109 protein-coding genes, 2 tRNA genes and 2 pseudogenes (2 of these 113 running past the window's edge) are annotated in these 111,247 nt (G+C 63.3%); 58 read left to right on the forward strand and 55 right to left on the reverse strand.

Features of this window, described 5'->3' with window-relative positions; translation table 11 throughout:
* Positions 1-323 carry the 3' portion of a YraN family protein gene (locus RQ479_RS21745; RefSeq protein ID WP_352469370.1) on the forward strand. 55 nt of this gene lie to the left of the window's left edge, so 323 of the gene's 378 nt are visible here — the last part of the coding sequence; its start codon lies beyond the left edge, outside the window; it ends in the stop codon at positions 321-323.
* A 41-nt stretch (positions 324-364) separates the two neighbouring features.
* On the opposite strand, the gene RQ479_RS21750 is transcribed toward RQ479_RS21745, so the two are convergent.
* A complete protein-coding gene (locus RQ479_RS21750) occupies positions 365-496 on the reverse strand; it encodes a hypothetical protein (protein WP_352913170.1) in 132 nt (43 codons plus the stop codon).
* A gap of 168 nt (positions 497-664) precedes the next feature.
* Here RQ479_RS21750 and RQ479_RS21755 point away from each other — a divergent pair, with 168 nt between their 5' ends.
* On the forward strand, positions 665-1,624 hold the full coding sequence (locus RQ479_RS21755; protein WP_376702575.1) for a complex I NDUFA9 subunit family protein: 960 nt from the start codon (positions 665-667) through the stop codon (positions 1,622-1,624).
* A gap of 436 nt (positions 1,625-2,060) precedes the next feature.
* A pseudogene (locus RQ479_RS21760) lies at positions 2,061-2,255 on the forward strand (hypothetical protein); the annotation flags it as partial.
* A gap of 19 nt (positions 2,256-2,274) precedes the next feature.
* Here the strand turns inward: RQ479_RS21760 and RQ479_RS21765 are convergent.
* Positions 2,275-3,519, reverse strand: a complete 1,245-nt coding sequence (locus RQ479_RS21765; protein ID WP_376702576.1) for a flavin-containing monooxygenase — start codon at positions 3,517-3,519, stop codon at positions 2,275-2,277.
* Between the two features lie 94 nt (positions 3,520-3,613).
* Complete coding sequence (locus tag RQ479_RS21770) at positions 3,614-4,420, reverse strand: undecaprenyl-diphosphate phosphatase (protein ID WP_376702577.1); 807 nt, start codon at positions 4,418-4,420, stop codon at positions 3,614-3,616.
* Positions 4,421-4,581: 161 nt separating this feature from the next.
* On the opposite strand from RQ479_RS21770, the gene RQ479_RS21775 reads away from it, so the two are divergent.
* The 9 genes from RQ479_RS21775 (at position 4,582) to RQ479_RS21815 (ending at position 13,264) form a co-directional block, all read left to right on the forward strand.
* Complete coding sequence (locus tag RQ479_RS21775) at positions 4,582-5,274, forward strand: glutathione S-transferase family protein (protein ID WP_023678968.1); 693 nt, start codon at positions 4,582-4,584, stop codon at positions 5,272-5,274.
* Positions 5,255-6,415 carry a tRNA epoxyqueuosine(34) reductase QueG gene (gene queG / locus RQ479_RS21780; protein ID WP_376702578.1) on the forward strand — a complete coding sequence of 387 codons (1,161 nt, stop codon included), beginning with the start codon at positions 5,255-5,257 and terminating at the stop codon, positions 6,413-6,415. Before RQ479_RS21775 ends, queG begins: the two co-directional genes overlap by 20 nt.
* Positions 6,412-7,320: an SDR family oxidoreductase gene (locus RQ479_RS21785; protein ID WP_376702579.1), complete on the forward strand. Its 909-nt coding sequence runs from the start codon at positions 6,412-6,414 to the stop codon at positions 7,318-7,320. The genes queG and RQ479_RS21785 overlap by 4 nt, the downstream gene beginning before the upstream one ends.
* 56 nt (positions 7,321-7,376) lie before the next feature.
* Positions 7,377-8,471: a penicillin-insensitive murein endopeptidase gene (gene mepA / locus RQ479_RS21790; protein WP_376702580.1), complete on the forward strand. Its 1,095-nt coding sequence runs from the start codon at positions 7,377-7,379 to the stop codon at positions 8,469-8,471.
* Positions 8,472-8,592: 121 nt separating this feature from the next.
* Entirely contained in the window at positions 8,593-9,618 is a 1,026-nt protein-coding gene (locus RQ479_RS21795) for a glucokinase (protein WP_376702581.1), read from the forward strand.
* Between the two features lie 119 nt (positions 9,619-9,737).
* The gene (locus RQ479_RS21800; protein ID WP_376702582.1) at positions 9,738-11,597 is read left to right on the forward strand and encodes an ABC transporter ATP-binding protein; all 1,860 of its coding nucleotides are present in this window, start codon (positions 9,738-9,740) and stop codon (positions 11,595-11,597) included.
* Entirely contained in the window at positions 11,594-12,427 is an 834-nt protein-coding gene (dapB, locus tag RQ479_RS21805; protein ID WP_376702583.1) for a 4-hydroxy-tetrahydrodipicolinate reductase, read from the forward strand. The genes RQ479_RS21800 and dapB overlap by 4 nt, the downstream gene beginning before the upstream one ends.
* Positions 12,428-12,485: 58 nt before the next feature.
* Entirely contained in the window at positions 12,486-13,106 is a 621-nt protein-coding gene (locus tag RQ479_RS21810) for a 2,3-bisphosphoglycerate-dependent phosphoglycerate mutase (RefSeq protein ID WP_292658215.1), read from the forward strand.
* Positions 13,107-13,179: 73 nt separating this feature from the next.
* Positions 13,180-13,264 (forward strand) — tRNA-Leu (locus RQ479_RS21815).
* A gap of 129 nt (positions 13,265-13,393) precedes the next feature.
* Here RQ479_RS21815 and RQ479_RS21820 read toward each other — a convergent pair.
* The 12 genes from RQ479_RS21820 to RQ479_RS21875 all read right to left on the reverse strand — a co-directional run bounded on the left by RQ479_RS21820 (position 13,394) and on the right by RQ479_RS21875 (position 25,384).
* On the reverse strand, positions 13,394-13,777 hold the full coding sequence (locus RQ479_RS21820) for a DUF4087 domain-containing protein (protein ID WP_376702584.1): 384 nt from the start codon (positions 13,775-13,777) through the stop codon (positions 13,394-13,396).
* Between the two features lie 77 nt (positions 13,778-13,854).
* A complete protein-coding gene (locus RQ479_RS21825) occupies positions 13,855-14,355 on the reverse strand; it encodes a hypothetical protein (RefSeq protein WP_352466600.1) in 501 nt (166 codons plus the stop codon).
* Positions 14,356-14,448: 93 nt separating this feature from the next.
* Positions 14,449-16,332 carry a M60 family metallopeptidase gene (locus RQ479_RS21830; RefSeq protein ID WP_376702585.1) on the reverse strand — a complete coding sequence of 628 codons (1,884 nt, stop codon included), beginning with the start codon at positions 16,330-16,332 and terminating at the stop codon, positions 14,449-14,451.
* A 15-nt stretch (positions 16,333-16,347) separates the two neighbouring features.
* Entirely contained in the window at positions 16,348-16,764 is a 417-nt protein-coding gene (locus RQ479_RS21835; RefSeq protein WP_376702586.1) for a lysozyme inhibitor LprI family protein, read from the reverse strand.
* 17 nt (positions 16,765-16,781) lie between these two features.
* Positions 16,782-19,091, reverse strand: a complete 2,310-nt coding sequence (locus tag RQ479_RS21840; RefSeq protein ID WP_376702587.1) for a lysozyme inhibitor LprI family protein — start codon at positions 19,089-19,091, stop codon at positions 16,782-16,784.
* Between the two features lie 39 nt (positions 19,092-19,130).
* Positions 19,131-20,108, reverse strand: coding sequence for a PDZ domain-containing protein (locus RQ479_RS21845; protein WP_376702588.1), 978 nt, complete (start codon positions 20,106-20,108; stop codon positions 19,131-19,133).
* 213 nt (positions 20,109-20,321) lie between these two features.
* Positions 20,322-20,771, reverse strand: coding sequence for a hypothetical protein (locus RQ479_RS21850; RefSeq protein ID WP_376702589.1), 450 nt, complete (start codon positions 20,769-20,771; stop codon positions 20,322-20,324).
* 285 nt (positions 20,772-21,056) lie between these two features.
* Positions 21,057-21,329, reverse strand: coding sequence for a hypothetical protein (locus RQ479_RS21855; RefSeq protein WP_376702590.1), 273 nt, complete (start codon positions 21,327-21,329; stop codon positions 21,057-21,059).
* 37 nt (positions 21,330-21,366) lie between these two features.
* A complete protein-coding gene (locus tag RQ479_RS21860) occupies positions 21,367-21,777 on the reverse strand; it encodes a hypothetical protein (RefSeq protein WP_376702591.1) in 411 nt (136 codons plus the stop codon).
* Positions 21,778-21,828: 51 nt separating this feature from the next.
* Positions 21,829-22,176, reverse strand: coding sequence for an EF-hand domain-containing protein (locus RQ479_RS21865; protein WP_376702592.1), 348 nt, complete (start codon positions 22,174-22,176; stop codon positions 21,829-21,831).
* 23 nt (positions 22,177-22,199) lie between these two features.
* A complete protein-coding gene (locus RQ479_RS21870; RefSeq protein WP_376702593.1) occupies positions 22,200-22,445 on the reverse strand; it encodes a hypothetical protein in 246 nt (81 codons plus the stop codon).
* A gap of 938 nt (positions 22,446-23,383) precedes the next feature.
* Positions 23,384-25,384: a transcriptional regulator gene (locus RQ479_RS21875; protein ID WP_376705991.1), complete on the reverse strand. Its 2,001-nt coding sequence runs from the start codon at positions 25,382-25,384 to the stop codon at positions 23,384-23,386.
* A 248-nt stretch (positions 25,385-25,632) separates the two neighbouring features.
* Between RQ479_RS21875 and RQ479_RS21880 the strand changes: the two genes are divergently transcribed.
* Positions 25,633-26,718 carry a PLP-dependent cysteine synthase family protein gene (locus RQ479_RS21880; RefSeq protein WP_376702594.1) on the forward strand — a complete coding sequence of 362 codons (1,086 nt, stop codon included), beginning with the start codon at positions 25,633-25,635 and terminating at the stop codon, positions 26,716-26,718.
* A gap of 25 nt (positions 26,719-26,743) precedes the next feature.
* Positions 26,744-28,231 carry a pyridoxal phosphate-dependent decarboxylase family protein gene (locus tag RQ479_RS21885; protein WP_376702595.1) on the forward strand — a complete coding sequence of 496 codons (1,488 nt, stop codon included), beginning with the start codon at positions 26,744-26,746 and terminating at the stop codon, positions 28,229-28,231.
* Positions 28,232-28,258: 27 nt separating this feature from the next.
* On the opposite strand, the gene RQ479_RS21890 is transcribed toward RQ479_RS21885, so the two are convergent.
* From RQ479_RS21890 to RQ479_RS21925, 8 genes are all read right to left on the reverse strand, one after another.
* Positions 28,259-29,899, reverse strand: coding sequence for an ABC transporter substrate-binding protein (locus RQ479_RS21890; protein ID WP_376702596.1), 1,641 nt, complete (start codon positions 29,897-29,899; stop codon positions 28,259-28,261).
* A 144-nt stretch (positions 29,900-30,043) separates the two neighbouring features.
* Positions 30,044-31,051 carry an alpha/beta hydrolase gene (locus RQ479_RS21895; RefSeq protein ID WP_376702597.1) on the reverse strand — a complete coding sequence of 336 codons (1,008 nt, stop codon included), beginning with the start codon at positions 31,049-31,051 and terminating at the stop codon, positions 30,044-30,046.
* Positions 31,052-31,067: 16 nt separating this feature from the next.
* Positions 31,068-31,745: an isochorismatase family protein gene (locus RQ479_RS21900; RefSeq protein ID WP_376702598.1), complete on the reverse strand. Its 678-nt coding sequence runs from the start codon at positions 31,743-31,745 to the stop codon at positions 31,068-31,070.
* A 20-nt stretch (positions 31,746-31,765) separates the two neighbouring features.
* On the reverse strand, positions 31,766-33,070 hold the full coding sequence (locus RQ479_RS21905) for a M24 family metallopeptidase (protein WP_376702599.1): 1,305 nt from the start codon (positions 33,068-33,070) through the stop codon (positions 31,766-31,768).
* A gap of 307 nt (positions 33,071-33,377) precedes the next feature.
* On the reverse strand, positions 33,378-34,355 hold the full coding sequence (locus tag RQ479_RS21910; RefSeq protein WP_376702600.1) for a GlxA family transcriptional regulator: 978 nt from the start codon (positions 34,353-34,355) through the stop codon (positions 33,378-33,380).
* Between the two features lie 261 nt (positions 34,356-34,616).
* Complete coding sequence (locus tag RQ479_RS21915; RefSeq protein WP_376702601.1) at positions 34,617-35,798, reverse strand: cystathionine gamma-synthase; 1,182 nt, start codon at positions 35,796-35,798, stop codon at positions 34,617-34,619.
* On the reverse strand, positions 35,795-37,219 hold the full coding sequence (locus tag RQ479_RS21920; protein ID WP_376702602.1) for a pyridoxal-phosphate dependent enzyme: 1,425 nt from the start codon (positions 37,217-37,219) through the stop codon (positions 35,795-35,797). Before RQ479_RS21920 ends, RQ479_RS21915 begins: the two co-directional genes overlap by 4 nt.
* 184 nt (positions 37,220-37,403) lie before the next feature.
* The gene (locus RQ479_RS21925) at positions 37,404-37,802 is read right to left on the reverse strand and encodes a RidA family protein (RefSeq protein ID WP_376702603.1); all 399 of its coding nucleotides are present in this window, start codon (positions 37,800-37,802) and stop codon (positions 37,404-37,406) included.
* 168 nt (positions 37,803-37,970) lie between these two features.
* On the opposite strand from RQ479_RS21925, the gene RQ479_RS21930 reads away from it, so the two are divergent.
* The gene (locus tag RQ479_RS21930; RefSeq protein WP_352491237.1) at positions 37,971-38,300 is read left to right on the forward strand and encodes a hypothetical protein; all 330 of its coding nucleotides are present in this window, start codon (positions 37,971-37,973) and stop codon (positions 38,298-38,300) included.
* Positions 38,297-38,944 (forward strand): cysteine hydrolase, encoded by a 648-nt coding sequence (locus tag RQ479_RS21935; RefSeq protein WP_376702604.1) that lies wholly within the window; start codon positions 38,297-38,299, stop codon positions 38,942-38,944. The genes RQ479_RS21930 and RQ479_RS21935 overlap by 4 nt, the downstream gene beginning before the upstream one ends.
* Positions 38,945-39,056: 112 nt before the next feature.
* Here the strand turns inward: RQ479_RS21935 and RQ479_RS21940 are convergent, their stop codons facing one another.
* The 4 genes from RQ479_RS21940 to RQ479_RS21955 all read right to left on the reverse strand — a co-directional run bounded on the left by RQ479_RS21940 (position 39,057) and on the right by RQ479_RS21955 (position 41,833).
* The gene (locus RQ479_RS21940) at positions 39,057-39,410 is read right to left on the reverse strand and encodes a winged helix-turn-helix transcriptional regulator (protein WP_376702605.1); all 354 of its coding nucleotides are present in this window, start codon (positions 39,408-39,410) and stop codon (positions 39,057-39,059) included.
* Between the two features lie 235 nt (positions 39,411-39,645).
* Entirely contained in the window at positions 39,646-40,992 is a 1,347-nt protein-coding gene (locus RQ479_RS21945; protein ID WP_376702606.1) for an FAD/NAD(P)-binding protein, read from the reverse strand.
* Positions 40,993-41,041: 49 nt separating this feature from the next.
* Entirely contained in the window at positions 41,042-41,494 is a 453-nt protein-coding gene (locus tag RQ479_RS21950; protein ID WP_376702607.1) for an RrF2 family transcriptional regulator, read from the reverse strand.
* Between the two features lie 147 nt (positions 41,495-41,641).
* The gene (locus tag RQ479_RS21955) at positions 41,642-41,833 is read right to left on the reverse strand and encodes a hypothetical protein (protein ID WP_376702608.1); all 192 of its coding nucleotides are present in this window, start codon (positions 41,831-41,833) and stop codon (positions 41,642-41,644) included.
* A gap of 338 nt (positions 41,834-42,171) precedes the next feature.
* Between RQ479_RS21955 and tauA the strand changes: the two genes are divergently transcribed.
* The 4 genes from tauA (at position 42,172) to RQ479_RS21975 (ending at position 45,138) form a co-directional block, all read left to right on the forward strand.
* On the forward strand, positions 42,172-43,185 hold the full coding sequence (gene tauA / locus RQ479_RS21960) for a taurine ABC transporter substrate-binding protein (RefSeq protein WP_376702609.1): 1,014 nt from the start codon (positions 42,172-42,174) through the stop codon (positions 43,183-43,185).
* Between the two features lie 108 nt (positions 43,186-43,293).
* Entirely contained in the window at positions 43,294-44,067 is a 774-nt protein-coding gene (locus RQ479_RS21965) for a taurine ABC transporter ATP-binding protein (RefSeq protein ID WP_376702610.1), read from the forward strand.
* A complete protein-coding gene (locus RQ479_RS21970) occupies positions 44,064-44,930 on the forward strand; it encodes an ABC transporter permease subunit (protein WP_376702611.1) in 867 nt (288 codons plus the stop codon). The genes RQ479_RS21965 and RQ479_RS21970 overlap by 4 nt, the downstream gene beginning before the upstream one ends.
* Before the next feature lie 19 nt (positions 44,931-44,949).
* Positions 44,950-45,138, forward strand: coding sequence for a hypothetical protein (locus RQ479_RS21975; RefSeq protein WP_352466570.1), 189 nt, complete (start codon positions 44,950-44,952; stop codon positions 45,136-45,138).
* Positions 45,139-45,197: 59 nt separating this feature from the next.
* On the opposite strand, the gene RQ479_RS21980 is transcribed toward RQ479_RS21975, so the two are convergent.
* Positions 45,198-45,383: a hypothetical protein gene (locus tag RQ479_RS21980; protein ID WP_352466569.1), complete on the reverse strand. Its 186-nt coding sequence runs from the start codon at positions 45,381-45,383 to the stop codon at positions 45,198-45,200.
* A gap of 305 nt (positions 45,384-45,688) precedes the next feature.
* Between RQ479_RS21980 and RQ479_RS21985 the strand changes: the two genes are divergently transcribed.
* The 3 genes from RQ479_RS21985 to RQ479_RS21995 all read left to right on the forward strand — a co-directional run bounded on the left by RQ479_RS21985 (position 45,689) and on the right by RQ479_RS21995 (position 48,402).
* On the forward strand, positions 45,689-46,048 hold the full coding sequence (locus RQ479_RS21985; RefSeq protein WP_376702612.1) for a septal ring lytic transglycosylase RlpA family protein: 360 nt from the start codon (positions 45,689-45,691) through the stop codon (positions 46,046-46,048).
* Between the two features lie 246 nt (positions 46,049-46,294).
* A complete protein-coding gene (locus RQ479_RS21990; protein WP_376702613.1) occupies positions 46,295-47,572 on the forward strand; it encodes a polyhydroxyalkanoate depolymerase in 1,278 nt (425 codons plus the stop codon).
* 212 nt (positions 47,573-47,784) lie between these two features.
* Positions 47,785-48,402: a transglutaminase-like cysteine peptidase gene (locus tag RQ479_RS21995; RefSeq protein ID WP_376702614.1), complete on the forward strand. Its 618-nt coding sequence runs from the start codon at positions 47,785-47,787 to the stop codon at positions 48,400-48,402.
* Positions 48,403-48,411: 9 nt separating this feature from the next.
* Here RQ479_RS21995 and RQ479_RS22000 read toward each other — a convergent pair whose 3' ends face one another.
* From RQ479_RS22000 to RQ479_RS22015, 4 genes are read right to left on the reverse strand one after another with little or no spacing between them, the layout of a single operon-like run.
* A complete protein-coding gene (locus RQ479_RS22000) occupies positions 48,412-48,780 on the reverse strand; it encodes a helix-turn-helix domain-containing protein (RefSeq protein ID WP_376702615.1) in 369 nt (122 codons plus the stop codon).
* Between the two features lie 24 nt (positions 48,781-48,804).
* On the reverse strand, positions 48,805-49,338 hold the full coding sequence (locus RQ479_RS22005; protein WP_352466565.1) for a Smr/MutS family protein: 534 nt from the start codon (positions 49,336-49,338) through the stop codon (positions 48,805-48,807).
* Positions 49,335-50,441 (reverse strand): murein transglycosylase A, encoded by a 1,107-nt coding sequence (locus RQ479_RS22010; RefSeq protein ID WP_376702616.1) that lies wholly within the window; start codon positions 50,439-50,441, stop codon positions 49,335-49,337. Before RQ479_RS22010 ends, RQ479_RS22005 begins: the two co-directional genes overlap by 4 nt.
* Positions 50,442-50,464: 23 nt before the next feature.
* Positions 50,465-51,172, reverse strand: a complete 708-nt coding sequence (locus RQ479_RS22015) for a Tim44/TimA family putative adaptor protein (RefSeq protein WP_292659652.1) — start codon at positions 51,170-51,172, stop codon at positions 50,465-50,467.
* 198 nt (positions 51,173-51,370) lie between these two features.
* Between RQ479_RS22015 and RQ479_RS22020 the strand changes: the two genes are divergently transcribed.
* Entirely contained in the window at positions 51,371-51,862 is a 492-nt protein-coding gene (locus tag RQ479_RS22020) for an FxsA family protein (protein ID WP_376702617.1), read from the forward strand.
* A 113-nt stretch (positions 51,863-51,975) separates the two neighbouring features.
* Entirely contained in the window at positions 51,976-52,479 is a 504-nt protein-coding gene (gene secB / locus RQ479_RS22025) for a protein-export chaperone SecB (protein ID WP_292659655.1), read from the forward strand.
* 253 nt (positions 52,480-52,732) lie between these two features.
* Here secB and dnaQ read toward each other — a convergent pair whose 3' ends face one another.
* The 5 genes from dnaQ to RQ479_RS22050 all read right to left on the reverse strand — a co-directional run bounded on the left by dnaQ (position 52,733) and on the right by RQ479_RS22050 (position 56,561).
* A complete protein-coding gene (gene dnaQ, locus RQ479_RS22030; RefSeq protein WP_376702618.1) occupies positions 52,733-53,452 on the reverse strand; it encodes a DNA polymerase III subunit epsilon in 720 nt (239 codons plus the stop codon).
* Positions 53,453-53,537: 85 nt separating this feature from the next.
* Positions 53,538-54,140, reverse strand: coding sequence for a dephospho-CoA kinase (gene coaE / locus RQ479_RS22035; protein ID WP_376702619.1), 603 nt, complete (start codon positions 54,138-54,140; stop codon positions 53,538-53,540).
* Positions 54,137-54,979, reverse strand: coding sequence for a shikimate dehydrogenase (locus RQ479_RS22040; RefSeq protein WP_376702620.1), 843 nt, complete (start codon positions 54,977-54,979; stop codon positions 54,137-54,139). The genes coaE and RQ479_RS22040 overlap by 4 nt, the downstream gene beginning before the upstream one ends.
* Positions 54,972-55,571 (reverse strand): Maf-like protein, encoded by a 600-nt coding sequence (locus tag RQ479_RS22045; RefSeq protein ID WP_376702621.1) that lies wholly within the window; start codon positions 55,569-55,571, stop codon positions 54,972-54,974. The genes RQ479_RS22040 and RQ479_RS22045 overlap by 8 nt, the downstream gene beginning before the upstream one ends.
* A gap of 171 nt (positions 55,572-55,742) precedes the next feature.
* Entirely contained in the window at positions 55,743-56,561 is an 819-nt protein-coding gene (locus tag RQ479_RS22050; protein ID WP_376702622.1) for a pyruvate, water dikinase regulatory protein, read from the reverse strand.
* Between the two features lie 401 nt (positions 56,562-56,962).
* Here RQ479_RS22050 and hemE point away from each other — a divergent pair, with 401 nt between their 5' ends.
* The 3 genes from hemE to rho all read left to right on the forward strand — a co-directional run bounded on the left by hemE (position 56,963) and on the right by rho (position 59,971).
* Positions 56,963-57,991: a uroporphyrinogen decarboxylase gene (hemE, locus tag RQ479_RS22055; protein WP_376702623.1), complete on the forward strand. Its 1,029-nt coding sequence runs from the start codon at positions 56,963-56,965 to the stop codon at positions 57,989-57,991.
* Positions 57,992-57,993: 2 nt separating this feature from the next.
* The gene (gene hemJ / locus RQ479_RS22060) at positions 57,994-58,539 is read left to right on the forward strand and encodes a protoporphyrinogen oxidase HemJ (protein ID WP_376705992.1); all 546 of its coding nucleotides are present in this window, start codon (positions 57,994-57,996) and stop codon (positions 58,537-58,539) included.
* Between the two features lie 166 nt (positions 58,540-58,705).
* Positions 58,706-59,971: a transcription termination factor Rho gene (rho, locus tag RQ479_RS22065; RefSeq protein WP_023675925.1), complete on the forward strand. Its 1,266-nt coding sequence runs from the start codon at positions 58,706-58,708 to the stop codon at positions 59,969-59,971.
* A gap of 171 nt (positions 59,972-60,142) precedes the next feature.
* Here rho and RQ479_RS22070 read toward each other — a convergent pair whose 3' ends face one another.
* Positions 60,143-62,161 (reverse strand): thioredoxin domain-containing protein, encoded by a 2,019-nt coding sequence (locus tag RQ479_RS22070; protein WP_376702624.1) that lies wholly within the window; start codon positions 62,159-62,161, stop codon positions 60,143-60,145.
* Between the two features lie 60 nt (positions 62,162-62,221).
* Between RQ479_RS22070 and mnmE the strand changes: the two genes are divergently transcribed.
* The 5 genes from mnmE to RQ479_RS22095 all read left to right on the forward strand — a co-directional run bounded on the left by mnmE (position 62,222) and on the right by RQ479_RS22095 (position 68,167).
* Positions 62,222-63,550 (forward strand): tRNA uridine-5-carboxymethylaminomethyl(34) synthesis GTPase MnmE, encoded by a 1,329-nt coding sequence (mnmE, locus tag RQ479_RS22075; protein ID WP_376702625.1) that lies wholly within the window; start codon positions 62,222-62,224, stop codon positions 63,548-63,550.
* A 333-nt stretch (positions 63,551-63,883) separates the two neighbouring features.
* Positions 63,884-65,773 (forward strand): tRNA uridine-5-carboxymethylaminomethyl(34) synthesis enzyme MnmG, encoded by a 1,890-nt coding sequence (mnmG, locus tag RQ479_RS22080; protein WP_376702626.1) that lies wholly within the window; start codon positions 63,884-63,886, stop codon positions 65,771-65,773.
* Positions 65,770-66,411 (forward strand): 16S rRNA (guanine(527)-N(7))-methyltransferase RsmG, encoded by a 642-nt coding sequence (gene rsmG / locus RQ479_RS22085; protein WP_376702627.1) that lies wholly within the window; start codon positions 65,770-65,772, stop codon positions 66,409-66,411. The genes mnmG and rsmG overlap by 4 nt, the downstream gene beginning before the upstream one ends.
* 33 nt (positions 66,412-66,444) lie before the next feature.
* Positions 66,445-67,245: a ParA family protein gene (locus tag RQ479_RS22090; RefSeq protein ID WP_352913096.1), complete on the forward strand. Its 801-nt coding sequence runs from the start codon at positions 66,445-66,447 to the stop codon at positions 67,243-67,245.
* Positions 67,246-67,285: 40 nt separating this feature from the next.
* Positions 67,286-68,167 (forward strand): ParB/RepB/Spo0J family partition protein, encoded by an 882-nt coding sequence (locus RQ479_RS22095; RefSeq protein WP_292659678.1) that lies wholly within the window; start codon positions 67,286-67,288, stop codon positions 68,165-68,167.
* A 313-nt stretch (positions 68,168-68,480) separates the two neighbouring features.
* On the opposite strand, the gene holA is transcribed toward RQ479_RS22095, so the two are convergent.
* The gene (gene holA, locus RQ479_RS22100; RefSeq protein WP_376702628.1) at positions 68,481-69,524 is read right to left on the reverse strand and encodes a DNA polymerase III subunit delta; all 1,044 of its coding nucleotides are present in this window, start codon (positions 69,522-69,524) and stop codon (positions 68,481-68,483) included.
* Between the two features lie 429 nt (positions 69,525-69,953).
* Between holA and RQ479_RS22105 the strand changes: the two genes are divergently transcribed.
* The 4 genes from RQ479_RS22105 to lpdA all read left to right on the forward strand — a co-directional run bounded on the left by RQ479_RS22105 (position 69,954) and on the right by lpdA (position 75,223).
* The gene (locus RQ479_RS22105; protein WP_376702629.1) at positions 69,954-71,186 is read left to right on the forward strand and encodes a 3-methyl-2-oxobutanoate dehydrogenase (2-methylpropanoyl-transferring) subunit alpha; all 1,233 of its coding nucleotides are present in this window, start codon (positions 69,954-69,956) and stop codon (positions 71,184-71,186) included.
* Positions 71,187-71,188: 2 nt separating this feature from the next.
* Positions 71,189-72,202, forward strand: coding sequence for an alpha-ketoacid dehydrogenase subunit beta (locus RQ479_RS22110; RefSeq protein WP_376702630.1), 1,014 nt, complete (start codon positions 71,189-71,191; stop codon positions 72,200-72,202).
* A 10-nt stretch (positions 72,203-72,212) separates the two neighbouring features.
* Positions 72,213-73,589, forward strand: coding sequence for a dihydrolipoamide acetyltransferase family protein (locus RQ479_RS22115; protein ID WP_376702631.1), 1,377 nt, complete (start codon positions 72,213-72,215; stop codon positions 73,587-73,589).
* A 239-nt stretch (positions 73,590-73,828) separates the two neighbouring features.
* The gene (gene lpdA / locus RQ479_RS22120) at positions 73,829-75,223 is read left to right on the forward strand and encodes a dihydrolipoyl dehydrogenase (RefSeq protein WP_376705993.1); all 1,395 of its coding nucleotides are present in this window, start codon (positions 73,829-73,831) and stop codon (positions 75,221-75,223) included.
* Positions 75,224-75,391: 168 nt separating this feature from the next.
* Here the strand turns inward: lpdA and RQ479_RS22125 are convergent, their stop codons facing one another.
* Entirely contained in the window at positions 75,392-76,495 is a 1,104-nt protein-coding gene (locus tag RQ479_RS22125) for a saccharopine dehydrogenase C-terminal domain-containing protein (protein ID WP_376702632.1), read from the reverse strand.
* A gap of 123 nt (positions 76,496-76,618) precedes the next feature.
* Between RQ479_RS22125 and RQ479_RS22130 the strand changes: the two genes are divergently transcribed.
* From RQ479_RS22130 to RQ479_RS22150, 5 genes are all read left to right on the forward strand, one after another.
* Positions 76,619-77,047: an Lrp/AsnC family transcriptional regulator gene (locus RQ479_RS22130; protein WP_352665263.1), complete on the forward strand. Its 429-nt coding sequence runs from the start codon at positions 76,619-76,621 to the stop codon at positions 77,045-77,047.
* 348 nt (positions 77,048-77,395) lie between these two features.
* The gene (locus tag RQ479_RS22135; RefSeq protein WP_254817935.1) at positions 77,396-77,761 is read left to right on the forward strand and encodes a RidA family protein; all 366 of its coding nucleotides are present in this window, start codon (positions 77,396-77,398) and stop codon (positions 77,759-77,761) included.
* Between the two features lie 22 nt (positions 77,762-77,783).
* Positions 77,784-79,019, forward strand: coding sequence for an amidohydrolase/deacetylase family metallohydrolase (locus tag RQ479_RS22140; protein ID WP_376702633.1), 1,236 nt, complete (start codon positions 77,784-77,786; stop codon positions 79,017-79,019).
* A 56-nt stretch (positions 79,020-79,075) separates the two neighbouring features.
* Positions 79,076-79,366: a type II toxin-antitoxin system ParD family antitoxin gene (locus tag RQ479_RS22145; RefSeq protein ID WP_376702634.1), complete on the forward strand. Its 291-nt coding sequence runs from the start codon at positions 79,076-79,078 to the stop codon at positions 79,364-79,366.
* Positions 79,363-79,683, forward strand: a complete 321-nt coding sequence (locus RQ479_RS22150; RefSeq protein WP_376702635.1) for a type II toxin-antitoxin system RelE/ParE family toxin — start codon at positions 79,363-79,365, stop codon at positions 79,681-79,683. Before RQ479_RS22145 ends, RQ479_RS22150 begins: the two co-directional genes overlap by 4 nt.
* 59 nt (positions 79,684-79,742) lie before the next feature.
* On the opposite strand, the gene RQ479_RS22155 is transcribed toward RQ479_RS22150, so the two are convergent.
* The 6 genes from RQ479_RS22155 to RQ479_RS22180 all read right to left on the reverse strand — a co-directional run bounded on the left by RQ479_RS22155 (position 79,743) and on the right by RQ479_RS22180 (position 88,060).
* The gene (locus RQ479_RS22155) at positions 79,743-81,521 is read right to left on the reverse strand and encodes an NAD(P)-binding domain-containing protein (protein WP_376702636.1); all 1,779 of its coding nucleotides are present in this window, start codon (positions 81,519-81,521) and stop codon (positions 79,743-79,745) included.
* 140 nt (positions 81,522-81,661) lie between these two features.
* Positions 81,662-83,695 carry an aldo/keto reductase gene (locus RQ479_RS22160; RefSeq protein WP_376702637.1) on the reverse strand — a complete coding sequence of 678 codons (2,034 nt, stop codon included), beginning with the start codon at positions 83,693-83,695 and terminating at the stop codon, positions 81,662-81,664.
* A 56-nt stretch (positions 83,696-83,751) separates the two neighbouring features.
* On the reverse strand, positions 83,752-84,849 hold the full coding sequence (locus RQ479_RS22165; protein ID WP_376702638.1) for an ABC transporter ATP-binding protein: 1,098 nt from the start codon (positions 84,847-84,849) through the stop codon (positions 83,752-83,754).
* 8 nt (positions 84,850-84,857) lie between these two features.
* The gene (locus tag RQ479_RS22170) at positions 84,858-85,724 is read right to left on the reverse strand and encodes a carbohydrate ABC transporter permease (protein WP_376702639.1); all 867 of its coding nucleotides are present in this window, start codon (positions 85,722-85,724) and stop codon (positions 84,858-84,860) included.
* Complete coding sequence (locus RQ479_RS22175; RefSeq protein WP_023720572.1) at positions 85,721-86,581, reverse strand: carbohydrate ABC transporter permease; 861 nt, start codon at positions 86,579-86,581, stop codon at positions 85,721-85,723. The genes RQ479_RS22170 and RQ479_RS22175 overlap by 4 nt, the downstream gene beginning before the upstream one ends.
* 207 nt (positions 86,582-86,788) lie before the next feature.
* The gene (locus tag RQ479_RS22180) at positions 86,789-88,060 is read right to left on the reverse strand and encodes an extracellular solute-binding protein (RefSeq protein WP_352466537.1); all 1,272 of its coding nucleotides are present in this window, start codon (positions 88,058-88,060) and stop codon (positions 86,789-86,791) included.
* Positions 88,061-88,166: 106 nt separating this feature from the next.
* Here RQ479_RS22180 and RQ479_RS22185 point away from each other — a divergent pair, with 106 nt between their 5' ends.
* Positions 88,167-89,039: a helix-turn-helix domain-containing protein gene (locus tag RQ479_RS22185; RefSeq protein WP_352466536.1), complete on the forward strand. Its 873-nt coding sequence runs from the start codon at positions 88,167-88,169 to the stop codon at positions 89,037-89,039.
* Between the two features lie 122 nt (positions 89,040-89,161).
* Here RQ479_RS22185 and RQ479_RS22190 read toward each other — a convergent pair.
* The 3 genes and pseudogenes from RQ479_RS22190 to RQ479_RS22200 form a co-directional block, all read right to left on the reverse strand.
* A pseudogene (locus RQ479_RS22190) lies at positions 89,162-90,331 on the reverse strand (M24 family metallopeptidase); the annotation flags it as partial.
* Positions 90,332-90,478: 147 nt separating this feature from the next.
* Positions 90,479-90,817 (reverse strand): hypothetical protein, encoded by a 339-nt coding sequence (locus RQ479_RS22195; RefSeq protein WP_376702640.1) that lies wholly within the window; start codon positions 90,815-90,817, stop codon positions 90,479-90,481.
* Positions 90,818-91,094: 277 nt separating this feature from the next.
* A tRNA-Gly gene (locus RQ479_RS22200) sits at positions 91,095-91,169 on the reverse strand.
* A gap of 232 nt (positions 91,170-91,401) precedes the next feature.
* On the opposite strand from RQ479_RS22200, the gene RQ479_RS22205 reads away from it, so the two are divergent.
* From RQ479_RS22205 to RQ479_RS22220, 4 genes are all read left to right on the forward strand, one after another.
* Positions 91,402-91,899 carry a prolyl-tRNA synthetase associated domain-containing protein gene (locus RQ479_RS22205; protein ID WP_376702641.1) on the forward strand — a complete coding sequence of 166 codons (498 nt, stop codon included), beginning with the start codon at positions 91,402-91,404 and terminating at the stop codon, positions 91,897-91,899.
* An 85-nt stretch (positions 91,900-91,984) separates the two neighbouring features.
* Positions 91,985-92,977 carry a thioredoxin gene (gene trxA, locus RQ479_RS22210; RefSeq protein ID WP_376702642.1) on the forward strand — a complete coding sequence of 331 codons (993 nt, stop codon included), beginning with the start codon at positions 91,985-91,987 and terminating at the stop codon, positions 92,975-92,977.
* A gap of 163 nt (positions 92,978-93,140) precedes the next feature.
* A complete protein-coding gene (locus tag RQ479_RS22215) occupies positions 93,141-93,812 on the forward strand; it encodes an LON peptidase substrate-binding domain-containing protein (protein WP_376702643.1) in 672 nt (223 codons plus the stop codon).
* An 82-nt stretch (positions 93,813-93,894) separates the two neighbouring features.
* Positions 93,895-94,134 carry a Trm112 family protein gene (locus RQ479_RS22220; protein WP_292665009.1) on the forward strand — a complete coding sequence of 80 codons (240 nt, stop codon included), beginning with the start codon at positions 93,895-93,897 and terminating at the stop codon, positions 94,132-94,134.
* A gap of 89 nt (positions 94,135-94,223) precedes the next feature.
* On the opposite strand, the gene RQ479_RS22225 is transcribed toward RQ479_RS22220, so the two are convergent.
* Genes RQ479_RS22225 through RQ479_RS22235 form a run of 3 tightly spaced genes read right to left on the reverse strand, consistent with a single transcriptional unit; the run spans position 94,224 to position 100,022 of the window.
* On the reverse strand, positions 94,224-97,532 hold the full coding sequence (locus RQ479_RS22225) for an error-prone DNA polymerase (RefSeq protein WP_376702644.1): 3,309 nt from the start codon (positions 97,530-97,532) through the stop codon (positions 94,224-94,226).
* The gene (locus RQ479_RS22230; protein WP_376702645.1) at positions 97,529-99,007 is read right to left on the reverse strand and encodes a DUF6504 family protein; all 1,479 of its coding nucleotides are present in this window, start codon (positions 99,005-99,007) and stop codon (positions 97,529-97,531) included. Before RQ479_RS22230 ends, RQ479_RS22225 begins: the two co-directional genes overlap by 4 nt.
* A complete protein-coding gene (locus RQ479_RS22235; protein WP_376702646.1) occupies positions 98,940-100,022 on the reverse strand; it encodes an ImuA family protein in 1,083 nt (360 codons plus the stop codon). Before RQ479_RS22235 ends, RQ479_RS22230 begins: the two co-directional genes overlap by 68 nt.
* A 184-nt stretch (positions 100,023-100,206) precedes the next feature.
* Between RQ479_RS22235 and RQ479_RS22240 the strand changes: the two genes are divergently transcribed.
* A complete protein-coding gene (locus RQ479_RS22240) occupies positions 100,207-100,629 on the forward strand; it encodes a metallopeptidase family protein (protein ID WP_023721935.1) in 423 nt (140 codons plus the stop codon).
* 250 nt (positions 100,630-100,879) lie between these two features.
* Here RQ479_RS22240 and RQ479_RS22245 read toward each other — a convergent pair whose 3' ends face one another.
* Complete coding sequence (locus tag RQ479_RS22245; RefSeq protein WP_352466529.1) at positions 100,880-101,086, reverse strand: DUF1737 domain-containing protein; 207 nt, start codon at positions 101,084-101,086, stop codon at positions 100,880-100,882.
* A 27-nt stretch (positions 101,087-101,113) separates the two neighbouring features.
* Positions 101,114-101,995: an HpcH/HpaI aldolase/citrate lyase family protein gene (locus RQ479_RS22250; RefSeq protein WP_376702647.1), complete on the reverse strand. Its 882-nt coding sequence runs from the start codon at positions 101,993-101,995 to the stop codon at positions 101,114-101,116.
* A 278-nt stretch (positions 101,996-102,273) separates the two neighbouring features.
* Here RQ479_RS22250 and RQ479_RS22255 point away from each other — a divergent pair, with 278 nt between their 5' ends.
* The 5 genes from RQ479_RS22255 to RQ479_RS22275 all read left to right on the forward strand — a co-directional run bounded on the left by RQ479_RS22255 (position 102,274) and on the right by RQ479_RS22275 (position 107,901).
* Positions 102,274-103,824 (forward strand): DUF4173 domain-containing protein, encoded by a 1,551-nt coding sequence (locus RQ479_RS22255; RefSeq protein ID WP_376702648.1) that lies wholly within the window; start codon positions 102,274-102,276, stop codon positions 103,822-103,824.
* Positions 103,825-103,828: 4 nt separating this feature from the next.
* Positions 103,829-104,521 carry a response regulator gene (locus tag RQ479_RS22260; RefSeq protein WP_376702649.1) on the forward strand — a complete coding sequence of 231 codons (693 nt, stop codon included), beginning with the start codon at positions 103,829-103,831 and terminating at the stop codon, positions 104,519-104,521.
* Entirely contained in the window at positions 104,509-106,095 is a 1,587-nt protein-coding gene (locus RQ479_RS22265; protein ID WP_376702650.1) for an ATP-binding protein, read from the forward strand. The genes RQ479_RS22260 and RQ479_RS22265 overlap by 13 nt, the downstream gene beginning before the upstream one ends.
* A gap of 30 nt (positions 106,096-106,125) precedes the next feature.
* Complete coding sequence (locus RQ479_RS22270) at positions 106,126-107,292, forward strand: NAD(P)/FAD-dependent oxidoreductase (protein ID WP_376702651.1); 1,167 nt, start codon at positions 106,126-106,128, stop codon at positions 107,290-107,292.
* Between the two features lie 213 nt (positions 107,293-107,505).
* Complete coding sequence (locus RQ479_RS22275) at positions 107,506-107,901, forward strand: hypothetical protein (RefSeq protein ID WP_352466523.1); 396 nt, start codon at positions 107,506-107,508, stop codon at positions 107,899-107,901.
* Between the two features lie 106 nt (positions 107,902-108,007).
* Here the strand turns inward: RQ479_RS22275 and RQ479_RS22280 are convergent, their stop codons facing one another.
* Positions 108,008-108,433: a GNAT family N-acetyltransferase gene (locus RQ479_RS22280; protein WP_376702652.1), complete on the reverse strand. Its 426-nt coding sequence runs from the start codon at positions 108,431-108,433 to the stop codon at positions 108,008-108,010.
* A 167-nt stretch (positions 108,434-108,600) separates the two neighbouring features.
* Here RQ479_RS22280 and leuD point away from each other — a divergent pair, with 167 nt between their 5' ends.
* The 5 genes from leuD to leuB all read left to right on the forward strand — a co-directional run.
* The gene (gene leuD, locus RQ479_RS22285; protein WP_292663076.1) at positions 108,601-109,206 is read left to right on the forward strand and encodes a 3-isopropylmalate dehydratase small subunit; all 606 of its coding nucleotides are present in this window, start codon (positions 108,601-108,603) and stop codon (positions 109,204-109,206) included.
* Positions 109,207-109,266: 60 nt separating this feature from the next.
* Positions 109,267-110,196: a hypothetical protein gene (locus tag RQ479_RS22290; protein WP_352466521.1), complete on the forward strand. Its 930-nt coding sequence runs from the start codon at positions 109,267-109,269 to the stop codon at positions 110,194-110,196.
* A 124-nt stretch (positions 110,197-110,320) separates the two neighbouring features.
* Entirely contained in the window at positions 110,321-110,704 is a 384-nt protein-coding gene (locus tag RQ479_RS22295) for a RidA family protein (RefSeq protein ID WP_376702653.1), read from the forward strand.
* Positions 110,705-110,755: 51 nt separating this feature from the next.
* Positions 110,756-111,106, forward strand: coding sequence for a VOC family protein (locus RQ479_RS22300; protein WP_376705994.1), 351 nt, complete (start codon positions 110,756-110,758; stop codon positions 111,104-111,106).
* Between the two features lie 135 nt (positions 111,107-111,241).
* On the forward strand, positions 111,242-111,247 hold the beginning of the coding sequence (gene leuB, locus RQ479_RS22305; protein ID WP_376702654.1) for a 3-isopropylmalate dehydrogenase. Its footprint extends 1,098 nt past the window's final position; 6 of the gene's 1,104 nt are visible here — the first part of the coding sequence; the start codon lies at positions 111,242-111,244; its stop codon lies off the right edge, out of view.

Here is a 111,247-nt window from a genome sequence, read left to right on the forward strand (position 1 = left end):
GTGAATGGCTGGCGGCGGCGGCGCTGATGCTGAAAGGCTACCGAATTCTTGCCCGCCGCCACCGCACCAGGTTCGGTGAGATCGACCTGATCGCGCGGCGCGGCGATCTGGTGCTGATCGTCGAGGTCAAGGCGCGCCGCACCCTGATGGAGGCAATGGAAGCAGTCGGCCGCGAATCGGAGCGCCGCATCGAAGGCGCCGCCGATTTCTGGCTGTCGCGCCAATCCGACTACGGAAAATTATCGGTGCGCTTCGACATGGTGGCGGTACTGCCGTGGCGCTGGCCGGTGCATGTCGAGAACGTTTTCTACGGGCGGAGCTAGGCTATTCCCGAAGTGGGGTCGGTTTTGCTGCGATCTCCGGTTCAGATTATGTTGCCTGTCGTCTCGTCGATGGGAACAAGGAAGTCGCGCCATTTGCTGACCTTCGATGCGCCGCGCAAAAGCGGACGTCCGGTAGGAGGCATTCGGGGTTTTTCGTCGGCAGCCTCGATCATGTGCCGGCGCTCACCTGCGTTCGCTCAATCGTTCGGTTTGTCTACCTGACTGGAACAAAAGCGTTCCTGCGTTGTTCTCCAATCGTCCTGATGTTCGACGGGCTGGTTCAAATGCCAGCCAGGGCAGTCCTCGCGGCAGCTATGCGAGGACAAGGGATGGCGAGGCAAATGGATCCTGACGATCTCAACCCGGAACGGATCGTCACCGTGTTCGGCGGAACTGGCTTTCTCGGGCGCAGGATCGTGAAGCGGCTCCTGGAAAGGGGTTTCACGGTCCGTGCCGCATCTCGCCATCCGGCTCGCGTGGCCCTAGTCTTTTCCTCGAGTACAAGGATGCCCGAGGCAGTCGAGGCGGATATATTGGATGCGTCCTCGATCGGGTCGGCCATTATCGGATCACAGGCGATCGTGAATGCTGTCAGTCTTTACGTCGAGCAGGGCGTCCAGACCTTTGAACGCGTCCATGTGAAAGCCGCGGCCGATCTCGCCGCCGCGTCGCGCAACGGCGAGATCGATCAGTTCGTCCAGATTTCAGGGATCGGCTCCGATCCTCAATCGGATTCGAATTATATAAGGGCACGTGGGCGCGGAGAAGTTGCCGTGGAAAGCGCATTTCCCGGCGCTTTCATTGTGCGCCCCGCCGTCATGACAGGACCTGACGACGCTTTCCTCACGACCATTGTGAGGATGATACGCCTCCTGCCGGTCTATCCGCTGTTCGGCGATGGTGGCACACGGCTTCAGCCGGTCTATGTGGCAGACGTCGCAGAAGCAGTGAGCCGGCTGATCGACGGGCGGAGCCACATGGGTTCATCCATATTCGAATTCGGTGGCCCGCGTATCTATACCTATAAGGAACTGCTTCGGGAGATCGCCCGACAGCTCGATACGCACGTCAAGCTGATGCCGGTGCCGTTTGCGGTATGGAACGCCTTGGCTGGCGTCGCGGAACTCCTCCCGGCTGCCCCCATCACGCGCAACCAGATCGATCTTATGCGTCAGGATAATGTGGCAGCAAATGACGCGCCGGGCCTGAAGGAACTCGACATCGAGCCGCGGGATATCGACGAGGTGATCCGCGTGATCGAACAGCGCCGTGGTGTAGGCTCGCGCTCGTCTCCGCCTTAGGACGGCCCCCTGATCCCGGCGGGAACCTATCGCCGCGCGACAGGTTGGTCGAGCTTGAAGCCAATGAAAGAAGGAAACGAACTATGGCCAGATGCGATCAATGCGGGAATGACTACGACAAGGCTTTCAAAGTGACGATGGCCGACGAGACCTACACATTCGATAGCTTCGAATGTGCGGTCCAGAAACTTGCTCCGACGTGTCCGCATTGCGGATGCCGGATCATCGGACATGGCGTCGAACAGGATGACATCATCTACTGCTGCGCACATTGCGCCGCGGAGGAAGGTGCGAGCGCGCTGACCGATCGCGCGCCTTGATGCACCTCCTTTGGCGTCTCCATGGCGAGCATTCCGAATGACTGCGCCGGCTCACCCCCATATGGCCAGTGTTGTCAGCCCGACGACGACCAGCCGAGGTCAAGACGCGCCGAGGTCAAGGCCGCCGCACGCTGATGGAGGCAATGGATGCAGTCGGCCGCGAATCGGAGCGCCGTATCGAAGGCGCCGCCGATTTCTGGCTGTCGCGCCAATCGGACCACGGAAAATTGTCGGTGCGCTTTGACATGGTGGCGGTGCTGCCGTGGCGCTGGCCGGTGCATGTCAAGAACGTTTTCTACGGGCGGAACTAGGCGACGGCTCGTTTAGACGTCATTCCGTGGCAAGTCGGCTCCCGCTTTGGACAAGTCGCTCCACGACGGCGGCCGCCTCCTCTGGAATGGCCGGTATGGTGCCCGACTTCCGCGTCGATCCGAAATCGAGGCCGGCGAAAAAGAGACCTGGAACAGCGCCGACGCCATCCTCGTGGACGGGCTGGCCGGCCGCATCGAGGGCGCCGGGAAGCCGGACCCATGAGAAATCGCCGGTGAAGCCCGTGCACCAGACCACCGATCTGATGCCGCTCGCCGTCCAGTCGAGGGAGCGGATCGGCGGATCGGGCAAGCGCGGTTCAATCGTCTCACCCGGATCGTCCTCGGCCAGTGGCGCATCGAGGCCGGCGCGCGCTATGTACTCGTCAACCAGGCGCTTGGCATCCGCCGAAACCTCGTCGGCAAATCGCATATGGTCGTCGAGCTCGTCGCCGAATACGAGGTTGCCATTCTCCACACCCCTGAAGCGGCCGAGCAGCACCACGCCCTGCGCGCTCAGCGATTGCAGGCTGATCGTGTGGGTCGCGCCGACCAGCGCGCGGGCCTGCAGCTTGCCGGAGGGAAGGACGAGTTCCTTGCGCGGGACGTCGAGAAACCCGGACAGCGTCAGCCATTTAAGTATGTTGCCCCCGCGGTAGCGCCGCACCCAACGGCCGTTGCGGCTGGTCGCCAAAAAGACCACACGTCCGGCCAGCGCCAGATCCTCGGCGATCTGGCCGCCCGACTGGCCGCTGCCTACCACCAGCACCGCGCCACTCTCGAACTCGGCCGGGTTGCGATAAGCCGAGGAATCGACTTGGCGAATTGCGGTTGGCAAGTCAGTCGATCCTGGTGGCCGAACCTGCCGATTTTGGTCGCCAGTGGCGATCACCACATTGCGCGCCAGAAACGCCCCGTCCGTCGTGGTGATGCGAAAGATCCCATCGTCTCTCGTCAGCTCATGTACTGGAGTTTGGGTGCTTACCGGCAGGCGGTGCCGCTCGGCATAGCCTTCGAGATACGCGACAAACTCGTGGTGGGTTATCGCGCCCCACGGTTCGGGCCCCTCGTAGGAATCACCGGGTAAGATGGAGCGAATGGTCGGCGAATTCAGTCGAAACGAGTTCCATCGCTGCGTTCGCCACGTTTCGCCGATCCGGCCCCGATCGAGCACACGGTGGTCGCGGCCCCGCCGTTTCAAGAAATAGCTGACGCCGAGCCCCGCCGGCCCGGCGCCAATAACGAGGGCGTCAAGAACTTCGCTCATGCATTCCCCCTGCCAACCATACGTCCACAAGATCGTATGGCTCGGCTTGGGGCAAGAATAGAGTTCCGGCTGGGATTGCGTTATCCGCGCCGGCTCATCCCCAGATGGCCAGCCCCGTCAGGCCGACGATGCCGACGACCAGCCGCCACCAGCCGAACAGCGCATAGCCATGGCGCGAGACGTAGTCGAGCAGGAACCGCACGACGATTAGCGCGGTGACGAAGGCGGCGACGAAGCCGACGGTGATTATGGGCAGGTCGGCACTGCTCAGCACATTGCGGTTCTTGAACAGGTCGAAGGCGAAGGCGCCGACCATCGTCGGGATGGCAAGGAAGAACGAGAATTCCGCCGCCGCCCGCTTGTCGACACCGAGCAGCAGCGCGCCGACGATTGTCGAGCCGGAGCGCGACGTGCCGGGGATTAGCGACAAGCACTGAAACAGCCCGATCTGCAGATAAAGCCTGGTCGGAAACCGCTCGACATCGTGGTAATACGGCTTCGGCTTCATGCGATCGACCAACAGCAGGATGACACCGCCGATGATCAGCATGGTGCAGATCAGCCGCGGCGATTCGAATAGCACCGTCTTGATGAAATCATGCGCCAGCGCGCCTATGATTGCCGCAGGCAGGAATGCGATGAGGATGCCAAGGACGAAATGCCGCGTCAGCCGGTCGTAGGGCAGTTCGAGCAGCATCTTCCAGAGACGGCGGAAGTAGACGCTGAGGATCGCCAATATGGCGCCGAGCTGGATCAGGATTTCGAAGGCCTTTCCGGTCGAATGAAAGCCGAGGAAATGGCCGGCAAGAAGGATGTGACCGGTCGAAGATACCGGAATGAACTCGGTCAAGCCCTCGAGCAGGCCGAGCAGCAGCGCTTCGACGACGGTCTGGCTTTCCATGGCAACCTCGGCGTTGGAGTGAGAGCTTGAGAAACGGCTTGCTTGTCACGGCACGGAACTCCCCCTATAGGTCGCAGCACCCTGACAGCCCCTAGAATCGGGCGGCCAAGACTTACCGGCGCAGCCGGCGATTTGCCAGTGCGCTTTATTATCGCGGGACCATGCTGACGCTTTTCCACCATCCGATGTTCGCCAGCTGCCGCTTCGTCCGCCTCGCCTTTGGCGAGTATGGCGAGGAACTGGCGCTGATCGAAGAGAAGCCGTGGACGCGGCGCAAGGAGTTCCTGGCGCTGAACCCGGCCGGCACGTTGCCGATCCTGCTCGCCGAAGGCGACGTGCCGATCGTCGGCGCAGTGGTCATTGCCGAATATCTCGACGAGACGCGCGGCGTACTCAAGCGCGACAAGCGGCTATTCGCCGAGGATCCGATGGAGCGCGCCGAAATCCGCCGGCTGACCGACTGGTACCTCAACAAGGCGGAAAGCGAGGTTACCCGGCATCTGGTGCGCGAGCGCGTCCTGAAGCCGGTCATGCCGGAAACGGCAGGCGGCGGATCGCCCGATTCGGCGGCGATCCGCGCCGCCCGCGCCAATATCCGCCAGCACATGAAATACACCAACTGGCTGGCCGGCACCCGTCATTGGCTGGCCGGCAACAAGGTCACCTATGCCGATCTCGCGGCGGCAGCAGCACTGTCGGTGCTCGACTATCTCGGCGAGATCGACTGGCGCGAACACAGCGCCGCACGCGAATGGTATACAAGGGTGAAATCACGGCCTTCGTTCCGGCCGCTTCTGTCCGACCGGGTGCGTGGCCTGTCGCCGGTGTCACACTATGCGGACCTCGATTTCTGATACGGCAAAGCTGCGCGCGCTGATCGACCGCGAGGCGCGGAACGCCGGCTTTGACGCCGTTGCCGTCACCACGCCCGATGCGATTCCGCAGGCGCCGGAACGGCTGGCCGAATTCGTTGCCGACGGCTTTCACGGCTCGATGGGCTGGATTGCCGAAACGCTCGAGCGGCGAGGCAAACCAGCGGCGCTTTGGCCAGAGGTCCGCTCGATCATCGTGCTGGCGATGAATTACGGCCCCGACCACGACCCACGCGAGGTGCTGGCAAAGCGCGACCGCGGCGCGATCTCGGCCTATGCGCAGAACCGCGACTATCATGACGTGATGAAAGGCCGGCTGAAGGAGATAGCCGGCAAGATCGTGGCGCGCGCCGGCGGTGACGTGAAAGTGTTTGTCGACACCGCGCCGGTGATGGAAAAGCCGCTGGCCGAGTCGGCCGGCCTCGGCTGGCAAGGCAAGCACACCAACCTGGTCAGCCGCGCGCATGGCTCCTGGCTGTTCCTCGGCACCATCTTCACGACGGCCGAACTGGTGCCGGACGCGGCGGAGGACGATCATTGCGGCTCCTGCCGGGCCTGCCTCGACGCCTGCCCGACCGATGCCTTTCCGGCGCCCTATCGGCTCGATGCGCGGCGCTGCATTTCCTACCTCACCATCGAGAACAAAGGGCCGATCCCACATGAGTTCCGGGAAAAGATCGGCAATCGCATCTATGGCTGCGACGACTGCCTGGCCGCCTGTCCGTGGAACAAGTTCGCCCAAGCTGCTTCGGAGGCAAAGCTTGCCGCCCGCGCGGACTTGCGCGAACCGCCGATCGCGGATCTGCTGCGCCTCGACGACACTGCCTTCCGCGCGCTTTTTTCGGGCTCGCCGGTCAAGCGCATCGGCCGCGACCGTTTTATCCGCAACGTGCTGATCGCGGCCGGCAATTCCCAGGACTTGTCGCTGGCCGGCGCCGTTCAGGCGCTGCTCGACGACGCCTCGCCCCTGGTTCGCGGAGCCGCGGTATGGGCGCTGTCGCGGCTGGTGCCGGGTCGGGAATTTGCCGAACGTGCCGCAACCGCTTTGCAAGCAGAAGATGACGAGGCTGTGAGAGGCGAATGGCTTCTGGCCCTACCAAAGCCGATCGAGGCGCATACATGACAAAACAGCAGATTTTCATCTTCGGCGCCGGTTATTCGGGCAGGGCCTTCGCCCGCGCCAACAGGGATGCCGACACAACGATCTTCGGTACAACACGGTCGCTGGAAAAATTCGCGGCGCTGCGGCAAGCCGGTATCGTGCCGCTGCGTTTCGATGGCACGCTGACCTCCGAAATCGGCGATGCGCTTGGGAAGACAACCCATCTCGTCGTCTCGGTCGCGCCGGACGAGGCCGGCGACCCGGTGCTGGGCGCGGCACGCGAGGTGATCGCGGCCAACATTCCGGAGCTCGAATGGATCGCCTATCTCTCCACCGTCGGCGTCTATGGCGACCATGGCGGCCATTGGGTGGACGAAGCCGCCGAATGCCGGCCAGTATCGAAGCGATCAGTGATGAGGGTTGCCGCCGAGCAGGATTGGTTGAAACTGGGCCACGACGTCGGCCGGCCGGTGGCGATCCTGCGGCTTTCCGGCATTTATGGGCCAGGCCGCAATGCCCTGGTCAATCTGGAAAACGGCACCGCCCGGCGGTTGGTCAAGCCGGGCCAGGTGTTCAACCGCATCCATTGCGACGATATTGCCGGCACGCTCTGGCATCTCGCCGAAGGCAATCGCGGCGGCATCTTCAACGTCACCGACGACCTGCCGGCGCCGCCGCAGGATGTCGTCGCCTATGCCGCCCGATTGATGGGCATCGAGCCGCCGCCCGAAATTCCGTTCGAGACCGCCCAACTTTCGCCCATGGCGCGATCTTTCTATGGCGAGAACAAACGTGTCACCAACGCAGCGATCAAGGCGGCCGGCTATGGCTTTCGCTTCCCTGACTACCGCTCGGCTCTCGATGCCATGTGGGCAAGCGGCGACTGGCGCGACGGCGAGGCGCGCAGCCCGATGAAACGGTCGTGATCGATACGTTGCGCGGGGCGTGGTATGATGCGGTTCAAATCGCGGAGGGGTCCAGCTTGGGGAAGACGTTAAAGCGAGCGTTGCCCGGCAAAACGCTGCTGCTTTCGGCAGCACTGGCGGTCGCCGGCTTGACGGCGCTTGCAGCGCAGACGACGAGCGCCGAGGAACGAGCAAAAGACCTGTTCGGCGCCAAAAAGCTGCCGGCACTCGCAGCAGCGCAATCGATTGGCTTTTATTCCAAAGGCTGTTTTTCCGGCGGCGTCGCCCTGCCCCTGGACGGCCGGCATTGGGAGGTGATGCGGCCGTCGCGCAACCGCCGCTGGGGCCATCCGGCGATGATCGCGATGATCGAGAAACTATCGCGCGATGCCGCGGCCGACGGCTGGCCGGGCCTGTTGATCGGCGACATCTCGCAACCGCGCGGCGGGCCGATGCTGAGCGGCCATGCCTCGCACCAGATCGGCCTCGACGCCGACATCTGGCTGACGCCGATGCCCGACCGCAAGCTTTCGACCGAAGAGCGCGAAAACATCAGCGCTACCTTGATGGTCGATGAAAAGACCCATCTGGTAAAGGACGGGCTGTGGACGCCGATGCATACGCGGCTGTTGAAGCTCGCCGCGAGCTATCCCGAAGTAGAGCGCATCCTGGTCAATCCTGGGATCAAGAAGAAGCTCTGCGACACGGTCAAAGGCGACCGCAGCTGGTTGCGCAAGGTCAGGCCGTTCTGGGGCCACGATTACCACTTCCACATTCGCATCGGCTGCCAGCCTGGGTCACCCGACTGCAAGGCGCAGGAAGCGACGGCGTCGGGCGATGGCTGCGACCAGGCGCTGGCCTGGTGGTTCACCGAGGAGCCGTGGCGCCCCAACAAGAATCCGGACAAGCCGAAGGCACGCGACGTGATGACGATGGCGAACCTGCCCAGGCAATGCCAGTTCGTGCTCGACGCGCCGGCTCCGGCCTCGGCGGAAGCAGTCACCTACTACGGCGACGGCGTACCGATTTCGGCCGAACCCGCACTCGCGGCAGAAGCTTCTCCGCCGCCGACGGTCGCAGCCGGCGCGGCAGCGCTTCCAGCCTCGGCGAACGCCTTTGTGGCGACCCCCGAGATCGGCATTCCGCTGCCGCGGCCACGACCGGGGCACTGATGCGGGCAGCGCGTTCGCTGTCTGCATCCGTGCATCTCCACTTCGAAAACCGATTTCCCTTTTTGCGGTCATGCGCTAGTCAACGAGAGAACGGCGATACGCGTCGGGAACGGACGAGAGCATGCCAGGCGTAAGCGACGACGACACTCTGTTGCGATTTCCGATCCTGATCGGCGACATAGGCGGCACCAATGCGCGCTTCTCGATCGTGCTTGACGCGAATTCCGAAGCCGGCGAGCCGACGATCGTCCAGACCGCCAACTTCAATACGATAGACGAGGCGATCCAGTCGGCCGTGCTCGACCGCTCGTCGGTCCGGCCGAATTCAGCTGTGCTGGCGGTAGCCGGTCCTGTCGAAAGCGACGAGATCCCGCTTACCAATTGCCCATGGATCGTCAAGCCGAGACAGATGTTTGCCAGTCTCGGTCTCAGCGACGTCGTGGTGCTCAACGACTTCGAGGCACAGGCGCTGGCTGTCGTCGCGCTCGGCGAAGAGCATATGGAGAAGATCGGCGGTGACGGGCCGGAACCGAATTCCGGGCGGGTGGTGCTCGGCCCGGGAACGGGGCTCGGCGTCGCCGGGCTGGTCTATGCGCTGCATCACTGGATACCGGTACCCGGCGAGGGCGGCCATATGGATATCGGCCCGCGCTCGCCGCGCGATTTCCAGGTGTTTCCGCATATCGAGAAGCTCGAGGGCCGCATCTCCGGCGAACAGATCCTGTCCGGGCGCGGCCTGGTCAATGCCTACCGGGCGGTGGCCAAGGCGGACGGCAAGCCGTCGCCCTTCACCACGCCTGCCGAGGTCACCGCCGCGGCGCTGGCAAAGAACGATCCGGTGGCCGAAGAAGCGCTGTCGATCTTCGTCACTTGCCTGGGGCGCACCGCCGGCGACCTCGCTCTGGTGTTCATGAGCCGCGGCGGCGTGTTTCTCACCGGCGGCATCGCGCAAAAAATCCTGCCGGCACTGCGCACCGGTAATTTCCGCGCCGCCTTTGAGGACAAGGCGCCGCACAGCGCCCTGATGCGCAGCATGCCGGTCTATGTCATCACCCATCCGCTGGCGGCGCTTTTAGGACTGGCCGCCTATGCCAGAAATCCGTCGCTGTTCGGCGTGCAGACGGCGGGGCGGCGCTGGCGGGTCTAGGACATAAGCTGCGCCGCGACGAAGTTTCGCCGTCCCCGGCCATAGGCAAGCCGCCATTGCAGCGTTAAGAGGTTGCCGAATTGCAGCCCGGCCGAACCGAAACCACAAAGCGCTCCAACTTGACACTTCCAGCACCAACCAAAGGGAAAGTCCGTCCCAGCGAGATCGTGGCGGTGATCCGCCGCATCATCGCCGAGAACAGCCGCGATTATCGCTGGTACTATGCTCTTGCCGTGCTGTGCCTGGTGACGATCGCGGCGACGACCGCCTTCACAGCCTGGATCATGAAGGATGTCATCGATCAGATCTTCTACCAACAGCGCGGCGATCTTATCGCGCTGATCAGCGTGTCGATCCTGGCCGCCTTCATGCTGCGCGGGCTGGCCAGCTACGGCCAGGCAGTGACGCTGGCCAAAATCGGCAACAATCTGGTGGCGCGCTATCAACGCCGCATCTTCGACCATCTGATGAAGCTCGGCGTCAGCTTCTTCAACGACACCCGCTCGGGCCGGCTCGCCGCGCAGATCAATGAGAACGTCAACGGCATCCGCGATCTCCTGTCGATGACGCTGACATCGCTGGCGCGCGATGCCGTATCGCTTGTCGCGCTGGTCGGCGTCATGATCTGGCAGGACCCGATGCTCTCGGCGATGTCGCTGCTGATCGGCCCGCCTTTGATCTACAGTGTCACCTATCTGATGCGCCGGGTGCGTCGCATCACCCGTGAATCGGTGCAGATCAACTCGCGGCTGATCGGCGCGATGCAGGAAGCGACGCAAGGCATCGCTATCGTCAAGGCCTTCACCCTGGAAGACGAGCTGTCGCGCCGCATCGGCGGCCTCGTCGCGGGCGCCGAGCAGCGGGCAAACAAGATCGCCCGCGTCTCGGAACGGCTGACGCCGATCTCCGAAATGCTGGCCGGCTTCGCCGTCGCCGGCGTCATCGCCTATTCTGGCTACCGGGCGACCGTCGGCGGCCAGCCGCCGGGCGCGGTGTTTGCCTTCATCACCGCCCTGCTTCTTGCCTATGATCCGGCGAGGCGGTTGGCGCGTATGCAGGTTGGCATGGAAAAATCGCTGGTCAATGCGCGCATGATCTACGAGCTTCTCGACCTTGAGCCGCAGCAGGGTGACGTGCCGGCAGCCGCCGAGGCGAAATTCACCTCTGGCGAAGTGCGCTTCAACAACGTGTCCTTCCGCTATGTCGAGGAGGCACCGGTCCTGCAGGATCTGAGCTTTGTCGCTGCCGCCGGCAAGGTGACCGCCATCGTCGGCGCCTCGGGCGCCGGCAAGACGACACTGGTTGCGCTGCTGCAGCGCTTCTACGACGTCGAGTCGGGCAGCATCAAAATCGACGGCCAGGACATTTCAAAGGTCACCAAGCATTCGCTGCGCGGCTCGATCGCCTATGTTTCGCAGCAGCCTTATCTGTTCGAAGGCACCATCCGCGACAACATCCGCTACGGCAGGCTGAGCGCCACCGACGCCGAGATTGAACGCGCCGCGCAACAGGCCGCGGCCGACGATTTCATCCGCCAGCAGCCGCAAGGCTACGACACGCCCGTCGGCGAGAACGGCGTGACGCTGTCGGGCGGCCAGCGCCAGCGCGTATCGATTGCCCGCGCCATCGTGCGGCAGGCGCCGATCCTGCTGCTCGACGAAGCCACCTCGGCGCTCGACAACGAGGCCGAGGCCCGCGTCCAGCAGGCGCTGACCCATGTCATGGAAGGGCGCACCACCATCGTCATCGCGCACCGGCTGTCGACGGTGGTCAATGCCGACCATATCATCGTCCTGGAGCAGGGCCGGCTGGTCGAACAGGGCACGCATGCCTCGTTGATGGCCGACCCGCACAGCGTCTATGCCCGGTTCCACCGGGTGCAGGGCAGGAAAGGGCTGGGGCTTGTCGATGACGGCAAGCCAATCCAGACTGCGGCGCAAAATGGTCACGCGAAAAAGGCGGCCGGGAGACATTCATGAGTGACACTTCGACCGTTAGTGAAATGGGCCTGGTGGTGGTGGGCGCGGCCGGCCGCATGGGCCAGGCGCTGATCCGCGCCATCCACACGATACCGGGCGCCCGCGTCGCCGGCGCCATCGAGCGGGCCGGTTCGCCCCATATCGGCAAGGATGCCGGCGAGCTGGCCGGCGTCGGCAGGCTCGAGGTGGCGATCGGCGACGATCCGCTGCCGGCCTTCGCCAAGGCCGACGGCGTGCTCGATTTCACCACGCCGGCAGCGACCGTCGAATTCGCCGGCTATGCGGCGCAGGCGCGCATCGCCCATGTCATCGGCACCACCGGCTGCTCGGCCGAAGACAATGCCAGGATCGCGGCGGCGGCGCGGCACGCGACGATCGTCAAGTCAGGCAATATGAGCCTCGGCGTCAATCTGCTGGCGGTGCTGGTTGAGCAGGCGGCGCGCGCGCTCGATGCCGACGATTTCGACATCGAGATCCTCGAAATGCACCACCGGCACAAGGTCGATGCGCCGTCGGGCACGGCGCTGCTGCTCGGCGAAGCCGCCGCTGCCGGGCGCGGCGTAGCACTTGCCGGCAACGATGTTCGCGTGCGCGACGGCCACACCGGCGTGCGCAAGGCAGGGTCGATCGGTTTCGCCAGCCTGCGTGGCGGCTCGGTGGTCGGCGACCACAGTGTGGTGCTGGCCGGTATCGGCGAGCGCATCACGCTCGCCCACCACGCCGAAGACCGGGCGATCTTTGCCCGCGGCGCGGTCAAGGCAGCCCTGTGGGCGCGCGGCCGCAAGCCAGGCCTGTATTCGATGCGGGACGTGCTCGGCCTGACAAGCTGATCCACAGACTTGGCTGATCCACAGATTTGGCTGATCCACAAAATTTGAAGGAGCAAATATGTCGAGAACTCTCGTGCTCGTGCGCCACGGCCAGAGCGAATGGAACCTGAAGAACCTTTTTACCGGCTGGCGCGACGTCGACCTGACCGAATTGGGCCATGCCGAGGCCAAGCAAGCCGGCGCCAAACTGAAGGCGCGTGGCATGAAATTCGACATCGCCTTCACGTCGTCGCTGATCCGGGCGCAGAAGACCTGCCAGCATATTCTTGACGCCGTCGGCCAGAGCGACCTCGAGACCATTCGCGACCAGGCGCTGAACGAGCGCGACTATGGCGATCTCTCCGGCCTCAACAAGGATGATGCGCGCAAGAAATGGGGCGAGGAGCAGGTGCATATATGGCGCCGCTCCTACGACGTGGCGCCGCCCGGCGGGGAGAGCCTGAAGGATACCGGCGCGCGCGTCTGGCCCTATTACCTGCACGATCTGCAGCCGCATGTGCTGCGCGGCGGCACCGTGCTGGTGGCGGCGCACGGCAATTCGCTGCGCGCGCTGATCATGGCGCTGGACGGCAAATCGGGCGAGGAGATCGTCAAGCTCGAACTCGGCACCGGCGTGCCGATCATCTACACGCTCAACGCCGATTCCACGGTGGCGTCGAAGGAAGTGCTGGAGCATTGAGCCGGAGAAGGAACGCGGCTTTCAAAAAAGCGCGTTGACACTCATCCCTTGCCCGCTTAATGAGCGCGCACCAGCCCAGATGGCGGAATTGGTAGACGCGCACGGTTCAGGTCCGTGTTCCGCAAGGAGTGGAGGTTCGAGTCCTCTTCTGGGCACCAAATTCCCGTTTCGAACTTTTTGACAGGGTTCGGAGACCCAAGAAAAAGCCCGGTTTTGCCGGGTTTTTTCTTGACCTGATGTCCTGGGCTGTCCGCCGTCGCCCTTGGCATCCACAAGATATCCAATGATTATTCGTCCGGGTTAGGCAGCGATCTGTCGTTGCGACAGCGCACCAGCGGAAGGATTCGGCCCGAGATCACTCTGGTGATCTTCTGTTGGTTGGCGTTGGTTACGACGGTCATGCACGCGCATCCGTAGCCGTGGCCCGAACCAGGCACATTGGTCTCGACGAATTGCCGCTCGTCAAAGGCCGGCACATTGTCGATGCCTTTGGGATCCGGCCGTCCCTGCATCTGGATCCACCAATCCCCGTCACTGTCGGTCAGGACGAGGTTGCCGGGTGTCGGGCTGGAGTACCAGCCACAACGGCGCTCGGCATGGGCGGCAGCAGGCAAGGACATGGTGGCCAGGCAGAAACAGATTGCGAACAATGGGCGCATGAGAACCTTCACCTCCCTTGAGTAAAGCAGGTCATGCCGCCGATAATCTGCGTCGGCGCCGGTAACGAGGCGGCATGATTTTGCAAGCCTTATGGCCTCAACTTCGTGTCCACATTTTCTTCGATCAATCCGCAATGAAGCGTCACAGGCTGCTTTTGGACGTCGCTAAGTGGACCGTCGATGAAATCGCAGCTGAGCAGATTGTCCGGACTGCTCTTGCGCGCCGACGCAACGTTGACGTTGACCTCGGGAGGGCCGGCAAGCCAGTCGAGACGCTTCGTGTCTACCTTTGTGCCGCTGATGCGGGCGTGGCCCGCTGTGCCCGCTATCTCGACCTCTTCGTCCTGCGGCGTGAGATCGATCTGGCCGACTTCGTTGGCATGCTTCTCGGCGCTTCGCTTCGGGTCGCCGTAATAGGAGGCGAGGACAACGATCCCTTCCTTTTCAGCCGCGAGCTTGGCGGCTGCTTTTTTGGACAGCGTGACGTTGACGTCGAAGCCAAGGTCGCCCTGGGCTGTCGCCGGCACAGCACATGCCAACAGCGCAGATGCTGCAATCGTTACTGCGGGCAGTGATCTGTAGCGTTTCACAATCCACCTCCTTCGGGTCCCTCATTCAATGATGATGCCCCGCGCATGCTTCATATCAGATGCCGACATCGCGCTCGCCGCCGGCTGAATCATTCAATTTCCTCGCGATGCAACATTCAGAGCAACGCGCGACAGTTGAGAATCTGCTGGAGGCAGGTTCAAACGCTTTAATCTGTCGGCGGTTTCCTGCTCGATGTGCAGCCCCCAATCGGAAAAGAACCGGGTCAGGTCCTGATTTGCGACCGTACTGGCACGCAGGATGAAGGTTTGTACCTTGACCGCATCCTGCTCATTGGCATCATCCAGTGGATGCTCGCGATAATATCGGTGAAGCTTCGGATAGAAATCCTCGCCGAGACCCCGGCGCAATTGATCGAACATGACCAGCCGCGCCCAAAGCTCATCGTCGTCATCCGCGCTGATACGCATCTGTTTTTCATTGTCGAAATCGCGCGTCTTCCGCGCCAGATATCGCGCCGCCAGATCCAGCGGCGTCTTGCCAGTAGAGTCATCGCGCTCTTTCAAGCGGGACGGATGGCCAAAATGTGCCTGGGCGTTGAGCGAGTAGATATTGACCGTAGTTTCTACAATCTCGCCCCAGGTCCAATCTTGCTGCTGGTACATATGGCCGGTTTCATGCCAGATCGACCACGCTTGCCGCAGCTTATTCACGTCCAGCAAATCACCCATGTTGCTGCCGGGGACACCTATAAAATAGTTGCCTGCGTACATGTATATGCCGTCGTCGAAGACCTTCGCCGGTGTCACCGTGTCCTGCTGATAGTGCATGCGCAAACGGGATGCCCGATGAAGTTTGGAGGAACCGTCGAGGCCGGATAGCGCATCGTACCAGCCTAGAATTTGCTCGAGGGTGTCGAGAATTTCCGCAGGGTCGTCCTGAGGCGCCCTCATATAGACTTTGCGGGTCGCGGTGATGGCAACACGCTCGCTTATCATCTCGACGAATGGCGCACCGGGCATGTCGGTGAGCATTTTACGCCAGTCTTCGAAGCTTGTTTTTCCCTTGACGTAGAGGGGGATCGAACTGCCGCCGCGCACGATTGCCACGTCGATCGGAGGAAGAGCCGCACTGAAGCCGCTGTAGGCGTAGCGGAAATAGATCAGCCCGTCGCGCTTCGCCGTGAAGTCGGTGCGCCCTTCCTTGGCAATGACCAATTGCGGGTCATCCTGGGGTCTTTCGTCATAGAAGCTGTTAATCGGGCCGATCATGATCATCAAGCCGTCGGGGGAAGGCGGCAGGCCTTCGGCCGTAACCGATACTGCCTCTCCCTTTTTCACGAACACACCGCTTGGCTGATCGTCCATCAGCTTCGTGCGTCTCAGCCTATTGGCCTCGGGTGTGGCTGCAGGCATCGGAGCGAGGCGATAGCGTTTGTTCAGGTTGTCGAATTCCGACACCGCTGCCGACGCCGTTGCCGGTCGGTCGCCATTGCCGGCCGGATAAAGCAACCACTGGGCATTGTCGTCCAGGCTGGCGTCATAGACGATGATCCGAGCGTCGTCCGCACGTTCATTGGCCCTGACGTTGAGCGTCGTGCCGCTGTCATCCAGCTCGATGCCGTAGCTGTTCAGATGCGGCTTGAAGCGCCATGCCTGCCCCTCAGCGGACTGCTCGTCCTTGAGGACGACACTCGTATTCCCGTTTTCGTCTTCGTCGCCCCCGGCAAGATACGTTCCGTATCGTCGAGACCGGATTTGATAGGTTGCGCCGTTCGTTTCTCCGGTCGCCCTGGTGATGGTCCACAGCTGCGCGGGACCATCCTTGGGTTTGCGAGCGGACTGACCAAGCACGATCTCGCCATGCCTGTCTTCAAAGGCGGTGAGCGCTTTGTAGGAATGCTTCGCGACGATGTAATAGTCCCCGTTGGGGATCTCAGCGGCACCTGCGGCCGTAACAATTGCCGCCAGCAAGAGCCCGGCTATCAAGTGCGCTCCAGATACGATGAAGGTCTTCATCCCGACACCGACGTGTCAATTCGCGGCCGGGACGGGACAACTCATCGGATCGCCCTGCTTGCCGCATTTCAGGTAACCCTCGAAGGCTTTGACCCGGTATTGCGCCAGGCTGTCCATGCACTGCGCGGTGAGCATCGGCATTACGCTTCCTCCGGCAGCTCCCGCGGTCTGGAAACTGCACTCGGCGTCGCGAAATTTGTCCCAATCCCGTTGTGCCTGGACGAGAAGCTTCTTGGTATCCGCGTCACCCTTCAGGCGGGCTTCGATCTGTTGGTAAAGCTCATTCAGCTTCTTGTCGGATTTCTTGAACGCGGCATCGGCGCACGCGTTCAGGGAGGCCTGATCCTTGGCAGCGGCGTAGCACTTGTCCTGGGCAAAGGCGAAAGTCGGCATGGCCAGAACCACGGCAGCAGTCAGAATTGCGGTTTTCATCGATTTCCCTTTCCCGATTATCTGGTTTTCATTGGATCAGCTTTGCCACCTTCGGCGACCATGACGCTGCCGAGCTTTCCTAAGCCGGTCAGCCTGCCGCCTTCCTTGACCGTGACTTTGCCGGAGACCTCCCCGTCAACGACAAGCAATCCCGAGACGGAAATGTCACCGGTCAACGAGCCGGTCACGCGCAACTGCGCCCCTGACGCGACTTCCGTCACGCCGGAATAGTTGTTCCTGCCGCTCAGCGTCAGCTTGCCGCCGGCGACAACGAGGCCGCCGCTCATGCCGCCGGCGTCATCAAAGTCCGCTATGGTGCCATCAAATTGCCCGTTGGCTTCTGTCAGGATCAGTCTGCCCGCACCCAGATAGACATTGCCTTTACCGCTAAGGTTGCGAATGGCCGTATCGTTCGTGGAGTGCGCCACGCCCCAGGGCTTCAGGTGGTTTCCTTTCTGATCGATGTTGAGCACACCGTCGACCATGACGCGCGAGGAATGCTCAATGCTGCCCGGCCCGGCCAGAGTAAGATACCCATCGGCCGCGATATGGGTTGTGCCGGTGTAGGTATTGGCCCCGGTCATGCGCACGTCGGCGTCCTTCTCGATCGTGAAGTCGCCGGCGCCGGAGATGATGCCGGCTAGTCCGAGCCATCCTTTGCTTCCAGCAGCGCTGGTCGCGCGATTCAGCTGCACTTGATCCTCGGCAGCCGCGTCTGTCGTGAAGTTAGCAGCGCTGACAAAATAGGGTGAATATGCGGTCGTCCTGTTTTCCAGATCATACATTACGGAGTTGGACTGAAAGAAGGGTATGCCGACAGTAACTCCATTGCCGTCACCCTCATTGCTTTGGCGATCGATAACGATGTCACTGTATTCATTGTTGTTGAAACTATCTTCAAATCCCAAAAACTTAAAATTGCTTATAGTTGAATTATATTCATTAAGCTCGAATCCTCTCGATCGAAGCTTATTTAAACCTTCTTCTGAGGTAATGGAGACAAAGGTCGACGTTCCTGTATCCAATAAAACAGGCCCACTGAAATCAACCGATTGCTTCTTTCCCTTATGATCAAAAGAAATTGTATAACGGTAAGACCCTTCTAACTCATTGGATGCGTTCGCGCCTGATCGTGGAAATTTCCTCTGAGCGTCTTTGTAGTCCAGCTTGCCCCACGGGGTCAGGGCCGTGAACTGAGACCTCAGACTGGGGGACAAATTCAGCGTTAGGCAGGGAACGCAGCCCGGTGTGGTCTTCTTTTTTCCAAGATTTGCATTGGCGGAGACCACATAGCCGCTTTGGGTTTGACTGCCGGGGGCAGTGGTCTGGTCTCCTGCAAAGATAAAATCGCCAGCTCCAAAGATGCCGTAAAACGTCGTCGAACCACCGGGTTCGCCGTTCTGCATGCTCTCGCGAGCATTAAGATCCGCATAGACCGGCGTGTCGCCATGGTAGCCCACGGGCTTTTGCGTCAATTTCAAATCCTCGAGGTCGCCGAAACCCTTGGTGTAGACGTAATCCACCACCCGAGCAGCGCCAAAGCCGCCGTCGAGGGTTACGACAGGTTTTGAGGGATCATCCGGATCGTAATAGGACAGGCTGTCGAAACGGGCCTGTTGTACCCAATCGCCATAGGTGCCGTCTCCATAGGGGTACATTTCAGGCTTGCTGCCGGGCACCGGCTTTATGCCGGGGACACTCGAATCGATCTCCGCGTTGAACTCATCCGACCCGGTGTCGAATTCGTACAGACGAGGCTTGGCACCATTGATGCCCACCACGATCCCGAGTTTGTGATAGATGACTTCATCACTGTCGGTTCCGTAGTCCCTGACATGTTGCAATGGAATGGGTATCGGGTCGGCAGCCTGGGCAAGGCCGGTCTGGCCGTTCTCATCGGCCACGGCAGGTACGGCAGGTGATGTGTTCGCTGCCGGACCGGGGCAGCTCGGATCGCCTTCCTGGCATTTCAGGTAAGCCTCGAAGTCCTTGACCCGGGATTGCGTCAGGCTGTCCAAGCAACTCGCAATGAGCGTTGGAGCTACGCTTCCTCCAGCCGCTCCCGCGGTCTGGAAACTGCACTCCGCGTCGCGAAATTTGACCCAATCGCGCTGTGCTTGAACGAGAAGCGCCTTGGTATCCGCATCGTCCTTCAGGCGGGCTTCGATCTGCTGGTAAAGCTCGTTGAGCTTGTAGTCGGATTTCCTGGACGCGGCATCGGCGCACGCGTTCGGGGCGGCCTGATCCTTGGCGGCGCACTTGTCCTGGGCAAATGCGAAACCCGGCATGGCCAGAACCATGGCAGCGGTCAGCATCACGGTCTTCATCGGTTGCCCCCTGTTTAGAACCGCCGGCCCGGTCGGCTGCTAGTTGGCATCGTCATCGTCCGATCCGTCAGCGTCGCCGGTATTGTCATCCGACGCATCGTCATTCGTGCTATCGTCGTCGGTGTCGGTGCTGTCCTGGTCATCGCCCGTTGAGTCTTCGTCGTCGTTCTGATCGGTCGAATCGTCCTGATTACCGGAATTATTGTCGTCGGTATTGTCATCCGAGCTATCGTCGTCGGTGTTGTTGTCGTCATCGCCATCATCGTCATTCTGATCGCTCGAATCGTCCTGATCATTGGAACTGTCGTCGTCGGTGCTGTCGTCCGAGCTATCGCCATCGGTATCCGCGTCGTTATCGTCGGAATCGTCATCCGCATCGGAAGTCGCGTTGGCGTCTGGACTGCTGTCGCCGGGCTGCGAGTCGTCTTCGCGATAGCTCGTGTCATTGAGACTTGTCTCCATCTCGTCGTCATACTGATCGACGATCTGCGTCCACTCCTCATGGTTGTCGACGCTCGTCCATTGCGAGATGTTGTTGACCGAGACGTTGGTGTTGAAATTGTTGACGGTGATGTTGGTGTTGACCTCGACGACATCGGCGACTTCTGTGCCGCGGTTCACGCCAAACAGGAAACTGGTGGCGCTCACGGCAAGAGCGGCCCAAACGAGTCTGTCGACATCGGTCGGCGTCGAAATCGGTTGATGCCGCACTGTGGCAAGCACGTCACCCGGCCGGATGCCTTGCCGTGCGGCGACGCCGTGCGGTGAAACGGCCAAAACATACACCCCGCGAAGTTTGGGCGGGATCTGGTAGCGGTGGCGAGAGGCATGATCGATCGGTATCAGAACCGCATCAAGAGCCCTGGAGACATAGGGTTTCGGCAGATCATACTTGCTGGCATAGGCAATATTGATCGTCTGCGGGACGGCAACGCTGACGACAGCCACCATTTTCACTGAAGTTCCCAACGCACGGGCGAACTGCACGATCAGTCTGGATTTTCGAAGAGCGAGCATTTTTCTACATCCTTCCGCAGGCGCCGGTAGCTAGAACAAGACGTCGAGCTTGGGTTGAAGCCGTTCTCGTGGACGCCCGAACTGGCCCCGATAGGAGACGCCCAAGGCTGCGGTCTCAGTCATGTCGAGATCGAGGCCCCGCTTTTCTGATCGTCGTGAAGGGCTGAACCCTGTTGCGGGAAATGAACACCGGCCTTCCTTCCTCTATCGACATCAGTCGTTAATGGCGGTGATCCTGATCGTCTGCTGTTCGCAGGCTTGGTTGCTGCAAATGCCGCTGAACCAGATTTCTCCATCGCCGATGGAAACGCCCTGCCAGTTCGCAAAAAGCGTCGCGTAGGTTTGCTTGGTCACAGCAGCCTTCACCTTCGGGGTGATAATCTGGTCGTAATCGGTCAAGAACTGCTTCTGATCCTTGATCTTCAGGGCCTTTCCCTTGATGCGGGCCTGGAACGGGTAGGCGACCATTGCGGCAACGGTCGCCTTGTCATCGGAACCGACCGCTTTTTTCAACTTGTCGAAGAAGGTCTGGTACGGCGCATGACTTCCGAACAGCGTGTCCAGATTGCCGTTCACCTCCGCAGCCGATTGAGCGGACGCTGAACCGGCACCGATTGCTGAGATCAGCCCCAACGCAAACAGAAAAGCGCGTCTTCTGGCCATTGTTCGAACCTCCTTATTGTGTGAACCCTTGGCGTCATGCAGTCCTTGATCTGCTGATCCATGCCTTTTCGATGCCATCTGGTATGCTGGCGCCACCGCGGCGATCGCCAGCGATCATCACCGTCATTCCGTAACTTCGTCGGCAAAACACTTTGCCAGGTCTTGCGGCGCTCCGAGTTTCTTTGCCCAGGATACGAGTTCAGGCTTTCCGATGGGTCGGCATAGCCGCCCCATACGTCGCGAAACTGCTTCTTTCCGTTGACTGTCTGGAAGAACATCACGCCGTCATCGCTCACCGGCGTGGAGACGTAGGCGGCACTCCAACTGCCGCTCTCCATGATCGTGATGAACTTCGCCTGAGCGGGCTTGAACCTTTTTGTCCAACGCCGAGACGACGAGAGGGGCATACTCCTGCTTGCGCGCCTTCGTCACTTCGACCTTTACACCGTCACAGGCGCTATTCGCGGCGAAAGCGGACGTCAGCGTCATTCCCAGCCCCGCAAGGCCGACCATGACGATTTTGGCACGCCGACGGATGAGACCGTTCAATTCAGACATGAGTGGCTATCCTCTTCCTTGTTCGTTGCAGGGGCCATCAATCGGAATCGTCATCGCCCGATGAACTATCGTCGTCCGATGACCTGTCATCGTCTGGCGCATCGACCTCGCAGCCGATGCCGCGGCAGCCCTGGTAGTTGCCTTGGGTATCGAAGTTGGGATTGCCTTCCTTGTCGTACTGCGGTCTGTCGTCGATGCTTTGATCCCCGTCATCAGGATCGTCGACTTTACACCCCAGCCCACGGCAGCCGATGTAACGGCCCCGCGTATCGAAGTTGGGATTGCCATTCCTGTCGAACTGCGGCCGGTCATCAATCTTTCGGTCCCGTTTATGAGGCCGATCAACCAGGCAGCCCGACCCGCGGCAGCCATCGTAGCCGTCGTCGGCGGTACATCCGGCGATCGCCATCAAAGCAGTGGCCAGGGTCGCATAGATTACGAATTTCATGGTTCATTCCTCCGACTGCCTGGCGGCTGGGGGATCGTTCGTATCCGAAGACTATTGCAGGCGGCGGTCCCCGCTCTTATCGGCCGCCGCGAAGTCCTTCATCACCCGCTTCATGAATTCGTCCCGACTGACACGGCCGTTCCCGTTCGCATCGGTCGCTGCGAACTGATCGGCGTTCAGGACGTCGGCGGTTTCGGCTTGGCTGAGAGCGCCGTTATTATCGGCGTCCAGCTTTTCGAAGGCCCTGGTCATGAAGGCCTGATACTCCTGTCGGTTCACCGCGCCGTTGTCATCGGTATCAAGTTGGTCTTGGTGACCCTCGTACATGGACTGCTGTGCCGTGGCCGCGCCGGCGCAAAGCAGGAGCAAGGAAGCTGTGGTCGCGATTATGGATTTCATTGTCTTGTCCCTTTCTTCTCGTCTCAGCCGCAGGCAAGATGATTGCCGAGGTAGCCACCACCGCCGATGCCAATCGCGGAACCGATCACACGTCCGGTTCCACCACCAATGGTGCTGCCGATCAGGCCGCCCACGATCGCGCCACCGACAGTACCGGCGATACAGCCGAACTCGCTGTTGCGCGCCTGAACTTCCGGGTTGGATGACGACTGGCACGCCGTAAGCGCGAAAGTGCCCGCGAGCACGATTGCCAAGGTTGATTTCCTCATCGCTCTTTCCTGATCTGATTGCTGATTGGTGCCATCCGCGGAGGACAGAGCTTCGCCGGCCTCGAAAGAGCCAGACCGTGGCCCATGCATTCGAAGACTTCGTCGCTGGCTGTCGTGATCTCTTACGTCGAGGGGAAACGCTCCCCACGGGGGGCCGCATTAGCGAATATCGATTTCCCTCTCCATGCTTCGCGCCCGTCCGCCCAAGCATGCCAGCAACCAACTAACGCGGCTGCTGTTGCCAGAAAGTTGCATCCGAAGTCGGCGTATGGCAAGGAAAAATTGCAGTATCGCGGGTTGAATTTTGCAAATGCTTAATAATTCAGAACCAATGCCGGCTATCTTAGCAGATACTGAAATTCTCTTCACAGCAATGTACCAGCACAGAAAATCGACTTTATTCCATTGGCTGTATGTTGTTACAAGTAATATACCACGTTGTTATGCATTTACGCAGATCGAAAAAAGCCAATGGCGAAATCGCTTCTTATACGATTGCCTGTATCCTGATCTATTGTCGGTATCTTTTTTTGACCGAGCCCACCCAGTTGCGCAGGTCGAAAGAAACGCTGCTCACTTATTCGAGTTTTTTCAACGCTGCGGCGAGCCGCATGGAGGCGCAGTGGGGGGCGCCGCGGCCGCGTTGTGAGCATCTTCCCAGCCGGATTGTCATCAAGTAGCCTGGTAGGGCGGCACGTGAAGGTGCTCTCTTTGACGAACGCAGTGCTGCACCTTCAGCAGTCGCCAGTCGGAAGATGGGGCTGGTGCTGCCTCGTGGACACCGACGGCAACGTCAAATCGGTTGAGCCCGTCTGATCCGCTCTGGTCGACGAATTCGCAACCAATCTGACGGCGCGCCTTGGCTGCTGACATGACGATGTTTGGAGCGGCCAGCCGCGATGAGCGGTTCGGAGGCCTGGTTAACCGCGCGCCTTGCCTCACCCCAGCCCGATCCCCCTGGCACCTTGCCGGAACAGCGCCTCGGCGTCCGGCTCGAAGCGGAAGGTGCCGATGAAATCGTCGGCGCTGTAGTTCGGCAGCATCTTGCGCAGCGCAGCGGCGAAACTTCGTGCCTCGTCCAGCCGCCCCGCCAGCGCAAGGCAATGCGCGGCAATCGCCAGGATGATGGCATGCGCGTTGGGACGCGCGGCTGCTTTCAGTGCCCATTCGGCGGCCTCGTCGAACTGGCCGAGCCGGACATGCGACATCGCCCTGGCGCCCAGCATGCCGAACAGCAGCGGATCGAAGGGGCTCAGATGCCTGGAATGGTCGGACGAGCCGATCGCGGCCTGCGGGTCGCCCGACTGCGAGTGGACGAAAGACAGCGCATAGTGGCCGAGCGCGAAATTAGGGCTGAGGTCGACGGCGCGTTCCAGCTCGATGAGGGAGCCGTCCTGCTCGCCGCGCAGCCACAGCGCCCGCCCCATGGCCCAGTGAGCGGCCGGATTGTGATCGTCGACGAGCAGGCTCTGGCCGGCTGCCTCGAAGGCCAGGGCGCTTTCCTGGTCGCGGTCGCCCCAGCGCTGGAAGGCATTTTGCCAATGGGTGAAGGAGAGCCCGGCATAGGCGCGGGCGAAGGTCGGATCGAGCTTCAAGGCTATGTCGAAGAAATGCCGGGCCTGCTCGTTTTCCGTGCGGGTGAAGCGATACATGTGCCAGAGGCCCCGGTGGTAGGCTTCCCAGGCGTTCAGCGAATTGGGCGCCTTCAGCATGGCGCGGTTGCGCTCGACCGTCTCGATCTCGGCCGAGATCGACGAGACGATGCTGTTGCCGATATCGTCGAGCACGGCAAAGATGTCGTCCGGCCTGCGCTCGAACGTCTCGGCCCAGACGATCCTGGCCGTGCGCACTTCGACCAGTTCGACCGCGACGGTGACGCGGCCGGCCTGGCAGCGCACGGTGCCGGTGGCGACATAGTCGACGTTGAGCCGCCGGCCGGCATCTTCCGGCGCAATTTTTTTTTCGGCGAGCGCAAACACCGAGCCGCGCGCGATGACGAAAAAGTCCCTGAGCTTGGCCAGGCGGGTGATGATGTCGTGGGTCAGGCCGTCGGCCAATCCACCGCGCGGGCCGCCAGGACAATCGGCTCCCTCGACGAACGGCATCACCGCAAGCGAAGCTTTCCGCGGTGCAGCAGCATCGGAATGGGGAAGCATAATTGACGCGTGGGGAGCCGCGGGTACGAGTGGAGGTCGCGCCCAGAGCGTCGCTGCGGGTCGTTCGCCGCGGATGGTCCGCCATGCCTCACGAACGGGTCCGAAATCCAGATCCTCCGAAGCAAACAGCTGCGCCGCGGAAGCGAGATGTTCCTCGCCCGCGCCAAACTGGCCGCGCTGCGCCAGCCTGGTCAGAAGAGCCACATGCGCGCGCCCGTCGAATGGAGCGAGTTCCAGCCACTTGTCCAGATGCGAAGACATTTCGTCGGCATCCGCGGGAAGCTTGTTGACGAGATGTTCCAGGATTGCGGCGTGCCAAAAGCCGAAGCGGCGGCGCTGAGCGATCAGCCAACTGTTGAAATGCGGGCTGCGGTCGATCTCCAGCCCATCGAGAAAATCGCCGGCGAACATTCCCGAAAGAGCCTGCAGCCGCTCTAGACCGAGCGTCTCAACGCCCTTGGCGGCGGCCGAGGCTATGTCGACAGCGTCGACGGAAGCACCTCTCAGATTAAGCGCGATCGTGTCGCCTGGTGTCTCGACCCTGCGATGATGCGGTTCATCGAGGATGCCTCTAAGCTTGCTCAGGCACCAGCGAAGCTCGCCGCGCGGGTCGTTCGGCACATCCCACAAAAGCTCGCAGAGGCGGCTGCGGCCGACCGGATGCGGCGCCAGCGCCAGATAGGCGAGTAGCGCACACAGCTTGCGCGATTTTGGGAGCTGGATGATGATGCCGTTGCGTGCGATCGTCAGCGGTCCGAGCAGACGCACGGAAAGACCGGCCATCTCGCCGCCGAGGCTCGATCGGGCGGATTCCACGTAAGTTTCCACGCCTGCTCCCACGCTGGCCAGTCGGCCTTTGTTTTATCACCAAACGCGACACGGCGCATCCGACAGCGAATTCCCGCGCCGGATGCTGGCATTGCCGGGAGGCAAGTGTAGCGCGACCAGGTCTCGAAACCTCGCCGCCCAATCCGCCGGTCTGTAACCGGCGCGTGACCACAAGCAATGATGACCAGATCGAGGAGATCAACATGTTGCATCAACAGAAAATCAGGACCACCGCCGGGCGCGGCCGCCTGTTCGACAGCATTCTCGACACGGTCGGCGATACGCCGGTGATCCGGATCAACAATCTCGGCCCGGCCCATGCGACGATCTATGTGAAGGCCGAATTCTTCAATCCGGCGGCTTCGGTGAAGGACCGGCTGGCGCTCAACATCATCGAGGAGGGTGAGCGCAGCGGCGCGCTGAAGCCGGGGCAGACCATCGTCGAGGCAACCAGCGGCAACACCGGCATCGGGCTGGCCATGGTCTGCGCGCAGAAGGGTTATCCGCTGGTGGTGACGATGGCCGACAGTTTTTCCGTCGAACGGCGCAAGTTGATGCGCATGCTGGGCGCCAAGGTGGTGCTGACGCCGCGCGCCCAGAAAGGCTTCGGCATGTACAAGAAGGCGGTGGAGCTCGCCGAAGCCAATGGCTGGTTCCTTGCCCGCCAGTTCGAGACCAAGGCCAATGCCGCCATTCACGAAGCGACGACGGCGCGCGAGATCATCAACGATTTCGCCGGCGCCCGGCTCGACTGCTTCGTCACCGGCTACGGCACGGGCGGCACCGTCGCCGGCGTCGGACGCGTGCTGCGCCGCGAGCGGCCGGAGACCCGGATCGTGCTCGCCGAACCGGCCAATGCCCAGCTTATCGGCAGCGGCAAGCCGCAGCAGCGCGGCGCCGGCGGCGCGCCTGCCGCCAGCCATCCGGCGTTCGAGCCGCATCCGATCCAGGGCTGGACGCCCGACTTCATTCCGGACGTGCTGCAGGAGGCGATCGACGCCGGCCTCTATGACGAGGTGGTGCCTATTGCCGGGCCCGAGGGTACGAAATGGGCCAAGGCGCTGGCGCAGAAGGAAGGCATTTTCACCGGCATCTCCGGCGGAGCGACCTTCGCTGTGGCGCGGCAGATCGCGGAAAAGGCGGCGCCCGGCTCGGTGATCCTGTGCATGCTTCCCGACACCGGCGAACGCTACATGACGACGCCGCTGTTCGACGGTATCGAGGCGGAGATGGACGCCGAGGAGACTGCGCTTTCGCAGTCGACGCCCGGCTGCCAGTTTCCGGCGTGACGGCGGCACATCGGGAGCGGCCTGCATGGACACGAAGCCTGGACTGGCCGTCACGGCCACCGAGGAAACGCTTGACCCCTCGAACTGGGCCGACGTGCAGGTCTTGTCGCATCGGATCGTGGATGATGCCGTCGCTTACCTGCGCGATGTCAGAGAGCGTCCGGTGTGGCAGGAGATGCCGGTTGATGTGAGGGCTTTCTTCACGGCGCCCCTGCCGCGTTCGCCGGCTCCGCTAGCCGAGGTGTATGGCGAAGTAACCAGGAGCTTGATGCCCTATCCGATGGGCAACATCCATCCGCGCTTCTGGTCCTGGTATATGGGCTCGAGCAATTTCACCGGCGCGCTCGGCGATTTCCTGGCCGCGATCCAGGGCTCCAACCTCGGCGGCGGCAACCATGCCGCCGCGTTGATGGACAACCAGGTCGTCGACTGGTGCAAGGAAATGATGGGCTTTCCGCAATCGGCCAGCGGCACGCTGGTCAGCGGCGGCTCGATGGCCAACATCATCGGGCTGACCGTGGCGCGCAACGCCAAGGCCGGCATCGACATACGCGAGCACGGCGTTGCCGGCATCGACAAGCCGCTGCGTTTCTACGGCTCCGACCAGCTTCACTCCTGCCACCGCAAGGCGATGGAAGCGCTCGGCCTCGGCAACCGGGCGCTGCGTCGCATCCCGAGCGATACCGGGCTGCGGATCGACATCGCTGCGTTGCGGGCGGCGATTGCCGAGGACCGTGACGCCGGTTTCAAGCCGGCCTGCGTAATCGGTACGGCCGGCACGGTGAACACCGGCGCAATCGACGATCTGCAGGCGCTAGCTGACCTGGCGGCACAAGACGATCTGTGGTTTCACGTCGACGGCTGCATCGGCGCCTTGCTTGCGATTGCCCCGGACAATTCGCATCGCGTTGCCGGCATCGAGCACGCCCACTCAATCGCGCTCGATCCGCATAAATGGCTGCACGCGCCCTTCGAGGTCGGCTGCGCGCTGATCCGGGATGCCTCCGCGCATCGCGGCACGTTCGCGGTGACGCCGGAATATCTGGAACCGACGCCGCGCGGCCTGGCGTCCGGCCAATGGCTGCACGATTACGGCCTGCAGACGACGCGCGGCTTCCGGGCGCTGAAGGTGTGGATGGCGCTGCGAGAGCACGGCATCGAAAAATTCGGCCGGCTGATCGACCAGAACATCGCGCAAGGGCATTATCTCGGTGCGCTGATCGAGGCCGAACCGGCGCTCGAACTGGTGGCGCCGGCGAACATCAACATCGTCTGCTTTCGCTATCGCGCCGATGGGTTGGACGCTGAGCGACTGAAAGCGCTCAATACCGAGGTCATGCTGAGGCTGCAGGAAGAAGGCATCGCCGCCATCTCCGACACGACGGTGCATGGCCAGCATTGCCTCAGGGTGGCGATCAACAACCACCGCACCCGGCGCGACGATCTGGACCTGCTGGTGCGGGAGACGGTTCGGCTTGGACGGGAGATTTCAGGGACGGGCGTGGCCGGCTAACGCCGGCCTTTCTGTCGAGCGGCGAGACTAGGCATCAAGCCAGACCTTCTCGAAATGCTGCTCGAGCGACTGGTGTTGCTCGCAGCCATGCACGCCCTTGCGGTAGGTGCGGTAGACCGAGCGCCAGTAGGGTTGGATGATGATGCCGGAATCGCGCAAATTCTGTTCGATCTTGGCCATGAGCTCCTTGCGGGCGCCGGGATCGGGCATTGCCAGCGCCTTGTCGAGCAGAATATCGAATTCCGGATTGGCATAGGCGCTCTCGTTCCAGGCGGCGCCAGACTTATAAGCGAGCGCCAGCACCTGGACGCCGAGCGGCCGGCCGAGCCATTCCGTGCAGGAGAAAGGATATTTGCTCCAGTCGTTCCAGAAGGTCGCGGCCGGCAGCACTGTGCGTTTGATCTTCAGCCCTGCCTCGCGCATCTGCGCGGCGATGGCGTCGCCGGTGCTCTTCTGCCAGTCGACGTCGACCGAGATGAGTTCGTATTCGTGGTCGGCTTTGCCGGCCTCGGCGAGCAGGGCCTTCGCTTGATCGGTGTTGCGGACGGCCGGGCCGATATCGGCATATTCGGGATGCATCGGCCCGACATGATGGTTCTCGGCAGGCTTGCCGCGGTTGTCCATGCCGATCTTCAGCACCGCGCCGTTGTCGACGGCCAGTTGTGCGGCGCGCCGCACCTTGATGTTGTCATAGGGCGGGTTGCCGATATTGAAACGCGCGACGATGGTCGAGCCGGTGGCGATTTCCGAATTGCTCAGGCCCATGGAGTCGGTCTGCGAAACCGTGTCGGAGGCGGTTTCGTGGTCGGTGTCGACCTCGCCCGATTCGAATGCCGACAGCATGGCATTGGGATCGGAGCCGTAGTCGACCCATTTGATGCCGTCGAGATAGAACTCGCCCTTCCACCATGGCTTGTCCTTGCGGCGGACTTCGGCGCCGACCTCGGCATCCCATGCGACGAGTTCGCAAGGCCCGGTGGTGATCGCCAATGCCTTCAGCGGATCGCCGTCGCCTTCATAGCTGCGATGCATGATCAGCGCCGGATAATCGGCCATGCCGGCAATCAGCGAGATGTCGGGCTTAGGCAAATTGAGCCGGACGGTGAAATCGTCGACGCGCTCGATGCCGCCGTCGACGACCTTCTTGGTATCGACGTTGACCAGTGCGCCCATGCGCGCGGCGACCGAATTGCCGGCGACGGACGCATCGCACCAGCGCGTCAGATTATGGATGACATCGTCGGCGTTGAAGGTGTCGCCGTTCGACCAGGTGACGCCCTTGCGGACATGCAGGGTCAGCACGCGTGCGTCGTCGCTGGTCTCCCAGCTTTCGAGCAGCCACGGCTCGAAGGTGAAGTCGCGCTTCCAGCGCACCAAATATTCGTTGCACTGGCGGGCGACGTTGGACATCTCGACGCCGTCGAAGGTGCGCGGATCCTTCCAGCCCTTGACGTTCATGGCGACACGCAAGATGCCGCCGCGCTTCGGCTCCTCGGCCCTGGCCGGTGACGGCGCAAGCCCGCCCAGCGCCAGTGCGCCGGCAGCGCTGACGCCGAGCGCAGCCATGGTGGCGAGATATTCGCGCCGGTTCATCTGGCCTTTCTTGAAGCCGTCGGCGACGGGCTCGGCCTGCGGATGCAATTTCCGGTCGGTCAGCATGAACTTCATCGTAAATCCTCCCTGTCGGGCCGGCGCATCGCGGATGCGGGCTACGTAGTGTGATGATAGGGCTGGCCTGACCGAAGCAGTGTTCGGGTTTCCGCAGGTGTTGTGCGCTGTTCCGCGACAGTGAAGCTTGGAGGACGATCCGCGTCACTCCGGCCAGTCACCCCCGCCCAGCGCGGCTATTGCCGCCACGATGCGATCAAAGGCCTCGCCGGCGCGCGGCACGGTCTTGCGGGCGCGCAGGAAACTGTGCACCAGCCGCGGCTCTTCGCGCCACCATGCCTTGCCGCCGACGGCAAGGATGCGGTCGCGATAGGCTTGGCCGTCCGACGACAGCGGGTCGCATTCGGCAGTGACGATGACCGTCGGCGGCAGGCCGGAGAAGTCGCTATCGCCGAGCGGCGAAAATGTCGGGTCGTCCGGCGACTGCGCCGGGCCTGCGCGGACATGCCGATAGAATTCGACATCGCGCAATGTCAGCAGTGGCGCCTCGGCGTGCTCGAAATAGGAGCCGGTGCGTTCTTTTCTGTCCAGCTCGGGGCCGTCTGGCTCGTCACCGCCGAGCTCGGGATAGATCAGCACCTGGCCGATCGCATGGCGAGGATGGCGGCGTGTCGCCTGTGCCACCGCAGCGGCCAGGTTGCCGCCGGCGCTTTCGCCGCAGAGCACGATGGGCAGTTCCGTCGTCGTCGCAGCCCATTCGAATACCGCCAACGCATCGTCGAAGGCCGCCGGATGCAGATGCTCGGGCGCCAGCCGGTAGTCGGCGGACAGAACGGCAAAGCCAGTGCCGGCGCAAATCTCTGCGCAGATGTCATCATGGCTGTCGAGCCCGCCAAGGACGAAGCCGCCGCCGTGATAATAGACAACCATCGCTTGCGGCGCCGTTCCTGCCACCTGATAACGCCGGACCGGGATCGCACGGTCGCCGGCAGGAACCGCGCTGTCGCTGGCCCTGACACCGGACGGATAGGGCTCGCGGAACGCCCGGCACATGGCATCATAGACCGCTCGCTGCCGCTCGATCGGCATGTAGACGATTTCGGGCGGATACCACTCGTTGACCCGGTCGATATAGGCCCACAGTTCCGGATCGAGCAGCGTTTGGTACTTTCCGCGCTCTCTCGTTTCGGGTCGCTCGGCCTCGGTGATCATCGCTGCGCGATCCCGCTCAGAGCTCGGCGTAGAGGCGGGCGGCATTTTCATAGCTGAAGCGCAGCGGCACCGAGCCCTCGACCTGCCAGGCTTCGACCGTCTCGCCGGCCAGCAGCCGGCAGGCGCCGTCAGTGGTGGTGACGGCGCCGCCATAGAGCCGGTTGGCGAGATTGAGAATGGCCGTCTGGTGCATCGCCGTGCTGCCGCTGCCGCAGGCATCCTTGACCAGCAGCACGCGAAACCCGAGCGCCACCGCATCCTTGACGGTGGCATCGATGCAGGCCTCGGTCCAGACGCCGGCAACGACCAGCCACTCAATGCCGTCGGCCTTCAGCCGCTCGGCGGCAGGCCCCGCGCGGAAGGCGCTGGCATCGGTCTTGATCAGCATCGTCTCGCCTGGCACCGGGCCGACCTCTGGACAGATCGCGGTCAGCGGATCGTCCTTGTCGGAGAAAGCCGACTTGCCGTTGGCCTCGACCGGATGAAACGGCCGCGCCGTGGCGAGATCGACGATATAGGCCCAGTGGTAAAGGGGCACATTGTTGGCCCGCGCCGCCTCCTGCAGCCGCTGGACATTGGCGAGGATGTCGCCATAGCCTTCGACCAGATAGCGCTTGTCCCGGCGATGCTCCTCCTGGAGATCGATGAACACCGCCGCCACCTTGCCGCGCTTGATCGAGATCGGGCTTTTCATGCAAAACTGCCTGTCAGCACTCAAACGTGCCTGTCAAGGAAATCGTCCTCATAGGGGAAGCGCGACAGGAGCTCGGTGCCGGTCTCGGTGATCAGGATTTCGTCCTCCAGCTTGACGCCCTCGCGGCCGCCTTTCTCGCCGATATAGCTTTCGACGCTGACCACCATGCCGGGCACGATGACACCGTCGCGGCCATAGGTCTCGTAATCCATGGCATGCGCGATGAACGGCGTCTCGCCATGCATGCCGACGCCGTGCATGACCGAGGTATAACGCTGGTCGACGAAGCGGTCCGGGATTTTCCAGGCCTTATCGGCAATCTCGCGAAACGCCATACCGGGCCTGACGACCCCGATATTGTGCTGAACCTGGTCGTGCGCCATGCGGTAGAGCGACTTCTGATAATCCGTCGGCTTGCCCGGGCCGCAGCGGAAGGTGCGGGAAAAGTCCGAATAATAGCCGTAGCAGCCGATCGTATCGGTATCGAGTGCCAAAAGTTCGCCAGGCCTGATCTTACGGCCGCTCGCCTCGTTGAACCATGGATTGGTGCGCTGGCCCGAGGTCAGCAGCCGGGTTTCGATGAACTCGCCGCCCTGCCGGATCACCTCGCCATACATGATGGCGAACAGCTCGTTTTCGGAAACGCCGGGCTTGATTGCCTCGCGCACCGCGTAGACCGCGGCTTCGGCGCCGGCCATCGACACCTGCAGGCATTTTACTTCCTCGGGCGTCTTGACCGAGCGCACCGCCAAAATCTCGCCCTGGCAATCGCGGACATCGCAGCCGCGCTTTTCCAGCGCGAGCGCCTGCAGATGGCTGCAGCGGTCGAGGCCGAGCTTCATCGAGCCGCCGCCATGCGACTTGAGCAATTCGGCGATCTCGTCGGCGAACGGACCGGCGGTTTCGTCGTCACGGCCCGAAACCGAAGACCAGACCAGCTTGGACGGACGCGCCTCGTCGATCGTGTCGAGCACCATCGAGACATGGTAGCTCTGCGGATATTCGAACAGCACGATCGGCCCTTCTGTCGGGATGAAGAAGTAGCGCGTCGAGTTGCGCAGGAAATAGCCGAACATGTTGCGCGAGCCGGTGGCGTAGCGCTGGTTGTAGGGATCGAACAGCACCACGCCGCCATAGCCGGCCTCGCGCATCCAGGCGCGCAGCCTGGCCAGCCGGCCCTTGCGCAGCGCGTCGGCGTCGATGAAGGACGGCTCGGTGTCCGACAGCCACATGCCGCCGGCCGGGTCCGCCGCCGCCGGATGGCGCATGCGGTCCTTGAAGTCGACATCCTCGGTGCTGTCGGGGTCAAAAACGACGATGCTCATGAGTGCCTCCTGGAAGCGGGGAAGATGGGCCATGCATCGCGCGGAGGCTGTGCGGAATCCCGCAAGCGTTGTGCCAGACGCCGCTTGAAGTCTTTCCGTAGCGCTCTACGGCGCCCCCCTCTGTCCTGCCGGACATCTCCCCCACAAGGAGGGAGATTGGCGGCTTCGGCGTTCCGCTCATTCTTGCAACGTTGGCAATTGGCGAAATCAGCGGTGAGAGCCGATCTCCCCCCAAGTGGGGGAGATGGCCGGCAGGCCAGAGGGGGGCGCTGTCCCGCCGTCGTTGCGCCGCGTCAGCGCGCAGTCCCTAATGCCGCCGCATCAGCTTCGGCGCATGCCCATGCTCTTCCCGAAACGCCCGGGCGAAACTCGACATCGAAGCAAAACCGCAGGCGAGCGCCACGTCGCGCACCATCAGCTTGGAGTGCGCCAAGAGGTCGGCGGCGCGCTTCAGCCGCAGGCGGCGATAATAGCCGTTGGGCGAGATGCTGAGTTCGGAGCGGAAATTGCGTTCGAGCTTATCGGAGGAGACACCAAGCCGCCCCGCCAGTTCCGCCATGCCGAGCCGCTCTTCGACCGCATCCTCCATGATGGCGATGGCCGACAGCACCAGTTCGTTCTGCACGCCGGTGCGCAAGCGCAGCGGCATCAGCTTGCGGTCGACGCTGGAGCGCAGCGGGCTGTGCACGAACCATTCGGCGACGCCGGCCGCGAGTTCGGCGCCATAGTCGTTGGTGATGATTTCCAGCATCATGTCGAGACTGCCAACGCCGCCGGCCGAAGTGAAGCGCTTGCGGTCGATGACATAGAGATCGCGCCTCAGCTCGATATCCGGAAACGCTTCGGTGAAAGCCGCCTGGCTGGTCCAGTGCAAGGTGCAGGCATGGCCGTCGAGCAGGCCCGCGCGGGCGAGGAAGAACGCCGCGTCAGCCACCGCACCGATATGGGCGCCGCCGCGCAGGTTCTTGCGGATCCAGCTCACGGCATCGTGCGCGACGAGATGATCGGCATCGCCGCCCGAGCAGACGACGATGCGATCGACCTTCGGCGCGTCATGGGCGGCAAAGCCGGGCTGGATGACGACGCCGTTCGAGGCCTCCACCGGACCTTCGGTGGCACCGACGATGATCCAGCGATAGCAGTCCCGCTTCGCCAGCACATTCGCCGCACGCAACGGCTCGATCACCGAACTGAACGCCATCATCGGAAAGCCGGGGAAGACCAGGATGGCGAAGGTGAGCGGGGTGTCGCTTGCCGTTGGTTGGTTGCGTTGTCGGTTGTTCATAGGGAGACTACCATCTCGCCAGATGGCGCCAAGGTCAACGGAGCAGCGTAAGCGCCGATCTTTGGTGATCCTTCACGCCCCCCTCTGTCCTGCCGGACATCTCGCCCACAAGGAGGGAGATCGGCAGCGTCGCCGTCCCGCCCGTGTTTCAGCGTTGGAGGTTGGCGAAAGCGCAAGATGACGGCCAATCTCCCCCCTCGTGGGGGAGATGCCCGGTAGGGCAGAGGGGGGCGCTGTCCCGCCCACGTCTCGCTATCGGGCTCAACTCGCCAACGCCTGATCCAGATCCGCGATCAGATCGTCGCCATCCTCGATCCCCGCCGACAAGCGCACCAGCGAATCGGAAATCCCGATCTCGGCGCGTTTTTTCGCCGGGATCGAGCCGTGCGTCATCAGCGCCGGGTGCTCGATCAGGCTTTCGACGCCGCCGAGGCTTTCGGCCAGCGTGAACAGTTGCGTGTGCTCGAGGAAGCGTTTGGTGCCGGCGAGGTCGCGGTCGAGCTCGACGGTGATCATACCGCCGAAGGCGTGCATCTGCCGCCTGGCGATGGCGTGCTGCGGGTGGCTGGGCAGGCCGGGATAGATGACACGGCGGATGTCGGGGCGGCTTTCCAGCCAGTGCGCGATCTTCTGGCCGTTCGACGAATGACGTTCCATCCTCAGCGCCAGCGTCTTCAGTCCGCGCAGCGCCAGGAAACTGTCGAACGGCCCTGAAATGGCGCCGATGGCGTTCTGCAGGAATTTCAACCGGTCGGCGAGATCCTTGTTGTCGCCGACCACGGCGACGCCGCCGACCATGTCGGAATGGCCGTTGAGGTATTTCGTCGTCGAGTGGACCACGATGTCGATACCGAGCTCTAGCGGCCGCTGCAGATAGGGGCTGCAGAAGGTGTTGTCGGCGACTGAGAGCACGCCTTTGCGCCTGGCCAGTGCTGCGACACCTTCGAGGTCGACGACACGCAGCAGCGGATTGGTCGGCGTCTCGACCCAGAGCATTTTGGTTTCCGGGCGGATCGCCGCCTCAACCGCGGCAAGATCGGTGAAGTCGACGAAGTCGACCTGCAAATTGGCCGAGCGCTTGCGCACCCGTTCCAGCAGCCGGAACGTCCCGCCATAGATGTCGTCGGTGGCGACGATATGCGCGCCTGAATCGAGCAGTTCGAAAATGGTTGCGATCGCCGCCAGCCCCGAAGCGAAGGCGAAGGCGGCTGCGCCGCTTTCGAGGTCGGCCACCGCGCGCTCGAAGGCGAAGCGGGTCGGGTTCTGGCTGCGGGCATATTCAAAACCCTTGTGCACGCCCGGGCTCTGCTGACCGTAAGTCGAGGTGGCATAGATCGGTACCATCACCGCGCCCGTCGTCGGGTCGTGGCTCTGGCCGCCATGGATGGTGCGCGTCGAGAAGGCGAGGCGGTTTTTGCCCGATACGGTGGCTTTGGGGGTCATCGGGCGCGCCTCAGATGGTTGATCAGGTCGATGCGGGTTATCAGGCCGATGAACTCGTCGCCATCGAAGACGATGGCGACCTCGTTGCGGTCGAACACCGGCAGCAGCGCATCCAGCGTCTGGCCGGCCTGCAGCGTGTGCAGGGAAGAGGTCATGGCCGTACTGACCGGGGCCTTGAAGCGATCCCAGCGGCTGTCATAGGGGCCTTCGACCTTGGCGAGGATATCGCTTTCGTCGATGATGCCGACGAGCTTGCCCTCGTCCAGCACCGGCAGTTGCGAGACATCCGAGCGGCGCATGCGGCCATAGGCGTTGAGCAGGCTTTCGTCGGGGCCGACGGACACGACATCGCCGGTGCGGAGCGTGCGCATGACCAGGTCGCGCAGATCGCCATGCTGCTCCTGCTCGGCAAGGCCCTGCTCGACCAGCCAGAAATCGTCGAAGACTTTCGACAGGTACTTGTTGCCGCTGTCGCAGACGAAGGTAACGACGCGCTTCGGCACAGTCTGCTCGCGGCAATAGCGAAGCGCTGCCGAAAGCAGCGTACCGGAGGACGAGCCGGCGAGGATGCCTTCCTTCGAAAGCAGGTCGCGCACCGCAAGCATGCTCTGCTTGTCGGGGATGGAATAGGCCTTCCTGACCAGCGACAGATCGGCATTGGGCGGCACGAAATCCTCGCCGATGCCTTCGACGGTCCAGCTTCCGGCCTCGACCATCTTGCCGGTCTTGATCAGCGGCGCCAGCACCGAGCCGACCGGATCGGCGAGAATCATCTCAGTCTTCGGCGAGACTTTCGCGAAATAGCGGCCGAGCCCGGTCAGCGTGCCGCCGGAGCCGACGCCGACGACCACCGCATCGACATCGCCTCCGAGCTGTTGAAAGATTTCCGGCCCGGTCGTGGTTTCGTGGGCCAGCGGATTGGCCGGGTTGGCAAACTGGTTGGCGTAGAAGGCGCCGGGCAGCTCGGCGGCGATCTTTTCGGCCATGTCCTGATAATATTCGGCATGTCCCTTACCGACGTCGGAACGCGTCATGCGCACTTCAGCGCCGAGCGCCCGCAGATGCTGGATCTTTTCGCGCGACATCTTGTCGGGCACGACCAGGATGATGCGGTAGCCTTTGGGGATGCCGACCTGGGCGAGACCAAGACCGGTATTGCCGGCGGTCGCCTCGACGATGGTGCCGCCGGGCTTCAGTTTGCCCTGTTTTTCGGCGGCGGCAATCATCGACAGCGCGATGCGGTCCTTGATCGAGCCGCCGGGATTCTGGCTTTCGAGCTTGATGAACAGCCGGCACTTGCCGATGTCGAATTTGGTCAGCTCGACGACCGGCGTCTGCCCGATCAGGTCGAGAACCGAGGCATAGGGCGGGCGCAGGCGGGACGATGCATCGTCCGGTGCCACGATCTTGTGCTTGCTCATGTCAGATGCTCCGTTGCCAGAATGAGCAACCGCCCTGGAAGACGGCAACCTACCGTCTTTTCCAGCCGTTTGCAGTTGGAAAGAAGATAGATCGTGCCAATCCGGCCGCCAGCAGGGGAATGGAATTTCGCGACAGCTTCGCCGGCCTCCACGCAGGGCAAGATTTTCAGAACCTGCTAGGGGTTCAGGCGATCGCGGCCTGGGCTTCGATCTCGATCAGAAAATCCGGATTGCCGAGGCCGGCGACGCGCAGCACCTTGATGATCGGCGGCGCGCCACGGTTTGCCCAGAAGGCCATCCAGGCGCCGAAGGCCGGCCCTATGTTCAGGTCGCCGGCGATATAGACCGAGAGGCTGACGAGGTCTTCAGGCTTTGCCCCACCGGCTTCGAGCACCTTTGCCAGGTTGGAGAGCGCCTGAGTGGTCTGCGCAGCGAGATCGTCCCTGGCGACGATCCGGCCTTGCGCGTCGACACCATTCTGGCCGCCGACCAGCACGATGCGCGCAGATGCCGGCACAGACACGCCTTGCGAATAGGCCGGATTGCTGTGCATGCCCTCTGGATTCAGCCTTTTGATGGTCACCGCACTTTTCCTCCTCAACGAAGACTATCCCGCGCCCGGCCGCACGTAGGATCGCGCGGCACAGGACGGCAATCGTGCGGCCGTTTCAACGCACCATCTCGTTCGTTGCGGCCGCCGATTCCGCTATGCTACCCGGCGCTGGGTGAACAGCAATGCAAGGAACGGCCGATGAAGATTCTTGCCTATGACAATTTCAGGCCCGGCGTCACGCTCGACGACCTACGGCCTTATCTGCGCGACGAAGTGTCGAACGTCTGGCGGCTCTGGAAGGCGGGGATTGTGCGCGAGAATTATGCGCGCGGCGATATTGGCGGCGTCATCATCGTCTTCGAGCTCGACAGCGTCGAGGAAGCGCGGCGCTACACCGAGGACTTTCCGCTGTCCAAGGCCGGGCTGCTGGAATGGCACTTCATCGCCTTCGACGCGCCATTGCCGCTGGAATTCCTGTTCGACCCGACCGTCGATATCGCCAAGCCGTGGGACCGGACGGCGGCATGATCCGGTCGAGCGACGGGGTTGAAATCCCGACCAACCTGGCTGAGTGGTGCGATCCGCGCCGCACGGCGTTGGTGGTCTACGACATGCAGGTCGGCATCTGCCGCCAGGTGGCCGGCGCCGCCACCATCGTCGAGCGCACCGGCACGGTGCTGGAAGCGGCGCGCGTGGCCGGAATGCGGGTGGCGTTCACGCGCCATCTGTCGCTGCCGCGCAAATGGACGGGCGCGACGCAGCTGCGCACCGCCATGGCCTGGCAGCGGCGCGACAGCCCCGACACGGTTGAGCCGTGGTTCCCGCGCGACGCCGAAGCGACGCGGATCGTGCCCGAGCTGGAACCCCGCGATGACGAGGCGGTGTTCGACAAGCTCACGATGTCGGCCTTCGATTCCACCGCGCTCGGCTTTGCCTTGCGCGATTGCGGCGTGCGCGCGGTAGCGCTCGCTGGCATCGCCATGGAGGTCGGCATCGAGCCGACCGTTCGCCAGGCGACCGACAATGGCTTTGTCGCCGTGGTAATCGAGGACGCCTGCGGCTTCGGCAACCGCGAAGCGCGCGATCGCTCGATGGCGACGCTACGCTTCCTCGGCGAAGCCGTCGTCACCGATGTCGCAAGCTTCTGCAGCGCGCTGGCCGGCGCGGGTTGAGGGCAGTCGGCTTCCCGGCGCGACCCACCATTTCACGGGAACGCCGAACCGCTCTATGCCTTTGTTTTCAGGCAATTGCAGATGGAAAAACCGCGCTTTTCCCGGAATTGATCTAGGTGATGGCTGCGCTATCGGTGCGAAAACGCACACCCTCGGCGCGGCCATGCACGCTGCCCCAGTCGTAGAGCGCCTGGAGCGCGGCGGCGAGATCTTCACCGCGCCCGGTCAAGGCGTAGCGCCCCTTGCCGTCGGGCGACGTCTCGAGCGTGACGAAGCCGATCTCGACAAGCTCGGCCAGGCGCCGCGTCAGCATCTTGTCCGAGAGCGAAGGGATCAGCCGGCGCAATTCGGAATAGCGCATCGGCTGTTCCTTGATGCGCGCCAGGATCACCGTCTTCCATTTGCCGCCGAGCGCGTCGAGCGCGAACTCGACCGGGCAGCCGTAGAGTCTTCCGCGTTGCGTCATGCGCCCATCGTAGGCAAGGCACGGTGGCGACGGAAGCAGAATTTGCCCGGTCATCTGGCCAGGGTCGCGGCTCGCTTCCAGGCCGCCTACAAAATCCATGAAGGAGAACGAAGATGAGCGTACGCGACGCCAATCCGGTCAACGCGAAACAGCCGAAACGCGGTTATGCGGTCGAGGTCTTTTCACCCAACGGCGGCGGTGTTGCATCCGGAATTGCGTCAAGACAACTAGATCCTCATCCGAGCAATCGCTTGCTTAGCCGCGCACACTGCACGCGAATATCCGGAATGGCGTCGATCTCGAAGAATGTGCCGCGCGTCAGCGGTCCGACGGCGAGGATCTTGGCCGATACCGTGCCGTCGCCGGCGATGACCTCGCAATTCGCGGTCACGTCGAGGCCGAGGCGCAGCGGATCCGGCCTTGCCAGCCCACGGTCGACCAGCGACCGTACCACGCTGTTCGAGGTGGTCGAGATGTCCCTGGCGATGCCTGTGCAATCATAGATGCGCACGACGTCGAACCTTTCGAGCTGCTGCGTGTGACGCGACTGGACCTGGACGCTGAAGCCGTCGCCGGCGGCGATGTCAACGACGCGCCCGGCGACAAGGCGGATGCGGCCCGCTTGCACCGCCTCGGCAACGCGGGCGTAGACTTCAGGCGCCATGCGATGGCGGTGGATGTCCCACCACGCCTTGGTGTGTTCGACGAAGCGGCGCTTGGCCGAGGACGGCCAGTTCTGCCAGATCTTCTGGTTGAAGGGTCTCAGACCGTCGACCACGTCGCGCCAGTCGATGCCGGCCTTCTGGTTTTCCCGGATCAGGTCGCGGAACCAGCCGACGAAATAGGAAAGCTGGGTGCCGAGCGGAATGTCGGCGACGTCGAGCTTGATCGGATTGCCCTTGCGATGCGGCGAAGGCAGCAGGCCGCGCCGCGACACCGCGACGATCGCGCCGCGATGACCGCGCTGCTCGAGCGACAGGAAGGCATCGACCATGCTCAAGCCGGTGCCCAGCACCAGGACTGGGGCTTCGGGGTCGAGCTCGGTGTCGGCCTCCGAGCCCATCCTGATCGCGCGGCCCTGACCGGCGCCCGGCTCCTCGTCATGGCCTGTCGCCAGCACGGCAAGGTGCGCAACCACGCTGGTGCCGTTGGCCAGCGCCACTTCGACGCCTGACGCGGTCGGCGAGATCGACAGGCTCTCCTCGCGGATCAGGCGCAGGCGCCCGGTTTGCTGTTCGCGCGCCTCGATCTCGTCGAGCAGCTCCTTGAGGTAGCGGGCGTAGACGCTTCGCGGCGCGTAGACCGGCGCCTGCTCTGGCGTAGCCAGGCCGCGTCCAAGCAGCCAGCGGGAGAAATTGCCGGGATCGTCGGCATAGGCGCTCATGCCGGCCGCGCTGACATTCAGCACATGCGCCGACAGCAGCGTTGAATAGGCCATGCCTTGCCCGAAATGCGGGCGTTTTTCGATCAGACTGACGCGGAGATCTGGATTGGCCGACTTCAGCAGATGCGCGGCAAGCACGACGCCGCTGGCGCCGCCACCGACAATGATGATGGAACTTAGCGTAGCGCGCCCGGTCATGCGCACACCAGCTGTCCTGGCGATCGCCGCCGGCTCAGGGGAGAGTGGTTCAGGCCTGGATTTTCAACGCCGCCGAAAGGTCCGCGTCGCCGGCGATATCGCGCATTTCGGCGAGGCTGCGCTGATCCAGCACCTCGGCGATGGCCTGCCGGACCTCCAGCATCAGGTGTCGGACTTGGCATGTCGCCTCGTTGCAATCTTCGCAGCGCTGATACTGCGTGCGGCTGGCGCAAGGAATGGGGGCAAGCGGCCCGTCGAGCACCCGCACGACGTGGCCGACCTTGATCTCGTCCGCTGGGCGCGCCAGCCGGTAGCCGCCGTCCTTGCCCTTGCGGCTCTGGACGAACCCGGCATTGCGCAATTCGCCAAGGATGGCATCGAGGAACTTCTTCGGAATATTGTTTCCTGTGGCGATGTCGTTGACGAATGCGAGCTGTCCAGCCGGCAGGCGCGCCAGATGGACGAGCGCCTTGAGGCCGTATTTACCTTTTTTCGTGAGCATAACCCGAACGTTTCTCTGTCATGCGATGGCGCATGGCCACCGGTTGCGAAACGCCTGGCGTGCCTCCCCGCCGCGTCCAAGCTGTCACTACAGATAAATTCTAGTGACATGATATACAAGCCGAGAAACGTTGATTTTGCTTCGTTTTCAAGCCGCAATGGCCATTTTGGCCGGGGCTTGTGCCCTCGGGGGCACAGAAGCCGCCGCCAATGGCACACCGCCAAACTGGCCGGCGACAGAAATGTCCCGACCGGCGAGAATGCCGACAGCAGCTTCTGCCCCTGAATTTGAAGGCCAAAGCATGCCGCGCGCGGCAACAAGGAGGGTGGCGTCGTTCATCGTCCTCTCCAATCTTCAATGTCGATAAGGATACTAGACTTAACGGCGAACACAGGGAACTTATTTCCAATTTCTTGGCTATCCACAGCATGGGTTTGCCGATGCAGGGGCGAAAACGGGAAATTCTTGTTGAGCGTGGGAACGTGAAAGAGGTTCTGGGGCACTGACGATGGTTCTTACCCAGGCCATCGCAGAAGCGTGCGAATGGGCAACCGCCATAGCCAGATGACTTTTTCTAACAAGACCGAATCGATTGGAACGATTTAACTCTACAAGAACGATAGAGTTAGGTGACTATGAAACGCAATCCGGTTTTTCTCGTTTCCAAGGAGCCTTTCATGTCCACCATTTCGCGACGTATCGTTCTCTTGTCCTCGGCGGCCTTGGCTGGTGCCGCCTTTCTCGGCCCAGCCGATGCGCAGGACCTCAAGATCACTATCGGCTACCAGACGGTCGTCGAACCCTCGAAGGTGCCGCAGGCCGACGGCGCCTATGAGAGCGCGACCAAGGCAGCAATCGACTGGCGGAAATTCGATTCCGGCGCCGACGTGATCGCCGCCATCGCTTCCGGTTCGGTCGACATCGGTTATGTCGGCTCGAGCCCGCTGGCGGCGGCGGCGAGCCGCGAGCTTCCAATCCAGACAATCTTCATTGTCGGGCTGATCGGCGAATCCGAGGCCCTTGTCGCCCGCAACGGCGCCGGCATCGAGAAAACTGCCGACCTTGCCGGCAAGAAGGTGGCGGTGCCCTTCGTTTCGACGACGCATTACAGCCTGCTTGCCGCGCTGAAGCATCAGGGTGTCGACCCGAAGTCGGTCGACATTCTCAATCTGCGGCCACCGGAGATCGCCGCGGCATGGGCGCGCGGCGACATCGACGCCGCCTATGTCTGGGATCCGGCACTCGGCCAGATCAAGACGACGGGCAAGGTCGTGCTGGATTCCTCGCAGGTCGCCGTCTGGGGTGCGCCGACCTTCGACGCCTGGATCGTGCGCACCGACTTCGCCGAAAGGAACCCGGAAGCGGTGCGCGACTTCGTCAAAGTAACGGGCGCTGCCTATGCCGACTTCCTGGCCAAGCCGGATCAATGGTCGGTGTCCTCGCCGCAAGCGGCCAAGATCGCCAGGATCACCGGGGCCAAGCTCGAAGACGTGCCGCAATTGCTGAGGGGCTATGTCTTCCCGACACTCGAGGAGCAAGCCTCGGACAAGTTCCTCGGTGGCGGCACGGTCAAGGCGGTCGAGGCGACATCGGCCTTCCTCAAGGAGCAGGGCAAGATTGACGCCGTGTTGCCGGATTATTCGAAATACGTGTCGGCGAAATATGTCGGCGAGGCGCTGGCCTCGAATTAGCGGCTCAATGCGCGCGTCCTCCCTTCCCTGAGCGCGCGATGCCTGCCCCGGAGCCGCTGACGAGGAACGGCTTCGGGGCAGGCAGGTTCAGAATATCGGCGACCCCACATGACGCATCTCGTGCTCGACCAAGTCTCGATTCACTATGACGGCCAGCCGGCGCCGGCCGTCGAACGCGTGTCGATTGACATCGCCAAGGACGACTTCGTTGTCCTGGTCGGCCGCTCCGGCTGCGGCAAGACCTCGCTGCTCAATGTCGCTGCGGGCCTGGTCCAGCCTGTGCGTGGACGCGCCACGATTGGCGGCAGGCCGATCACAGCGCCAGGCTCGGACCGCGCAGTCGTGTTCCAGAACGACGCGCTGTTTCCGTGGCTGACCGCGCGGGAAAATGTCGCCTTTGCTCTCAGGCTGCGCGGTGTCAGGGCCGCCGAACGGGCGCGGACTGCGGACAACCTTCTGGCGCTGGTGAAGCTCGACGGCGCCGGCGACAAGCGCATCTGGGAGCTTTCCGGCGGCATGCGCCAGCGGGTCGGCCTGGCCAGGGCGCTGGCGGCCGAGCCGCAATTCCTGCTGCTCGACGAACCGCTGGGCGCACTCGACGCGCTGACACGCGAACGCATGCAGACAACGCTGCTCGATCTGTGGACGGCAAGCCAGGTCGGCGTGCTGATGGTCACGCACGGCATCGACGAAGCGCTGGTTCTCGCCACCCGTATCATTGTGCTCGCTCCCGGCCCTGGCCGGGTGGTGCGGAGTTTCGAGGCCGGCTTCAGCCGGCGCTATGCAGCCGGCGAGGCCATTCGCAGCATCAAGGCCGATCCGGCCTTCGCCGCGGCGCGCGGCGAGCTGACCGATGCGATCTTCGAAGGGGAGGCAGCATGACCGTTACCTCCTATACCGAGCGGCCGCAGCGCTCCAAGGCCGACGACGGAGCCGACGCGCTGTCGGTGCCATGGTCGCGGTCGCGGCCGAGACGCAGCCGCGTTTCGGCCCGCATGGTCAGCGCGATCACCATTCTGATGGTGCTGGCGGCGTGGACGGCCTCAGCCCGCCTGCAATTGGTGTCGCCGGTTTTCCTACCGTCGCCTGTGGCAGTCTGGAACAAATTTGTCGTCGTCGCCCGTGACGGCTTTGTCGACGCGACGCTGCTCCAGCATATCGCCGCCAGTCTGTGGCGGGTGTTTGCAGCGCTGATCGCGGCCGTTTTCGTCGGCGTTCCCATCGGGCTGGCTATCGGCATCAGCACGATCGGGCGCGGCATCTTCGATCCGCTGCTCGAATTCCTGCGGCCGATCCCGCCGCTCGCCTATCTGCCGCTGATCATTATCTGGTTCGGCATTGGCGAGCCGTCCAAGATCCTGGTGATTGCCATTGCCATGCTGGCGCCGGTCGCGCTGTCGACGGCATCGGGTGTTCGCGGCGTCTCGCAGGAACGCATCAATGCAGCGCGCTCGCTTGGCGCCACGCAGCGCCAAGTGATCAGGCACGTTATCCTGCCCAGCGCGCTGCCCTCGATTCTTACCGGTCTGCGCATCGCGCTTGGCGCCGGTTGGTCGACGCTGGTTGCCGCCGAGCTGGTGGCAGCGACGCGCGGGCTCGGCTTCATGATCCAGTCCGCTGCCCAGTTCCTCGTCACCGACGTGGTGGTGATGGGTATACTGGTGATCGCGGCCATTGCCTTCGTGCTTGAATTCATCATCCGCAGGATCGAGCGGGTGCTCGTCCCGTGGGCAGGGCGGGAGTGACCAGACCGGAGACGTGACGATGCCCCATTTCACTGCTGTACTGTTTGCGCGTTTCGGCCATTGGCTCCGCCTGATCAAGGCCGGAGACAAACAGCCGCCTGACGGCGAACGCAAAACGCCGACGCCGATGCATCTGGACGCGGAGCGCAACCGCCTGCCGCCGCGCGACGAAAGTTTCTACTGGGGCTGGCAATACTGGTCGCGGTGACCGGCCGCCACGGGTCCGCTGTGCGCTGCTCTGGCGGGAGCCTGAGGATCGACGCCTGCTCAAACGCGCGAACGGTTCGCCCAGGCCAGGCCGCCCAAGCCGACCAGCACCGTCACGATGCCGACATAGAGCCATTGCGACTGGCCGGTCATGAAGCTGCCGCGGATGAAGCCGATGCCTTGCAACGTCCACAGCACGCCGATGGCGAGCACAATCAAGGCCAGCAGATTTTTGATCAATCTCATTGCCAAGACTCCTTTCCAAGTCGATCATCAGCCCGGCTCCGGCCGGAATGGAACAGCGAAAAGAAGCCGCTCGAATACACCAACTTCTACTTAGATGCTAACCTCTGATCCTGCGCAAGACATGTGGAGATCGGTGTAAACATCATCAAGGAAGCTGTGCCGCTCTGCGGGAAATCTCTGACAAATTGTTTCGCGTCGACTCCAAACGTGTAACATTGCCATGGAACCGACAGATCATTGCCGCATTTGCTGCCTCATTCGTCCCTAACCGCTGCGGGTCTGTCAACGGAGCCAGTCCCCAACACATGAACAAAAGCAACCGGACCGCGCTTGTCGCGGCCACGATCGCGGCTGGCCTGATGGTCGGCGCGTCCAGTGCCAACGCCGCCGCCCAATGCGGCCGTGCCTCTTGGTACGCATTGCACTCCAGAACCGCTTCCGGCGAACGCATGAACCCGTCGGCGCTGACCGCAGCGCATCGCAGCCTGCCGTTCGGCACCAAGCTGAAGGTGACCAACCGCAACAATGGCCGCAGCGTCGTCGTGCGTATCAACGACCGCGGCCCGTTTATCAGGGGCCGGATGCTCGATCTGTCGAAGGGCGCCGCCAGCCAGCTCGGCTTCATCAGCTCGGGCCATACCGCTGTCTGCATGGCGCGGGTCTAACTGCTCGGCGCGTCGCCGCGGCCGGACACCTCGTCCAACGATCGTCCCGATAGCCTTCGCAGGTGCACATTGAGCCGGCTGTTGCCGTTCCAGGCGGATTCTCAACGCCTTGGACGAAAGAACGAGCATAAATCACGCAAGTTGACGTATTGCATCGCAGCAGATTGTTGCTAACTTCCCCGCAAGGCATTCAAGGCTCGGCGCTGCTCGTCGGCCCTTCGATCGCAGTCGGCAGCGGGGTTCTCGATGTTCTACCAGCTCTACGAACTGAACCACGCCGCCTTGCAGCCGGCGCGCCTCTATGCCGATGCGGTGCGCCTGTTCTACTCCAATCCGCTCAATCCGGTCTCACACACGTCCTGGGGCCGCTCGGTTGCGGCAACGGCCGAACTGTTCGAGCGCACGACGCGCCGCTACGGCAAGCCGCAATTCGGCCTGACCAAGACCGTGGTCGACTGGAAAAACGTCGAGGTCAGCGAACGCACCGTCTGGTCGCGGCCATTCTGCAACCTGGTTCGTTTCGAGCGCGCAGTTCCGGCCGGGCGCCGGCCGGATCCGAAGCTGTTGATTGTCGCGCCGATGTCGGGCCACTACGCGACGCTGTTGCGCGGCACGGTGGAGGCGATGCTGCCCTATGCCGACGTGCATATCACCGACTGGGTCGACGCCCGCATGGTGCCGCTGGCCGACGGCAGCTTCGATCTTGACGACTATATCGACTACATCGTCGACATGCTGCATGCGCTGGGCCCCGACACCCATGTGATGGCGGTGTGCCAGCCTTCGGTACCGGTGCTGGCAGCGGTGGCACTGATGGAAGCCAAGGGTGATCCGTTCGTGCCCTCGACGATGACGCTGATGGGCGGCCCGATCGACACCCGCCGCAGCCCGACGGCGGTCAATCTGCTGGCCCAGGAAAAGGGCATCGACTGGTTCCGCGACAACGTCATCATGCGCGCGCCCTGGCCGGTGCCGGGCTTCGGCCGCGAGGTCTATCCCGGCTTCCTGCAGCTTTCGGGGTTCATGAGCATGAACCTCGACCGCCACATCATCGCCCACAAGGACTTCTTCATGCACCTGGTGAAGCATGACGGCGACAATGCCGAGAAGCACCGCGAGTTCTACGACGAATATCTGGCGGTGATGGATCTGACGGCGGAATTCTACCTGCAGACCGTCGACACCGTGTTTGTCCGCCAGGCCTTGCCCAATGGCACGATGACGCATCGCGGCGTGGCGGTCGACCCTTCGGCGATCCGCAATGTCGCCCTGTTCACGGTCGAGGGCGAGAACGACGATATCTCCGGCCTCGGCCAGACCAAGGCCGCGCACGATCTTTGCATCAATATCCCGGCCGACAGGCACGCCCATTACATGCAGCCGGCGGTCGGCCACTATGGTGTGTTCAACGGCTCGCGCTTCCGCTCCGAAATCGTGCCGCGCATCGTCGATTTCATTACCAGCTACGGCCGTCAGAACCGGGTTGCGGTGAAGCCCAAGCTGGTCAGGACCGGCAAGAAATAGGCGACCAGCGATGATGCCCGTCAATCCGCATCAGGTCTGTCAATGCCAAAATCATCGGTTCGCGGGGCCGTGCGGCCGGTCGACCTGTTGCACAATAGTCGCGTTGGCGCCACGCGGGTAACCATCCCGCAAAAATCAATCCATCCTCATAATTGACACGGACTGTAAATACCCCTTAACGTTTCGTTAATAACAAGGGACAAGCGGGGACAATGATTTCCTCACCAATGGCGAGAACGCTGCGCCTGTGCGCGCTGGCTGGACTTACTGTGGCGGCAGGTTGGGCCAGTTCGGCCTCGGCAGCCAGCCCGATGATAACAGGTGGCCCGACCTCGCAGCCGATCGGCCATTATGATTTCTGCAAGGGCTACGCGTCCGAATGCTCGATCCGCCCGAAGGATCTGTCGCCCGCCAGCCTGACCGGCTCGCTGTGGCGCAAGCTGCTCAGCGTCACGACAAAGGTCAACGCCGCCGTCAAGCCGGAGAGCGACTTCGACATCTACGGCAAGGACGAGGTCTGGGCCTATCCCGACAAGGGCGTTGGCGATTGCGAGGACTATGTCCTGGAAAAGCGCCGTGAGCTGAACCGGCTGGGCGTCTCGTTTGCCGACCTGCTGATGACCGTCGTCCGCAAGCCGGATGGCGAAGGCCACGCCGTGTTGACGGTGCGCACCGACAAGGGCGACTACATCCTCGACAATCTGACGGACCAGGTCCGTTCCTGGGACCAGACGGGCTATCGTTTCCTCAAGCGGCAGGCGATCGACAATACCGGCCGCTGGGTCTCGATCCGCGGCGGCCAGCAGGTTCTGGTCGGCTCGGTCCAGTAACAAAGCAACTCATTTCGGCCGGTTCAGCGCGGCGCGGAGCGACGCAATGATGCGGCGAAGCTCGGCTTCGTCGAGCTTTTCGATGTTGTCAGCCAGGAGATTGGCAAGCTCGGTCGCCGCCGGGCTAAGGCCCGACGTGTCGAGCTTGACACGCGGATGCGAGGTTTCGGCCAATCGCGCCAGTTCCTCGGCGTCGTCCCAAATGATGTTGAAATAGCCGATGATCTTCTGGATCAGCGTCCAGCTCGGCGCACCGCGGCGGCCGTGCTCCAGCGCCGAGAGATAGGCTGCGCTGACGCCGATCGCCTTGGCCATGTCTTTCTGGCTGACGCCGCGCTCGCTTCGCAGCACCCTGAGCCTTTCGCCGAACGGGGTCACAAGCACATCCTCATGGGCACATCCTCATGAGCGCGCACGCCGCAAGCGGACGTAGAGCGCGCCCGAGCCGCCATGGTTGCGGGCGGCATGGTCGTGGCTGGAGACGAGGGGCCGGAAGGCGGGTGTCGACAGCCATGACGGCACGGCGCGCCGCAAGACGCCATCGCCGCCCGACGAGGAACCCTTGCCGGTGATCACCAGGACATAGCGGATGCCGCCGGCATGCGCCCGGCGCAGGAAGGAAAACAGCAGCGAATAGGCTTCGTCCTGGGTCAGGCCATGCAGGTCGACACGGCCCTCGATCGGCAGCCGGCCCTTCGACAGCTTGTCCAGCGTCGGTTCGTCGAGTGCGTGGGAAACATGCTGCGCCTTCGGCTTTGCGGCCGTGGCAGGATTGCCCGCGACCTGTGCCGGCGGCGGCTGCCTGGTTTGGTCGATCTCCGGCCCAATGTCAGGAATGTCGACGGCGATTTTGCCCTTCAGCGGCTTTGCCGTGCGCGCCACCAGGTTCCACAGCACCCGGTCGTCCTCGCTCAGCCTGTCGATGCGCCGGGTCATCGGCCTGCTCCTGAAACGAGCGACCGGGGGATCAGCGCATAAAAATCGGCGGCGTTGCGGATAACGCCGGCGATCTCGCCGGCCGCATTGCCCGACCCGGCAAACAGATCGCCGCGGGCCGGCCCGGTGATCGCCGAGCCGGTGTCCTGCGCGATCATCAGCCGCCGGAACGGTTTTCCGTCGAAGGCGGTCAGCGGCGGCGCATCGATATGGAAGGGCGTGCCGAATGTGTGCAGCAGCCGGTCGACGGCGATCGAGCGGCCGGGTGTCAGCGGTACCTTGGCGGCAGCGATCGGGCCGAGCTCTGGGTCGTCGACGCCCATCTCGCGGAAGAAGATATAGGAGCGGTTGCGCCAAAGGATCTCGTCGACGCGCTCCGGATGCGCCTTGAACCAGGCACGGATCGACTGCATCGTCACTTTCTCGAGCGGGATCTCGCCTTCGTCGCTCAGGATCGTGCCCGGTCCGGTAAAGCGCTGGCCGGATTTGGCGGCGTAGGTGATGCGGCGAAGCCTGCCGTCGGTCATGTTGAGCCGTGCCGCGCCCTGCACGTGGATGAAGAAGGCGTCGACCTTGTCGGCGAGCCAGGCGATTTCCAGCCCTTTTCCGGCAAGCGCGCCGCGTTCGATCTCGCCGCGGTCGAAATATTCGACCGGGCCGTTCGGCGCCGCACGAGCGAAGGCGAGATAAGGATCCAAGCCGAAAGGACGATTGCCGTCGTCGACGTCGACAAGGTCGGCCGGGCGCGACAGCAACGGCACCGAAAATCGTTGCGTGCGCACCTGCGAGGCTTCGACCTCCGGTTCATAAAAGCCGGTTACCAGGCCGGGACCACCATCTTCGGCATCGATACGGGCCGGAACGAAATGGCGCTCGAAAAAGCTTCGGGCCTCCAACCGATTCGCCGGCGAAACGGTACGCGCTTCGGCATAGGCATCGGCAAAGCCATTGTAATCGACGCCGAGCGCGCCGGAGCGGTAGGGTTTGGTCAGGATATGAAAGGCCGAGCGGCGAAAGGCGTCAAAGGCAGGGAGATGGTCGTCCTCGCCCCAGCCCGGCAATTCGCCAAAGGATTTTTTGCTGAAGGCTCTAGAAAGCGACACGACAGCCCCCGCCGCCGTCCAGTTCAGTCTTCTTCTTCGGTGGCGACGAGCTTCCAGTTCGGATCGCGCGAGCGCGCGTCGCGGGCGAAGGTCCAGACGTCCTTGACCTCGGCGACGGTCTCCGGATCGCCGTCGATGACAGCGCCGGCCTTGTCGCGGGTCGCCGAAATCAGCTCGCTGACGATGCGCAGCGTGATATGCGCCTCGCTGCCCTTCATTTCGGCCGAAACGATGTCGGCCTTGTCGATGCCGACGAAGGAGGACTGGATCTTCTCGGCTTTCGCCTCACGGTCGCCGATGGCCGCGACGAAGCCGTCATAGACCTCGCGCGACAAAAGGTTCTTCAAGGTTTTGCGGTCGCCATCGGCGTAGGCCATGACGATCATCTCATAAGCCATCTTGGCGCCGTCGACGAAGGTCTTCGGGTCGAAGGTCGGATCATTGTCCTTGATCGCCCGCAGGCCCCGGTTGAGATCGGTGTCGGGCTTGGCAAAGGCATCGATCGCCACATAGGTGTCGGCCGCCGGCTCTCCCGCCAGCCGCTTGCGCGGCAGCGAAACCACGTTCTCGGGTTTCTGGGCGGCATCCTTGTCGTTTTTGCGCGCTGCCGTATATGGATCGAAGGGCGGGCGTTCGTTGCCCGTGCGTCGGCCAAGCACGTTGCGCAGCTGGAAGAAGATCACCACCGCCGCAATCAGAAAGAAAATCGTGCCGAAGTCGAAAAAGCCCATATCTTGCGCCAATCAATCCCTGCTTTGGCCGGACCAGCGGCCAAGCAAGGGCCGCGATCACATAGCGTTCGGTATCCAAAGCATATAGAACGCATGCCGCAATCATTCAAATCAAAGGCAGCCATACCTATCTAACAGCTTTGGTGCCAGCGGCGATTGCTCGCCGGCCGGCAAAACATCGAAACGATCGGTCAAGATTTGCGTATTTCGCTGCTTCCCCTGTTTGTTCTCGCGCTTCCGCTGCTGGAGATAGCCGGTTTCGTCATTGTCGGCCGCCAGATCGGCGCGCTGGCGACGGTTGGGCTGGTGCTGGCCTCGAGCATAGCCGGCGCCTTGCTCCTTCGACACCAGGGTTTTGGCGTCATGGCCAGGGTGCGTGCCGAAATGGACGCCGGGCGTGATCCGAGCACCCAGCTTGCGCATGGCGCCATGATCGTGCTGGCCGCGATCCTTTTGATCATCCCCGGCTTCATCTCGGATATTTTCGGCATTCTGCTGTTCCTGCCGCCAGTGCGCGATCTTGCCTGGCGGATGCTGAAAGGCCGCATCGTGCTGGCAACCGATTTCGGCGGTGGTTTGCGGGCAAGGCAACGCGGCAAGACCATCGATCTCGATGACGGCGACTATTCGCGCGCCGACGATCATACGCGCGGACCGGATTCTCCCTGGCGCCGCCTCAAGGACGAGTAGCCGCAAGGCAACCGGCGTCTTTTGCAAACTTGTCTTGTCGTGCCGGCCATGATAGCGAACGCCCGAATTTCAATCCGGTCAGCAACGCTGCCCAGGCAAAAGGACCACAGCTTATGGCCAGCAACGACGACGCGCCGACCGGCGCAGCCAACGGTAATGGAAATGCGGCGCAGCCTTCGCTCAACGTGCTTGCGCAATATGTGAAGGACCTTTCCTTCGAAAGCCCCGGCGCACCGAACTCGTTGCGCGGCCGCGACAAGGCCCCCGGCATCGCCATCAATGTCAACGTCAACGCCAACCCGCTTTCGGACAAGCAGTTCGACGTCAATTTGACGCTGAACGCAAAAGCGTCGTTCGACCAGGAAGTGCTGTTCAACGTCGAGCTGGTCTATGGCGGCGTCTTCGCCATCAGCGGCTTCCCGCAGGAGCACATGCTGCCGATCCTGTTCATCGAATGCCCGCGGCTGCTGTTCCCGTTCGCCCGGCAGATCATTGCCGAGGCAACACGCAATGGCGGCTTCCCGCCGCTGATGCTCGACCCGATCGATTTCGCGCAGATGTTCCAGCAGAAGCTGGCCGAGGACCAGGCTGCCGCCGCCAAGGTCAAGGTGAGCTGAACCTGCTGTTGTGAAGTTCTGGAAAACCCGGCCTCGCGCCGGGTTTTTTGTTTGAGACGCCGGCGGGGCAGCGCCCCCTCTGTCCTGCCGGACATCTCCCCCTCTTGGGGGGAGATCGGCAGCTTCAGCGCTCCGTATATTCCTGCAACGTTGGTAATTGGCGAAAGCCGGTGTGAAATCCAATCTCCCCCCAAGAGGGGGAGATGTCCAGCAGGACAGAGGGGGGCGCGAACGAACGCTACCGTCAAAATCACTATGCGGCGGAACTCGCTTCCGGGGGGACGCGCAACCAAAGCGCTTTTTCGCCGAGGCTGCCAACCATGCTTGCGTGTGCTGTGCGCTCGGCATCGGTCAGGCGCGGGGGCAAGGCGATCGGCCGCACACCGATCGAAATGTCGATGTCGTCGACATTCTGCCTCCCGCCCGCCGGAGTCAGGATGCTGTCGAGGATAAGGCTGGCCTGCTTGCCGCCGATAAGCTCGATATAGACCTCGGCCAGCAATTCCGAATCGAGCAGCGCGCCGTGCTTGGTGCGGCGGCCGTTGTCGATGCCGTAGCGGCGGCAGAGCGCGTCGAGCGAATTGGGGCCGATCGGATGCTTGCGGCGCGCCAGCGCCAGCGTGTCGACGATCCGTCCCGGATCGATGGCCGGATGACCAAGCCGGCCGAATTCGAGATTGAGGAAGCCGATGTCGAAGCCGGCATTGTGCGCGACCAGCTTGGCGCCGTCGATGAAGGCCAGAAACTCCTCGGCGATCTCCATGAAAGTCGGCTTGCCCTGAAGATCGGCGGCGCTGATGCCGTGCACGGCCTGCGCCTCGTGATGGATCTGGCGGCCTTGCGGGTTGATGTATTTGTGGAAGGTTCGGCCGGTCGGGAAGCGGTTGACCAACTCGACGCCGCCAAGCTCGATGACGCGGTCCTCGCGCGTGTCGAGGCCGGTGGTTTCCGTATCGAAGATGATCTCACGCATCGAATCAGTCCACTGGTTCCGGCATCATTCTAGCCGAATCACGCCCGGAACAAAATGGCAACAAGTAATGTGGCCTGCAAGCGTCTTAACCAGGCTTGGCTGCCTTATCCACGACTAGTTCGGCGATGATAGCCTTGACGGCCGCGCGAGCGGCGTCAAAGCCCTGGCCGGTGTCGATGACGAAGTCGGCGCGCCGGCGCTTTTCGGCGTCGGGAACCTGCCTGGCCAGGATCGACGCCAGTTTCTCCTTGTTCATGCCCGGGCGCGCCAGCACGCGGGCGCGCTGGACTTCAGGCGGCGCGGTGACGACCACGACCTTGTCGACGCGATCGCGGCCGCCGGTCTCGAACAGCAGCGGTATATCGAGCACGGCAAGCGGCGCGCCGGCGGCACGATTTTCAGCCAGGAACGCATCGGCGTCGGCTCGGACCAGCGGATGGATGATCGCTTCCAGCCGTTTCAGCGCGGCGGTGTCGCCGAGCACCCGCTCGGCAAGTGCCGCGCGGTCGACCGCACCGGATCTGGTGGTCCCGGGAAAGGCCGCCTCGACCAAGGGCGCGGCCTTGCCGGCATAAAGCCGATGCACCGCCTCGTCGGAATCATGGACCGGCACGCCGGCTTCGGCAAACATCTTGGCCGTGGTCGACTTGCCCATCCCGATCGATCCGGTAAGGCCGAGCACGATCATTTTATCGCACCGATATCGGCAATGATCATTTGCCGCAGTTCGGCGGTGACTTCTGGCCTGATGCCGAACCAGCGCTCGAAACCGGGCACCGCCTGGTGCAGCAGCATGCCGAGCCCATCGACGGTTCTCAGGCCGCGCGCCTTGGCCGCGGCAAGCAGCGGCGTCTCCAGCGGCACGTAAACGATGTCGGTGACGATGGCGCGGTCCGGCAGTCTGCCCGGATCGGCGGACAGGCCTTCATTGCCATGCATGCCGAGCGCTGACGTGTTGACCAGCAGGCCGGCATCCTCGAGCAATTCGCCGGTCGCCGCGATGTTGTGGGCGGAGACGCCTCCACCGAAGCGGTCGCGCAGTTCCTGCGCCCTCGCAAGCGTCCGGTTTACGATGCGGATGTCGCTGACGCCGCGCTGCTTCAGCGCATGGATGACCGCGCGAGCGGCGCCGCCGGCACCGAGCACCACGGCGGGGCCGTTGGCCGCCCAGCCCGGTGCATACTCGTCCAGATTGGCGGCAAAGCCATGGGCATCGGTATTGCCGCCGCACAATTCGCCATCCTCGAACCACAGTGTGTTGACCGCACCGATCTGTTCGGCGTCGGCGTCGCGCCGCTTGGCCAAAGCGAAGGCGGCTTCCTTGTGCGGGATGGTGACGTTGCCGCCGCGATAGTCTTGTGCCTGCAGCGTTCGCAGGAATTCCGCAAACGCTTCCGGTGCAACGTCGATGGCCTGATAGAGGCCGTCGATGCCGTATTTCGCCAGCCAGTAGCCGTGGATCTTCGGGGATCTGGAATGCGCGATCGGGTGGCCGGTGACGAAGGCTTTTTTCGCGGCCTCAGCCATCGATCGCCCCGAGCTCGCGCAGCTTGGCCAGCACCGGCAAAAGCGGCAGGCCGACAATGGTAAAATAGTCGCCTTCGATTTTTTCGAACAGCTGGATGCCCTCGCCTTCGATCTGGTAGGCGCCGACGCTGGACAACGCCTTGGCGCCGACGCGCGCCAGATGGCGGCCGATGAAGGCCGGATCGAGCTTGCGCATGGTCAGGTTGGCGATGCCAACATGCCGCCACAGAACCTGGCCGTCACGGGCCAGCACGACGGCGCTGTTGAGCTGATGCGTCTTGCCCGACAGCGCCAGCAGATGACGGCGCGCACCTTCCATGTCGGCCGGCTTGTGGAATAGTTGGTCGCTGAGCGACAGCGTCTGGTCGCAGCCGAGCACCAGGGCGCCGGGCTTGCGCTCGCTGACCTCGGTGGCCTTGGCTTCGGCAAGCACCAGGGCGACATCCTCCGGCGACACGCCACTATTTTGCAGCGGCGCCTCGAGCGCGCGTTCGTCGACGGAAGCCGGAACCGCTTCGACCGTAACGCCGGCATTGACGAGCAGCGCCTTGCGGAACGGACTGCCCGAGGCAAGGATGATTTTTTCGGCCATTTTTTTCGCCCGTTTCCTGGCGCTCGCTAGGGTGTGTCGAGATTCAGGTCAGGCCGAGTCGAGAATGGTGGGTTCCGAGAACCGGAACGGAGCGGACATTTGGGTCCGTGAGTACCGGAAGCGCAGGAAACCGCCGTTCGCAGGCCGGCATCACCTGAATATCGACATGCCCTAGCGCGTCTTGCCGCGCAGGGCAACGATCGCCGCCGCGGTCTCCTCGATCGAACGGCGGCTGACGTCGATCATCGGCCAGCCATGCCGCGTGCATATCTGGCGGGCATAGGCGAGCTCTTCGGCGATCGCGGCGCGGTCGACATAATCGGTCGGCTCATAGGCGCTGGTGCCGAGAATGCGGTTCTGCCGGACTTGCGATATGCGTTCGGCGGTGGCGACCAGGCCGACGATCAGCGGCCTCCTGGCATCGATCAGGCTTTCGGGCACGGGCACGCCGAGCACGATCGGAATGTTGGCGGTCTTGATGCCGCGATTGGCGAGATAGATGCTGGTCGGCGTCTTCGAGGTGCGGGAGATGCCGACAAGCACGATGTCGGCATCGTCCATATTGGCCGGCAGCTGGCCGTCATCATGCTCCATGGTGAAATTGAGCGCGTCGATGCGGCGAAAATATTCAGCGTCCAGCACATGCTGGGCGCCGACGCGGCGGCCGGCCGGCGTGCCGAGATAAGACTGGAACACCGTCAGCACCGGCTCCAGCACCGAGACGCAAGGCAGGCCCATCGCCGCGCAGCGTTCGTCGATGCCACGGGCAAGCTTCTGGTCGACCACCGTGTAGAGGATGATGCCCGGCTCCTCCTCGATGTCCTCGAACACCTTCGTCACCTGCTTTTCGGTGCGGATGAGCGGATAGATATGTTCGATGGCGCGCGCATCCTTGTATTGCGCGGAAGCCGCGCGGCCGGCGGCCAGCAGCGTTTCGCCGGTGGCGTCGGAAATCAGGTGAAGGTGAAAGAAGCTCTGCGGTTTGTTCACAGGATACATTCCAGGCTGTGGGCCGATGTGGATAAGCCGGGCGGAAAACTCGGCCACCGCGAAGCGACTGTATCAGATGCCGGTTTGTCCACAATTCGATGTGCTGTCGGCTTCTCAGGGCGGTTGGGGACAAGTCCGGGGACGGAGCGTTTTGCCTTCGCGTCATCCACAGGGGCAATTTCCCCGGCCTGGCGGCAACGCATTGACTCCAGTCGTAAATTCCCGACTTTCCACAAAGTCCTGCAATCCCTTTGGAGAAGCGCGCGACAATATGCTGGCTGGTCTTTTCGAGGGCAAAGCGGGACAGGAGACAACCACCACAACCAACAGACTCTTAGAATCATAAGATTCCTAAAAATAGAATATTTAATTATAGGGAAGCCTGGAAAGGCGAGCGCTCAATGCCTCAAGACCGGATCGTGCTGGACGTGTTGAGAGGCAAGGCGGCGTTTCCGCCGCCGCTCTGGATGATGCGCCAGGCTGGCCGCTATCTGCCGGAATACCGGGAGACGAGGAGACGGGCCGGATCATTCCTCGATCTTTGCTACGACCCGGATCTCGCCGTCGAAGTGACGTTGCAGCCGATCGAACGCTTCGGCTTCGACGCATCGATCCTGTTTTCCGATATCCTTGTGGTGCCGCATGCGCTCGGCCGCGACGTGCGGTTCGAGGAAGGCCGCGGCCCGCTGTTGACGCCGATCTCGGCTGCGGAAATTGCGGCTCTCGACGGCGAAACGTTTCACGTGAATCTCGAGCCGGTCTACGAGACGGTGCGGCGATTGCGCGCCAGACTGCCTGATGAAACGACGCTGATCGGCTTCTGCGGTGCGCCCTGGACGGTGGCGACCTATATGATCGCCGGCCATGGCACGCCCGACCAGTCGCCGGCCAGACTGTTCGCCTATCGCGAGCCGGCGGCCTTTCTTCGGCTGCTGAAGGTGCTCGCCGATCATTCGGCTGCCTATCTGATCCGGCAGGTCGAAGCCGGCGCCGATGTGGTGCAGATCTTTGATTCGTGGTCCGGCGTGCTCGACGAAGCGTCTTTCGAATTGTTCTGCGTCGAGCCGGTGGCCGAGATCGTCCGGCAAGTGAAGGCTGCCCATCCCAACGTTCCGATCATCGGCTTTCCCAAGGGTGCCGGCGATCACTACCGGAGCTATCGCCAGAAGACCGGCGTGACCGGGCTGGGCCTCGACTGGACCGTGCCATTGTCGACCGCGAAGGAATTGCAGCGTGACGGCGCCGTGCAGGGCAATCTCGATCCGCTGCGGCTGGTAGCCGGCGGCAAGGCGCTTGCCGACGGCGTAGCGGCGATCCTGAAGGCGCTGGGCGACGGGCCGCTGATCTTCAACCTCGGCCACGGCATAACACCGGAGACGCCGCTCGCGCATGTCGAGCAGATGGTCAAACTGGTGCGGAGCGCGTCGTGACGATGATGGGCGCAGACAATGCGAACGGCACCAACACCGGCAAGGGTGCGATGCGCCGCGCAGCAATTGCGATCGCCATCTTCCTTGTGCTGGCTGGGCTGCTGTTTCTCTTCGGGCCCGATGATTTCTATCCCTGGGCGAAGGCGATCCATGTGATTGCCGTCATCTCCTGGATGGCGGGCATGCTCTATCTGCCGCGCTTGCTGGTTTATCATGCCGGTGCCGAAAAAGGCTCCGTCCAGTCGGAGACCTTCAAGGTGATGGAGCGCCGCCTGCTGCGCGGCATCATCAATCCGGCAATGGTGATCACCTGGGCATTCGGCCTGTGGCTCGCCTGGAAAGGCTTTGGTTTTCAAGGCGGCTGGCTGCATGCCAAGATCGCTGCGGTGGTTGGTCTGTCGGCCGTGCATGGCTATCTCGCCGGCGCCGTCCGGAAATTTGCCGAAGACCGCAATGAAAAATCGGCAAGGCACTGGCGGATCGTCAATGAGATCCCTACATTGCTGCTGATCGTCATCGTCGTCCTGGTTATCGTGAAACCGTTCTGACGTCTTCGGTTGCCCGCAAAAGGCGGCTTGCTCTTTCAACCGACCGACGATAAAAGACGGGTCTTCCTTCCCGTCATGCGCCGCCCATTTATCGCTTCGGCCGCGCCCGGCATTTGTCGCATCCCGCCGATATTTTTCCCAAAGCTTACTCAGAGTCCGTCTAATGATGCAAGAAATGAAACTCACAGAGTTCAAGAACAAGAAGCCACCTGAGCTGATCGCTTATGCGGAATCGCTCGAGGTCGAGAACGCCAGCGTCATGCGCAAGCAGGAGCTGATGTTCGCGATCCTGAAGAGGCTGGCGACCCAGGATATCGAGATCATCGGCGACGGCGTCGTCGAAGTGCTGCAGGATGGTTTTGGCTTCCTGCGCTCTGCCAATGCCAACTATTTGCCAGGTCCCGACGACATCTATATTTCACCCTCGCAGATCCGGCGGTTCTCGCTGAAGACCGGCGATACGGTCGAAGGCCCGATCCGCAGCCCGAAAGAGGGCGAGCGCTATTTCGCGCTGCTCAAGGTCAACACGATCAATTTCGACGACCCGGAAAAAATCCGCCACAAGATCCATTTCGACAATCTGACGCCGCTTTATCCGACCTCGCGGCTGAAGATGGAAATGGAGGTTCCGACCTCCAAGGACATTTCGGCGCGCGTCATCGACCTGGTGGCGCCGCTCGGCAAGGGCCAGCGCGCGCTGATCGTGGCGCAGCCGCGCACCGGCAAGACGGTGCTGCTGCAGAACATCGCCCATTCGATTACCACCAACCATCCGGAATGCTACCTGATCGTGCTTCTGATCGACGAGCGGCCGGAGGAAGTCACCGACATGCAGCGCTCGGTGAAGGGCGAGGTTGTCTCCTCGACCTTCGACGAGCCGGCGGTGCGCCACGTCCAGGTTGCCGAAATGGTCATCGAAAAAGCCAAGCGCCTGGTCGAGCACGGCCGCGACGTCGTCATCCTGCTGGATTCGATCACCCGCCTAGGCCGCGCCTACAACACCGTCGTGCCGTCATCCGGCAAGGTGCTGACCGGTGGTGTCGACGCCAACGCGCTGCAGCGGCCGAAGCGCTTCTTCGGTGCTGCCCGCAATATCGAGGAAGGCGGTTCGCTGACCATCATCGCCACGGCGCTGATCGACACCGGCAGCCGCATGGACGAAGTCATCTTCGAAGAGTTCAAGGGCACCGGCAATTCGGAAATCGTGCTTGACCGCAAGGTGGCGGACAAGCGCATCTATCCGGCCATGGACATCCTCAAGTCCGGCACCCGCAAGGAAGACCTGCTGGTTCCGCGCCAGGACCTGCAGAAGATCTTCGTGCTGCGCCGCATCCTGGCGCCTATGGGAACGACCGACGCCATCGAGTTCCTCATCGACAAGCTCAAGCAGACCAAGACCAACGCGGATTTCTTCGATTCGATGAATACGTAAGGTTGTGGGCTGGCCGTTGCCTTCGTCATCCTCGGGCTTGACCCGAGGATCCATGCCGTGAGGTCTACCGGAGAAAGCAGCGGAGCAAAATCTGCGCCGTTGCAGCGCGCGAAAGTCACGGCATGGATCCTACGGTCTGCGCTGCGTCGCTTCGCCATAGGATGACGAATCCTATCTTCGCCGCAATAACCCTTCCAGCTCTTCAGCTTCCGCTATCACCGGCAGGCAGACCTGCCCCGTGCACAGCCAGGCGCCGGGCTCGGCCGTTGGCGGCAGGACGCCGCCCGGCAAGGCCGGCAGATTTGTCGCCGCGCCAACAGGCACGACGATGTCCACCCGACGTGGGTCCGGATTTCGATTCGCAACCGGAACAAGCCTTGGATTTTCGGGTCTATCCACGATCACCAGTTTCAGCGGTTCAAGCGCCAAGGCACAGGCATTGACTATACCCGCCTGGCCATAGCCCTGGTGCTCCGCCCGCCCGCCCGCGTGCTCTGCGACTGTCCAGGCTTTTTCCCAGAGATCGAGATCGCCCGAAAGCGACGACAATCGGACCAGGGCTTCGATGATCTGTCCGGTAGCGGAAGGAATGGCTTCGTCGACATCGCCGCGGATGCGGATCGGCACATCCGCGCTGTCCGATGCGGTCAGATAGTAGCCGGTCTTGTCGCTGTCCCGGTGCCAGAGATCGAGTTGCTCAATGAAGTTCCCGGCGCGATCGATATAGTCGGGATTGCCGGTCGCCTCGAACAGTGAGATGGCGGCGTTGGCCATGGCCGCATAGTCGCTCGACAGAGCCGGAAACAGCTTCTTTGCGCCGAGCATCGAATGCGGCAGGCGTCCGTCACGTCCGGTAGCCGCAATTGCGGCAAAGGCCGTTGCTGCCGCTTCGATCCAGTCGGATCGGCCAAGCGACCGTCCGGCCTCGGCAAGGGCTGCGATCATCAAGCCGTTCCAGTCGGTCAGGGCCTTGCCGTCACGCCCCGGCCGGATGCGCTGTGCCCTCGCCGCGAGCAATTTTTCTTTCAGCGGGACGAGCTGTTGGCGGTCGATCACACTTTGCGTCTGCTGGGCTTCCGTCTGGCGGATGATCGGCTTGCCTTCCCAGCCATGCGGGTCGGCAAGCGTTAAGTACTGGAAAAACAAGGCTGAATCGTCGCCGAGGGCTGCTTCGAGCTCATCGCTGCTCCAGGTGTAGAACAGCCCCTCCTCGCCCTCGCTATCGGCATCGAGGCTGGCGGCAAAGGCACCGCCCTCGACACGCATTTCGCGCAACAGCCAGGCAATCGTCTCTTCGATTCGCAGCCGGAATAATTCGTTGCCGGTCGCCGCATGGACCCAGTTGCATAGCCGGACGAGCTGGGCATTGTCGTAGAGCATTTTTTCGAAATGCGGCACCAGCCATTCGGCGTCGGTCGAGTAGCGGCTGAGGCCGCCGCCAATATGGTCGTAGATGCCGCCGGCCAGCATCTTTTCGAGGCTGAGGAGAACGGCGTCGCGGTGGGATGCGGTGCCGTCGCGCAGCCACGACAGCCAGAGGCTCTGCATGAACGGCGCGTTGGGGAATTTCGGCGCGCCGCGCAGGCCGCCCAAATCGCGGTCGATCATGCCGTCAATGCCGTTGGCGAGCTTTGCCAGCATGCCGCGGTCGAGCACGGCCTTGGCATGGCTGCCCGCCAGCCGCGTCTCGACATGCGTAGTCAAACCGTCGGCACTTTGGTTAAGGCTTTCTTTCTTCTCCCGCCAAGCCTTGTCTACCGCCTCCAGCACCTGGACGAAGCCCGGCCGGCCGTAGCGGGCCTCGCGCGGAAAGTAAGTGCCGCCCCAGAACGGCTTGCCGTCCGGGGTCAGGAACATGGTCAGCGGCCAGCCGCCCTGCTCGCCCATCGAGGACAGGGCCGCCATGTAGATCTGGTCGATGTCGGGGCGCTCCTCGCGGTCGACCTTGATATTGACGAAGAGACGGTTCATGACGGCGGCGACGTCGTCGTTCTCGAAGCTCTCATGCGCCATGACGTGGCACCAGTGGCAGGCGGCGTAGCCGACAGAGAGCAGGATCGGACGCTGCAGCGCCTTTGCTTCGGCCAAAGCGGCGGGCGACCATGGCCGCCAGTGCACCGGATTGCCGCTGTGCTGCTGCAGATAGGGGCTGGCCTCTTCGGCGAGCAGGTTTTGTGCAGGCAATGTCAACGGCGCTACTCGATGGCGGATTGAACAGGCATAGCTAGGGCGCTTCGGCAGAGCGGGCAAATGATTTCAAAAGATTCCATCGTGGCGCTGTCGAGCGGGCGCCTGCCGGCCGGCATTGCAGTGATCCGGATTTCAGGGCCGCAGAGTCGATTCGCCATCGAAACGATTGCCGGGTCGTCGGTGCCGAACCGCGTTGCCACCTATCGCAAGCTCCGGGCGCCCGACGGATCGGTGCTGGACAGCGGCCTGGTCGTCTTCTTTGCCGGTCCCGACAGTTTTACCGGCGAGGACGTTGCAGAGTTCCATGTGCATGGCGGGCGCGCCGTCGTGGCGAGGATGCTGGAAACCATCGCCTCCTTCGACGGCGTCAGGCATGCGGAGCCTGGCGAATTCACCCGCCGCGCCTTTCTCAACGGCAAGCTCGACCTGGTCGAGACCGAGGCGCTGGCCGATCTCATCAACGCCGAGACAGAGGCGCAGCGGCGCTTTGCCGTGCACAACGCCGAAGGCGTGCAGAGCGAACTCTATCTGGGCTGGCGCCGACGGCTGATCCACGCCCGCGCGATGATCGAGGCCGAGATCGACTTTGCCGACGAGGATGACGTGCCGGGCTCGGTCGCCGATACGGTCTGGTCGGACGTCCGGGCCATGACCGAGGAAATAGAGCGCCATGTCGCCGGCTTCCGCGCTGCCGAAATTATTCGCGATGGGTTCGAAGTCGTGATCCTCGGCGCGCCGAATGCCGGCAAGTCCAGCCTGTTCAACGCCTTGGCGCGGCGCGAAGCGGCGATCGTGACCGATGAGCCGGGCACGACCCGCGACCTGCTCGAGGTGGTGCTGGACCTGGAAGGGGTGCGGGTCAGGGTAACTGACACTGCAGGTCTGCGCGAGGCGCCTGGTATGATCGAGGCGATCGGCATCGAGAAGGCCAGGACCAAGGCGCACAGCGCTGATCTGCTGTTGCTGCTGGAGGATCTGGCGGATCCAATGGCGATCGGTGTGCTGACGAGCGACATTCCGGCGCTGAGGGTCGGAACAAAAAGTGATCTGCTGAGGGGCAAGTCACCCTCGCCCGCGGCGCACTATGATTTCGCTATTTCGACGCGGGACGGCACGGGGTTGGCCGAACTGCTGGACGAGATCGGTCGTCGTGCCGCAGCGCAGATCGGCAAGGCCGGCGATATCCTGCCGTCTCGGCTGCGGCACGTCGAACTGCTCAATGAGACGAAACGCTTCCTGGTTGCGGCTGTCACGGGGGGCGAGCGCGGGCAGGAGCTGCGGGCCGAGGAACTGCGCCTGGCGGCGGATCGGCTCGGACGAATCGTCGGGGCGGTCGATGTCGAAGACATGCTCGATGTGATTTTTTCGCAGTTCTGTATCGGCAAGTGACTCACGTGAAACACTGGGGAAGGAGCACACAGCGATGGAGACGGAACGCTGGCGCTGTCCCTCCAACGTCTGCTAGGTTCCTCGCGCCGCAGATCGCAGGGACTGCGCTCCGCTTCGCTTCGGTGAAGTAAAGCTGGCAACCAACGCCGCCATTCTTCTAAAGGTTCGGACAAAATCGGATCCTCTGGCGAAGGAACCGGGGCAGTGATTCACGTGAAACTACTCCCAACCCACGCAGATGGCATTGTTTCACGTGAAACGAACAGTCCCCTGTCCTTGACAGCGCGTGCCTCCGGGGACATGTGTCGGTCCACTTGAATTCGGGATTCTGAAATGACCAATCACTATGATGTGGTTGTGGTGGGCGGCGGTCATGCTGGGTGCGAGGCGGCCAGCGCCGCTGCGCGGGTTGGCGCCAGGACGGCGCTTGTGACGCTGCGCTTCGACACGATCGGCGTGATGTCCTGCAATCCGGCGATTGGCGGCCTCGGCAAGGGCCATCTGGTTCGTGAGATCGATGCCATGGACGGGCTGATGGGGCGCGTCGCCGATGCCGCCGGCATCCAGTTCAGGCTGCTCAACCGCCGCAAGGGGCCGGCGGTGCGTGGTCCCCGCACGCAAGCCGACAGAAAGCTCTATCGGCTCGCCATGCAAGCGGCGATTCGCCAACAGGCCGGTCTCGAGGTTGTCGAAGGCGAGGTGCTGGATTTCGAAATCGATGACGGGGAAATCGACGATGGGCGCATCGCGGCGGTGCTGCTGGCGGACGGAAGCCGGCTCGCCTGCGGCGCCGTGGTGCTGACGACCGGCACTTTTTTGCGCGGGCTGATCCATATCGGCGAAAAGAAGATCGTCGCCGGCCGCATGAACGAGCAGGCGAGTATCGGTCTCTCGGCGACGATGAGCCGCGCCGGCTTCAGGCTCCGGCGGCTGAAGACCGGCACGCCGCCGCGGCTGGATGGCAGGACAATCGATTGGGCGTCGCTGGAGAGCCAGGCGGCGGACGAGGATCCCGTGCCGTTCTCGCTGCTGACCGACCGCATCGAAAACCCGCAGATCCATTGCGGCATTACCCGAACGACCAATGCCACGCATGAGCTGATTCGCGCCAATCTCGGCCGCTCGGCCATGTATTCGGGGTCGATCGAAGGCGTGGGGCCGCGTTATTGCCCGTCGATCGAAGACAAGATCGTCAAGTTCGGCGACCGCGAGGGCCACCAGATTTTTCTGGAGCCGGAAGGGCTGGACGACGACACGGTCTACCCGAACGGCATCTCGACCTCGCTGCCGGAAGATGTGCAACTGGACATCCTGAAGACCATTCCGGGGCTGGAGCGGGCAACCATGTTGCAGCCGGGCTATGCCATCGAATATGACCATGTCGACCCGCGCGAGCTCAAGCCAACGTTGGAAACCAGGCGGATAGTCGGGCTTTTCCTCGCCGGCCAGATCAACGGCACAACCGGCTATGAGGAGGCCGGCGCACAAGGGCTGCTTGCCGGCTTGAATGCAGCGCGCAAGGCGTCGGCGAGCGATGAAATCGTGCTGAGCCGCACCGAAGCCTATATCGGCGTGATGGTCGACGATTTGACCAGCCGCGGCATCGCCGAACCCTACCGCATGTTCACCTCGCGGGCCGAGTTCCGGCTGTCGTTGCGGGCCGACAATGCCGATGAGCGGCTAACGCCGCTGGCGATGAGACTGGGGATCGCCTCGCCCGAGCGAATGCAGCGGTTCAACAATGTCATGCAAGACCTTGAGAAGGCGCGACAGCTCGCCCTCGGCATCACGATGACCCCCAATGCGGCGGCGCGCCATGGGCTCGAGATCAACCGGGACGGCGTCCGTCGCTCGGCCTATGAGTTGCTGGCCTATCCCGGCGTCGACATCGCCTGGCTGGCGCGCATCGAACCGGCTTTCGCCGCGATCGACAGCAAAACGGCCGAACGTCTTGAAACGGAAGCCAAATATTCTGTCTATCTCGACCGCCAGCAGGCCGACGTATCGCAGATCAGGCATGAGGAGAGCCGGCTTATTCCGGAGTCGCTCGACTTTGCTTCTGTTCCCGGCCTGTCGAACGAGTTGAAGCAGAAGATGCTGGCACGCCAGCCTCGCTCCATTGCCGACGCGCAACGCATGGAAGGCATGACGCCGGCGGCGCTGGCGATTATTGTCGCGCATGTGCGCAATGCCGAGGCGGCCGCGCGAAAGCAGGTCGCGTGAGCGCTGCGTCCTGGGCGAGCCTGCAAGCGGCAGCGGGCCCGGTTTCACGTGAAACATTCGATCGTCTGGTCGAGTTCGAGGCCGTCTTCCAGAAATGGAATCGCCGGATCAATCTGGCCGCGCAATCGACGCAGGACGATGTCTGGGGCCGCCACATCCTCGACAGCGCGCAGCTGGCGCGAATCAAACCAGAGGCGAAGCGCTGGGTCGATCTCGGCTCCGGCGGCGGGTTTCCCGGCCTCGTGCTGGCCTTTTTGCTTGCCGAGCGGGAAGGCGCTGGCATCGACCTGGTTGAGAGCAACCGCAAAAAAGCATCGTTCCTGCAAGCGGTCGTCGGCCAGTTCAATCTGCCCGCCAAGGTCATCGCGCGCCGCATTGACGACAGCTATCCTCTTGTTCCTGCACCGCAAATCGTCACAGCCAGGGCACTCGCCTCGCTGCCGGCCTTGCTCGACCTGGCGGCACCGTGGCTGACCAAGGGGTCGCGCGGCCTGTTTCACAAAGGCCGGGATTACCGCGCCGAAGTGGCAGAAAGCACTCAACGATGGTCTTTCGATCTGGTAGAACATGCCAGTGCAACCGACGCGCAGGGCGTCATTCTCGAAGTATCCGACTTGCGACAGCTCCCTGGCTTGTGACCGGCGACCCAAATGAATTTCTGGCATAGACTCATGATGAAGAACGGCCCCCGAATCATCACCGTCGCCAACCAGAAGGGCGGCGTCGGCAAGACGACAACCGCCATCAATCTGGCCACCGCGCTGGCAGCCATAGGCGAACAGGTGCTGATCGTCGATCTCGACCCGCAGGGCAATGCCAGCACCGGGCTTGGCATCGACCGGCGCGACCGCACCGTATCCTCCTATGATGTGCTGACCGGCGAGCTCGATCTCGAAGCAGCCGCGATCCCGACGGCGGTTCCAGGCCTGTCGATCGTGCCGTCGACGCTCGACCTGCTCGGCATCGAGATGGAAATCGCCTCGGCGCCGGATCGGGTTCTGCGGCTGCGCAACGCGCTGCGGGCTTCGGCCGAGCGCTCGGCCAAATTCGGCTATGTGCTGATCGACTGCCCGCCCTCGCTCAACCTGTTGACACTGAATTCGATGGCTGCGGCAGATTCGGTGCTGGTGCCGCTGCAGTGCGAGTTTTTCGCGCTGGAGGGCCTGAGCCAGCTTTTGGAGACGGTCGAGCAGGTGCGCCGTTCGATCAACCCCGACCTGACGATCCAGGGCATCGTGCTGACCATGTTCGACGGGCGCAACAATCTCGCCAACCAGGTGGTGCAGGATGTCCGGGCGCATATGGGCGACAAGGTCTACCAGACCGTCATCCCGCGCAATGTCCGTGTTTCCGAGGCGCCGTCCTATGGCAAGCCGGCGATTCTCTACGACCTCAAATGCTCGGGCAGCCAGGCCTATCTGCAGCTTGCTTCGGAAGTGATCCGTCGCGAGCGCAAATTGCGGGCCGCCTGAACGATAAGCTGATTCGACACCGAAACGATCTGGACTGACGATGAACGAAGACCCTTCGAGAAAAAGACTGGGACGGGGACTGGCGGCGCTGATCGGCGAAATCGATCGCCCGGCGGCTCCGGAAAAGCCCGGGCTGGCGGCCGACGGCAAGGTGCCGATCGAGTTTCTCAGCCCCAATCCGAAAAACCCGCGCCGGCATTTTGGTGACGCCGACCTGACCGACCTCGCCCAGTCGATCCGCGAACATGGCGTGGTGCAGCCGGTGGTGGCGCGGCCATCGAAAACGCAGTCGGGCCGCTACGAGATCATCGCCGGCGAGCGTCGTTGGCGCGCGGCGCAACGCGCCGGGCTGACCGAAATCCCGATCATCGTACGCGACGTCAACGATCGCACGGCGCTAGAGCTGGCGATCATCGAAAACGTCCAGCGCACCGACCTCAACCCGGTCGAGGAAGCATTGGGCTACCAGCAGCTGATCGACGACCACGGCTATACGCAGGCCGATCTCGGCCAGGTGATCGGCAAGAGCCGCAGCCATGTCGCCAATACACTGAGACTGCTCAAGCTGCCCGACGTCATTCGCGACATGCTGGTCGACGGCGCGCTCTCGGCCGGCCATGCCCGCACCCTGGTGACGGCCGACGACCCGGCCGGGCTTGCCAAGCGGATCATCGACGAGGGGCTTTCGGTGCGCCAGGCCGAAGCTTTGGCGCAGATGCCGGTCGGCGCGCCGGCGGCAAAGCGCCAGCCCGCAGCACCGCCGCAAAAGGATGCCGACACGCTGGCGCTGGAAAAGCTGATGACCAATACTATCGGCATGATCGTCACGATCGAGCACAACCAGCGCGGCGGCGTGATCAGCGTCGCCTATCGCACGCTGGAGCAGCTCGACGAGCTTTGCCGAAGGCTGAAGCGGGAGTAGTGGACCCGGTACCTTAGCCGGCAAACTACTCGTGAATCGGCTGCTGCTGCTCCGACAAGAATTCACTCCTGTTCGGGGTGTCGGCGCCGCCCCTCACCTGCCTGCCGGCATCCTCTCCCGTATAGGGACGGGGAGAGGGGCACTGTCATCGACGCTTTCGCCCATCACCAGCGTTGCAAGAAGGGTGCCGGCGTTGCGGCCGGCTTCTTTCTCCCCTAGGGGAGAAATGCTCGGCAGGGCAATGAGGCGCGGCGCCAGCCTCAATGATTGGTCGTGTCCGACTGAGTTGAAGCCACCATCTGCTCGAGCGCGCTTACCGCTGCGCCAGCCTTGCGCTCTCCACGGCAATGCCGAGCAGCGCCTGGCGTGCCAGCGCGATCGACAGATCCGGCCGCCGGCGGGTCTGCAGGACCGCCGTCTGCAGGCGGTTGAGTGCGCGGCCGAGCGCTTCGCTGCTCCACCGTTCGATGGCTTTCTCCACCAGCTTGCGCCGCGAGAAAAAAACCGGCGGGCGCGCCGCGGCAACGACCGAAGCGGCATTGCGGCCGCCGGCGTCCATCTGGCCACGCATCGCCTGGATCGTCTGCAGCTGCCGCATCGCCGATGAAAGCACCAGGAAGGGCTGGCCGCCGGACTGGCAATGGCGGGTAAAGGCGGTGTCGAAGTCGGCGATCCTGCCTTCGAGCAGGGCGTCGACCGCCGCATCGAAGGAGAGGCCGGAGACATCGCCAGACGTCGCCTTGACGTCGTCGAGGCCGATTTCGGGCTGGCCATGCGCATAAAGCACCAGCTTTTCGATCTCGCCGCGCGAGGCCAGCCGGTCGCCGCCGAGATTGCGGCGTAGCGCCTGCCGCGCCTCCAGTGTCATCGACATGCCGGCCTTGCGCAATTCGTCGTCGATGACCGTATCGATATCCCTGGCTTCATCGGCATAGCAAGGCAATGCCATGGCATTGTCGGCCGCCTCCACGACGGCGCGCAGGCCGACGCCCTTCTTCAGGTCGCCGGCCTCGATGAGGATGATCGCGTCGCGCGGCGGCTCGGCGGTCAGCGCCTTGACGTCGTCGGCAAGCGCCTTCTGGGCGCCGGCATTGCGCACCCAAAGCAGGCGCCGCTCCGAAAACATCGGCACGGTGCGGGCCTCGTCGAGCAGGCGGCCCTCGTCGCGATCGACCTCCGAACCGTCCAGCCTGACCACTGAGAACGGATCGTCAAGCGGCAGGCCGGTCTTGCCGGCAAAGGCCTTTGCCCGCTCGGCAACCAGCCCGCGATCGGGACCGTAAAGCAGCACGATCGAGACGCGCGGATCCGGCTTCGCGAGCCATGCATCGACCTCGTATGCTTTCTTCTGTGCCATGGGCGCTGATTAGCATGACGCGGGCGCGGGGTGAACGGTGCCGCCCTCCTTTCCTTCTCCCCTTATGGGAGAAGGTGGATTGGCGCGTAGCGCCAAGACGGTTGAGGGGTGTTGGCCGGAGTGCTGTCCTTGCCAAGCTGGAACACCCCTCATCCGACCGAGCTTCGCTCGGCCACCTTCTTCCACAAGGGGAGAAGGAGGTGCTCGCGCCGCCCAACCCGACGCATTGCCTTATCTGGCGAGAAACCCGGCGCGACCTTTCCCCAAATTGCGCGCTGCTGCGGAAGATCGACAAGAAATTTCGCCGACATATCTCCATCTTGTCTGCCGCGGACAGTAGCCAGCGGCAGACAAGCCTCGCCCGACGAATTGGCACTGGTCTGGCGGTGTGCAAATATCTTGGCCGGGCAACAGTGGAGGACCGAGATCATGGCCGATGCCGGAATGCTGCGCTTCCATGTTCCGGAACCGGAAGTGCGGCCGGGCGGGACGCCGGATTTCTCCAATGTGAGCATTCCAAAAGCTGGCTCAGTGCCGCGTCCCGAGATCGACGTCGATCCGCGTACCATCCGCGATCTGGCGTTCTCGATCATTCGCGTGCTGAACCGCGCTGGCGAGGCCGTCGGGCCATGGGCCGGCCTGCTTTCCGATGAAGAGCTGCTGGAGGGGCTACGTCATATGGTGACGCTGCGCAGCTTCGATGCGCGCATGCAGATGGCGCAGCGCCAGGGCAAGACCTCCTTCTACATGCAGCATCTCGGCGAAGAGGCGGTGAGCTGCGCCTTCCGCAAGGCGCTGTCGCGGGGCGACATGAATTTTCCGACCTATCGGCAGGCCGGCCTGCTCATCGCCGACGGCTACCCGATGGTCACGATGATGAACCAGATCTATTCGAACGAGGCCGATCCGCTGAAAGGGCGGCAATTGCCGATCATGTATTCGTCGAAGGAGCACGGCTTCTTCTCGATCTCCGGCAATCTGGCGACGCAGTATATCCAGGCGGTCGGCTGGGCGATGGCCTCGGCAATCAGCAACGATTCAAAGATCGCCGCCGCCTGGATCGGCGACGGCTCGACCGCCGAGTCCGACTTCCATTCGGCGCTGGTCTTCGCCTCGACCTACAAGGCGCCGGTCGTGCTCAATGTCGTCAACAACCAGTGGGCGATTTCGACGTTCCAGGGCATCGCCCGCGGCGGCTCCGGCACGTTCGCCGCGCGCGGGCTCGGCTTCGGCATTCCGTCGCTGCGCGTCGACGGCAACGACTATCTCGCCGTCCACGCGGTGGCCAAATGGGCCGCGGAACGGGCGCGCAGCAATCTCGGGCCGACGCTGATCGAATACGTCACCTACCGCGTCGGCGCCCATTCGAGCTCCGACGACCCGTCCGCTTACCGGCCGAAGGCAGAGTCCGATGCCTGGCCGCTCGGCGACCCGATCGTCAGGCTGAAGAACCATCTCATCCAGCGCGGCGTCTGGTCGGATGAACGCCACGCCCAGGCCGAGGCGGAAATCCTCGACACGGTGATTTCGGCGCAGCGGGAGGCCGAGCGCCATGGCACGCTGCATGCCGGCGGCAAGCCCTCGGCCCGCGACATGTTCGAGGGCGTCTATGCCGAGATGCCGCCGCATCTCCGGCGCCAGCGCCAACAGGCCGGGGTCTGACCATGCCGCGGCGGACCATGATCGAGGCGATCCGCGACGCCATGGACGTGTCGATGGCGCGCGATGAACGCGTCATCGTGTTCGGCGAGGATGTCGGTTTCTTCGGCGGCGTTTTCCGCTGCACGCAAGGCCTGCAGGCGAAATACGGCAAGAGCCGCTGCTTCGATGCGCCGATCAGCGAATCCGGGATTGTCGGCGCGGCGATCGGCATGGCGGCCTACGGGCTGAAGCCTTGCGTCGAGGTGCAGTTTGCCGACTATGTTTATCCGGCCTATGACCAGATCGTCTCGGAAGCGGCGCGGCTGCGCTATCGATCGAACGGTGATTTCACCTGCCCGATGGTCGTGAGAATGCCGACCGGCGGCGGTATCTTCGGCGGCCAGACCCACAGCCAGAGCCCGGAGGCGCTGTTCACCCACGTCTCTGGGCTGAAAGTCGTGGTTCCGTCCAATCCGCACGACGCCAAGGGCCTGCTGATCGCGGCGATCGAGGATCCCGACCCGGTGATCTTCCTGGAACCGAAGCGGCTCTACAACGGCCCCTTCGATGGTCATCACGAGCGGCCGGTAACGCCATGGTCGAAACATGAGCTCGGCGAAGTCGCCGATGGCCATTACACCGTGCCGCTCGGCAAGGCGGTGATCCGGCGGCCGGGCGCTGCGGTCACCGTGCTTGCCTATGGCACGATGGTCTATGTCGCCCAGGCGGCCGCCGAGGAGACCGGCATCGATGCCGAGATCATCGATCTGAGGACGCTGCTGCCGCTGGATCTCGAGACGATCGTCGCCTCGGTCAACAAGACCGGGCGCTGCGTGATCGTGCATGAGGCGACGCTAACATCCGGCTTCGGCGCCGAACTTTCGGCGCTGGTGCAGGAGAACTGCTTCTACCATCTGGAAGCGCCTGTGACGCGGGTCACCGGCTGGGACACGCCCTATCCGCATGCGCAGGAGTGGGACTATTTTCCCGGTCCTGCCCGGCTAGGCCGCGCGCTCGTCGAAACGATGGAAGCCTGAAGGGGGAACGATGGGCGAATATGTCATCAAGCTGCCCGATGTCGGCGAAGGCGTCGCCGAGGCCGAGCTCGTCGAATGGCAGGTCAAGGTCGGCGATCTCGTGCGCGAGGATGCCGTGCTTGCCGCTGTCATGACCGACAAGGCGACGGTCGAAATTCCTTCGCCCGTCGATGGCGAGATCCTTTGGCTGGGTGCCGAGATCGGCGACACGGTGGCGATCGGCTCGCCGATCGTCAGGCTGAAGGTGGCGGGCGAGGGTAACGTGAAGGATGCGGCGGCGCAGGCCGTTGAGGCCGGCGCCAAGAGTACCCCCACCCCTGACCCCTCCCCACAAGGGGGAGGGGGACGCGTCACGGCCGCCAAAGCCGATGCCCCGCCCCCCTCGCTCTCGCCTGAGCTTGCTCCAAGAAACGGGAACGCAGGTGTGGCGCGGACAGAATCCCCCTCCCCCTTGCGGGGAGCGGTTAGGGGTGGGGGTACTGCGCCGACCTCCGGAGCGCCGCGCCCCGAGGGCGAAAAGCCACTGGCCTCGCCGGCCGTCCGCCTCAGGGCGAAAGAGGCCGGCATCGACCTTCGGCAGATCCCGGGAACCGGCCCGGCCGGCCGCATCCAGCACGAGGACATCGAAGCGTTCCTGGCACGCGGACCGCAGCTCGCGAAGGCCCCTGGCCTGGCCCGCAACGAGGCGGTCGAGGACATCAAGATAGTCGGGCTCAGGCGAAAGATCGCCGAGAAGATGACGCTGGCCAAGTCGCGCATCCCGCACATCACCTATGTCGAGGAGATCGACGTCACCGCGCTCGAGGATCTGCGCGCCGCGCTCAACAAGGAGAAGCGGCCGGGCGCGGACCGGCCGAAGCTGACGCTGCTGCCGTTCCTGATGCGGGCGATGGTCAAGGCAATCGCCGACCAGCCCAATGTCAACGCGCTGTTCGACGACGAAGCCGGCATCGTCCACCAGCATGGCGGCGTCCATATCGGCATCGCCGCGCAGACGGCTTCGGGGCTGATGGTGCCGGTGGTCAAGCACGCCGAGGCGCGCGACATCTGGGACTGTGCGGCCGAGGTTGTCAGGCTGGCCGAGGCGGCAAAATCCGGCACGGCGACGCGCGACGAGCTTTCCGGCTCGACCATCACCATCACTTCACTCGGCGCCATGGGCGGCGTTGCGACGACGCCGGTGATCAATCATCCGGAAGTGGCGATCATCGGCGTCAACAAGATGATGGTGCGGCCGGTATGGGACGGCACCCAGTTCATCCCGCGCAAGATGATGAACCTGTCCTCCAGCTTCGACCACCGCGTCGTCGACGGCTGGGACGCGGCGGTGTTCATTCAACGGATCAAGGCGTTGCTGGAAACGCCAGCGCTGATTTTTGTGGATTGAGGTAATGGGCAGCAGCGCAGAATGAGAACAGTAGCGATCCTTCCCACCCCCCTCTGCCCTACCGGGCATCTCCCCCGCAAGGGGGGAGATCAGCAGCTTCGACGCCCCGCTTACTCCTGCGCCATTGGAGATTGGCGAAGGCCGGGAAGGCAGCCAATCTCCCCCATTGTGGGGGAGATGCCCGGCAGGGCAGAGGGGGGTGCTGTCCCTCCAGCTTGCCGAGGAGCTAGAGCGACATGATGAAGGAAATCTCCTGCAAGCTGCTGGTCATCGGCGCCGGTCCGGGCGGCTATGTCTGCGCCATCCGTGCCGGGCAGCTTGGCATCGACACGGTGATCGTCGAGGCCGGCAAGCCCGGCGGCACTTGCCTCAATGTCGGCTGCATCCCGTCCAAGGCGCTGATCCACGCGGCCGAGGAGTTCGAGAAGCTCTCGCACATGGCCGGTGGCAAAAGCCCGCTCGGGATAGCGGTCGCAACACCATCGCTTGATCTCGCCGCGACCATTGCCTGGAAAGACGGCATCGTTAGCCGGCTGAACAACGGTGTTGCCGGCCTGCTGAAGAAAGCTGGCGTGAAGACGGTGCATGGCTGGGCGACATTTCGCGACGGCAAGACCGTTGCCGTCGAGACCGAGATCGGCGTGCAGGTGATCCGCGCCGAAACGGTGGTGATCGCGACCGGCTCGGCGCCGGTCGAACTGCCATCGCTGCCGTTCGGTGGGCCGGTCATTTCGTCGACCGAGGCGCTGGCGCTGAGCGAAGTTCCGGAGAGGCTGGCGGTGGTCGGCGGCGGCTATATCGGGCTGGAACTCGGCATCGCCTTTGCCAAGCTGGGCGCCAAGGTGACCGTGGTCGAGGCCTTGCCGCGCGTGCTGGCGCAATACGATGCGGAACTGACCCGGCCGGTGGTGAAGCGGCTGGCCGAACTCGGCATCGAGGTGCTCGTGAACGCCAAGGCCAAGGGGCTGTCCACCAAGCGCGACGCGCTGCTGGTCGAGACGAATGGCGGCAAGAACGGCAAGATTGCTGCCGACAAGGTCCTGGTCACGGTCGGTCGGAAGCCGGTGACCGAAGGCTGGGGGTTGGAGCAGATCGACCTCGACATGGCCGGACCCTTCATCCGCATCGACGACCAGTGCCGCAGCTCGATGCGCGGTATCTTTGCCATTGGCGACGTCACCGGCGAGCCGATGCTGGCGCACCGGGCGATGGCGCAGGGTGAAATGGTCGCCGAGATCGTCGCCGGCCATAGGCGCAGCTGGGACAGACGAGCGATCCCGGCTGTCTGTTTCACCGATCCGGAGCTGGTCACCGCGGGCCTGTCGCCGGAGGAGGCCAAGGCCCGTGGCGAGATCAAGGTCGGACTGTTTCCCTTCACCGCCAATGGCCGGGCGATGACGAAGTTGGGCGAGGACGGCTTCGTCCGGGTCGTTGCCCGCGCCGACAACCATCTGGTGCTCGGCATCCAGGCAGTCGGCCAGGGCGTGTCGGAATTGTCGACCGCGTTTGGGCTGGCGCTGGAGATGGGCGCGACGCTGGAGGATATCGCCGGCACCATCCATGCCCACCCGACACAGGGCGAGGGTTTTCAGGAAGCGGCGCTGAAGGCGCTGGGGCATGCGCTGCATGTCTGAGGGCAGGTGATCTCCCCCCTTGAGGGGGAGATGGCCGGCAGGCCAGAGGGGGGCGGTTCGACTGGATGCGACCTCCCTTGCGACAGAGGAGGTTTAGCGCTTTACGCGAGGCGACCCCCTCTGTCGCCTTCGGCGACATCTCCCCCTCAAGGGGGGAGACTACGCAGCTCACCCCGCAAGCCGGCTAACCATCTCGTGCTGCGCATAGGCGCGGCCGAAGCGGTTGGCCAGGAACGCGTCGAGCGCGATGTCCTCCTGCTTGATGAAACCTCTTGCCGGCAAGGTGCCGTCGGCGAGCATGTCGAGCACCGCGCAGATGGCGGAGGCGGTGGTGACCTGGATGGCACTGCGCACCGTATCGCCGACGCGCCTGGCGTAGATCTTGTTGGCGTAGGTCTCCTGCAGCAGGCGGCCGTTCTTGCGGCCGCTGACGGTGACGAAGACGATAACCACGTCCTGCAGCGTCGCCGGCAGGGCGCTTTCAAAGATGTCCTTCAGCACGTCACGGCGGTGGCGCAGGCCGAGATCGTTGAGCAGCGCCTTCATGATCGCGGCATGGCCGGGATAGCGGATGGTGCGGTAGTTCAGCGTGCGCACCTTGCCTTTCAGCGTTTCGGCCAGCGTGCCCAGCCCGCCCGAGGTGTTGAACGCTTCGTAGGTCACGCCGTCAAGCGAGAACTCCTCGCGCTCCTCCAGCGGCGGCACTTCGACCAGCTCGCCTTCGACGATCGCCTCACAAGGCTCGCAATATTCGTTGATGACGCCGTCGGTGCTCCAGGTCAGATTGTAGTTCAGCGCATTCGACGGGTATTGCGGCAGCGCGCCGACCCGCATGCGCACGCTTTCCAGCGTGTCGAAGCGGCTGGCGAGATCGTTGGCAACGATCGAGATGAAGCCCGGCGCCAGCCCGCATTGCGGAATGAAGGCGCTGTTGCCGGAGCGCGCCAGCTCCTTGACCCGCCTGGTGCTGACGACATCCTCTGTCAGATCGAGATAATGCACGCCGGCGCTGGCCGCCGCTTCGGCGATGCGCGTGGTCAGATGGAAGGGCGCGGCGCTGAGCACGGCGAACTTGCCGGCCAGGGCCGCTTCGAGGGTGCCGGCGGCCTCGATGTCGAGTTCCAGCGTCTCGACCGTTTCAGGCAGTTCGGCCGCGCCAAGCTGCGCCGCCGAGCGGTCGACGAGCGTGATATGGTAGTTGCCCGTGGAAGCCAGCATCTCGGCAATGGTCGAGCCGATCTTGCCGGCGCCGACGACGATGATTTCCTTCATGACCGGTCCCTCGCACCAACGTTAAATTGACGGCTAGAATCGCAGCTTGCCTGTCGAAAGGAAGCGTGGGATTGTACGAAACGCAGTCTCTTCTTGCGCAATATGCCGGTAAGGTTCGTCGAAATGCTTAGCGATGCCGACCAGGCTCTGCTTTCTCTACTGCGCATCAATGCGCGCGCCTCGACGGCCGAACTGGCGCGGCGGCTCGGCGTCTCACGAACGACGGTGCAAAGTCGGATCGAGCGGTTGGAACAGCGCGGCATCATTGCCGGCTATGGCGTCCGGCTTTCACCGGACTACGAACAGGGACTGGTCAGGGCGCATGTCCTGCTCACCGTCACCCCCAAGCTTGCCGACAAGGTGGTGCGCAGCCTGCAGGCGCTGGCACCGGTTCGCACGCTGCACTCGGTCAGCGGCAATTTCGACATGATCGTCATCGTCGAGGCGCCGTCGATCAGGGATCTCGACACGCTCCTCGACCAGATCGGCGCCATGGACGGGGTCGAGCGGACGTCGTCGTCGATCATCCTGTCGACGCGGATCGACCGCTGAGCGGTGGAGCATAGTACCTAGCGCTCCTAGTCGACGTGCCGCTGCTGTGCAGAACCTTTTTACGCGCCGGAGGGACAGCGCCCCCCTCTGTCCTGCCGGACATCTCCCCCACTTGGGGGGAGATCGGCAGCTTCGCTGACAGCGCCCCTCTTGCAAGGTTGGTGGTTGGCGAAATCAGTGATGATGGCCAATCTCCCTCTTGTGGGGGAGATGTCCGGCAGGACAGAGGGGGCGCGAAGAATCACCGAGCGTGGTGACTAAGCTGACACTCCTGTAGCAAAGCGCTGGATGAAAATCGCTGTGGCAGGCATAAGGGCGGTCACGCAAAGAGTTCTAGAGGAGGCCCCCTTGCCCAAGCAGTGTTTTGGAAAATCCCATGTGCCGTTGTCGCCGGCGGTCAGGGCCGGCGACTTCGTCTATGTCTCAGGCCAGGTGCCGGTCGGCAGCGACGGGCTGGTGGTCAAGGGCGGCATCGCCGAACAGACCGAACAGGTGCTGTCGAACGTAAAGGCAGCACTGGCGCTGGCCGGCTGCACGCTCGACGACGTGGTCAAGACGACGGTCTGGCTCGAGGACGCCCGCGATTTCGGCATTTTCAACACCGTCTATGCCAGGCATTTCCCGAAAGACCCGCCGGCGCGCACGACGGTGGAGTCGCGGCTGATGATCGACATCAAGATCGAGGTCGAGGCAGTTGCCTACAGGCCAGCCTGACAGGAAAGCGGAGACAGGCGCGATGCAATTCGATCTGCTGATAAAAGGCGGCCGCCTCATCGATCCGGCATCCGGCCTCGACGCGCAACGCGATCTGGCGATTGCCGACGGCCGTATCGCCGCGATCGACGCCGAAATCCCCTTCGAACGTGCCGCCCACGTCATCGACGCCACGGGCTCCATCGTCGCGCCGGGCCTGATCGACCTGCACAGTCACGTCTATTGGGGCGGCACCTCGCTCGGCGTCGATGCCGACCGGCTCGCCGCAAAAAGCGGCACCACCACCTTCATCGATGCTGGAAGTGCCGGCGCCGGCAATTTCCTCGGCTTTCGCCGCCACGTCATCGAGCGCTCGAAAGTCCGCATCCTGGCCTATGTCAACATTTCGTTTGCCGGCATTTTCGGCTTTTCGCAGACTGTGGCGGTCGGCGAATGCAGCGATCTCAGGCTCTGCGAACCGCGCGAAACGGTAGCGGCGGCGCGCGAGCACGCGGACGTGGTTGTCGGCGTCAAGGTTCGCTCGGGTCGCCATGCCGGCGGCACCAGCGGCATCGCGCCGGTCGATCTCGCGCTCGAGGCCGCCGACAAAGCCGGCCTGCCGCTGATGGCGCATATAGACGAGCCGCCGCCCGGCCGCTCGGAAGTGCTGCCGCGGCTGCGCAAGGGCGACATTCTCACCCATTGCTTCCGGCCGTTTCCCAACGCGCCGGTCTTCGCCTCGGGGGCGGTGCGGCCAGATATGCGGCTGGCGCGCGAGCGCGGCGTCATCTTCGATATCGGCCACGGCATGGGCTCGTTCGATTTCGAGGTGGCCAAAGCGATGCTGAGCGAAGGTCTGGCGCCGGACGTGATCAGCAGCGACGTGCATCTCTACTGCGTCGACGGGCCGGCCTTCGACATTCTGGTTTGCATGTCGAAGCTGCTGGCGCTCGGCATGCCGCTGGTCGAAGTGCTGCGCGCCGCGACACAGCGGCCGGCCAAAGCGATCGCCAGGCCCGATCTCGGCAGGCTTGCGGTTGGTGCGGTCGGCGACATCGCGGTGCTGCGGCTGCGCACGGGGCGCTTCACCTTTGTCGATTCGGTCGGCGCCTCGCTGGTCGCCGAGCAAAGGCTGGTCTCGGACGGCATCGTGGTCGGCGGCACGTGGTGGCCGAACAAGGCGGTGGACGATCTCGGCGAGACCGAACGCTTCGAAGCGCATGCGCACGACACGCATGTCGAGGTGGCGAGCCGGCATTTCGGGCGTAGCCACGATTGAGGTGGCGTATGATTAAGTCATATCCCATATTATGAAGGGGCAACGAGGAGACGACCATGCGAACCACTCAACCTCTGACCATCACCCTGCCGCTCGACATGGCGCAGATGGTGAAGGACAAAGTCTCATCGGGCGAGTATGCCACCGAAAGCGAGGTCATCCGTGACGGCCTGCGGACTTTGGCTGCCCGCGATGCGGCCATCGAGCGTTGGCTGCGCGAAGAGGTCGCCCCGACCCTCGAGGATGCACGCGCACATCCTGAACGTCTGTTGACCGCGGACCAGTTGCGCAAGAACCTGTCCAACCGTACCGATGCCGTCACTGCCAAATCCCGCTCCGGGACATGAAATATGAGGTCAGGTTTCATGCTGCAGCCGAACGGGATATTGCCGAGCTGGCGGCGGAACTTGCGCCCAAGGCCGGCGCCGCCACCGCGCTGCGGTTTGTCAACCGGATCATCGATTATTGCCTCAGCTTCGAGACCTTCCCCGAACGCGGTACGCGCCACGACGATATCGCGCCTGGACTGCGTACCGTGGGCTGGCGACGGCGGGCGACAATCGCATTCGAGATCGTCGGGAGCAGGGTGGTGATCCTGCGTATTCTCTACGCAGGCCGTACGCTTGACCTGTCGGAGGAAGAGGAAGAACAGCGCCAACGGTGAGTTGCAAGCGGCTGGGCCGGGCCGCGACCATCCTCCACTGGAACGGATAGCTCGGCCTATCACCCCGGGGCTCCATAAACCGGCGTCGTAATGCCTTCCATCCTCGCCTTGATCTGCAGCGCGACGTACTTCGAGTAGAAGCGCGACAGCGCCAGATTGCCGCCGTGGAACCACAGCGCTTCCTGCGCCGTCGGCTTCCACATGTTGCGCAATTCGCCTTGCCACGGACCCGGGTCGCCTTTCACGCCCGAGCCAATCCCCCAGCACGGCCCGACCTTGTCGGCGACTTCGCGCGAAACGATCGCCGCCACTGTCTCGTTCATCGAGAGATAGCCGGTGCAGGCGATGATCGCGTCGGCTGCCAGTTCGGTGCCGTCGTCGAAGAGGATGCCTGTCGGCGTCAGCGACTTGATCCCGACGCCGCTGCGGATGCCGATCTCGCCGTCGATGATCAGGTCGCAGGCGCCGACGTCGATGTAGAAGCCCGAGCCGGTGCGGTAGGCCTTCATCAGGAGCCCAGTCTCGTCGTCGCCGAAATCGATGGCGAAGCCGGCGCCGCGCAAGCGATCGTAGAAGGCCGCGTCGCGCGCTTTGATGATGTCGTAAAGCGCCCGCTGGCCTTGCGGCAGCAACGCGAACGGCGTCGAGGCGACGATCATGTCGGCCTTCTCAGTGGTGATGCCGCGGGCCAGGGCCTTTTCCGAGAATATCTCGAAACCGATCTCCATCAGCGTGTCCGACTTGACCACCGTCGTCGGCGAGCGCTGGACCATCGTCACCTCGGCGCCGCTCTCCCAGAGGTCGACGCCGACGTCATGGCCGGAACTTGCCGCGCCGATAACGGCGACCTTTTTGCCGCGGAATTTTTCGCCGCTGGAATACTGGCTGGAATGCAGGATCTCGCCCTGGAAGACCTCGGCACCCGGCAGGTCGATCGGCCTGGGCGGGCCATAGGCGCCGGTTGCAAAGACGATGTGCTTCGGGTTCAGTGTGATGCGCTCGCCGGCGCGGTCGAGCTCGACCGTCCAGACCTTTTCGGTCTCGTCGTAGGAGGCGCTCACGCATGTCGTGGAGGTCCAGTAGTTGAGCTCCATGACGCGCGTATACATCTCCAGCCAGTCGCCCATCTTGTCCTTGGGCGTGAACACCGGCCAGTTCTCGGGAAACGGGATGTAGGGCAGGTGATCGTACCAGACCGGGTCGTGCAGCACGAGCGAGCGGTAGCGATTGCGCCAGGAATCGCCGGCCCGGGCGTTCTTCTCGATGACAATGGCCGGCACGCCCAATTGCCTGAGCCGCGCCCCCAGCATGATGCCGCCCTGGCCGCCGCCGATGACCAGGCAATAGGGCTGCCGGCTAACGCCGAGGTCACGCGCCTCGCGGCGCCTCGCCTCCAGCCAGGTTTCGCGCTCCGGATCGGCCTTGTGGCGGACGCCCAGAGGCCGCGCCGGGCCCTTGCGCTCCTCAAACCCCTTGAGATCGCTCATTGCCGTAAACAGCGTCCGGCATTTGCCGTCCCTGAGGCGCATGATGCCTTGCCCCCATGCCGATGACGTCTCGAAAGAAAACCAGGCTTCGATGGTGCCTTCGTCCGAAGTCGCTTCGCCGCTGAGCTGCCACTGGGCAGGCTTCGTGGTTGCCAGCGTCGCCGTCAGCATGTCGCGGATCGCGGCGCGGCCTTCCATCGTCTTGATGTTCCAGGTGAAGGTCAAAAGATCGCGCCAGTAGCAGTCCTCGACGAACAGGTTGATTGCGGCCTTGACGTCGCCCGCTTCGAGCGCCCTGGCAAAGGAACCGAGCCAGGTGGCAGCCTGTTTCGATGGTGCGATGTCGAGCATCTGTCTTCCCTAACTTCCAGAGACGGTGGCGCTGCCCTCATTCTTACCCTGTCCCGGTTCTTTGCGGGAGAGGGTGAGGGCAGCGCAAACGGTCCGGAAGCTAAGGGCGCAGCGTAAGGCTGAAGCGACTGCCGCTGCGGTCAGGCCCGCGCGCGGGCCTGATCCGAACCGCTATCCAGCCATGCAAGATCGGCCGGCGAAAGTGAGATGTCGAGCGCCTGGAGGCTGTCTTCAAGTTCATCGAGCGAGCGCGGCCCGATCAGCGGGACGGACGGGAAGGGCTGCGCCAGGACGTAGGCGAGCGCGACGTGGATCGGGCTCTTGCCCAACCGTTTGGCGAGCTCGATGGCGCGGTCGCGGCGGCCGAAATTCTTGTCCGAGTACCAGACGCGGACCAACTCCTCATTGTCGCGCCGGTCGCGGCCGGCGCGATCGGTGAAGAAGCCGCGGCCCTGGCTCGACCAGGCGAAATTCGGCATCTGCCGAGCGCTAAGCCAGGCCTTCCATTCATCGCTGGAGGAGGTGACGCAGCCTGCCCAGATCGGCTCCAGCATCTCGGCCAATGAGAAATTGTTGGAAAGCGCGCCGGGCTTCTGCTTGCCGCTGCGCTCGGCATAGGCAATCGCCTCGTCCATGCGTTCCATTGTCCAGTTCGAGCCGCCGAACGGACCGCGAATGCGGCCGGCCTTGACCTCGCGGTCCATCGCATCGACGAATTCGTCGACCGGCACGTCAGGATTGTCGCGATGCATGAAATAGACGTCGATATGGTCGGTCTGCAGCCGCTCGAGCGACTGGGTGAGCTGCTTGCCGATGACGTCGGGATAGCAGAGCGGCGAGTGCGCACCCTTGCCGATGACCACCGACTGCTCGCGCACGCCACGGTTCTTCAGCCATTGGCCGAGCAGCGTCTCGGTATAGCCGGAACCGTAGACGAAGGCGGTGTCGAACAGATTGCCGCCGGCCTCGAAATAGGCATCGAGCAGGATGGCGCCCGACGAAAAGGTGCGGAAATCCTCGAAGCCGAGCGCCAGGCACGAGGCGGGCCGCGGCAGGCCCGGAATGCTGCGCTTGGGGATGGCGGTCCCGCCGGAGCGCAACTTCCGTCCGGAGATGGTGTTGACGCGCTTTGCCGGTTTCTCGATGTCGTATTCGAGCCCGATTGCGGCTCGCCATTTATCGAGCACACGCAGATTGCCGAGACTGTCGGCCCAGCCCATGCCGGGCCAGGCGAACTCCTGCTTCCCGCCGAGAATGGCCTCGCCGGCGGCGTCGACCTCGAACGCGTAAAGCCAGCCGTCCTCCTTGACCTCGACCACCTCGGTGTCACCCGGACGGATGATGCGGATTTCGCCGGTGCCGCCTTGCTGGCCGCCGGCAAACCAGAAATCCGCGACCTCGATGCGGCCCTTGCTGCCGAGAATACGCAAGACATTGTCCTGCGCGAGCGAGATGCTGCAGGACACTTCCGCGACGATGCCGCCCGGAAAATGCAACAGCGCCGACGCCCATTCGTCGACGCCGGATTGGCCGAAATGCGCAGCGCCGACCACTTTGTCCGGCTCGGCGAAGGGCATTCCCGCCGCGGCGCCGGCAATCAGCCGCGCCATCGACACGGGATAGCCGCCGACATCGAGAATGCCGCCGCCGGCGAGATCCTTGGCGTAGAGACGGTGCTCCGGCATGAAGCCCGGCATGGCGAAGCCGAAACTGGATTTGATCATCTTGATCTCGCCGATCGCGCCGGCCCTGATCAGCTCGACCAGCTTGGCCGTCTGCGGATGCAGCCGGTACATGAAGGCTTCGCCGAGAAAGGTGCCGGCCTTGCGCGCGGCATGGATCATCGCGTCGGCCTCGAAGGCGGTCAGGCCAAGCGGCTTTTCGCAAAGCACATGCTTTCCGGCCTCGGCCGCCTTGATCGCCCATTCGGCATGGCTCGGATGCGGCGTCGAAATATAGATCGCGTCGACATCCGGATCGCCAAGCAATGCCTCGTAGCCGTCGAGGATGCGGGCGCCGGGGAAAGCCTCGGTGAGCCCGGCCTTGCCGGGATTGCGCGCGCCGATGGCGACCAATGTGCCGGTGCGCGAATGGGCGAGGCCGCCGGCAAAAGCCTTGGCGATGTTGCCGGGCCCGAGAATGCCCCAGCGAACTTTTTCTGGTTTGGAAGTCATGTCAAATCTCCGTGGGGTGGCCGCGAGCAATCGCGATCGGACAAAAGAAAGATGGGCTAGCGAATGCGTGCGCCAGTGGCGTCGAAGAGAAGCGAGCGGTCGGCCTTGATCGACACCACCAGGTCGTCGCCGTTCGCGCGATGCCGCGATGCCTCGCGCTCGATGATCAGTTCCTCGCGCCCGCCCCCGGTCCCGGAATTGGCATAGACATAGCTCACCGATCCCAAGTGCTCGGCGACGTCGGCCTTGAGGGTAAGGTCGCAATCGCCCTGGCCGGCGTCGAAGAAATGCTCCGGCCGCACGCCAAGCACGACATCGCCGCCTATCGCAGGCAAGGCATCCGAAAGCGGCTTGCGCAGTCGCGCGTCGCGATGGTTGACCAGTTCGACGACCGCAGCGCCGTTGTCCGTCCCGACCATTTTCGCCGCCAGAAAGTTCATCTTCGGCGAGCCGACGAAGCCGGCAACGAAGCGGTTGGCCGGGTCGTCGTAGAGATCGAGCGGCGCGCCGATCTGTTCGATATTGCCGGCGTTGAGCACGACGATCCTGTCGGCCAGCGTCATCGCCTCGGTCTGGTCGTGCGTCACATAGACCATGGTAACGCCGAGCTCCTTATGGAGGCGCGATATCTCGACGCGCATCTGCACCCTGAGCTCGGCGTCGAGATTGCTGAGCGGTTCGTCGAACAGGAACACTTGCGGCTCACGCACGATGGCGCGGCCGATGGCGACGCGCTGGCGCTGGCCGCCCGACAATTGCCGCGGCCGCCGCTTCATCAGCTCGGCGATGCGCAGGATCTCGGAAGCCCGCTTCACCCGCCGCTCGGTATCTGCCTTGGGGTTGCCGGTCATTCTCAGGCCGAAGCTCAGATTCTGCTCGACCGTCATGTGCGGATAGAGCGCGTAGGACTGGAACACCATGGCGATGCCGCGATCGGCCGCCTCGACGTCGTTCACCACCTTGCCGCCAATGGCGATCTCGCCGTCGCTGATGTCCTCGAGCCCGGCGATCATCCGGAGCAGCGTGGACTTGCCGCAGCCGGAAGGGCCGACGAAGACGACGAATTCGCCGTCGTCGATGTCGATGTTGGCGCCATGGACGATCTCGAAGACGCCGAAGCGCTTGATGACGTTCTTGAGTGTGACTGCCGCCATGCTGATCCTTACTTGATAGCGCCGGCGGCGATGCCGGCGACGAAATGGCGCTGCAGAAGCACGAACACGACGAGCATTGGCGCTGTCAGCATCACCGCGCCCGCCATGATGCCGCCCCAGGACACTTTTGTGAGACCGATCAGCGTGCCGAGCGCCACGGGCGCGGTCATTGCGCCCGGCTTGGAATTGATCAGCAGCGGCCAGAGATAATTGTTCCAGGAGGCAAGGAAGAGGATGATGGCGAGCGCCGCCAGCATCGGCCGCGCCAGAGGCAGGGCGACGAACAGGAATATCCGCCATTCCTTGACGCCCTCGACCTTGGCGGCGTCGAACAGCTCGTGCGGCATCATCGAAAAACTCTGCCGCATGAAGAGCACGCCCAGCGAATTGAACAGCGGCGGCACGATCAGCGCTACCCAGGTGTTGGCGAGCTTGAAGTCGCGCGCCACCATGATGAATTGCGGGATCAGCACGACCGCATAGGGCAGCGTGATGGTGCCGAAGATGATGGCGACGACCACGCCTTTGCCGAAGAAGTTGTAACGCGCCAGCGCCCAGCCGGCCATCGAGGTCAGCATCACCGACAGGAAGGTATAGGTCACCGCCACCGAGACGGAGATGCCGATGGCGCCGATGAAATTGGTGCCGCGCTGCAGATTGCTGACATTGTCGAGGAAATTGCCGTGCGGCAAAAGCTCGATGTCGGGGCTGAAGATGCCGTTGTCGGGCATCGTCGAAAAGACCACCATCATCCACAGCGGAAACAGCCAGACCAGCGCCAGCGGCGTCAGGAACAGATGCAGCGCGATGCTGCGACCCAATCTGGCCTGGGAACGGCTGATCCGGGAATGGCCTATTGGGGAACGCGAGGTCATTTCGGTTCCCTCGTCAGCCATATCTGTACCAGCGAAATGGCGATCGCCAGCCCGGCCATGGTGTAGGCGATGGCCGAAGCGTAGCCGAAATTGAGCGACCGGAAGCCCTGGCGGTAAAGCAGCAGCCCGAGCGTTTCGGTGCCGCCGCCCGGCCCGCCGCGCTCGGTGATCAGGAAGGGCTCGGTGAACAGCTGCATGGTGCCGATGATCGACAGCACGGCGCAGAACACGATGATCGGCTTGAGCAGCGGCAGCGTGATGTAGAAGAACTGTTTGACCTTGCTGACCCGGTCCAGGGTCGCCGCCTCGTAAACATCCTCGGGAATCGACTGCAGGCCGGCGAGCAGGATGATGGCGTTGTAGCCGGCCCAGCGCCACGTCACCGCCATCATGATCACCGCCATCGCCGGGGTGACGTTGGTAAACCAGTCGACACTGGGCAGGCCGATGCTGTTCAGCAATTTGTTGATGATGCCGTAGTCGAGATTGAACATCAGCCGGAAAACCGCCGAATAGGCGACTTCGCCGACCACGACCGGCGCGAAGAAGGCAAAGCGGAAAAGGCCACGCGCCTTGAGCAGCGGCGAGTTCAAAAGCACCGCCATCACAATCGCCAGCGAAATCATCACCGGCACCTGGATGACAAGGATAAGCAATGTGTTCTTCAAGGCATTGAAGAAGGCCGGATCGCCGATCAGCCGGCCCCAGTTGAAGGTCGGCGCAAACCGCCACGGCACGGTGCGCGTCGCCTGGAACGAGATCAGGAAGGAATCGATGATCGGCCACAGCCAGAAGATCGAGAAGATCAGCAGATAAGGCGCGAGAAAGCGATACGCCGTGGCGTTCTGGTAGCGCATCGTTTTCCTCCTTTCTGCTTTTCAAGTCTCTTGCCTTCTCCCCTTGTGGGAGAAGGTGGGTCGGCGCGTAGCGCCGAGACGGTTGAGGGGTGATGGCCGGAGTGCCGCCGGCGCCAAGCTGGAGCACCCCTCATCCGTCGCCTTCGGCGACCCCTTCTCCCACAAGGGGAGAAGGGGAGCCGTGCGCTCGGAGCCGCCTCCTTCAGATCACGACTTGACCGGCAGGCCGGTCGCCGCGGCGATCTGGCTTGCGGCATCGTCGAGCGCTGCCTTGGCGTCGGGATAGCCGCCGGCCAGATATTTGGTCTGCACCGCGCGGATGATGATTTCGGCGTCGCTCTGGAACGGCGTGCCGCGGCTGGGTACGACCTTCGGCAAGGTGCCGAGGATGTCCTTCCACACGGCTTGGCCGCCCCAATAGGGCAGGCCTTCGGAGACATAAGGGTCGTTGAGCGCCGAAATCAGCGACGGCACCAGGCCGAAGCCTTTCAGCATGGTGATCTGGCCTTCATTCGTCGCAAGCGTGTATTTCAGATAGGCGTAGGCGGCTTCCTTGTTCTTCGACACCGAGGTGATGGCGAGCGAGGAGCCGCCGAGATTGGCGGCGCGCGGACCGTCGGCGGTCAGGCTCGGCATCAAATAGACGCCCCATTTGCCTGCCCCATCGGGCGATTCGGTGCGCACGGTGCCTTCATACCAGCCGCCATACATCTGCGTGGCGACCTTGCCGGCGGTGTTGTTGGTGATCTTGGTGCTCCAGTCGGCAGAGGAAATGATGCCGGCGTCCTTCATCTCCTTGATCTTGGTCATGGCATCGACGCATTTGGGCTGGTTGACGGTGATCGATTGCCCGTCGGCGGAGAAGTAGGCGCAGCCCTGCTCGTTGGAGATCATGCGGAAGAATTCGGAATCGCCGTTGAAATCGGCGTTGGTCATCGTGACGCCGGGATTGGCGGCCTGGATCTTCTTGGCGGCGGCGATGAAATCGTCCCAGGTCTTGATCGAGGACGGATCGACGCCGGCCTTCTCGTAGAAGTCGCGGCGGTAGAACATCGCCACTGGACCGGAATCCCACGGCATCGCATAGGCCTTGTCGTCAACCTCGAGCTCGGTGCGCTTGAAGTCGGGGAATTTTGCCTGGTCTTCCGCGGTGTAGCCGAGCGTGTGCAGGTCGACGAAGCAATCCGGGAACTGGCTCCAGTAGTTTTCCGCTTCGCCGTTCTCGATCGTCACGATGTCCGGCAGCCCCTCGCCGCCGGCCGCACAGCCGGCGATCGACTTGTCGTAGGTCGGCTGGTTGCCGAGGTCCTCGACCGTGACCTTGATGTCGGGAAACTGCTTGTTGAAGCCCGCTATGGTGGCCTTCAGCGACGAAGCGGCGATATTCCAGCTCCAGATCGTGATTTCACCGGACTGCGCAAAGGCCGGGCTGGAGCCCAAGGCAAGCGCGAGCGCGGCGCAGGTCAATTTTATGCGCATCGAAATCCTCCCATTTCAGTTGCTCTCTGTTTGCGAGCGTGGCTAGACTAGGCCTCGGGAACGCCTTGTCCGCGACAAAGGGAATAAGAAATGAGCGGAAAGTAAGATGCCGGAAAGGCCGTTTTACCAGCCCGGCGCCAGCAGCGTGGAGGGCCTGCCGCTGCTGCTGCAGATGTTCCACACCCAGCCCCTGGTGATGCTCAAGCCACATTGGCACGCCCAGGTTGAGGTGAATTTCATCGTGCGCGGCGCCGTGCACTACCGCATGGACGGACACGGGCTTTCCCTCTCTGCGGGCGACATGTGCCTGTTCTGGGGCGGCCTGCCGCACCAGATGGACGAAGCCTCCGACGATGCCATCTATGCCGGCGCGCATCTGCCGCTGGTGCATTTCTTCCGGCTGCATTTGCCCGTCGATGTCCGCAACAGGCTGATGACGGGGGCGACGCTGGTGACCGACGCCACCGACCGGTCGGACGACCACAATTTCGAACGCTGGAACCGCTATGCCCGCTCCGGCGACCCGGTCAAGGCCGAGCATGCCGTCAACGAGCTTTTGCTGCGGCTGGAGCGGGTGCGCTTCGAGCCTTACCGGCTCGTGCCCGAAACCCCGGTCGAACAGGCGATAGGCAGTCCCTTCGATCAGCAATCGTTGCGCAATGTCGGGCGCATGTGCGACTTCATCGCCGAGAATTTCCTCTACGAGATCGATTGCGTCGATATCGCCGCGGCGGCCGATATCCATCCCAAATACGCCATGAGCATCTTCAAGAAATCGACCGGCATGACGCTCAACGAATATGTGAATTTGCTGCGCCTCAGCTACGCGCAGGCGCTGCTGATGCATCAGGATGCCAATGTGCTGCGCGTCGCCATGGAATCGGGCTTCGGTTCGCTCAGCGCCTTCAACAAGTCGTTCCGCAAGCTTGCCGGCATGTCGCCGTCGGATTTCCGCAGGGGCGTGGCGGGCGCCAGGTGACGGCTGGATTCAGCCGAAAGTAACAGGCTTCTCGGCAGGCGGTTCATTGGCAGCGGCCCGTTGGCGGTGATCAGGAACTGGTCCTCGAGATTGAAGCTGGCGAGACCGTCGATGTAGAGCGGGATCTCGAATGCCAGCACCATGCCGGCTTCGATCACGACATCGCTGTCGGCCGAAATGAACGGCCATTGCTCGGAAAACACGGAATGGCCGACGCTGTGGCCGAAATGGCCGCGGCGATAGGAACGCAGGCCCTGGCGCGCCAGGCTTTCGCTGGCGGCGCGATGCACGCCGGCGAACGGCTTTCCGGGCATAAGCGCGGCAAGCCCGTCGGCGAAGGCGCGTTCGGCTATCGCATGCAATTCGGCCTGTTCGGGCGACGGTGGCCCGAAGGTGAAATTCCGCGACATGTCCGAGGCATAGCCGTTCACGCTGCACACCATGTCGGTCTTGAGCGGATCGCCGGCGGCGGCGACCGCATCGGCGCCTTTGGGGCGAGCGCCCAGCGTGACGTATTCCGCCGTCGAGATTTGCTGCGATGACCCGGCGGCTGCATCGGCGACGCCTTGCCGGTAGAGCGCGATCAGCTCCGACTGACGCATGCCGGTCGCCGCATGCTGCTGCAGCCGCGACAGGCCGGCTTCCGACAGGACGATGCCTTGCTGCAGGAGGTCGATCTCGCTCTGCGATTTGACTGCCCGCAGCCTGTCGATAATCGGCGAGCCATTGACCAGGGCAGTGCCCGCCAACATCGCCTGCATCGCGGAAAAATCACTGGCCGGGACAAAATCCAGCTCGATGCCGAGCGTTGCACGCTCCAGCCGGAATTCTGCGAGGATCGTTTTCAGCTCGCGGACGGAGCGGGCAAGCTCGAAGGTCGCCGGACGTGAAAAACCGGGCGCGCGGCCAACCAGGCCCGCCTCGATGCGCTGTGCAACGGGCCGGTCGGCCGTCGCCGGCTCAAGCGACGCCGATTCGATCCAGATCGGATGCGTGCGCACCACGGCGTCCGGCGCCGCCACCCGGAGCTGGGCAGCCTGGAAATCCGCCACCACGATGCCGACCGGCAGGTCGCCTCGCCTCGGGATGACCACGAAACCGGCGCCGGCCCGCCGGAACAGGCCGGCCGGGCCGATCCAGGCACCGGTGGCATATTGGAAGGCCTCGGGCTCGCAAAGCACCAGCGCCTCGATGCCGGCGCGCTGCATCAGGTCAGTTGCGCGCTCGCGGTCGACAAAGCCGGTCATGGGTTCCCTCCAGTGCGATCGAATTCGATGCCGACGCGGCGGCATTTGGCCTCAGCGTAGCTTCAGTGCCGCGGTGGAGCAGCTGTTTTCTGGAAGCGCTGTTCACCTGGAGAGTTCGACGCCAGGACGGGAAACGAAAAAGCCGCGGCGAACCGCGGCTTTTCAACGCGACAAGTTGTCTATTTCGAATGCTTACTCGGTTTCCTCAGAGGTGTCGTCGGCTGTGTCTGCCGCGTCTTTCGCGGCCTTCCTATCCAGCGCTGCCTGCAAGCCCAGCGTAGCCCGCGGTGAGGCCGGTGTTGTCGCAACGACCGCCATTGCGTGAGCAACTCCGTGCGTCGACTTGTCCTTGGCCGCGGCCGAGGTGGCGGCTCCGTGTCCCTGCGAGCCGGCCCCGGCCGAGTTTCCGCCGTTACCGTTGCTGCCGCCATTGCCATTGCCATTGCCATTGCCGCCGGGAGCAGCGAGGACCGGAGACGCGACAAGGGTGAGAGCGGCTACAGTCGCGAATAGACAGGTGCGCGTTTTCATAGTTCCTCCTTCGAGTCGCCCTCCCGCCAGGATGGGTTCCAGATGAGAAACGTCAGGACTTCCAATGTGAAAGTCCGCCGTTTACCTAGCTTTGTTCAAATACAGGATTCCACAAGACGGACCTTGGTCCGAAATCGACACGCAAAAGTCCTGAATTCTATCGGTAGTGTACTTCGCGACCGCAGCGCCTGCCGGCCAGTGTGTGTTGTGCAGTCCAAATGCGAAAAAGCCGCGGCGAACCGCGGCTTTTCGATGCTTGATTTCCCTTGAGAGAAATTGGAGCGGGTGAAGCGATTCGAACGCTCGACCCCAACCTTGGCAAGGTTGTGCTCTACCCCTGAGCTACACCCGCTCGCGCGGCTTTCGGGCCGCAAGCCGCGCCTATATGGCTGAAGAGCGCGGCGATTGCAACAGGGAATTCGCAGGCTTTTTGCTCCGCCGGCAATGCGGACGAGCCGTCCCGCGAGACGTCGCACGGCAATCACCCCCGCATTGCGCGACGGGCTTGTCTTGGCCGCATTATTGGCCGTAAACGGCGTTAGCCGAACAAGCCGTTGAAAAGCGGGCCATCAGAAGAAAGACCGATGCCGAAGACCGAAGCCGAACTTTTCGCCTTTCTTGCCGGACTCGGGATCGAGGTATCGACGAGGCGGCATCCGCCGCTGTTCACGGTCGCCGATTCGCAGGCGCTGCGCGGCGGGATTGCCGGCGGCCACACCAAGAACCTGTTCCTCAAGGACAAGAAGGACAATTTCTTCCTGGTCAGCGTCGACGAGGAGGCGGTGGTCGATCTCAAGCAAATCCATCATCTGATCGGTGCTGCGGGGCGCGTGTCTTTCGGCCGGCCGGAGATGCTGATGGAGCTTCTCGGCGTCGTCCCGGGCGCGGTCACGGTGTTCGGGCTGATCAACGACACCGAGCGAAGGGTCAAGGTCGTTTTGGACGAGGAGCTGATGAGCCATGCGGTGGTCAATGCCCACCCGCTGACCAACGAAGCGACGACTTCCATCGCTGCGGCGGACCTGGTCAAATTCGTCGAGGCAACCGGACATGATGCTGTTATCTTGAAAGTCTCGGCATGATCGCCACATGGGTGACTGAAACCGGGTTCTAAAAAAGGATGTTGCGCCCGTCCCTTGGCCGGCGGCGCGACCGAAAGGCGACGAGATGAGCGATAGCAAGCCCTTTGGCGGCCCATTTGGCAGCAATGGCGGCCAGTATGCCACCACTGTGCAATATGGCGGCACCGATGCCGCGCGTGAGAAGGTCGCGCTTGCGGAGGCGCCGGCCGACGTCATCAAGGACACAACGACCGCTGGATTTGCCGCCGACGTAATCCAGGAATCGCGCCGCCAACCGGTGCTGGTCGATTTCTGGGCGCCATGGTGCGGCCCCTGCAAGCAATTGACGCCGCTGCTGGAGAAGGCGGTGAAAGCCGCCGGCGGCAAGGTCAAGCTGGTCAAGATGAATATCGACGACCATCCATCGATCGCCGGCCAGCTTGGCATCCAGTCGATACCGGCGGTCATTGCCTTCAAGGACGGCCAACCGGTCGACGGCTTCATGGGCGCCATTCCCGAGAGCCAGATCACGCAATTTATCCAGAAGGTCGGCGGCAAGAACGGTGGCGCGCCGCAAGTGGCCGAGGCGCTGGCCGCGGCCGCCGAAGCGCGCGACGCCGGGGATGTGCAGACCGCGGCCGACATTTACGATGCCATCCTGGAACAGGCGCCGGAGACGATCGAGGCGATCGCCGGCTTGGGCGATCTGCTGTTCGAGGCCGGCGATGCCGAAGGTGCCGAGGCGGTGCTGGCGCGGGCGCCGGAAGCGAAGAAGGATGCGCCCCAGCTCGCCGCGCTGCGGGCCAAGATGGCGCTCGCAGCGCAAGCCGCGGTACTCGGCAATCCGGCGGAACTGGAACGGCGACTGGCCGAAAATCCCAGGGATCACCAGGCACGGTTCGAGCTTGCCATGATCCAGAACGCCAAGGGTGATCGCATGGCGGCGGCCGACAATCTGCTGGCGATCATCAAGGCCGACCGCTCGTGGAACGACGACGGCGCCAGAACCCAGTTGCTGCAGCTCTTCGAGGCATGGGGCATGACCGACGAAGCAACGCTGTCGGCACGGCGCAAACTGTCGTCGCTGCTGTTTTCCTGAGCCGGCGCAGACTGTTTTGTCGCGCGGGCTTGCGGTGGGCGGCGGCTGCGCCAGATTAGGTTTTCGGACGGCGTTCGATTTCAGGTTTCCGGTGTTGCGCCTTGTGCCGGCCGGGAGGAGACGGATTTTGTGCGCTTCCTGACAAAGCGATCGGAGGATTGAGGTGCAGGCGGGAAACGCGCATTACCGGCTCGCTGCGGACTTGCCGTCGACCATGCCGATCTTTCCGCTTGAGGGCGCATTGCTGCTGCCTGGAGGCCGCATGCCGCTCAACATCTTCGAGCCGCGCTATCTGCAGATGGTCGACGAGGCGATAGCCGGGCCGCGGCTGATCGGCATGATCCAGCCCAGCCTCGACGGCGCGCTACGTCCCGACGGCGAGCCGGAGCTCTGCAATGTCGGCTGTGCCGGGCGCATCATTGCGCTGTCCGAGAGCGGCGACGGCCGTTACCTGATTTCGCTGCAGGGCGTGTGCCGGTTCCGCATTGTCCAGGAACTCACGGTCAAGACGCCGTTCCGCCAGTGCCGGTTGGCACCCTTTCTCACCGATCTCGACGACGACCAGGCAGAAGCCGAGATCGACCGGCCGGCGCTGCTCAAAGCGTTTCGCGCCTATCTGCAGGCCAACGATCTGGAGGCCGACTGGGAAAGCGTCAGCCGCGCCGAAAACGCCATGCTGGTCAACGCGCTGTCGATGATGGCGCCTTACGGACCGGCCGAGAAACAGGCGCTGCTCGAAGCGGCCGATCTGAAGACACGCGCCGAAACGCTGATCGCCATCACCGAAATGGCGCTGGCGCGCGAGAATGAGGATTTCGGTTCGAGTTTGCAGTAGGTTGGCCCTCCTTCTCCCACAAGGGGAGAAGGACGGCCGCGCTCGAAACCTTAACCGATTGCCTTGTGGAAGGATGGATCGAATGGCGGACGGACGAGACGGGAACAGGACTGTCGATCCCAAGCTGCTGGAACTGCTGGCCTGCCCGCTGACCAAGGGGCCGCTTGCCTGGGATCCGGAGCGCGGCGAGCTTATCTCGCGGGTGGCAAAGCTTGCCTATCCGGTGCGGGACGGCATTCCGATCATGCTGCCATCGGAGGCGCGCGTCATCGCCATAGATGATGCCATGCCACCGCCGCCGCGCCTGGGTGGCTCAGGATAAGGCCGATCTGTGGTGATCTTTCGCGCCTCCCTCTGTCCCGCCGGCATCAAAGTTCGGCACCGCAGCAGCGCTCTGACGAAGGATGAGGCCTATTGAAAATTGCGCCCCTTGGGCATGACCTTCTCTGCCTTTCCCAATAGTTCCGTTTGCGCGATGCTGCCCGGCCGAACCTCGTCTGCACTGCTCGAAGGCTCATCCGCAGGTCTTGCCTCTTCCAGCAGCACCGACAGCCACGGCGTCAGATCCTCGACCTTCTCGGCGACGATATGGATGACGTCCGATTCCGATTGCAGCTTGCCGGTGACGCGGATGAGACGCGCGCCCATGACGATGGGGCGGAAGCGGTCGAAAGTCCTTTCCCAGAAAATGATGTTGGCGACCGCATTCTCGTCTTCCAGCGTCAGGAAAATCGCCTTGCCATTGCCTGGCCGCTGCCGCACCAGCACGAGGCCGGCGACCGAAACGCGCCGGCCGTCCCGCACCTGGCCGAGGCGCGCATTGGGCGTGACGCCGGACCGATCCAGTCTTTGACGCAGGAAAGCGACCGGGTGCGCCTTCAGCGACAGGCCAAGCGAGCGGTAGTCGTGGACGACGTGCTCGCCGAGCGGCATTGTCGGGAGCCTGGTTTCGGGCTCCAGATCGCGCAAGCGGATCGCCGGCTGGTCGAACAGCGGCAGCTTTTCGGCGGCACTCTTGCCGTCGAGCGCGCGGACCGCCCATAGAGCGTCACGGCGGTTCAATCCAAGCGAGCGGAAAGCGTCGGCCTGCGCCAGTTTTTCGATCTCGTCGACGTTGAGGCCCGAGCGCAGCCAGACGTCGCGCACGGATGCGTAGCCGGCGCCGCGCCTTGATACAAACGCTTCCATGCGCTCCTTCGACAGGCCCTTGACCTGGCGAAAGCCAAGCCGGACGGCATGGCTGGTCCGGATGACGCCGCGCATCTGGGCATGGCGATCAAGGATACGATCCGGATCGAAAGGCGATTGCTCCAAGGCGCAATCCCAGCCGGAAAAATTGACGTCGACCTCGCGGATCTCGACGCCGTGGTCATGCGCGTCGCGGACAAGCTGGGCCGGCTGGTAAAATCCCATCGGCTGGGAATTCAGGATCGCGGCGCAGAACACGTCGGGATAGAAGGTCTTGAACCAGCAGGAGGCATAGACCAGCAGGGCGAAGGAGGCGGCGTGGCTTTCGGGAAAGCCATACTCGCCAAAACCCTCGATCTGCTTGAAGCAGCGTTCGGCGAAGTCTTTTTCGTAGCCCTTGGCGACCATGCCGTCGACCATTCTCTTGCGATAATTGCCGATGGTGCCAGTGCGCTTGAATGTCGCCATGGCGCGGCGCAGTTCATCGGCCTCGCCCGGCCTGAAGCCGCCGGCGACGATGGCGATCTTCATCGCCTGCTCCTGGAACAGCGGCACGCCCAGCGTCCTGCCGAGTATTTTTTCCAGTTCCGGCTTGGGATATTCGGGTTTTTCCTTGCCTTGCCGGCGGCGCAGATAGGGGTGGACCATGTCGCCCTGGATCGGGCCGGGCCGCACGATCGCCACCTCGATGACGAGGTCGTAGAAGTTTTTCGGCCGCAGCCGCGGCAGCATCGACATCTGCGCGCGGGATTCGATCTGGAAGACGCCGATCGTGTCGGCGCGGCAGATCATGTCGTAGACATGTTTGTCCTCGGCCGGGAGAGTGGCCAACACATAGGGCTGGCCGTACTCATCCCGCGCGTTCGGATAGTGATCCTGGAGCAGGGTGAAGGCGCGCTGCAGGCAGGTCAGCATGCCGAGCGCCAGCACGTCCACTTTAAGGATTTTCACCGCGTCTAGATCATCCTTGTCCCACTCGACCATCTTGCGCTCGTCCATCGCCGTCTTGACGATGGGCACGATCTCGTCGAGTCGGTCCCTGGTGATGACGAAACCGCCGACATGTTGCGACAAATGACGGGGAAAGCCCATGATCTCGTTGGCGCATTCGATCACATGCCTTGTCGATGGATCGGTCTGATCGAGGCCGCCGGCCTTTGTCTCCTTTTCGCCGAGCTCCGAGGTTGACCAGCCCCAGATCGAGCTGGACAGTGCGCTCCGGACGTCGTCCGACAGGCCCATCGCCTTGGCCACTTCGCGCATCGCCGAGCGGCCTCGGTAGCTGACGACGGCGGCGGCCAGCGCAGTGCGCTTGGTGCTGTATTTGGAATAGATGTACTGGATGACCTCCTCGCGCTTTTCATGCTCGAAATCGACGTCGATGTCGGGCGGCTCGTTTCTTTCCTCGGAAATGAAGCGCTCGAAAAGCGTGTCGATCTTGTCCGGGCCAACTTCGGTGATGCCGATGCAGAAGCAGACGATCGAGTTGGCGGCGGAGCCGCGCCCCTGGCAGAGAATGTTCTGGCTGCGGGCGAATTTGACGATGTCGTGGACGGTCAGGAAATAGCGCGCGTAGTTCAGGCGCTCGATCAGAGCGAGCTCCTCCTCGATGCGCTGCGTCACAAAAGCAGGTACGCCCGAGGGGTAGCGGATGGCGGCCCCCTCCTTGGCCAGCCTTTCCAGTTCGGCCTGCGGCCCGAGGCCCGATTCCGTCGGCTCATCGGGATAGTTGTATTGCAGGTCACTGAGCGAGAAGGTCAGCTCGCCGGCAAAACGCAGCGTTTCCGCCAGCGCTTGCGGATGCCTGCGGAAAAGCCGTGCCATCTCCAGCGGCAGCTTTAAGTGGCGCTCGGCATTGGCCGCCAGTTCCAGCCCCACCTCGGCGACGGGCACATTGAGGCGGATCGCCGTCAGCACGTCCTGCAGCGGGCGCCGTTCCGACGTATGGTAGAGAACATCGTTGGTCGCCATCAGCGGGATGCCGGCCAGCTCCGCCATCGCCGCGGCCTGCTCGATACGGAAGCGGTCATTGCCGCAATAATCCGGCGAAACCGCAAGCCTCAGGTTTTCGCCGAAGCGATCCCTGAGCCGGCTAATCAAAGCGAGGCTATCGCTCGCCCCCGCCGACAGATCCGGCAGGATGGCCAGCGACAGGAGATCGCCCCATTCGAGAAGATCGCTCTGTTTGAGAAGCGTTGCCCCCTTTTCGTTCTCGTCACGCAAATTGGCCTGCGTCAGCATGCGGCAGAGATGCCCCCAGCCCTTGCGGTCCCGCGGGTAGGCGAGAATGTCCGGCGTGCCGTCGCAAAAAACCAGGCGGCAGCCGGGATGATAGGAAACACCCTCCACCTTGGCCTGCTGCCAGGCGCGCACGACGCCCGCCACCGTGTTGCGGTCGGCGAGCCCGATCGCCGAAAATCCCATGAATTTTGCCGCGACCACCAGCTCCTCCGGTTTCGAGGCGCCGCGCAGGAACGAGAAGTTCGACTGGATGCCGAATTCGGCATAGGGGATGGCCGTCAGCGCATTCATGCGAAGATCCCATGCATGAACCAGCGCGGCGAGGGCTGCGAGGCGCCGTAAAGGCCCTGGCGATAGAGCCAGTAACGGCGGCCGTCGGCATCCTCGATGCGGAAATAATCCCGGGTCGGGGCATCTTCTCGTCCCGCCGCCTCTCGCCACCATTCCGGCGCGATGCGCTCCGGCCCTTCGGCGCGCGCGACCCGGTAGAGCGCGCGCCGCCAGCGGAAGTTCAAAGGCGGGCCTTCCGGCATTTCGGTGGCCGGCACCTCGATCGGCTCGGGCGAACGGAAAAGCCGGATCGGCCGTTCCGGCTGGAAGACGGTCGTGGGAGCGTCCTTCGCCTTGTCGGGCTGCTTCGGCGGCGAGCTTCTCTGCGGCGCCTCCGTGAAGGGAAGGGTGGCGACGGCGCGCTCCGGCAAATGGCTCTCGACGGCGACCGGCTTCAAGACCGCGCCTTCGCCGAGCCGGGCGCGAATGCGGTCGGCAAAAAGCGCGATATCGGCACCGTCGTCGCTCGTCTCGCCGGCAAGGTCTGCCTGCTGCATGTCGAAGGCGGCGGCGGTCAGCACCGAAAGGCGCACGAGATCGAAGCCATAGCCGGCGTCGATATCCTGTTCGAGCGCGGCAAGCCTTTCGTGGAACAATTTCTGGATCAGCCGCGGCTCGCGCAGAGGCCGCGAGGTGCCGACGGCGATGCGGCTGACGCCGCCATCGACGCGGAAAAGCAGCAGCGCCAGCCGCCTTGCGCCCTCGCCGCGACGCTCGAGGTCGCTCTTCAAGGTGGTCGCCAGCATGCCTGTCAGCCGCTCGATGTCCTCGGTCAGCATGATCGGTTCGGCAAGGTGACGCTCGACCGAAAGCGGCGCCACCGGCAGGCGCGGCGACACGGCCTCCTCGAGGCGGCCAAGCGCCTGGTCGAGGCGCAAGAGCAGCGATGCGCCGAAGCGGCGGGCCAGCGGCGCGCGCGGTGCCGCCATGACGGCGCCCGCCGTGCGCAGGCCGACGCTTTCGAGGCTGGCGCGGACCTCCGGGCCGATGCGCAGCGCCGCCAGCGGCAAGGGCGCGAGAAGTGCTTCCTCCTCGCCATCGGGAACGATGCGGTCGCCGGCAAACCGCGCCGCCGCCCAGGCAGCACCAGGCGTGGCGGCAAGCCCGGCGCGGACATCGAAGCCCTGATGAAAAAAACGCGACAGGATATCGTCCAGCATCGAGCGTTCGCCGCCGAAAAGATGAGTGCAGCCGGTGACGTCGAGATAGAGGCCGTCGGTCCCGTCGAGCGCCACAAGCGGGGTATAGCGGTCGCACCAGTCGGCGAGGCCTTCGAGCAGGCGCCGGTCGGCCTCCGGATCGGCCTCCACGATGTCGATCGACGGATGCATGGCGCGTGCGTCGGCTATGCCCATGCCGCGCTTCAGATTAAGCGCCTCGCCCCGCTCGTCGAGGGCGGCGATGCGCTGGGTGTTCCCTTGGCGATGGCTGATCACCAGCGGCAGGTGATCCGACGGCCGGGAACGCCAGGACCGCCCCAGACGCTGCCGCAGGATCCTCTCGGCGGCGAGATGCGGAAACCACAGGGATAGGATTCTTTGGCCGTTCTGGGGCCCATTCCTGAGACCTTCCTTGCTCGCCCCGTCTTTCTTCGAATATGCGTTCATCGGGGTTCCACTCCAGTGTGAATTTTCCGGGCAAGGCCGTGCGGCTCTTGCCGATGGCGACGGTGAAGGCGGGCCGGCCGATCGAGCCGGCGAGCGGCCCGGCAAGCGTTTTACGCGTTGCCGCCGGTGCCGCCGACAGGATGAGGCGGACGGGCGCTGCCGTCGGCTCGGGCTCGCCGGCCTGGCGCAGCAGGAACAGCGGCCGGCCCGCACTCTGCGCCCGGGCGTGCAGCCGCCGCGTCGCGGTGAGGTCAAGCCGCTGCGGGCTGCCGCGGATTTCGAGGATGACAGCGGCCAGCGCCGTCATCCTGGCAGCCTCCTCGGCGACCCACAGCGCATCGAGCAGCCTTGGCGCCTCGGAAAACAGCAATTGCTCCGGCTCGATGCCGAAAAAGGCGTGAAGCCCCCGGGCATAGGGAAAGCCGGCCTCGCGGAAAACCTCGGATGTGCCGATCCACAGCACCGGCAGTCGCGGCCCCTGGCTGAGGATCAGGCTGACGAGCGACAAGGCAAAACCGGCGACGGCCCCGGCATCGCGGGTCGCGGCGCCATGAAACTCGCTCAGCGCCGCCTTCGGCAGGCCGCCGCTCAGCGCAGCATCGAGGCGCTCGGCGCCGGTGCGCAAAAATGCATCGGGCGGCGCCACGGCAAGACCGCGCCGGACAATGGTCAGATTCCGAGCGGGTGTCGGATGCCGAGAGGGTGTCAGACTCTGACGAGGGACATCCGCGTCAAACGACGAACCGGCCGGCGCCTCCAGGCGCTCGGGCAAGGTCCCTTCGATCTTCGCGATCTGGCGGCGCAGGGCAAAAACAGTGTCCCGCGCCACGGCGCTTGTCGCCATGACGGTCAGCTTCCACTCACAATTGTTCCTGTTATGTTCCCTATAGATTCCAGAGGCCGCCCGAAGAGTCAAGCGGAGTCATGGGGAATTTATTCCTGCCTTGATGGCATGACACGGGCACTCCAGCCCGACCATTTGCCGAGTCTGGCCCGAAAGCCTATATGCCGGGATCAAAGGACAAAGCATGGCTCGCATCTACCAAACACGCATCTGGCACGACCAGCTTTCGCCAACGATGGAGGAAATCGAGCTCCTGGCGCTGGAGGCCTATGCCCATCTGCCGGAGGAGTTTCGCAAGCTGACCGGCGAGATCGTCATTCAGATCGCCGAATTCCCGACCGACGAGATCATGGACGACCTTTCTCTGGAAACGCCCTTCGACCTGCTCGGCCTGTTCGAGGGGCGCGGCATCGCCGAGCGCTGGAATCCGCAGACCGGCGAAGGCCCGAACCGCATCACGCTCTACCGCCGCGCCATCCTCGACTACTGGGCCGAGAACGAGGAAACGCTGGGCGACATCGTCACCCATGTGCTGATCCACGAGATCGGCCACCATTTCGGCCTGTCGGACGATGATATGGAGAAGATCGAAGAGGCAGCGGAGTGACGTCGTTTGACTGGAGACCGCAGCGTTCCTTCGCGCTCCCCTCTGTCCTGCCGGACATCTCCCCCACGAGGGGGGAGATTGGCAGCTTTAACGCTTCGCTCGGTCCTGCAACCTTGGAGATTGGCGAAAGCCTGGGATGACGGCCGATCTCCCCCCGTGTGGGGAGATGTCCGGCAGGACAGAGGGGGGCGCTGTCCCGCCAGCGTCCAGAAGTGTCCCGCATTCGCGGGCACCCAAAGCGATGTCAGCGCTACCAGTCGCTGAGTTTGGTGTCGGGGCCGTATTCCTGGCCCTCGACGTCCTTCACCACCGCCTGGCCGCAGCGCATGGTCTTGGCTTTCTTGTCATAGGCATAGATCGGCGAGCCGAACAGATGCCAGCCCTTGTTGAGCGCCGCCGTCACCTTGTGGCAGAAGCTGGCGTCGTCCGGGCCGGACAAAAAGCGGTAGAGTTTCATTTTCAATCCTGTCGTCAGTTACGATAATCATGCGCGAACAGCGGCGGCCTTCGCCAGCAGTTTTTCGGCCTGTGCCAGATGCAGCCGCTCGACCATCTTGCCGTTCAGCGCGATCACCGCCTTGCCGGCATTTTCGGCGAGCGCGAAGGCTTCCTTGACGGCGCGCGCCTCGGCTATTGCTTCGGGCGACGGCGCAAAGGCGCGGTTCGCGGCCTCGATCTGGGCTGGATGGATCAGCGACTTGCCGTCAAAACCCATGGCGGCCGCTTCCGTGCACTCGCGCGCAAAGCCGTCCATATGGCGAAAATCATTGAAGACGCCGTCGAGCAGGTCGAGGCTGCCGGCACGCGCCGCGAGCACCATCTGCATCAGCCACGGCACGAGATAGCGCCGATCGGGCGTGGCGAGAATGCCCGTTTCCTTGACCAGGTCGTTCGTTCCGGCAACGAAACAAACCAGTCGAGAGGCCGGGTCGCGGGCGAGCTCGGCGATCGGCCCGATGTTGAGCAGCGCCTTGGGCGTCTCGAGCATCGCCCACAGCTTGACCTCGTCGGCGATAAAATTGTCGTCGAGTACGTCGCCGGCCTCGAGGATGTCGCGCGGCGTGTCGACCTTCGGCAGCAGGATGGCGTCGGGCGTGCATCTTGCCGCGGCCAGCAGATCGTCGGCGCCCCATTCGCTCGACAGCGCGTTGATGCGCACGACCATCTCGCAGCGGCGATCGGAACGGCCGGCGAAAATCCCCGCCAGCTTTTCGCGCGCGGAAGGCTTGTCGGCCGGGGCGACGGCGTCCTCAAGATCGATGACGACGGCATCGCAGGCCAGCGACGGGATTTTGGCCAGTGCCTTGTCGTTCGAAGCCGGGACGTAAAGCACCGAGCGGCGCGGGCGGGAGGGTTCGGCAGTCATCTCCGATCTATGCCGCCTGCAACCGGCCGAGGCAAGCCGTGCATAAAAACTGCACGCAATTTCGGAAAATCTCCTCGTCTCCGCCCCGCTTGCCGCCCGACAGAATGCGACAGGGGCGGTATGCAAGAGCAAACGAACTCCCGTTGGTCCCTGCCGTACCGGCTTCGCCGCGAAAGCTGGTGGCTCGTCGATCCGCCCCGGGCTTCGGCAAACCTCCTCCCTTTCGTCCGCAAATCCCTGCCTACCGGCCGCATCAAAGCCGCCGAGAAAGCCCGATCATGACAGTATTCCTCTCGGCGGCGCCGAGCTATTGCAGCCGCTTTGGCATTGCCGTCCTGCTCGTCGCGCTGGCCGATTTTTTTTTCTATGGCCAACCGGCGGGCATCACGCTTTTCCTGTTCGGCGTTGCGATTGCCGCGGCGAGCATGGCTCTCCATCCTCTCGGCATCTTCAACGATGGCAGGTTCTGGTTCAAGCCGGTTGCGCTGCTTATGGCGCTGCTGCCGCTTGTGGAAAATGTCAGCGCACTGTCCGTCTCGATCGCGCTGGCGGCGACGGCCATCTTCGCGCTTTCACTGGCCGGACGGTTGCAGTCCGGCCTTGCCCGCATTGCCGGCCAACTTTCGCTGTTCCTGCTAGCAACGCCATTTCGGCTCGTCCTGGATTTCTTCCGCTGGCGCAAGGCGGCGCGGCGGCTTGGCCGGCGGCGCGTGCGCCTTGCGGCGATCGCCGTCTGGGTCATGCCGCTGAGCCTCGGCGCGGTGTTCCTCGCCTTGTTCGGCGCCGCCAATCCGGTCATCGAATACTGGTTCTCGCTGATCGACCTGATGGCACTGCTCGACCTCATCCAGCTGCCACGTCTCGCCTTCTGGCTGTTCGTGCTTGCCGGCGTCTGGGCCTTTCTGCGGCCGCGCCTGTCGCGCTTTCGCCGCCGCATTCCGCGGTTGGGAACGCCTGCCAGCGCACCGGCAAAGCCAGCCATAAGTCCCACGATCGAAGACATCGTCTTCGGCAAGGCCGCCATTCTCCGCGCGCTTGTCGTCTTCAACATCCTGTTCGCGGTGCAGAGCTTACTCGACGCCACCTATCTGTGGGGCGGCATCGCGCTTCCCGACGGGCTGACCTATGCCGCCTACGCGCATCGCGGCGCCTACCCGCTGATCGTCACGGCGCTGCTGGCGGCCGGCTTCGTGCTGGCGGCGCTGAGGCCGGGAAGTGAGACCTCCGGCGATCCGCTCATCCGCCGGCTGGTTTATGTCTGGGTGGCGCAGAACATCGTCCTGGTCATCTCGTCGATCCTGCGGCTCGATCTCTATGTCGGCATCTATGCGCTGACCTATTGGCGTGTCGCCGCCTTCGTCTGGATGGGGCTGGTGGCGGCGGGCCTTGTCCTGATCATAGCCCGCATCGCGCGCGAAAAGTCCAACGAATGGCTGCTTTCCGCCAATCTTCTGACGCTATCAGCGACGCTCTATGCCTGCTCGTTCATCAACTTTGCCGCGCTGATCGCCAACTACAATGTCGACCACTGCTTCGAAATGACCGGCCAAGGCACCCAGCTCGACGTCTGGTACCTGCGCTCGCTCGGGCCCGGCGCCTTGCCGGCGCTCGATCGCTTCGTCCAGCACCAGAGCAGGACGGTTTCTGCGGAGGATGCCTCCATCCGCGAACTCGCAAGCTGGTATGCACAGGACGAAGCACGCTTCCGCGCCGGCCAGGAAAACTGGCGCGCGTGGAGCTTTCGCAATTGGCGGCTCGATCGCACCCTCGACAGGCGTGGCCCGTTTGTGGTTCCTCCGATGTCCGAACCCTTCATGCCGGGCCGCTGATTTGATGCCGCACCACATACTGGTCGCAGACGACGATCCGCACATTCGCGAAATCATCTGCTTCGCACTGGAAAAGGCCGGCATGAAAACGCTGGCGGTGCCGGACGGCGCGGCTGCCTTGCAGTCGATCGAACGCCGTGCGCCCGATCTCGTCGTGCTCGACATCGGCATGCCGGAAATGGAGGGGCTGGAAGTGTGCCGGCGGCTTCGCCACACATCCGACGTGCCGGTGCTGTTCCTGTCCGCGCGGGATGAAGAGATCGACCGCATCCTCGGGCTGGAAATGGGCGGCGACGATTATGTCACCAAGCCGTTCAGCCCGCGCGAGCTGGTCGCCCGCGTCAATGTCATCCTGCGCCGCGCCCGGCCCACGCCGGAACCCGCCGACGACCGGCAATTCTCGCATGGCAGATTGTTGCTGGTTCCGGCAAGCCATACAGCCAGCTTCGACGGCAAGCCGTTGGCGCTGACCTCGATCGAATTCGCGATCCTGAAAGGATTTCTGGCGCGGCCGGCGCATGTGCTTGGCCGCGACATGGTGATGGCCAATGCCTATGCCGCCAACATCCATGTCGCAGACCGCACCGTCGACAGCCATATCCGCAACATCCGCGCCAAGCTGGCAGCGGTCGGCTGCCTTGATGCGATCGAGACCGTGCACGGCGTCGGCTTCCGGCTGGGTAAATGCGGGAGTTGAGCGCCCAAAAATGGGTTGGCAGCAAATGGCGGCCTCGGCTCGCCACGGTCGTCATTGCCATCCTGATCATGGTGATGGCACTGCCGCTGGCCGGCCTGTTCTTCTTCCGGCTCTACGAAAACCAGCTGATCCGCCAGACCGAGGCCGAGCTGATCGCACAAGGTGCCGCCCTTGCCGCGATCTATGCGCAAGAGGTCCGTGAGGCCGACCTTGCCCCGGAAAAGCTCGGCACACCCATGCCTCCACCCGATACGGGCGATCGGGCTTCTCGCTACCTGCCGATCGAGCCGCGCCTCGATCTTGCGTCCGACAGGATCCTGCCGACCCGGCCCGCAGCCACCGCGGCCAGCGTCGATCCTGCCTTCGCGGCGATCGGCGCGCGGCTGTCGGGCATACTTGCCGAGACGCAGAAGACCACGCTAGCCGGCTTCCGGCTGCTCGACCCCAGAGGCGTGGTCATCGCCGGCCGTGAGGAGGCCGGCCTGTCGCTCGCGGCTGTCGACGAGGTTCGCGCAGCGCTTGCCGGCCGCTACGCCAGCGCGCTCAGGCTGCGGGTTCCCGACCAGCCGTCGCCGCCGCTCTATTCGGTCAGCCGCGGCACCAAAGTTCGCGTCTTTGTCGCCATGCCGGTTGCCGTCGAAGGCAAGGTCGCCGGTGTGATCTATCTGTCGCGGACGCCCAACAATATCGTCAAGCATCTCTATGGCGAGCGCGGCAAGGTGGCGCTGGCGGCAATCGCCATTCTAGGCGGCACGCTGCTGATCGGGCTGGTCTTCCTGCGCACCGTCAGCCGGCCGATCTATGCGCTGATGGAACGCACGAATCGCATCGCCGCCGGCGACCGCGCGGCGATCAGGCCGCTCGATCACCACGGCACGCGCGAAATGGCGGCGCTCTCCGCTGCTTTCCTCGACATGGCCGAAAAGCTGCACGCACGCTCCGACAGCATCCAGACCTTTGCCACCCACGTCTCGCACGAGCTCAAATCGCCACTGACGGCGATCCAGGGTGCGGCCGAACTGCTGCGCGATTCGGGCAGCGCGATGGACGAGGCCGAGCGGCGGCGTTTCTCGGACAATATCGTCACCGATGCCGGCCGGCTCAATCTGCTGGTGCGTCGCCTGCTCGACCTGGCGCGCGCCGAAAATCTCGAGCCCAGCGGCGAAAAGACGTCGCTTGGTGCGGCACTGGCGCTGCTGCCGGCCGATGACAGGCTGGCGGTGCGCCTCGAGGCGGGCGCCGAGATCGGGCTGCGCATATCGGCCGAAAACGCCGCGATCGCGCTGGCCAACCTTATCGACAATTCGGCGCGGCACGGCGCGACGCTGGTATCGGTCACGGCAGCAAGCGCGGACGGCAAGGCCACCATTGTGCTGGACGATGACGGCGCCGGCATTTCGCCCAGCAACCGAGGCCGCATCTTCGAGCCGTTCTTCACCACGCGCCGCGATTCCGGTGGCACCGGCATGGGCCTCGGCATCGTGCTGGCCCTCCTGAAAGCGCATGATGGCACGATCCGGCTGGTTGACTCGGCGAGCGGCACGCGCTTCGAGATCATCCTGCCGGCGGCGTGACTCGGCGGTTCAGATCGGAAGGGCGAAAAGGTGCATTACGACATCGTCATCATCGGCGGAGCCATCGTCGGCTCCTCGGTCGCCTATTATCTGCGCGAGGAAGGGTTTTCGGGCTCGATCGCGCTTGTCGAGCGCGACCCGCAATTTTCCCGCGCCGCGACCACGCTGTCCTGCGCCTCTATCCGCCAGCAGTTCTCGATCCCGGAAAACATCCGGCTGTCGCAGTTCACGCTGAAACTGTTCCGGCGGTTGAAGGAAGAGTTTGGCGCGGACGCCGATATCGGCTTTCGCGAAGGCGGCTATCTCATCCTTGCCGGCGAGAACGGGCTGCCGATCCTGCGGGCCAACTACGAGGCGCAGATGGCCGAGGGCGCCGACATCGTGCTCGAGGATGCCGAGGCGCTCGTCCGCCGCTTTCCGTGGCTGTCGGTCGAGGGCATTTCCGCCGGCGCCTATGGCCGCAGCGGCGAAGGCTGGTTCGACGCGCATGCGATGCTGATGCTGTTCCGCAAGGCACTGCGGACGAAGAACGTCGATTTCATCACGGCGTCGGTGATGGGTATCGAGCGGCTAGGCGGCCGGGTCACTGGTGTATTTCTGGACAATGGCGAGCGGCTCGAGGCTGGTACCGTCGTCAACGCCGCCGGGCCGAATGCCGGCAAGGTGGCAGCGATGGCCGGGCTGGCGCTGCCGGTGGAGCCGCGCAAGCGCAACGTCTTCGTCTTCGAGGCGCGCGAAAAATATGACGACATGCCGCTGCTGGTCGACCCGAGCGGCATCTATGTCCGGCCGGAGGGCTCGGTCTACATCACCGGCGGCGCCGAGCCGGAAGAGGGCGAAGGACCAGCCGATCCCGCCGACTTCGACCCCGACTGGCCGCTGTTCGAAGAGGTGATCTGGCCGGTGCTGGCGACCCGCATTCCGGCCTTCGAGGCGATCAAGCCAACGCGCGCCTGGGTCGGCCATTACGACTACAACACGCTCGACCAGAACGCGGTGATCGGCCCGCATCCCGAGGTCGGTAATTTCCTCTTCGCCAACGGTTTCTCCGGCCACGGCCTGCAGCAGGCGCCGGCGGTCGGCAAAGCGCTGGCCGAACTGATCGTGCATGGCGGCTACCGCACGGTCGATTGCTCTGCCTTTGGGTACAGCCGGGTCGCCGAAGGGCGGGCGTTTCGGGAATTGAACGTGATTTGAGGGAAGGCCGCGCAGAATAAGCCGCTCTGTCGAGTTCCCGCCCACCCCCCTCTGTCCGGCAGGACAGAGGGGGTGCTGTCCCGCCGACATCAAAAGTCCGCACCGCTAGCGGTCAAAACCTGACGCCTGGTACCCGAAACGGAATACCGCTGCCGGCCCATTTCGGACATCTAGGGCAGATACTTAAAGAGCCATGGAAAGCAGGAATTTGACATGATCTCCACTAGTTGGAAGGCCCTTTCAGTGTTGATGTTCGCAATTGTCCCATTCTCTGGATGCAGCAACGACCCTGAGTCACCGGAGAACAAACGTATATACTCTGTTCTCCAGTATCAGGAGTTTGAATTACGTCAGCAGAATAATCGTGCCAATTATTTTTTTGGCAAGCGAGTAATGGATACTGAAATCAATACTATCGCCTTCCCTCTCGCCGGTGAGGCGAATGGCTATGTAGTGTTTTATGCCACGCCCGAAGAGGGAGGGTTAATTTTGTCGGTTCCGCAGCAATATGACGATATCAGTCTGACGAAGCAGACGCTTGAAGCCATCGTTGATAAAGGCCTCATCTCAAAGCCGCTTGAAATTCACCTTGCGTCACGCGCGCACTGAGCGCTTTGCCAAAAAGCACATGGTAGCGTCCGCTTTCCACTCCGAACGGGCTTACGGCCCCGTTACCAAGCGTCAGATTTCGACCACTAGCTGGCAAGGCAACGCGTCAGCGCTTGCGGCCGAACCAGAACGCGTCGGACACGCGCTCCATGCCGATCCGTTCGTAGAAGCCGACCGCGTCGGGCATGGAGATCAGGCTGATGGCGACGGACGGCCCGAGTTGTCGCCGCGCTTCATCGAGAAGGCCCTTGCCGATGCCGAGCCCTTGCGCCGCTTTGCAAACGGCGAGCTCGGAAACGTAACAGACCCACGAGAAATCGGTGACACCGCGGGCAACGCCGACCAGCGGGTTGTCTTCTGTGTCGAGACGCGCGGTGAGCACCAAATTGGCCGCTGACAGCATCGCCTTCAATCGGGTGTCGTCATCGACGGGGCGGTTGGCGCCGAGGCCGGATTCCACCAGCACGCGGCGGAACTCGGCGGTGCCGAGGCCCGGTTCGCTGGCGTAGAGGACCTTGGATCGCGTTGTCATGTCGATAAAAGTGCACCATGGGCCGGTGATTTTGAAGCTGTTTTGTACCGATCTTGTGTTTCGATCGACGACGGAAGTCCAAAAACAGCCGTCTTTTATTTGCCCGCGGCATTGTGTAAACCGGGCGCCAGCAATTCCCCGCAACGAGAAGAAGACGGGCAAGAACCATGGAAAAATTCACCAAGCTCACCGGTGTCGCCGCGCCGATGCCGATCGTCAATGTCGACACCGACATGATCATCCCCAAGGATTATCTCAAGACGATCAAGCGCACCGGGCTCGGCACCGGCTTGTTCGCCGAAATGCGCTACAAGGACGACGGTTCGGAAAACCCGGACTTCGTGCTCAACAAGCCGGCCTACCGCAAGGCGCAGATCCTGGTCGCCGGCGACAATTTCGGCTGCGGTTCGAGCCGGGAACACGCGCCGTGGGCGCTGCTCGATTTCGGCATCCGCTGCGTCATCTCGACCTCGTTCGCCGACATTTTCTACAACAACTGCTTCAAGAACGGCATCTTGCCGATCACCGTCAGCCCGGAAGACCTGGAGAAGCTGATGGACGACGCGTCGCGTGGTTCCAACGCGACGCTGTCGGTCGATCTCGAGGCCAAGGAAATCCGCGGGCCGGACGGCGGCGTCGTCAAGTTCGACCTCGACGAGTTCAAGCGCCACTGCCTCTTGAACGGCCTCGACGATATCGGCCTGACCATGGAGAAGGCCGGCGCCATCGCTTCGTTCGAGAAGAAGAACGCCGAGCTGCGGCCCTGGGCCTGAGCGGTACGATGACCCGGCCGCGACAGGCCGGGTTCGTGGAGGCTGAACGGAGGGACAGTCATGACACGTTCGCTTCTTGCCGGCGCCTGCGCGCTGGCGTGGATTCTGATGACGATGGCTGGCGCGCATGCACAGACCGACACGGTGCTCGTGCCGGCTGACGATGCGCCCGGCACGGCCGCCGACCAGGGCGCGTTGAGCAATGCAGCCCTAGCCGACGATGACAAACAGGCGCCGATCCCGTTCGAGGGCGGCCAACTGACCATCACCCAGGAGGAAGAGTACGGGGAACGGGTGCTCGCCTTCGACGGCGAGGAACTGGCGCGCAATTACGACGTCTTCTTCGACAAGATCGTCGAGGTCGGCGGCGTCAAGGTGGCGCTGGTCGATGTCGGCGACGGCGGCAACCAGTGCGGTCCGGCCAAGGTGATCGTGTGGAAGCCGGAAGGCGGCGCGATCCAGACGACCACGGTCGAGCAGGATGAATGCGGCGCACCGCCGGCTGCGATCTCCGACAGCGCGATCTATTTCGTGCCCTATCTGCTGCCGGGCGATTCCAAGCCGGCGCTGCAATGGTCGCCGACGGCCGGACTGACGACGTCCGGCAATCTGACCTACATGCCGGAGCCGGGCACCGACTGGAAAGACGTCGATCCGTCGAAATACGACAACATCATCGACGCCTTTCACAATGAAGCGGTCTACAGGCTAGCCGAGACGCTGCTCGGCAAGGACATGCCCGACATGGCGACCAGCCTGCTGGTCGGCGGCGGTACTGAGAAGACCGCTTCGGGCGCCTTTTTTGCCAGCGGCTGCGTGCCGCATGATTGCGGCGGCAATGACGGCTTCATGGCGGCCGACCCGGTCAAGCACAAGCTCTATTTCGCCCGCCGCGGCGACAAGCCCGAGCCGGACGCGTGGCCAGCGGTGAGTACATGGCCGGCCGAGATCAAGGAAGCGCTGGACAAGGCGCTGGGGTCGCCGAATTAGAAATCGTTCTGCCGCGATCCTTCGCGCCCCCCTCTGTCCTGCCGGACATCTCCCCCACTTGGGGGGAGATCGGCCGTCACCGCCGCTTTCACCAAACGGCCCACGCTGAAAAAAGGAGGACACCATGCGAAAACTGATCTCCACCGGTTCGCCCTTCGAGAAGACCGCCGGCTATTCGCGCGCCGTGGTGCAGGGCGACTGGTGTTTCGTGTCCGGAACGACCGGCTACGATTATGCGACCATGTCGATGCCGGAGACCGTCGAGGCACAAACGCGCAATTGCCTGGCGACGATCACCAAGGCGTTGCGAGATGGCGGCTTCGAAATGGCTGACGTGGTGCGGGCACATTATTATATCACCGATGCGGCTTTCGTGGACGTGGTGTTCCCGATCCTCGGCGAGGCGTTTGGCGACATCAGGCCGGCAGCAACGATGATCGTGTGCCAGCTCAACAAGCCGGAAATGAAGATCGAGATCGAGGTGACGGCGCTGCGGCGCACAGCCTGATGCCTGTCACGGTTGCGACAACGACACGGTTAGAACGAGGATCGGCCCATGGTGAAGGTCAGACGCATCGTTGCAAACATAGACACGCAGGATATCGCGGCGGCAAAACCCTTCTATCAGGATGTGCTTGGCCTCGATCTCAAGATGGATATGGGCTGGATCGCTACCTATGGCTCGCAAGAGACGATGTCCGTACAGGTCAGTTTCATGGCCGAAGGGGGATCAGGAACGCCGGTGCCGGACATCTCTATCGAGGTCGACGACGTCGATGCCGCGCTTGAAAGCATGAGGACGGCCGGCTTTGCCATCGAATACGGTCCGGCGAACGAACCCTGGGGCGTGCGGCGCTTCTTCGTACGCGACCCGTTCGGGGGGCTGGTCAATATCCTTTCGCATCTGTAGGCGTTTTGGCTTAAGCATCGGATCCCCAAAACCGGTTTCCACTTTTGGGTCCGACGCTCTGAACCGCGGGCTTGCGCGCCGGCCGGTTGGCGTTTAGCAAGGCCGCGGGCTGACAATACAATCAGGACGGTTCCCATGGCT

Origin of the sequence: Mesorhizobium sp. ISC25, from assembly GCF_042295465.1 — a bacterium.
Classification (GTDB): domain Bacteria; phylum Pseudomonadota; class Alphaproteobacteria; order Rhizobiales; family Rhizobiaceae; genus Mesorhizobium.

Excerpts from the sequence above, each read along its gene's own strand:
- RQ479_RS21750 (WP_352913170.1), bottom strand. The coding sequence starts at position 496 with ATGATCGAGGCTGCCGACGAAAAACCCCGAATGCCTCCTACCGGACGT.
- RQ479_RS21755 (WP_376702575.1), top strand. The coding sequence starts at position 665 with ATGGATCCTGACGATCTCAACCCGGAACGGATCGTCACCGTGTTCGGC.
- RQ479_RS21765 (WP_376702576.1), bottom strand. The coding sequence starts at position 3,519 with ATGAGCGAAGTTCTTGACGCCCTCGTTATTGGCGCCGGGCCGGCGGGG.
- RQ479_RS21770 (WP_376702577.1), bottom strand. The coding sequence starts at position 4,420 with ATGGAAAGCCAGACCGTCGTCGAAGCGCTGCTGCTCGGCCTGCTCGAG.
- RQ479_RS21775 (WP_023678968.1), top strand. The coding sequence starts at position 4,582 with ATGCTGACGCTTTTCCACCATCCGATGTTCGCCAGCTGCCGCTTCGTC.
- queG (WP_376702578.1), top strand. The coding sequence starts at position 5,255 with ATGCGGACCTCGATTTCTGATACGGCAAAGCTGCGCGCGCTGATCGAC.
- RQ479_RS21785 (WP_376702579.1), top strand. The coding sequence starts at position 6,412 with ATGACAAAACAGCAGATTTTCATCTTCGGCGCCGGTTATTCGGGCAGG.
- RQ479_RS21795 (WP_376702581.1), top strand. The coding sequence starts at position 8,593 with ATGCCAGGCGTAAGCGACGACGACACTCTGTTGCGATTTCCGATCCTG.
- dapB (WP_376702583.1), top strand. The coding sequence starts at position 11,594 with ATGAGTGACACTTCGACCGTTAGTGAAATGGGCCTGGTGGTGGTGGGC.
- RQ479_RS21810 (WP_292658215.1), top strand. The coding sequence starts at position 12,486 with ATGTCGAGAACTCTCGTGCTCGTGCGCCACGGCCAGAGCGAATGGAAC.
- RQ479_RS21830 (WP_376702585.1), bottom strand. The coding sequence starts at position 16,332 with ATGAAGACCTTCATCGTATCTGGAGCGCACTTGATAGCCGGGCTCTTG.
- RQ479_RS21835 (WP_376702586.1), bottom strand. The coding sequence starts at position 16,764 with ATGAAAACCGCAATTCTGACTGCTGCCGTGGTTCTGGCCATGCCGACT.
- RQ479_RS21840 (WP_376702587.1), bottom strand. The coding sequence starts at position 19,091 with ATGAAGACCGTGATGCTGACCGCTGCCATGGTTCTGGCCATGCCGGGT.
- RQ479_RS21845 (WP_376702588.1), bottom strand. The coding sequence starts at position 20,108 with ATGCTCGCTCTTCGAAAATCCAGACTGATCGTGCAGTTCGCCCGTGCG.
- RQ479_RS21850 (WP_376702589.1), bottom strand. The coding sequence starts at position 20,771 with ATGGCCAGAAGACGCGCTTTTCTGTTTGCGTTGGGGCTGATCTCAGCA.
- RQ479_RS21855 (WP_376702590.1), bottom strand. The coding sequence starts at position 21,329 with ATGTCTGAATTGAACGGTCTCATCCGTCGGCGTGCCAAAATCGTCATG.
- RQ479_RS21860 (WP_376702591.1), bottom strand. The coding sequence starts at position 21,777 with ATGAAATTCGTAATCTATGCGACCCTGGCCACTGCTTTGATGGCGATC.
- RQ479_RS21865 (WP_376702592.1), bottom strand. The coding sequence starts at position 22,176 with ATGAAATCCATAATCGCGACCACAGCTTCCTTGCTCCTGCTTTGCGCC.
- RQ479_RS21870 (WP_376702593.1), bottom strand. The coding sequence starts at position 22,445 with ATGAGGAAATCAACCTTGGCAATCGTGCTCGCGGGCACTTTCGCGCTT.
- RQ479_RS21875 (WP_376705991.1), bottom strand. The coding sequence starts at position 25,384 with ATGGCCGGTCTTTCCGTGCGTCTGCTCGGACCGCTGACGATCGCACGC.
- RQ479_RS21880 (WP_376702594.1), top strand. The coding sequence starts at position 25,633 with ATGTTGCATCAACAGAAAATCAGGACCACCGCCGGGCGCGGCCGCCTG.
- RQ479_RS21885 (WP_376702595.1), top strand. The coding sequence starts at position 26,744 with ATGGACACGAAGCCTGGACTGGCCGTCACGGCCACCGAGGAAACGCTT.
- RQ479_RS21890 (WP_376702596.1), bottom strand. The coding sequence starts at position 29,899 with ATGAAGTTCATGCTGACCGACCGGAAATTGCATCCGCAGGCCGAGCCC.
- RQ479_RS21895 (WP_376702597.1), bottom strand. The coding sequence starts at position 31,051 with ATGATCACCGAGGCCGAGCGACCCGAAACGAGAGAGCGCGGAAAGTAC.
- RQ479_RS21900 (WP_376702598.1), bottom strand. The coding sequence starts at position 31,745 with ATGAAAAGCCCGATCTCGATCAAGCGCGGCAAGGTGGCGGCGGTGTTC.
- RQ479_RS21905 (WP_376702599.1), bottom strand. The coding sequence starts at position 33,070 with ATGAGCATCGTCGTTTTTGACCCCGACAGCACCGAGGATGTCGACTTC.
- RQ479_RS21910 (WP_376702600.1), bottom strand. The coding sequence starts at position 34,355 with ATGAACAACCGACAACGCAACCAACCAACGGCAAGCGACACCCCGCTC.
- RQ479_RS21915 (WP_376702601.1), bottom strand. The coding sequence starts at position 35,798 with ATGACCCCCAAAGCCACCGTATCGGGCAAAAACCGCCTCGCCTTCTCG.
- RQ479_RS21920 (WP_376702602.1), bottom strand. The coding sequence starts at position 37,219 with ATGAGCAAGCACAAGATCGTGGCACCGGACGATGCATCGTCCCGCCTG.
- RQ479_RS21930 (WP_352491237.1), top strand. The coding sequence starts at position 37,971 with ATGAAGATTCTTGCCTATGACAATTTCAGGCCCGGCGTCACGCTCGAC.
- RQ479_RS21935 (WP_376702604.1), top strand. The coding sequence starts at position 38,297 with ATGATCCGGTCGAGCGACGGGGTTGAAATCCCGACCAACCTGGCTGAG.
- RQ479_RS21940 (WP_376702605.1), bottom strand. The coding sequence starts at position 39,410 with ATGACGCAACGCGGAAGACTCTACGGCTGCCCGGTCGAGTTCGCGCTC.
- RQ479_RS21945 (WP_376702606.1), bottom strand. The coding sequence starts at position 40,992 with ATGACCGGGCGCGCTACGCTAAGTTCCATCATCATTGTCGGTGGCGGC.
- RQ479_RS21950 (WP_376702607.1), bottom strand. The coding sequence starts at position 41,494 with ATGCTCACGAAAAAAGGTAAATACGGCCTCAAGGCGCTCGTCCATCTG.
- RQ479_RS21955 (WP_376702608.1), bottom strand. The coding sequence starts at position 41,833 with ATGAACGACGCCACCCTCCTTGTTGCCGCGCGCGGCATGCTTTGGCCT.
- tauA (WP_376702609.1), top strand. The coding sequence starts at position 42,172 with ATGTCCACCATTTCGCGACGTATCGTTCTCTTGTCCTCGGCGGCCTTG.
- RQ479_RS21965 (WP_376702610.1), top strand. The coding sequence starts at position 43,294 with ATGACGCATCTCGTGCTCGACCAAGTCTCGATTCACTATGACGGCCAG.
- RQ479_RS21970 (WP_376702611.1), top strand. The coding sequence starts at position 44,064 with ATGACCGTTACCTCCTATACCGAGCGGCCGCAGCGCTCCAAGGCCGAC.
- RQ479_RS21975 (WP_352466570.1), top strand. The coding sequence starts at position 44,950 with ATGCCCCATTTCACTGCTGTACTGTTTGCGCGTTTCGGCCATTGGCTC.
- RQ479_RS21980 (WP_352466569.1), bottom strand. The coding sequence starts at position 45,383 with ATGAGATTGATCAAAAATCTGCTGGCCTTGATTGTGCTCGCCATCGGC.
- RQ479_RS21985 (WP_376702612.1), top strand. The coding sequence starts at position 45,689 with ATGAACAAAAGCAACCGGACCGCGCTTGTCGCGGCCACGATCGCGGCT.
- RQ479_RS21990 (WP_376702613.1), top strand. The coding sequence starts at position 46,295 with ATGTTCTACCAGCTCTACGAACTGAACCACGCCGCCTTGCAGCCGGCG.
- RQ479_RS21995 (WP_376702614.1), top strand. The coding sequence starts at position 47,785 with ATGATTTCCTCACCAATGGCGAGAACGCTGCGCCTGTGCGCGCTGGCT.
- RQ479_RS22005 (WP_352466565.1), bottom strand. The coding sequence starts at position 49,338 with ATGACCCGGCGCATCGACAGGCTGAGCGAGGACGACCGGGTGCTGTGG.
- RQ479_RS22015 (WP_292659652.1), bottom strand. The coding sequence starts at position 51,172 with ATGGGCTTTTTCGACTTCGGCACGATTTTCTTTCTGATTGCGGCGGTG.
- secB (WP_292659655.1), top strand. The coding sequence starts at position 51,976 with ATGGCCAGCAACGACGACGCGCCGACCGGCGCAGCCAACGGTAATGGA.
- dnaQ (WP_376702618.1), bottom strand. The coding sequence starts at position 53,452 with ATGCGTGAGATCATCTTCGATACGGAAACCACCGGCCTCGACACGCGC.
- coaE (WP_376702619.1), bottom strand. The coding sequence starts at position 54,140 with ATGATCGTGCTCGGCCTTACCGGATCGATCGGGATGGGCAAGTCGACC.
- RQ479_RS22040 (WP_376702620.1), bottom strand. The coding sequence starts at position 54,979 with ATGGCTGAGGCCGCGAAAAAAGCCTTCGTCACCGGCCACCCGATCGCG.
- RQ479_RS22045 (WP_376702621.1), bottom strand. The coding sequence starts at position 55,571 with ATGGCCGAAAAAATCATCCTTGCCTCGGGCAGTCCGTTCCGCAAGGCG.
- hemE (WP_376702623.1), top strand. The coding sequence starts at position 56,963 with ATGCCTCAAGACCGGATCGTGCTGGACGTGTTGAGAGGCAAGGCGGCG.
- hemJ (WP_376705992.1), top strand. The coding sequence starts at position 57,994 with ATGATGGGCGCAGACAATGCGAACGGCACCAACACCGGCAAGGGTGCG.
- rho (WP_023675925.1), top strand. The coding sequence starts at position 58,706 with ATGCAAGAAATGAAACTCACAGAGTTCAAGAACAAGAAGCCACCTGAG.
- mnmE (WP_376702625.1), top strand. The coding sequence starts at position 62,222 with ATGATTTCAAAAGATTCCATCGTGGCGCTGTCGAGCGGGCGCCTGCCG.
- mnmG (WP_376702626.1), top strand. The coding sequence starts at position 63,884 with ATGACCAATCACTATGATGTGGTTGTGGTGGGCGGCGGTCATGCTGGG.
- RQ479_RS22090 (WP_352913096.1), top strand. The coding sequence starts at position 66,445 with ATGATGAAGAACGGCCCCCGAATCATCACCGTCGCCAACCAGAAGGGC.
- RQ479_RS22095 (WP_292659678.1), top strand. The coding sequence starts at position 67,286 with ATGAACGAAGACCCTTCGAGAAAAAGACTGGGACGGGGACTGGCGGCG.
- holA (WP_376702628.1), bottom strand. The coding sequence starts at position 69,524 with ATGGCACAGAAGAAAGCATACGAGGTCGATGCATGGCTCGCGAAGCCG.
- RQ479_RS22105 (WP_376702629.1), top strand. The coding sequence starts at position 69,954 with ATGGCCGATGCCGGAATGCTGCGCTTCCATGTTCCGGAACCGGAAGTG.
- RQ479_RS22110 (WP_376702630.1), top strand. The coding sequence starts at position 71,189 with ATGCCGCGGCGGACCATGATCGAGGCGATCCGCGACGCCATGGACGTG.
- RQ479_RS22115 (WP_376702631.1), top strand. The coding sequence starts at position 72,213 with ATGGGCGAATATGTCATCAAGCTGCCCGATGTCGGCGAAGGCGTCGCC.
- lpdA (WP_376705993.1), top strand. The coding sequence starts at position 73,829 with ATGAAGGAAATCTCCTGCAAGCTGCTGGTCATCGGCGCCGGTCCGGGC.
- RQ479_RS22125 (WP_376702632.1), bottom strand. The coding sequence starts at position 76,495 with ATGAAGGAAATCATCGTCGTCGGCGCCGGCAAGATCGGCTCGACCATT.
- RQ479_RS22130 (WP_352665263.1), top strand. The coding sequence starts at position 76,619 with ATGCTTAGCGATGCCGACCAGGCTCTGCTTTCTCTACTGCGCATCAAT.
- RQ479_RS22140 (WP_376702633.1), top strand. The coding sequence starts at position 77,784 with ATGCAATTCGATCTGCTGATAAAAGGCGGCCGCCTCATCGATCCGGCA.
- RQ479_RS22145 (WP_376702634.1), top strand. The coding sequence starts at position 79,076 with ATGCGAACCACTCAACCTCTGACCATCACCCTGCCGCTCGACATGGCG.
- RQ479_RS22150 (WP_376702635.1), top strand. The coding sequence starts at position 79,363 with ATGAAATATGAGGTCAGGTTTCATGCTGCAGCCGAACGGGATATTGCC.
- RQ479_RS22155 (WP_376702636.1), bottom strand. The coding sequence starts at position 81,521 with ATGCTCGACATCGCACCATCGAAACAGGCTGCCACCTGGCTCGGTTCC.
- RQ479_RS22160 (WP_376702637.1), bottom strand. The coding sequence starts at position 83,695 with ATGACTTCCAAACCAGAAAAAGTTCGCTGGGGCATTCTCGGGCCCGGC.
- RQ479_RS22165 (WP_376702638.1), bottom strand. The coding sequence starts at position 84,849 with ATGGCGGCAGTCACACTCAAGAACGTCATCAAGCGCTTCGGCGTCTTC.
- RQ479_RS22170 (WP_376702639.1), bottom strand. The coding sequence starts at position 85,724 with ATGACCTCGCGTTCCCCAATAGGCCATTCCCGGATCAGCCGTTCCCAG.
- RQ479_RS22175 (WP_023720572.1), bottom strand. The coding sequence starts at position 86,581 with ATGCGCTACCAGAACGCCACGGCGTATCGCTTTCTCGCGCCTTATCTG.
- RQ479_RS22180 (WP_352466537.1), bottom strand. The coding sequence starts at position 88,060 with ATGCGCATAAAATTGACCTGCGCCGCGCTCGCGCTTGCCTTGGGCTCC.
- RQ479_RS22185 (WP_352466536.1), top strand. The coding sequence starts at position 88,167 with ATGCCGGAAAGGCCGTTTTACCAGCCCGGCGCCAGCAGCGTGGAGGGC.
- RQ479_RS22195 (WP_376702640.1), bottom strand. The coding sequence starts at position 90,817 with ATGAAAACGCGCACCTGTCTATTCGCGACTGTAGCCGCTCTCACCCTT.
- RQ479_RS22205 (WP_376702641.1), top strand. The coding sequence starts at position 91,402 with ATGCCGAAGACCGAAGCCGAACTTTTCGCCTTTCTTGCCGGACTCGGG.
- trxA (WP_376702642.1), top strand. The coding sequence starts at position 91,985 with ATGAGCGATAGCAAGCCCTTTGGCGGCCCATTTGGCAGCAATGGCGGC.
- RQ479_RS22220 (WP_292665009.1), top strand. The coding sequence starts at position 93,895 with ATGGCGGACGGACGAGACGGGAACAGGACTGTCGATCCCAAGCTGCTG.
- RQ479_RS22225 (WP_376702644.1), bottom strand. The coding sequence starts at position 97,532 with ATGAATGCGCTGACGGCCATCCCCTATGCCGAATTCGGCATCCAGTCG.
- RQ479_RS22235 (WP_376702646.1), bottom strand. The coding sequence starts at position 100,022 with ATGGCGACAAGCGCCGTGGCGCGGGACACTGTTTTTGCCCTGCGCCGC.
- RQ479_RS22240 (WP_023721935.1), top strand. The coding sequence starts at position 100,207 with ATGGCTCGCATCTACCAAACACGCATCTGGCACGACCAGCTTTCGCCA.
- RQ479_RS22245 (WP_352466529.1), bottom strand. The coding sequence starts at position 101,086 with ATGAAACTCTACCGCTTTTTGTCCGGCCCGGACGACGCCAGCTTCTGC.
- RQ479_RS22250 (WP_376702647.1), bottom strand. The coding sequence starts at position 101,995 with ATGACTGCCGAACCCTCCCGCCCGCGCCGCTCGGTGCTTTACGTCCCG.
- RQ479_RS22255 (WP_376702648.1), top strand. The coding sequence starts at position 102,274 with ATGACAGTATTCCTCTCGGCGGCGCCGAGCTATTGCAGCCGCTTTGGC.
- RQ479_RS22260 (WP_376702649.1), top strand. The coding sequence starts at position 103,829 with ATGCCGCACCACATACTGGTCGCAGACGACGATCCGCACATTCGCGAA.
- RQ479_RS22265 (WP_376702650.1), top strand. The coding sequence starts at position 104,509 with ATGCGGGAGTTGAGCGCCCAAAAATGGGTTGGCAGCAAATGGCGGCCT.
- RQ479_RS22275 (WP_352466523.1), top strand. The coding sequence starts at position 107,506 with ATGATCTCCACTAGTTGGAAGGCCCTTTCAGTGTTGATGTTCGCAATT.
- RQ479_RS22280 (WP_376702652.1), bottom strand. The coding sequence starts at position 108,433 with ATGACAACGCGATCCAAGGTCCTCTACGCCAGCGAACCGGGCCTCGGC.
- leuD (WP_292663076.1), top strand. The coding sequence starts at position 108,601 with ATGGAAAAATTCACCAAGCTCACCGGTGTCGCCGCGCCGATGCCGATC.
- RQ479_RS22290 (WP_352466521.1), top strand. The coding sequence starts at position 109,267 with ATGACACGTTCGCTTCTTGCCGGCGCCTGCGCGCTGGCGTGGATTCTG.
- RQ479_RS22295 (WP_376702653.1), top strand. The coding sequence starts at position 110,321 with ATGCGAAAACTGATCTCCACCGGTTCGCCCTTCGAGAAGACCGCCGGC.